The organism is Streptomyces sp. NPDC008163, assembly GCF_042956885.1.
GTDB lineage: Bacteria > Actinomycetota > Actinomycetes > Streptomycetales > Streptomycetaceae > Streptomyces > Streptomyces drozdowiczii_A.
In genome coordinates this window covers 1-114,922 of the sequence record NZ_JBIBHG010000013.1, presented here as the reverse complement: position 1 = coordinate 114,922, position 114,922 = coordinate 1, and the positions used below count along the sequence as shown (strand labels likewise).

The window sequence follows — 114,922 nt, the reverse complement described above, 5'->3', positions numbered from 1 at the left end:
CCCGTATGAGACGTGTCCGGGTCAACGGTGCCCGATCTCGTGCTATTCCGTGCCTGCCCATGTGGCCGACGCCCACACCCCCCGCCAGAATGGGGCGCATGACACATGGAGCGAAGCCTGTCGCGTACGACGTCGTGGTCATCGGAGCCGGACCGGTGGGGGAGAACGTGGCCGACCGGGCCCGGGCCGCCGGGCTGACCACCGCCGTGATCGAGTCCGAACTGATCGGCGGCGAGTGCTCCTACTGGGCGTGCATGCCGAGCAAGGCGCTCCTGCGCCCCGTCGTCGCCCGTGCCGACGCCCGCCGCGTGCCGGGGCTGAGCGGCGCCGTCCGGGGACCGCTGGACGCCGCCGCCGTCCTCGCCCACCGCGACGAGTACGCCTCGCACTGGAAGGACGACGGCCAGGCCGCCTGGCTCGACGGCATCGGGGCCGACATCTTCCGAGGCCACGGCCGGCTGACCGGCCCCAAGCAGGTCACCGTCACCGCGCCCGACGGCACGGAACACCTGCTGACCGCCCGGCACGCCGTCGCCGTGTGCACGGGCAGCAGGGCCGTGGTCCCCGGCCTCCCCGGCATCGAGGACGCCCGCCCCTGGACCAGCCGCGAGGCGACGAGCGCCAAGGAGGTCCCCGGCCGGCTCGTCGTGGTTGGCGGGGGAGTCGTCGGTGTGGAGATGGCCACCGTGTGGAACGCGCTCGGTGCCGAGGTCACCGTGCTCGTACGCGGTGAGGGCCTGCTGCCCCGCATGGAGCCGTTCGCCGGGGAACTGGTCGCCGAGGCGCTGACCGAGGCCGGAGCGGAGATCCGTACGGGCGTCTCGGCCACCGCCGTACGCCGCGCGGGCGGCGACGGCCCGGTCACCGTGGAACTCGACAACGGCGAGAGCGTGGAGGCCGACGAGGTCCTCTTCGCCACCGGCCGCGCCCCGCGCACCGCCGACCTGGGCCTGGACACGGTCGGGCTTGAACCCGGCTCCTGGCTCACCGTGGACGACACCTGCCTGGTCGAGGGCACGGACTGGCTCTACGCGGCCGGTGACGTCAACCACCGCGCGCTCCTGACCCACCAGGGCAAGTACCAGGCCCGCATCACCGGCGACGCGATCGGGGCCCGTGCCCAGGGCAAGCCGCTGGACACCGCCCGCTGGGGCGCCCACGCGGCGACCGCCGACCACGCGGCAGTCCCTCAGGTCGTCTTCACCGACCCGGAGGCCGCGTCGGTCGGCCTCTCCCTGGCCGAGGCGGAACAGGCCGGCCACCGCGTCCGCGCCGTCGACTACGACCTCGCGTCCGTGGCCGGATCCGGGCTGTACGCGGACGGCTACAAGGGCCGCGCCCGCATGGTCGTGGACCTCGACCGCGAAGTCCTGCTGGGCGTCACCTTCGTGGGCCCCGGCATCGGTGAACTGCTCCACTCGGCGACGATGGCGGTCGCGGGCGAGATCCCCGTCGACCGGTTGTGGCACGTGGTGCCGTCGTACCCGACGATCAGCGAGGTGTGGCTGCGGCTGCTGGAGACGTACCGGGGGTAGGCGCTGTCCGTCCGCGTGTGCGGCTCGCGAGTTGTGCCTCGACCGCGTCGAGACCGCTCCACGTCCACGGGGCGGCCGGGGTGCCGTCGGTCTCAAGACCGTACGGCGACCCCGCTCGCGGCTTCACCGGATCCGCGGGCGCGGCGACGACCACCGGTGCCGCGGATTCCAGGCGGTCGGCGGCCTCGGTCTCGCCCGCCGTGCGCAGAGCGGACAGAAGCTCCTTGCGTCGCACCGCGTTCGAGAGGCCCCGGTGCGCGACGGCCCGCTCGATCAAGGCATCGGAGTGTGCCGTCAGACCGTGTTCACGGAGCGTCCGCAGGAGGGTGACGAATCCGTGTGAGCAGGGTTCCACTGCCAGGACCGCGCGGCGGGCCAGACGATCGAGTGCCCCCGGCGGTCCCTCCCGGTCCAGCGATCGTGCGAGAAACAGCACCCCGGCCGCACCGGACAGCAAAACCTCGTCGGCAGCGCGCAGCGCGAACCGCCGCACGGTCCGAGGTCTGCCGACGCGCGCGAGTTCATCGAGGTAGATGGCGGTGTATTCCGCGTCATCGAGCGCGACGTCCCGCACGCTGTTCAGCAGAAGACGCCGGACCAAGTCGCCGCGTTCCAGGCCCTGCAAGGCCCACAGGAGCGGCACCACCTTCTTGACCGATCCCACGTCGAGCCCCGCCAAGGGGTCACGTCCCAGCAACTCGGCGACCAAGTCGTCGAAGCCGCACCACCGAAGCTCGTCCAGAAGCCAGCCGACGTTCTCCGGCTCCTCCAACTCGACCAAGAGGACGGCCCGTTGCGCCAGCCTGCGGCAGGCCGCCGCCATACCGAGCTCCCGCAGCTCGTACAGCGAGGAGGCCACGAACTCGGTGTCCCACAGGTCGATGGCGTCGGCGAGCCTGAGGGCGAGCAGGTGCGCGGCTTCCGCATACTCCTCCTTCAGTTCCTTCACCAGGCTCAGCAGCGGTTCGATGTCGCCGGACAGATCGACGCGCGAGGCGGCCGCGGAGAACAGGGCCTTCCCGTCCTCGCACCACGGTGGGCAGACGCGGTGCGCCACGACGAGCTCCAGCACCATGGCGGGATGCTCCAGAAAGGCACGGTCGGCGAGAATCCTCCCGGCGAGGCGCGCCGCATGAGCGGTGTAGCCGTATTCGAGGAGCTGCCAGAGGACATCGGACACGAAGTCCGCCTTTGACAGGCGCATGAGCGCCGCCGGATCGCGGTCGATGAGCAGGGATTCGTGTCCCAGATCGCGCAGGGTTCGCAGCAGATGAGTGACCTCCTTCACATCGGAGACATCGACCTCCTCGACGGCCCTCTCCGCGAGGCGCAGGGTGGCCTCGGCGCCCTCGCCCGCGAGTTCGAGCAGCCGTGCACACATGTCCCAGCCCGACTCCCACGAGGTGTGGCTCGCTGTCCAGAGCGCCATCTCCTCGCGCTCACGCGTCTCGACGGGCACGGTGCTCAGGAGGGTGCCCCATCTCGTGGGATAGCCCGCCGTCGTCGCGCGGCGCATCAGCACCACCGCCTGCTTGGTGAAACCCTGTTGATCCGCCTTGTACGACAAGTCCATCAGCACGGCCGGGTCGGTGGTGAACGCGGTCATGGCGTCCCACAGGGCGGGCCCGGGAACCGAGGCGGCAGCCGCTTCGGCGGAGTTCTGCTGGAGGTAGTCGGCCGGTTCGTACGTGGTCGGGCCGCCTGCGGTGTCCCGCAGGGCGAACAGCGCGGTGAGGGAGTTCCTGATGTCGGTGCGGCGGCCGTCGGCCCGCGCACCCGTGACCAGGGCGGTCAACGCCTCCCCGGCCCAGCCGGGCCTGGCCGGCCTGAGACGCGGCGGAAGGGCCGCGTCGGCGATGTGAGCCAGCAGCTCCTCCGACAGCGGCACCCGGCGTCCCGTGTGCCGGACCGCGATCGCGGCGGTGACCAGGGCGTGTTCCGCAGGGGTGAAATGCGCGCCGGGACCCATGCGGTACGCGGCCAGGAGCTCGGGCCCACCGCTGAGGTGCTGGACCACCCGCCCGTCGGCCGCTCCGGCCCGCCCCGCCTGCCCCATGCGTGAGTCCCCGCTGGACAGGGCGAGGCTCCGCCACTCCGCTTGCTGGGCCGGCGTCAACTCCGCCGGAACCGCGATCCGGTGCGTGACCGGCGCCTCCAGGAGCGCGCGGACGTGGCTGGGTGCGTTCACCGACTGCGGAGGGCGGACGAACTCCTCCCAGTACGGGAACGTCCAGAGGGTGCCGACCACCACCACACCGGGCCGGGTCAGCAGCAGCTCGCGCAGGGCGGCGGCGGCCTCCTCGGCGCCGTCACCGTGGAGGAAGCGCTGCGCCTCGTTGAGCCAGAGCACGTCCCCCGGTGCCACCCGGCCGTCCCCGAGCAGATCCGCCAGGGCGCCCGCGTGGGTGGGCCGCCACAGACGGCGCTGCGGGGCCAGCCGCAGGAGCACCTCGAACAGGGCCCGGGTCTTGCCCGTGGAGGAGTCACCGGTGAGCAGGACGAAGCAGGACGTCACCCCGTCCACCGCCGGGGCGAGCAGACGCTCCAGGTCGATGTCGTGCGGGCGGGCGTAGTAGGGGGTGAGGAAGGCGGTGACCGGCCCTGCCGTCAGGAACGGGGCCTGCTGGACCTGGAGCAGTTCCGGTCCGGCCAGTTGGACGCTGCCCGGACCGGCGGACACGTCCGCGCAGGGGCCCGGAGCAGCGACGTCCGGTCCGGGCCGGGACCGGTGCCAGAGTTCCAGGAGCTGCCGGTACGTCTCCGGATCGGCTTCGGCGGCCTGCGCGATGCCCGTCACGGTGCGGAGAGTCGGTGCCGGGTGACGGTCGTTCAGGGCCTGGCTGATCGTGGTGGCCGACAAGGGGATCCGCGAGGCGCCGCTGCGCCGGACGATGTCCTTCCGGGTGTACCCCCGGCTGCCGAGCACTTCGCGCAGCCGTTCGCGTAACGCGGTCAGAGCCTCGGCCCGGGCCGAGGCGTCGTCACCGGCCTGCATGCACCCTCCCTGCGGCCCGGTCGGGCGGGCGGCCACCGGTCGGGGACCCGTGGGCCGAGCGGTTCGGCTCTGTTCATTGTTGTCCGCCCGAACCCTGTCGCACGGCCGATCGGTCAATCTCGGCCTGTCCGCACACCATTCCGTGAGGAGGCGCAAAGGTGCCGCTCGAAGCCGTTGTCGTACTGATCGTGGTCGTCGTCGCTCTCGTACTGCTGATCGCAGTGCTGAGTGCCGTCACGGTCGTGTTGCTCGCCCGCCGGTCCGGGGTTTCGGCCGCAGCGGCTCTTCTGCGGGGAGGTACGGCCTTCGGCGCGGCGCTCTCCCTGCTCGCCCTTCTCGTGTCCACGATCGCGGGGCTGCTCCGCTGAGCATCCGGATGCGGCGGGCGTCCCGCCGGGCTCGCGCCCGGCGGGACGGGCGGCCGTCAGGCCGGCGGTGCGCTGTCGCTGGTGGTGACGCGGACGTGGTCGACGACGAGTTCGCTGGGGAAGGCGGCGTTGCCGTCGGGGTCGCCGGGCCAGTAGCCGCCGACCGCCAGGTTGAGGATGAGGAAGAAGGGCTTGTTGAAGGCCCAGGTGTTGCCGTTGGTGTCGGCGGGGGTGCGGTGCTGGTAGACGTTGCCGTCGACCGACCAGGTGATGGAGTCGGGGGCCCAGTCGATGGCGAAGGTGTGGAAGTCGTCGGCGAATGCCTGGCCGTCGGGCAGGGTGTAGCCGGCGCCGATGCCGCCTGAGCCGGAGTACCCCGGCCCGTGCAGGGTGCCGTGGACGGTGGAGGGTTCGAAGCCGACGTTCTCCATGATGTCGATCTCACCCGAGTTGGGCCAGCCGACCTGCCCGAGGTCGTCGCCGAGCATCCAGAAGGCGGGCCACATGCCCTGGCCGCGCGGGATCTTCATGCGCGCCTCGACATGCCCGTAGGTCTGGGTGAACTTGCCGGAGGTGTTCAGCCGCGCGGAGGTGTACTCGCAGGTGCCGTACCAGCACTGGTAGTTGGAGGGGTTCTCCTTGCGGGCGGTAATGACCAGGTGGCCCTGGCCGTCCAGCGCGGCGTTGTTGTTGCCGGAGGTGTAGTACTGCCGCTCGTGGTTGTTGACGTTGTCGCCGGTCTCGATCTGCCACTTGCTGCCGTCCACGGCCGAACCGGCCGCACCGTCGAACTCGTCGGAGAACGTCGTCGAGGCGGCAAAGACCCCTTCCGGCTGCCTGGGGGCGCCCGACGCGAGGCCGGACGTGGTGGCGACCAGGGCGAGTACGGAGAGAGCGGGGACCAGGAGACGCCTGGTCAGGTGGGGGGAGTTCATGAACGTTCCTTCCCGTGCGGGACGGGGACATGTGATGCGTCATGCATATGACAAGTGGGGGCATGACCGTCACGTGGGGGGATGATGGTGCTTTAGTTCACTACGTGATTTAAGAAGTGAACCATCGGGGTGTCAAGGCTCCGGTACGGACGACAGTTCTTGCACATGCGGCTCAGGGCGCATCCCGGTCCGCCTCCCGGCCGCCGGGCCCGCCGGTGAGCGGGCGCCCCATGCGCAGGTTCCAGCGTCCTGACCGGCCGGTCAGCTCCGTCAGCGTGAGCGGGGCGACGTCGAGGCGCCAGAACGCGTGCGGCGGCAGCGCCAGCGCGTGGACGACGGCCGCGCGCACCAGGGACGGTTCGGCGACGGCCAGCACTCGGCCGTCATCGCTCAGCGAGTCGAGCCAGGCTCCCGCCCTGGCGCACAGGCCGAGCAGCGACTCGCCGCCGTGCGGCGCGGCGGACGGCTCGGCCAGCCAGGCCGCGACCCCCTCCGGTTCCCGCGCGCCCACCTCGTCCAGCCGGGCGCCCGACCAGCGCCCCAACTCCCAGTCCCGCAGGGCGCCTTCTCCTGTCGAGCGCAGCCCCAGCGCCTCCGCCGTCCCGGCGCACCGCTCGGACGGCCCGTGCACCGCCCGGTCCGCGCCCGGGACGTGCGGAGCGGCGAGCCGTGCGGCCCGCACGCCCGCAGCGTCGAGCGCGGCGTCACCGGCGAACCGGGCCTCGCGCAGTGCCGCGTTCATCGCCGGTGAGATCAACATCACCCGTACCGTCATGACCGTCCTCAACTCCCTGAACACCGGCCCCACGGCCAAGCACACCATGGCATCCGGGCCACGCGGACGGCTTGTAAGGGGCATGGCGGTGCCCGGTGTCCAGGGGGTATGGTCGCGGCGACATGACGAGGGTGTGACGGAAGTCCGGTGAGAATCCGGCACGGTCGCGCCACTGTGTACCCGCGCACGCGGGAAGTCAGACCCAGCACCCTTCGTCTCAGGCACCACGATCGGGACGCGTGTTCCCACAGGAGGTTCTGCCATGGCACAGAGTGCTGCCCCCGCAACCGGCGCATCCGCCATCACCCCCATCTCCCTGAAGGCCATCGCCCCTTGGGCGGTCTTCTTCGGCATCCTCATGCTGGTCCTGCTCTACTTCGTCGGCGCCGAGCAGGGCGCCACCGCCGTCATCTCGGGCGAAGGCGTCCACGAGTGGGTCCACGACGGCCGTCACCTCCTCGGTTTCCCCTGCCACTGAACGACCTACCGGCTGATCCAGGGGAATCCCATATGAACTCCATATCCGTCAGAGCCCTGTTGGTCCGCGGCATGCTGGCCGGCCTGGTCGCGGGCGCGTTCGCGCTGGCCGTCGCCTACTTCCTCGGCGAATCCCGCGTGGACGCGGCCATCGCGCTCGAAGAGGCGGCCCACAGTGCGCACGGCCACGACCACGGCGCCGCCGAGGAACTCGTCAGCCGCGGCATGCAGTCCACCGCGGGCCTGGCCACCGGTGTACTCGTCTTCGGCGTCGCGGTCGGCGGCATCGCCGCGCTCGTCTTCTGTTACGCGCTGGGCCGGATGGGCCGCTTCGGACCGAGGGCCACGGCCGCGCTGATCGCGGGCGCCGCGCTGCTGAGCGTGTACATCGTGCCGTTCCTGAAGTACCCGGCCAACCCGCCGGCCGTCGGCAATCCCGACACCATCGGCAAACGCACCGCGCTGTTCTTCCTGATGGTGGCCCTCAGCGTGCTGCTCGCGGTCGCCGCCGTCATCGTCGGCAAGCGACTCGCCCCCCGTCTGGGCAACTGGAACGCGACGGTCGCGGCAGCGGCCGGCTACGTCCTGCTGATCGTCCTCGCCTATGTGTTCCTGCCCTCGTTCAACGAGGTCGGCAAGGACTTCCCGGCCACGCTGCTGTGGCAGTTCCGGCTGGCCACCCTCGCCGTGCAGGCCACGCTGTGGACCACCTTCGGCCTGCTCTTCGGCCACCTCACGGAGCGGCTGCTGGTGCCGAGGGCCGACGCGCTCACGGGTGGCCGGACGGCTGCCGCCCTGGGCTGACGCCCACCGCAACGGTTTCGAGCCCGCCGGGTGGTCACCGGCGGGCTCCGCCCGTTCCTACGCCGCCCACTCGACCTGGTAGTACTTCAGCGAAGCGTCCTCACCCACGAGGCGCATCCCGGCCGCCGTCATGACGCGCTGCGAGGGGATGTTGCCGGTGTCGGCGTCCCCGCACACCCGGGCGACGCCCCGTTCCCGGGCGAACCGGAGCAGCGCCCGAAGCGCCTCGGAGGCGTATCCCCGTCCACGCGCCGACTCCACCAGCCCGTAGCCCACCGTGACACTGCCCCGGTCGTCCGGCGGGCCGTGGAAGCCGATGCCGCCGACGACCAGGCCGTCGGTACGCAGCCGTATCCCGTACGAGCAGAAGGGGCTGGGATCACCGGTGTCCGCGCAGGTCGCGAGGTAGCGCGCGGCGGCCCCCCGCTCACCTGGGGAGGGGTAGCCGGGAGCCCAGCGCGCCCCGGTCGGCGGCGAACCGGCGGCGACGTGCTCGGCGTCGGCGGGGGTCATCGGGTGCAGGACCAGACGCGGCGTCTCAAGGTCTGTCATGGTCCTGTGGAGTATCACGCGGCCGTGGCTTGGGGCACCCGGAATACGCGCGCCTAGGCCCTGCCGTCGAATTCCCGTCTGCCGGGCGACGCCAGGCACGCACTCTCCTAGGCGGGCCCGAGATCACCGGACAGCGCGGCGGCGAGGCGCAGTTGCGTGTCCGCCTCGGCCTGCCGCCCCAGGCGCTCCAGGGTCCGGCCGAGCATCAGGCGGGCGTAGTGCTCCACCGGGTCGCGCTCCAGGACCGCCCGGAGCTCCGTCTCGGCCCGCCCGAGGCTCGCCGAGTGGTAATGGGCGCGGGCCAGCAGCAGGCGGGGCGCGACCTGCTCGGGGACCTCCGCGACGAGTCCGTTCAGGATGCGGGCGGCGGTGGTGTACTCCTTCGCTTCGAAGAAGAACCCCGCGCGCTCCCAGCGCTCGGCGGCGGTGCCGAACTCGTAGTAGCTGTCGCTCATGTCGTCTCCTCGGTCGGATGGGCGTCCGGTCCGCACAACACACACGGGTGGTTTAACATTCCACTAATTATCCGGCGTGGGTGCCGCCCGCCCCCGACCGCAGCGGAATAGGTTGAGCGCCATGAGCAATCTCGATCGCCAGGCCGTCCCCACCGTCTGCGGGGGCCGGGGTTTCGTCGTCGCGGAGCCCGTACGTGAACTGCTCGCCCCGCGCACGGTGCGGCTCGGCGAGTCCACCGAGGTCCGCAGGCTGCTGCCCAACCTGGGCCGCCGGATGGTCGGTGCCTGGGCCTTCGTGGACCACTACGGCCCCGACGACATCGCCGACGAACCCGGGATGCAGGTGCCCCCGCACCCGCACATGGGCCTCCAGACCGTCAGCTGGCTCCACGAGGGCGAGGTCCTGCACCGCGACAGCCTCGGCAGCCTCCAGACGGTCCGCCCGCGCGAACTGGGCCTGATGACCTCCGGCCGTGCGATCAGCCACTCCGAGGAGAGCCCGAAGCAGCACGCCGCCCTGCTCCACGGCGCCCAGCTCTGGGTGGCGCTCCCGGACGCGCACCGCTTCACCGAACCCCACTTCCAGCACCACAGCGACCTGCCCACGGTCACCGCCCCCGGCCTCACGGCCACGGTGATCCTCGGCGAGCTCGACGGCGCCACCTCGCCCGGCACCGCCTACACCCCGATCGTGGGCGCCGACCTCTCCCTGACCCGCGGCGCGCGGGCCCGGGTCCCCCTGGACCCCGACTTCGAGTACGCCGCGCTCTCGATGTCCGGCGAGGCCGAGGTCGACGGCGTCCCGGTCCTCCCCGGCTCCATGCTCTACCTCGGCTGCGGACGCACCGAACTCCCGCTCCGCGCGGAGTCCGACGCGGGCCTGATGCTCCTGGGCGGCGAGCCGTTCGAGGAGGAGCTGATCATGTGGTGGAACTTCGTGGGCAGGACCCAGGAGGAGATTGCCCGGGCCCGCGAGGACTGGATGGGCGGCGAGCGATTCGGCACCGTACACGGTTACGACGGGCCGCCGATCCCGGCCCCGGCGCTGCCGGACGTGGCGCTGAAGCCGCGGGGGCGGGTGCGCTGAGCCGCGGCTTCCCGGCCGATGTTCATGGGGACCGCTGTGGCGGCGGCACCGTCAGGGACGAGGGGCGCGACGGGGAGACCGTCGGTCTGCGTCACGAGAACGGCACTCCGCCCTACTGCGGTGCGGGGCCGGGTGGCCCCGGACCGGGACCGACCGGCCCTGGCGTCATGCCGCGTCCGGTGCGAGCGTGGCAGCGAGGCGACTCATCCGTGGAAAGCGGTGGGGACGATCGCCCGGGAATCCCCACGCATCCCAGCGGGGCGGCGGCTGCCCTGCGGCGCTCGCCGGAACACGGGGCGCCGCGCTCCTCCCGGCTCCACGGCGGCCTCCCGTACCGGGACCATCTGGACTGAGGGCACGGTGAGAATCGTGGAGGACACCGCGGTACCTACAGAATGGGTCGTACCGTTCACGGAACTCGGCCGTCACGACATCGGACGCGTGGGCGGCAAGAACGCCTCGCTCGGTGAGCTGACCAACCGCCTCGGCGCCGCCGGCATTCGCATCCCACCCGGATTCGCCACCACGGCCGGGGCCTACCGCGAACTGCTCGCCGATGGCAGTCTGGGCACCCGTACGCAGGCCCAGATCGACCGGCTGCACGAAGGGGCCCGACTCGACGAGGTCGGCGCGCGGATCCGTGCCCTCTTCCTCGCGGAACCCCTGCCCCCTGCCCTGCGGGACGCGGTGCTCGTGGCGTACCGGCGACTGGCGCAGGACACCGGCGTGGAGACGCCCGTGGTGGCGGTGCGCAGCAGCGCGACGGCGGAGGACCTTCCGGAGGCCAGCTTCGCGGGGCAGCAGGAGACGTACCTCAACGTCCGCGGTGCCGAGGCGCTCCTCAGGGCGTGCACGCGCTGCTACGCGTCGCTGTTCACCGACCGGGCGATCGACTATCGCGAGCGCATGGGCTTCGGCCATCTGTCCGTAGCACTTTCGGTCGGCATACAGATCATGGTCCGCTCGGACCTCGCGGGAGCCGGTGTCGCCTTCACCCTGGACCCGGAGACGGGCTTCCCGGACGTGATCGTGGTGAGCGCCGCCTGGGGGCTGGGAGAGACGGTCGTCAGCGGCCGGGTGGACCCCGACGAGTACACCGTGTTCAAGCCGAGGATGAATGACCCGGCTCTTGATCCCGTGATCGACGTGCGCATCGGCACCAAGCGCGTGAAGACCGTGTACGCGGACACCGGACTGACCCGTACCGTCGACACATCCGACGGCGAGCAGAGCCGTCGCGTGCTCGACGACACCGACATCCGCACGCTCGCACGATGGGCGGGGGCCGTCGAGGAGCACTACGGCTGCCCGATGGACGTGGAGTGGGCCAAGGACGGCCTGACCGGCGAGTTGTGGATCGTTCAGGCCCGCCCCGAGACCGTCCAGTCGCACCGGCGCACGACCACCCTGACGCGGCGCAGGCTGACCGTCACCCCGGGAGAGCCGCAGGCGACGGGCGTCGCCGTCGGCGAGGCGATCGGCCAGGGCCCTGTGGTCGCGCTCGACGCCCCGGTCGACCTCGATCACTTCCCGCAAGGGGGCGTGCTCGTCACCGGTGTCACCGATCCGGACTGGGAGCCGGTCATGAAGCGCGCGGCCGCGATCGTCACCGACCACGGGGGCCGCACGTCGCACGCCGCCATCGTCAGCCGCGAACTCGGAGTCCCTGCCGTCGTCGGCACCGGAAACGGCACACGCGCCCTGGACGACGGCCGGCCTGTCACGGTCTCCTGCGCAGAGGGGGCCACGGGACGCGTCTACGACGGTCTGCTCCCGTACGAGGAGACTCTGACCGACCTCGCGGAGCTGCCCGCCACCCGCACGCGGGTCATGGTGAACCTGGCCGACCCGTCGGCCGCCTTCCGCTGGTGGCGGCTGCCCGCCGACGGCGTGGGACTCGCCCGCCTGGAGTTCATCGTCGCGCACCAGGTGAAGGTCCACCCGATGGCCCTGCTGCACCCGGAGCGTCTCGGGCGCCACGACCGGCAGGTGATCGAGCGGATCACCGAGGGGTACTCCGACCACGGGCAGTACTTCGTCGACCGGCTGGCCCGAGGCATCGCCCGGATCGCCGCCTCCCGCTGGCCTGCACCCGTCGTGGTGCGCACCAGCGACTTCAAGACCAACGAGTACGCCAAGCTCCTGGGCGGCCGGCCGTTCGAACCGGACGAGGCCAACCCGATGATCGGCTGGCGCGGTGCGAGCCGCTACTACAGCGACGGCTACCGCGAGGGATTCGCACTCGAATGCCGCGCGCTGCGCCAGGTCCGGGACGGCATGGGGCTGACGAATGTCGTCGCCATGATTCCCTTCTGCCGGACCCTCGGCGAGGCCGACCACGTGCTCGCCGTGATGGCGGAGGAGGGTCTCGTACGCGGCGAGAACGGGCTCCGGGTCTACGTCATGGCGGAGATACCGGCCAACATCGTTCTGGCCGAGGACTTTGCGAAACGGTTCGACGGATTCTCCATCGGCAGTAACGACCTCACCCAGTTGACCCTCGGCGTCGACCGCGACTCCGAGGCCCTCGCCCACGTCTTCGACGAACGCGATCCCGCCGTCGTCCGCAGTATCCAGGCACTTGTCACGCGGGCCCACGCGGCCGGCCGGCCCGTCGGCCTGTGCGGCCAGCGGCCCAGTGACGACCCGGCGTTCACCGCGCTCCTCGTCGAGGCGGGCCTCGATTCGATCTCGGTCGCGCCGGACAGTTTCGAGGCAGTCAAGCGGCATGTGGCCCGGGCCGAGGCGGTGCTCGACGAGGAGCCCGGACGAGGGGAGTGATCTTATGACCCGCAGACCACGCGACGTGGGGGCGGGTGCGCGGTGTCCTGGTTTCCGGGCCGGCTACTCCGAGGAGCCCGCGGCGAGTTCGCACTGAACGTCCACCACGCCCTCGACGGTACGGGCCAGGCGGGCCGCGACCGGGATCAGCGTGGCATCGCGGACGGTGCCGGACATGGTCACGACACCGCCCACGACACGGACCTCGACCGAGCGGTGAGAGCGCGGGAACAGGTGCGCGACCACCTCATGGCGCACCTCGTCCGCAAGCTCCTCGTCCGGGCGGAGGAACACCTTGAGAAGGTCGGACCGGCTGACCATGCCTTGGACTCTTCCGGCCTCGTCGACGACCGGCAGCCGCTTCACATGGTGCGTGGCCATCGAACGGGCGGCCTGGGGCAGGGACGACCCGGGAGTGATGGTGACGGCCGGAGAGGTCATCAGGTCATCGGCCCGGCGGGAGCCGGCCTTGGCCGTGTCATTTACTCTGCGGAGCTCTTCGACGAGGCCGAGGCGCCGGCCGTGGAGTTCTTGCTTGAGGAGCAGGTCCCCTTCGGAGACGATGCCGACCACCCGCTTCTCCCCGTCGAGGACCGGAACGGCGCTCACCCCCCACCGTTCCATCGTGGCGGCGATCTCCTTGAACTCCGCGCCGGGCAGCACGGCGACGAGCCTCTTGGTCATCACGTCGGCGACGGTGAACCGCTGGGTGGTCATGGCTCTCTCCTCGGCGGACTGATCGGGCGCCGGCCCCTCTGCCACAGTGTCCGCCCGGGGAGCGGGCCCCGCGAGGGCCGTGCGGGCCCCCGGTGCCGGAAAGCCCGGGTCAGCTGACCAGGACGGCCTCACCTGACCGGGGGACGACGGCCGTCCAGTCCAGCTCGTGGCCGATGCGGTCCCGAAGGGCCTCGGAGGCGGCGGGTTCGCCATGGACGAGGTAGGTGGTGTGCGGGGGAGGAGCACCGCGCAGCCACCCCATGATCTGGTCCGCGTCGGCGTGGGCCGAGAAGTGGGGGATGTCGACGATCTCGGCGCGGACGGGCACGTACTCGCCGAACATCTTCAACGTCCGGGCGCCGTCGCCCAGGTCCCGGGCCCGGGTACCGGCCGCGGCGAACCCGACGATCACGACGGTGTTGCGGGGGTCCGGGAGAAGCCGGTGGAGGTGGTGCAGGACGCGGCATGGCCCCTCCTTCGCTGTGCGGGCCCCAGTCAAGGGGTCTTTTGGGCGTCGAGTGCCATCCTGACGTCCACGACGCCCTCCACCGCTGCCACGGCGCGCGCGAGCAGCGGCACCAGCGAGCGATCGGAGAGCTGACCACGCAAGGTGGCCACGCCCTCCGTCACGGTGACGTCCAGACCCACCGGCATGGCCGGCCGGCCGAGAACAGAGTGGCGAATCTCGGCCGCGATCTCGTCGTCGTCGCGGAGGAACACCTTGAGCAGGTCGCTCCGGCTGACGATTCCCTCCAGCATTCCGACGTCGTTCACCACCGGCAGGCGTTTCACGCTCCGCCGGGCCATGATCCGTGCCGCCTCGGCGAGCGTCGCGTCCGCCTGCACGCTCAGGGCGGGACTCGACATGAGCGTCCCTGCCCGCACCGCGCCCGCCTTGGCGGCCTCCGCGACCTCCTCCGGCCGCGGTTCCACTCCCCGGAACTCCTCTTTCGCCAGCAGATCCGCCTCCGACACGACCCCGACGACCCGTCCCTCTCCTTCCAGGACGGGCAACGCACTGACCTTCCACTGGTCCATGAGGGCGACGATCTCCTTGTAGGGCGCGTCGCGGCCGATCGCGATCGCGGTGTGGGTCATGACGTCGCCGACGGTGTGGTGCGAGGCGGACATGGTTTCCTCCGGGGATACGCGTCACCGGCGCGGCCTCGGTGCGCACGGGCCGAGCGGCCGCGTGCGGGAGGCGACGGGACGGGGAGCGAGGGCCCGCGTGCCGGGCCGTCCTTCGAGGACCGGGCCCGCGTGCAGCGCCCGCGCACCCTCCCTCACCAGGACGCAGGGCCGCCGGGTCCGGCCGACGACGGCCGGCGCGACGGAGCCGACGAGGTAGCCGACGACCGAGCCGAGGCCGGGCGATCCCAGCACCGTCATGACGGCGCCGTTCGCGCAGGCGGCCAATCCCCGGTCCGGCCCGCCGCGGCGCTGTTCGGTGATCACTTCGAGGTCGTGGTGCGTCGCACATGCCCTGTTCGGCGTGTCCCGCAGCAACCGCTCGGAACGGTCCGCGCGTTCCCGTGTCGCCGTCCGGGCGGCCCACTGCTCCGCGGCAATGCTTCCGGGTGAGCCGTCGAGACCGACGACGGCCTGAGGTGTCATGAGGGCCTCCCTGCGGAGTGCCGACGCGTCCGCCCTCCATTGTTCCGTGCCGCGTGCCCGAGCGGCTGGGGCCGACAGGGCTGGTCGGGGACCGAACGGCCCCTTCCGGGTGGCCCCGAACGGTGCCGGTGTGCGCGCGGGTGCCGTCGCACGGGCCCGCCGATCATGGTGTGTCGCTCCTGGTCGTGGCGGCGATGCGCCGTTTGACCTCATCTGTCAGAGCGGCAAGGCGTGGTGATACGGAGGCCACCGGTGCCCGCGGCTCGTCGATTCCGCGCACCGCCTCCGCGGCCTGGCCGAGATCCGCCTCGAAGCGGGCTCGTGAGGATGCGAGGGAGGGGCGCGGTCCGATTCTGCGACCGTTGCGCATTACGGTGTGCAGCAGCGGTTCCGCTCCGGCGGGGACCGGCTCGTCGCGGAGTCCCACGACGTCCGAGAGCCCCGGCCGCCGGAAGACCTGCTTGGCGGCGGGTGCGGTCACCTTGCGGGACGACAGCTTCATGACCGGCAGGCCGTCGTAGGCGACGAGCTTGTAGGCCGCGTCGAGATACGGGGCGTCTGCGGCGACGCCCACCTTCGTGCCGACCGCGTACACATCGATCGGTGCCCCCGACCGGACGAGCGCGTCGATCGCGTATTCGTCGAGACCGCCGCTGGCGACGATCCGGACCCCGGGCAGCCCCGCGGTGTCGAGGATGCTCCGGGCGCGTCGCGCAAGCGCGCCGAGGTCGCCGCTGTCGAGGCGGATCGCGCATCCGGCGGGAGCGCCCAGTTCGTTGATGACCCGCGCCGCCGCCCGGGTACCGCGCTCGGTGTCGTAGGTGTCGACGAGCAGCGTGACGGGACCCGGGTGGGTCCGGGCGAACGCGCGGAAGGCGTCCGGTTCGCCGGGGAACGACTGGACGTAGGAGTGAGCCATCGTGCCGGAGGCCGGAACCCCGTACCGGACGGCCGCAGCCACGTTGCTCGTGCCCGCGAACCCCACCAGTGCTCCGAGCCGAGCCGATGCCAGGCCCGCCTGCGGACCGTGGCAGCGGCGCAGCGAGAAGTCGATCACGGGATGTCCGGCCGCCGCGAGTACGCAGCGTGCGGCCTTCGACGCGACGGCGGTCTGGTGGCAGACCAGCGAGAGCAGGTACGTCTCCACGAGCTGGGCCTGCGGAAGCGGCGCGGTCACCTCCAGGAGCGGTTCGCCGGCGAGCACTATCGTTCCCTCCGGCACGGCGCGCACCTCGCCGTCGAAACGAAGTCCGGCGAGCGGTCGCAGATCCTGCTCCTCGCGGTGCATCACCTGGGCGAAGTCCCGGACGTCCGCGGTGCCTACGGTGAAGCCGGAGAGGTAGTCGAGGGCGGGCTCCAGGCCGGCGGCGACCAGGAATCCCCGCCCCGGGGGCAGGTCACGCACGAAGAGGCTGAACACTGCGGGCGCTTCCATCCCCTCACGGACGTACGAAAAGGCCATGGTGACTTCGTAGAGGTCGGTGATCGTTGCCTTCGACACATCACTCAGCTCCCCTGTCCTCGGATTCCGACGGCACAGAGCCTCCGCGGCCTTCCTTCCCGGCGGAATGCCGCACACCCTCCGGGGCAGGCCCGCTGAGGAGTCGGTGAGACGGCCGCCGCACTCCACTCTGCGCGCTGCCGCCGCCGTCAGGAAGGGGCCGAACGGTCCGTGACCTGGGCCGAGCGGTGCCGTTGGATCCGGGTGTCGCCGACCGCCGATATGATCCCTCCGACCGTCCCGTGAGCAGAGCGCCAGGATCACCGCAGACACCTGCTGCGACACCTCCGAGGCATCGCGGCGGCAGGTGAATGTGGTGTGAGTGCCGCGTCCCGGGCATCGCGCCCTCTGACGTTGCCCGGAAAAGAAGCGAGGTGGGGCAGTGATCTGCGTCGGCGGCATGATCGGGATCGGCAAGACCAGTGTGGCCGAACTGATCGCCAAGGAACTGGGGAGCAAGGTCTTCTACGAGAGCGTGGAGGACAACCCGATCCTGCCGCTCTTCTACACCGCCGGCCCCGAGGAGATAGCGGCGAAGCGCTACCCCTTCCTCCTCCAGCTCTACTTCCTGCAGACGCGGTTCGCCGCGATCAAGGAGGCGTACCTCCAGGACGACAACGTCCTCGACCGGTCGATCTACGAGGACTGGTACTTCGCCAAGGTCAACCACGACCTCGGCAGGATCAGCTCCCTGGAGATGCGGGTGTACGAGGGGCTGCTCACCGAGATGATGCGTGAGATCGACGGTCTGCCGTACCGCAAGGCGCCGGATCTCATGGTGTACCTCCGCGCGGACTTCGAGACCGTGCTGCACCGCATCGGGCTGCGGGGGCGCGCTTTCGAGCAGGACGAGGGTCTCGTGGCGTACTACCGGACGCTGTGGTCCGGATACGACGACTGGGTGCGCGAGCACTACTCCGCCAGCGACGTCCTGGTGATCGACATGAACCGGACCGATGTCGTGAACAACCCCGAGGACGCCGAGCGCGTCGTACACGAGGTGGTGGACGCCCTGTCCCTCGCGAGGGCCCGGCGGCTCTGATCCGGGCGGGGGTCCCGGGGCGGGAGGCGGGTGGCGCGATGGCCGGCGATCAGGGCGCGGCGGACGACGATGTGACGACGGACGAGATCGGGGCGGCCCTGCGCGACGTCGCGCGGCTGGGCGGCTTCTTCGCCCTCGACGTGGTCCGGGGGCCCGCGTCCGGTGAAGGGGGTCTCACTCCGGACGGGTTCGCGGCGCTGGCCGGGACCGTCAACGAACGCTGCGGCACCGCCGAAGCCCGTGTCGGAGTCTCCGTCGCCCACCTCGGACTCGCGGCACGCCTCTGGTCCCCCGTCCTCGCCTGCGCCCTCGTCCACGGGGTGGTGCCGGTGATGGCCACCGTGGAGTGGGCCGGGGAAGGGTCGGCCCTTCGGCTGGCCGGGGCGCGTGGCCGCCGCGCACCACGGCCCGGCGTGGGGTTCGCGGACGCGGTGGCCGCGCAGGCCGACGGCGTCCTTCAGCGCGTGGAGAGCCACCTGCCCGCCAAGGTGGCGCCCGGTCTGCTCGCGGGGAACTCCGCTTCGGCGCTGGTCGGATCGGCGGCGCAGTTGCTGAGGTCCCGGCCCGGACTGCGGGGGCCCCTCACCGAGCTGACGCGGGGGCTCCTGGAGACGGGACGGCTGCGCGGGACCGGCCGGATCACCGGGCCCGGGCCGATTTTCCGCCGCCGCAGCTGCTGCCTGTACTACCGGGTGCCGGGCGGCTCGACCTGCGGGGACTGCTGCCTCACCCGGTGACCGGGCCCGGGCAGCAGTTTCGGCGACAACGGGGACAGCGCCGTATGAACGTAACCGCTCCTTCCTGCTCCTTAGATCGATCATTCGATCAATGAGCGGTTGTGTTGAGCGAATCTCTTGACCTGATCAATCGTGACCTCTAATTTCGGGCCACCCACCCCAGGAGGTTCTCGCATGAGCATCAGAGCGAGTCGCGTGCTCTTCGCCGCGTCCGTCGCCCTCATCGGTACCGTTGTCCTGCCCAACCAGCCGGCAATGGCGGCCGGTTCCACCACCTACGTCGACTGCTCGCGGTCCACTGCGGGGACCGGCACCGAGGCCAGCCCCTTCAACAGCGTCACCCAGGCCAACGGGAAGACGTACGGCGCGGGCGACACGCTCGCCTTCGCCTCCGGTACCACCTGCAAGGGTGCGCTCGCCCCCAAGGGCAGCGGCACCGCGAGCCGGCCCATCACGCTCACTCGCTACGGCCCGGGCGCACTGCCGGTCCTGAACGGCGACGGGGCCGCGGACGCCGTCTCGCTGGCCGACCAGGACCACTGGACGATCAGCTACCTGAGGATCACCAACCCGGCCGGCTCCCTCGCCCGCCGCACCGGCCTCCGCATCTCCGCCACCGACGGCAAGGCCCACACCGGGTTCGACATCGGCAACCTCGTCATCGACCGGGTGGCCGGGCAGACCGACAAGACCGGTTCCGTCACCGAGGACTACGTCCAGTCGGGGAGCGTCGTCACCGGTGCCACCGGGGCGAACTCCACGCTCAACGACGTACACGTGCACCACAACACCGTGAGCAACACGGGCGGCGGCGGACTGAAGATCCGTACCGGCTCCATGGCCACCAAGGGCAACGGTGTTCTCGTGGAGTACAACACCGTCAAGGACGTCGGCGGTGACGGCATCATCGTCAGCTACGCCAACGCGCCGATGATCCAGTACAACGACGCGTCCGGCATCGGCAACGGCGCGTACCCGTTCTCCGGCGGCAACTTCGCCGGGATCTGGGTGCTCGGCGACCACAACCCGACCATCCAGAAGAACGCGGTGTACGACACCACCAGGATGTCCGTCGCCGACAGTCAGGCGTTCGACTGCGACTGGGGGAACACCGGCTACTGCACGATCCAGTACAACTACAGCCGCGACAACATCGGCGGCTTCTTCCTCGACTGCGACGGCTGCGGCACGATCGGCGGGGCCAAGGAGGTCGTCCGCTACAACATCTCCGAGAACGACTGCCGCATGAGCAGCAACAGTGCGGGCCGCTCGGCGCTGCACCTGTACAACAACGTTCTCTACTGCACGGACAAGAAGTTCAACGTCACGCTCCCTGACGAAAGCGTGGTCGAGAACAACATCTTCGTCGGAACGGCCGATTCCCGGCTGCCCGCCAAGTCCGGGATCCAGTGGTACTGGAACGTCTTCCAGGGCGTGCCCCGGCCCACCGCCAACGGCATCGCGGGTGACCCGCGGTTCGTCGCTCCCGGCACCGGCGGCAGCTCGATCCACGAGGTGGACGGCTACCGGCTCGAGTCCACCTCGCCCGCCCTCGGCAACGGCGCGGTCATCACCGACAACGGCGGCCGTGACTACTGGGGCAACGCTGTTCCGTCGGCCACCAAGCCCAACCGGGGCGCCTACCAGGGCCCGGGTCTGTAGCCGACCGCCGATGCCGACCTTTCAGGAGTGTCATGCGCAAGCCGAATCGACGTGACTTCATCACTCTCACCGCGGCGACGGCGGCTGCGGCGGCCGGGGTGAGCGGCCCCCGGGCGGTCCGCGCGTCCGCCGCCGAGCCCCGGAAGGCCCCAGCCGGGGAGGCCGCCGCGACCGGGACGCTGAAGGACGCGAAACACATCGTGATCCTCATGCAGGAGAACCGCAGCTTCGACCACTATTTCGGGATGCTCAAGGGCGTCCGGGGCTTCTCCGACCGCAGCACCGTCGAACTCGCGGGCGGCCACGGCGTCTTCGACCAGCCGAACGGCACCGGCCGCCACTACCCGTGGCAGCTCAGCGCGACGCAGGCGTCCGGCGGCGCCGACCCCGAGCGCCTGGCCCAGTGCAGCGGGGACCTCGCCCACGACTGGGCCAGCCAGCACGCGGCCTGGAACCACGGGAAAATGGACTCCTGGGTCTCCGCCAAGGGTCTGCGCTCCCTGGGGTACCTGACCCGCGAGGACATCCCCTTCCACTATGCCCTGGCCGACACCTGGACGGTCTGCGACGCCTACCACGCCTCCGGGATGAGCGCGACCGGCCCCAACCGCACCTACCTGTGGAGCGGGAAGATCAGCGAGTCGTCCAAGGACGGCGGCAGCGAGTCCGGGCTGACCTGGGAGACGTACGCGGAGGCACTGGAGAAGGCCGCGGTCAGCTGGAAGGTGTACCAGGCGGCCGACAACTACGGAGACAACGGGCTCGCGTACTTCGCGCAGTTCACCTCGGCCCCCGCCGGCAGCCCGCTGCGGAGCAAGGGCATGTCCACGGTCCCCCGGGGCACCACCGAGCCCGGTGATGTGGCCGCCGACATCTGTGACGCGATCGCCGCCGACGTACGGGCGGGCACGCTGCCGCAGGTGTCGTGGATCGTCCCCGACCAGAACTACTCCGAGCACCCCATGGCCACACCGGCCAACGGGGCGCACTTCGTGCACCAGGTCATCAACGCCCTCAACGCCGACCCGGACGTCTTCAATTCCACGATCCTCTTCCTCAACTACGACGAGAACGACGGCTACTTCGACCACGTACCGCCGCCCACCCCGCCGACCGGTACGGCCGACGAGTTCATCGGCGGGACGAGCATCGGCCTCGGCTTCCGTGTACCGCTGATCGCCATATCCCCCTGGAGCCGCGGCGGTTACGTCAACTCCCAGACCGGCGACCACACGTCGGTCCTGCGGTTCCTGGAGAGGTGGACGGCCGCGATCGGCAAGCCGGCCACCTGCCCCAACATCAGCGCCTGGCGGCGCGCGGTGTGCGGCGACCTCACCAGCATGTTCGACTTCACCAGCCCGGTCTACGGCCTGCCCGCCCTGCCGGCCACCGGGACCACGGTGGACATGAGCCAGTGCGCCGGGCTGCCCAACCCCGCACCGGTGGACAACAAACCGCCCACCCAGGAAGCGGGCACCCGCAAGGCACGGCCCCTGCCCTACCAGCCCGCGGCCGACCTGACCGCCTTCACCACCTCCGGCACGTCCGTCCAGGCCAACATCAGGACGGCCAATGGGGGCAGTGCGGCCTGCCACTTCGCCGTCCACACCAACGGGACGCAGCGTGCGGGAGGCCCCTGGCCCTACACGGTCGCCGCCGGTGGCAGCGCCACCGACTTCTACAACTGCGGCCCCGGCTACGGCGACGGCGTCTACGACCTCACCGTGCTCGGCCCCAACCGGTTCATGCGCCGCTTCAAGGGCAACGCCACCCGAGCCGGCAAGGACCTCCTCGTGGCCGCATCCGCCGTCACCGTCTCCGGAGCCGTCAAGCTCCGTTTCACCCTGACCAACAACAGCGCCGCCGCCGTGACGTTCACCATCAAGGCGAACGCGTACCGCACCGGCGGACCCTGGACGTACACCGTGCCGGCCGGCAAGACCGTCACGGACGACTTCTCGGTGCAGACCTACGGCTCCGGCTGGTACGACCACACCGTCACCGTCTCCTCGGACACCACCTGGTCCCAGCGGTTCGTCGGCCACCTGGAGAACGGCCTGCCCAGCGTCAGCGGCTGACACCTGACCGCCACGGCGAGGAGGGCCCCGCTCAGTCGTGCCACCACGGTTCGCGCACATACAGGCCCTCCTCGCCGACGCACCCCGCGCCGTTCGAGATCTCCCGGGTGTCCAGGTTCCACCCCACGACACCGTTGCCCTTGCGGCTCAGCTCGATCAGGCGGTTGCTCTCGGTGTGCGTGCCGGCGGTGACCTCGCAGCGGACGATCGAGGTCCACGCCTGACCGTTCAGGGCCGCGGCGAAGGACAGCACCGGGAGCGCGAGGACGGTCAGGCCGAGGACCGCCCACTGTTCCAGGGCCGCCGCGCGGCGCAGCACCGGCGAGGGCCGGTAGCTGTCGTCGTCGTGCGATCCGGACCCCGTACGCCGGTCGCCGGGGTGCTTGTGCGGGCGCCGGCGGCCGGTGCGGTACTCGACGACGACGCCCTTGCGCAGCGCGTACGCCACGAGCCCGGTGCCCAGCCCCCACCAGAGGCCGAAGAAGCACGCGATCACCACCGCCATCGAGGCCGGGCTGACAACGGTCAGGGCCGCACGCTGGAGGGCCCGGAGGAAGCCCGCTTCGACGGGGACCGCGCCGCGCGCCGCGAACAGGGCGAAGACGACCCGGGAGACGACGACGGCCAGCACGGACGCGAGCAGCGCGTCGGTGAGGACCATGCCGATCAGGACGTCCGGCCAGTTGGCGGGCTCCATGCCGACGAACACGTCACGGGCCGCGGCGCCGCCCCCGACGGTGTACGCGACCTTCGTGACCGGCACCGCGAACGCCACCGCCAGCAGCACCGTGTGCCCCGGGCCGCCCTTGCGATCGGCCGACCGGGCGTCCTGCTCCGCGTCCCCCGGGCTGTCGGCGGAAGGGGCGAGGGCCATGAATGCTCCCGGCATCTGAAGGTCGGCGACGGCTCTGTGCTGACCCGCAGCCTTCCCCGGCCTCCGCACCCCGGCCACCAGCGCTACGCCGCACGGGGCAACGCGTGCGCGCGGGCGGCCCGCGACGGCACCACGCCCTGCGGGTGAGCCCGAGCCCCTGGGCAGGACACCGGCGATCCCGGTGGCGTTAGATTAGGCATACCTCAGTTGGCTGGGAGTACAGGAGAGACAGTGCCGAAGAAACCTCGGGACGGGAGGCGCCGGCACGGTGAGCTCGTCGCGGATGTTCTGGCCGTGCTCTGGGAAGCGGAAGCGCCGATGACCGCCCAGCAGGTGAATGCCGCGCTGGACAAGGGGCTCGCCAGGACGACGATGGCCACCATCCTGGCCCGCCTCTATGAGCAGGGCACCCTGCGCCGCGTCCCGGCCACGCGCGGCTACGCGTACGAACCGGTGCACGACGAGGCCGGGATGGCCGCCGGACGCATGCGCCGTGAGTTGGACAGCGATCCTCGTCGTGACCTGGTGTTGAAGCGTTTCGTGTCCTCCCTGTCCGAGGACGACGAGGAGACGCTGCGCCGCCTCCTCCTGGAAGCCGAGGGCGAATCCGAGTGACGTACGTGCTGCTCGTGGTCGTACTGACGCTCGCGTTCCCCTGGGGCGGAGCAGCCGTCGCGAGGCGCCTCGCGGACCGGCTGCCGCCCCGCTGGGCGTGCCGGACGCTCGTCGGCGCGGCCGTGCTCCTGGCCGGCGGGACGGTTTCCGCCCTGGCCGGCCTGTTCCACGTACCGTTCCTCGCCTCGCTGGAGCGGCTGTCGCTGACGCGGGTCCTGGAGGTGTGGCCCACGGCGGTGCCGTTCGCCTGCGTGGCCGGAGCCCTGCTGCTGACCCAGCTGGTGCTCCTGGTCCGGCGCTGGAGCCGACACCGCGCGCTCCTCGGAAGGGCGTGGCTGTCGGCCGGGGCGGGTACGGGGGACGGGGACGTGCTGGTGGTCCCGGGCACCGATGTGGACGCCTTCGCGCTGCCCGGGTACCGGGGGCGGCGGGGCCGGGTGGTCGTGACATCCGGCATGCTGCGGTCGCTGGAGCCGGGTGAGCGCGAGGTCCTGCTGGCCCACGAGCGGGCACACCTCGCCGGGCGCCACCATCTGCTGTCGGCGGTGGTCGACCTCGTCTCGGTGATCCACCCGGCGATACGGAGCCTGCGCGAGGCGCTCGCTTTCCACCTGGAGCGTTGGGCGGACGAGGAGGCCGCCGAAGTCGTGGGGGACCGTCGCGTCACCGCCGCGGCGATCGCCCGTGCGGCGCTGGCCGGCGCGGCGCACGCACGCGTGGCCGGGTATCCGTTGCTGTCGGCCACGAGCGGACCGGTGCCGCGACGGGTAGCGGCCCTGCTGCTGCCCGAGCCCGCACCGGCGCGCGGGGGCGTCCGGCGCGTCGGGGTCGCCGCTCTCGCGGCGTCGGTGGTGCTGGCAGCCGTGACGGCGCTCGCACTGGCCTACGGACTGCACGAGTACGTCGAGTTCGCGGCGCGTCGCCTCATCGGCGGTGGGGCCGGTTGACGCCGGTCGTGAGGGACAACGAACACCACCTGGCCGCCGAGTGGACCGACACGCCGGCACACCGGGCCGACGGGCTACTCCGGGGGATGCTCGCCCTGGGCGGTCTCGACGCCGCGGTGCAGCCACGCCGCCCCGCCGAGCGACGAGGAGCCGGCCGCCGCGCACACCAGAGCCATCACCAGCAGCGCCGGAACCAGCCGGCGGACCGGGGCCGGGGCCAGCAGCGCCCGGACGCGGGCCGGAACCGGGCCGGTGGCCGCTCCCGGTGCCAACGCGGACGTGCCGGTGGCGCCCGGCGCACGGCCGACGGCGAGCGCGGCGCGCCCCACGGCCCGGGCGGTCAGAGCGCGATCGCCGCAGCGGAGCGCCGCCGCCTCGTCGGCGGACCGCTCGACGGCGAACGACACCTGCGCGGCCACCCCGCGCAGCGAGGGGTGGCTCAGCCCGGCGAGGTGCGCGACGGAGAGGAACAGGTGATGGCGGGCGGCGAGGTGGGCCCGCTCGTGCGCGAGGAGCGCCTCGCGTTCGGCGGGCCCCAGGGCCCGTAGCATGCCGGAGGTCACGACGATCCGGCCCGGGCCGCGCAGACCGCCGGGCAGGGCGTAGGCGTCGGGACGCGGATCGTCCAGCACACAGAGCCCCCCGGCGTCCGGCAGCCGGGCGACACGCGCCCGCACCGCCCGCAACCGTGCCGCCTCGGTCACCGCCTTGCGCACCACCCGGTACCCGGCCAGGGCGAGGGATCCGGCCGCGAGGGCGGACACGCCCAGCACCGGCAGCCGGGGCCCGGCTGCGAGCGGGTGCACGAGATCCGCGAGCGCGCGGAGCGGGGCGAGAGTCAGAGCGAGCGGCAGCAGCAGCGCCCCGAGGCACGCCACGACGCCGATGGCGAGAGCGGACGTGGCGCCGGTGATGGTCCACAGGGCGATCTCGGGCCGCACCTTCTCAGCGGTTCGCCGGGCCAGCGGCGGCAGGGCCCACGGCAGGAGGAGGGGGACCAGGAGCAGAGTGATCAACGGCCCTCTCCCTCCAGCAGACGTTTGAGTTCCGCCTCGTCGGCGGGGTTCAGCCCTTCGACGAACCGCGCGAGTGCGATGCTGCGGTCCCCGTCCTGCTCCAGTTCCTGATGCATCCGCCGCGCCGTCAGGCCGTGGGAATCCTCCACCGCGACGTACAGAAAGCCGCGCCGGCCGGGCGTGCGCCCCACGACACCCTTCTCGTGCAGCCGGGCGAGAAGCGTCGCCACCGTGGTGCGGGCCAGCTCCTGGGGTATCGCCGCCCTCACCTCGGCGGCCGACTGCGGAGTCCCCGCCGCGCACAGCGCGGCCAGCACGCTGGCCTCCAGTTCACCCGCGGGCCTGCGCTCGCCCATCGTGTCGGTCATGGCACCGCCCTTTCCGTCAGAGCGTCTACAGTGTTGTAGACCGACTACTGTCGTGTAGACGCCGGAGCCATTGTGTCAGCGTCTCGCGGCAGCGGTCCCCGGCCCCACGCCCGGGACTGCCGACCAGCTCCCCACCGAAAGGGCCGAGCGCCGATGCCACTCGCGCACCCAGCCGCACCTCCGCTCCCGCTCGCCGTGAATCTCCTCGATGCGCAGTCGCTGCTCGCGACCTTCGGCACGATCGGAATCGCGGTGGTCATGTTCGCCGAGACAGGACTGCTCATCGGCTTCTTCCTCCCCGGAGACTCGCTCCTGTTCACCGCGGGACTGCTGTGCGCCGGAGGCTCGGCGAGCACGTCCGGCCATCTGGCCCTGCCCTGGGTCCTCGTCGCCGCCGTGGCGGGGGCGCTGGCCGGGGCACAGACCGGCTATCTGCTCGGACGCCGGGCGGGACCGGCGCTGCTCGCCCGCACGAAATCCCGCAAGGTCGCCGAGGGCGCGGCCCGCGCATCGGACATCCTGGAGCGTTACGGGCATGCCAAGGCCGTCGTGCTGGCGCGATTCCTGCCCATCGTGCGCACGGTACTGAACCCGCTCGCCGGCGCTCTCGGCGTCCCCGCGCGGACCTTCACCTGCTGGCAGGTCCTCGGCGGACTCGTGTGGACGGTGGGCCTGGTGCTGGCCGGATACGGCCTGGGCGCCTCGGTCCCCGACGTCGACCGCTATCTGCTGCCCATCATCGCCGTCATCGTCGTCGTCTCGCTCATTCCCGTCGCCCTGGAAGTGCTGCGCACCCGGAGCTCCGGCGGAGGCGACGCCTGATGCCGGCCGTCACGACGCAGACGGGGCCGGGTCAGGACGGCTCGGGCATCGACGGCAACGCGTACCGGGAAGTGGTCGACGCCGCGCATGGGGCCCCCGGCTGGCTGGACGGTTTCGTCTCGGCCTTCTCCACCTGGGGGCTGGCCCTGTTCGCCGTCCTGATGCTGGCCGGCTGGTGGCGGGCCCGCGGCCACGACGCACAGCAGGCGGTCCGAGCGCTCGCGGCTCCGGTGCTGACCGTGCTCGCGTTCGCCGTGAGCACCGTGCTAAAACAGGCGGTGCACGAGAGGCGGCCGTGCCAGTCCCTGCATGTGATCACGCTGGAGGCGTGTCCGGCGCCCGGCGACTGGTCCTTCCCCAGCAACCACGCCACGCTGGCCGCCGCCGCGGCCGTCGCCCTGTGGTTCGTCTCGGTCCGTCTCGGCGTGATCGCGTCCCTCACCGCGCTGGCGATGGCCGGTTCCCGCGTCTGGGTCGGCGCCCACTACCCGCACGACGTCCTCGCCGGTCTCGCCGTCGGCGCCGCGGTGTCCTGGTCGCCGGCCCTGCTCTGGTCCCGGCACGCGGGCGGTGGCCGGACTCTTCGCCCGGACCCGTCTGCGTCTGCTGATCACCTCATGAACGCGTCTGATCCGTCGGCTTCAGCGGCCCCGCCGTACGGGTGTACCGGTGCTCCGGCCGTCCGGCGTCCCCGTAACGCAGGGACAGCTGGAGCGTCCCCTTCTCCTGGAGGTGGCGCAGGTAGCGCTGGGCCGTCGACCGGCTGATACCGGCCCGGGCGGCCACGTCCTGGGCCGACAGGGGGTGTTCGGCCCGGTCGATGACCCGCCGGATCAGATCCGCGGTGGGCCTCGACCAGCCCTTCGCCGACGGTGTGGGCGTGGTCGCCGGCCCTCGTACGGTTCCGAAGATGCGGTCGATCTGCTGCTGGCCCGGGCTCGACACGGTGCCCGCGTCCTGGAGGCTGCGCCGCAGCTCCGTGTAGCTGTTCAACCGGGAACGCAGGCCGTCCAGGGTGAACGGTTTGACGAGGTAGTGCAGCACGCCGTAGCGAAGTGCGGCCTCCACCACCTCGACGTCCTGCGCGGCGGTCACCATGATGACGTCGCTGCGCATGCCCCTCTGCCGCATCAGACGTACGAGATCCAGACCGTTCCGGTCGGGGAGGTAGTGGTCGAGCAGCAGCAGGTCGACATGCCCGTTCTCCAGCTTGTGCATGGCTTGCAGGGCGGTGTGGGCGGTACCCACCACGTGGAAGCCGGCCGTCTTGTCGACGTAGGCGGCGTTGATCTCCGCGACATGGAAGTCGTCGTCGACCACCAGGACGTCAATCACGGTGGGCTCCTGCCGGGGCGGGCTGTGTGCGGGCTGCTGGTCCGGTGACGATGGCGGGGAACGTGACGGTGAACACGGCGCCGCCGCCGGCCCGGGCGGCGATGCGGGCCGTGCCGCCGTAACGCTCGGCGAGGCTGCGCACCATGGCCAGGCCGAGCCCGCGGCCCCGGTGGTGCGGGGACTCCTTGGTGCTCCACCCCTCTTCGAAGATCGCTTCGCGCAGTTCCACGGGAACTCCGGGACCGTTGTCGCTGACACGCGCCACGACCGTGTCCGCCTCCACGAAGACCTCGACCTCCACCGCGGGCCGCGTGGCGCGCCCCCCGACGACATCGAGTGCGTTGTCGATGAGATTGCCCAGCACCGTCACGATGTCCCGGACCTCGACCAGCCGGCTGGGCAGCTGGCTGCGGTCCGACAGGCGCAGGCTCACACCCCGCTCGGCGGCGATGGCCGCCTTTCCGACCAGGAGCGCCGAGACCATCGGATTCCGGACGCGCTCCGCGAAGCTGTCCGCCGACGCGCGACGGGCATGGGTGAGGCCGGCGACGTAATCACGGGCCCGCTCCGGCATGTCCAGGTCGAGATAGCCGAGGACCGTGTGCAGCCGGTTCGCGTGCTCGTGGTCCTGCGCGCGCAACGCGTCCAGCAGGCCCTTGATGGAGTCGAGCTCGCGGCCCAGCAGTTCCACCTCCGTACGGTCCCGCAGGGTGACGACGGCGCCACCGTCGGGGGTGGGCATCCGGTTCGCGATGAGCACACGGCTCTCCCGGACCGTCAGCAGGTCCCGCCCGGTGACCTGGCCGGTCAGGACGTCGCGGGAGCGCCCGGGCGGAAGGACCTCCCCGAGCGGCCGGCCCTCCGCGCCCTCCTTCAGCGCGAGCAGACGGGATGCCTCGTCGTTCACCAGCCGTACGCGCTCGTGCCGGTCGAGCGCGATGACCCCCTCCCGTACGGCGTGCAGCATCGCCTCGCGCTCCGACAGCAGCGCGGCGATATCGGCGACGGACACCCCGTGCGTGCGCTTGCGCAGGACCCGGGCCACCAGGAACGCCGCGCCCGCTCCGACCGCGAGCGCCGTGCCCGCGTACCGCAGCAGTCCGGGCAGCGCCGCCAGAAGGCGCTCCTGTACGCCGGAGTAGGCGATGCCCACCGAGACGGCCCCGATGACCCGGTCCGCGCCGTCGCGGAGCGGGACCTTCGCCCGCGCCGAGGTGCCGAGCGTGCCCCGGTCCACCTCCAGAACGACGCGGCCGTGCAGGGCGGTGGACGGGTCCGTCGACACCCGGTGGCCCACCTGACGTACGTCCGTGTGGGACCAGCGGATCCCGCGCAGGTCCATCACCACGACGTAGAGGGCGCCGGTCGCCCTCCGGGTGCGTTCGGCCTGCCGCTGCACGGGCCCGGCCGGATCGGGAGTGCTCGACAGCAGACCCGCGGCGATCTCCGGATCGGCCGCCGTGGTCTGGGCGATGGCCAGGGCCTCGTGCTCGGCCTGGTCGTCGAGCTGGGTACGGAGCGGCTGGAGGAACAGACCGGTGAGCAGGAGCAGCACCCCGGTGGTGATCAGCAACTGCACGACCAGCACCTGGGCGAATACTTGCCTCGGCCAGCCGACGCGCAAGCGGGCCACCTATGACACCTGCTTTCGGGGAATCGCCCGTACGACCAAATGTTTCGCCGGGGTGAGCGCACCGTAACCGTCGCCGCCGCGGCCGGGGAAGAGCCCCGACGGCAGCGGGCCCGGATGCGGTCGGCACAATGCGCAGAATCGCGTTTACGGGAAATTGCCGCGGTTGCGGGCCAAAACTTCCCGGCCCGGCCTGCTGTTCCTAACGTCCCCGGCATGACAAGTCCATCCAGCCCGGCCATCGAACTGCGCGGGGTCCGCAAGGCGTTCCGGACCCCGTCCGGCACCCTCCACACCGCCGTCCACGATCTCGATCTGACCATTCAGCAGGGCGAGTTCGTCGCCGTCGTCGGCCCCACCGGCTGCGGCAAGTCCACCACGCTCACCCTCGTCAGCGGGCTGGAGGAGCCGACCGAGGGCGACGTGATGCTGTCGGGCGCCCCGGTGCGCGGCATCGACCGGAAAGTCGGCTTCGTCTTCCAGCAGGACGCCACGTTTCCCTGGCGGACCGTCCTGTCCAACGTGATGGCCGGGCCCCGCTTCCGCGGCGTGCCCAGGGCCGAGGCCAAGGAGAGGGCCCGTGAGTGGCTGGCCCGCGTCGGGCTGAGCGCATTCGAGGACCGCTACCCGCACCAGCTGTCGGGCGGTCAGCGCAAGCGCGTCGCCCTGGCCGCCACATTCGTCAACGACCCGTCGATCCTGCTCATGGACGAGCCGTTCTCCGCGCTCGACGTGCAGACCCGCGCCCTCATGTCGGACGAGCTGATGGAGCTGTGGGCCGGCACCGGCTCCTCCGTCGTCTTCGTCACCCACGACCTGGAGGAGTCCATCGCGCTGGCCGACAAGGTCGTCGTCATGACGGCGGGCCCGGCCACGGTCAAGGAGGTCTTCACGATCGATCTGCCGCGCCCGCGCCGCGTCGAGTCGGTCCGCCTGGAGCCGCGCTTCGTGGAGATCTACCGCGAGATCTGGTCCTCACTGGGCGAGGAAGTCCGCATCACGCGCGAGAGGGGTGCCCGGAATGTCGCCTGACCTCACCGCCGGACCGGCCGTGACGAAGTCCGCCACGACACCGCACCCGGACGAAGCCACCCCATCGGCCCGCACCGAGGAGCGTGCCCGTGCCGCACGGCGTCGCCGGAGCGTCGTCCTGCTGACCCGGGCCGCCGTCCTGGTGTTCGTACTCGGCGTCTGGGAATGGTTCTCGCGCGCCGGGATCATCGATCCGTTCAACTTCTCGATGCCGTCGAAGATCTGGCACCAGATCCAGCAGTGGGCGCTGCACGGCACCCCGCAGGGCTCGCTGCTCGAACAGATCTGGTACACGCTCTACGAGGCGCTGCTCGGCTGGGTCGTCGGCGTCATCGGCGGCGTGGTGCTCGGCATCGCGCTCGGCCGCGTCCGGTTCCTGGCCGACGTACTGGGCCCGTACATCAAGGTGCTGAACGCGCTGCCGCGTATCGTCCTGGCCCCGATCTTCCTCATCTGGTTCGGCCTCGGCCCGGCGTCGAAGGTCGCCTCCGCCGTCGTCCTCGTCTTCTTCCCGGTCTTCTTCAACGCCTTCCAGGGCGCCCGGGAGGTCGACCGCCACCTCATCGACAACGCCCGCATCCTCGGCGCCCGCGACCGCCAGGTCACCTTCCAGGTGGTCATCCCCGCCGCCACCTCGTGGATCTTCACCAGCCTCCACGTCAGCTTCGGCTTCGCCCTGATCGGCGCCATCGTCGGCGAGTACATCGGCGCCACCAAGGGCATCGGCCTGCTCGTCTCCGCCTCGCAGGGCACCTTCAACTCCGCCGGTGTGTACGCCGCGATGGTCATCCTCGCCGTCGTCGCGCTGCTCGCCGAGGGCCTGCTCACCTTCCTCGAACGCAAGCTCTTCCGCTGGAAGCCCGCCGCCTAGACCCTGTCGTCACATTCCCGTCTGCCGGGCGGACGACGGCAATGTGACGACAGGGCCCAGACCCTCCCGCCCCCGTTCGTACCGCATTCAGGAGCCGCACATGTCCCGTCGCACCCCGGCCACCACCCTCACCGCCGCCGCCGTGGCCCTGGCCGCGCTCGCCGCGCTCAGCGGCTGCGCCGACGAGGTCTCCTCCAACGCCGCCGACGGCGGATCCTCCGGAGGAAAGGGCCCCAAGGTCAAGATCATGGTGGGAGGCATCGACAAGGTCATCTACCTGCCCGCGATGCTGTCCCAGCGCCTCGGCTACTTCAAGGACGAGGGCGTCAACGTCGAACTCCTCAGCGAACCCGCCGGCATCGACGCCACCACCTCCCTGGTCGCCGGGAACGTCCAGGGAGTCGTCGGCTTCTACGACCACACCCTGGACCTGCAGACCAAGGGCAAGCAGGTCGAGTCCGTGGTCCAGCTCGCCCAGACCCCCGGCGAGGTCGAGATCGTGTCGAACAAAGCGGCCGGCAGCCTGAAGTCCCCGAAGGACTTCGCGGGCAGGAAACTCGGTGTCACCGGCCTGGGTTCCTCCACCGACTTCCTCACCAAATACCTCGGCGTCCACGACGGGGTGTCCACGGACAAGTTCAGCAACGTCGCGGTCGGTGCGGGACAGACCTTCATCTCCGCACTGGAGCAGGGCTCCATCGACGGCGGCATGACCACCGACCCGACCGTCGCGCACATCCTCGACAAGAAGCTCGGCAAGGTGCTCGTGGACATGCGCACCCCCGAGGGCTCCGAGAAGGCGCTCGGCGGCCTGTATCCGTCGTCGAGTCTCTACATGAACACCGACTGGGTGAACTCCCACAAGGACACCGTCCAGAAACTCGCCAACGCCTTTGTACGCACGCTGAAGTGGATGTCCGCACACAGTGCGCAGGAGATCGCCGCGCGCATGCCCGGCGACTACGCGCAGGGCGGCGACGGCCTGTACGCCAAGGCGATCGAGAGCACCCTGCCCATGTTCACGAAGGACGGACTGATGCCCGCCGACGGGCCCGCGACGGTGCAGCGGGTCCTGAAGTCCTTCAACCCGAACCTGAAGAACGCCACGATCGACCTGGAGAAGACGTACACGAGCGAGTTCACGCGCAAGGCGGGCTGACCGGGGCCTCAAGGGGCGTCGCGCCGCACGAGCCGGTACCCCGTGGCCGGGGTGGCACCCCCCGGTTTCCGGGGCCGGCGGGACGGCGGCACATAGCTGCCGGCGCGGCGCGGCCGTCCGTGTCTCGCGGCGTCCACCAGGGCCACCAGCACGGGGGAGTTCCGCCACATCTGGCGGAGTCCGGAGCCGGTGATCCCCGCGGTCTCCGCAGCCGCCGACCAGGACGCACCCCTGCTCATGGCCAGGATCACGACGCGGACCATCGCCGGAGTTCTTCGTCCGCCCGGTTCCGTGCCGTTGGCCGAGGCCAGGGAGGCGGCCGCCTGCACGGCGGAAGCGAAGACCGCGTCGTGTGCCAGCCATTGGCCGAGGAGGTGTTCGGGTATCCCGGCCCACACCGCGGCCGCCCGCGGCCCGAGCCCCTGTGCTGTCGCCTGAAGGATGTCGCCCATACGGGCCAGGCGGTCGTCCCGTTCGGCAGGCAGTTCCCCCAACGCCGCACGGAAAGGCTCGACGGCCTCGTCACGAGCCTCCAGCCAGGCCAGCGCACGCTCGGCCCCCGGCGCCGCCGCCTGGACCGCATCGGCCTCGGGCCGGTGGCTCGCACACATCAGCTCCCTCCGTGACGGATCACCCGGCCGAGCGGGGCGTTGACCGGCGACGGCGCGGTCGGGGCTGGGTTCACGGGCATGCACCACCGATGTCACGTACGGGCTTGAGGAAGACGGCCTCCCCGCCGAGTGGAGGTGCGCGGAGTCTACGTAAATGTAGACGGTGAGAAAAGGCTGCCCCTGTCCGGCTCCCCCTGCAGGAGAGCAGTGCGGCACCGGTCGGGCCTTGATCGTCAAGGCCGTGGCGGCGCGCACCGATGCCCTTCGGGTGGTTCACCGCGCAGGGGGCGGGCGCCGCACCGGCGCCGCACACCGCTGCGCCCCCGACGCCGGACCGACGTGGCCCCATACCCCCCTAGAGTGTGGCGAGGGGGGAATTCCGGACGGATGTCCTGGCCCGGCCGGGCGCCCCCTCCTTCACCCGTGGCTGCCAGAAGCAACGTGGCGCCGTTCATCCACCGGATTGGGAGTTCGTACGTGACGCCTCAGTGCTCCGACACCCGTCAGATCGCCGCGCAGCGCCGGGCGGTTGACCGGGGGAGAACCGGCGGGCACACCCTGACCGAGCGCTCCGCGCTGCGCGCCGCGCTGGCCGCCGCGTCCGAGGACACCCTCGTGTACGACCTGGACGGCATCGGGCGCCAGTACACCGCTCTGCGCACCGGACTCCCGGGCGTGGAAGTGCGGTTCGCGATGAAGGCATGCTCGTTGGACGAGGTCGTCGGCCACCTCGCCCGGCTGGGCTCCGGCTTCGACGCGGCCGGTCCGCAGGAGATCGCCCAGGCGCTGAGCGCCGGGGTGGAGCCGGGTCTCATCCACTACGGCAACACCGTCAAGTCCGACCGCAACATCGCCGGGGCGTACCGCCTGGGCGTACGGGACTTCGCCACCGACAGCCGCGAGGACGTTGCCGCGATCGCCCGGCACGCCCCCGGGTCACGGGTGTTCTGCCGGGTCTCCACCAGCGGGAACGGCGCGCTGTGGGGGCTCAGCCACAAGTTCGGCTGCTCGCCCGAGGACGCCCTGCGCGTACTCGGAGCCGCCCGGACCGCCGGCCTGGTGCCGTCCGGGCTTTCGGTGCACGTCGGCTCGCAGCAGATGACGGCGGAGGCATGGGCCGAGGCGATCGAGACGCTGGCCGCCCTGCTGGACGCGCTCAACCGCCGGGGCATCGTGCCGGACCGGATCAATCTCGGCGGCGGACTGCCGGCGCTCGGTGTCCTCGACCGGTGGGGGCGGCCGCTGGAACCGCCGATCGACAAGATGTTCCGGGTGATCCGCGACGGCATGGAACGGCTGGCCGCCGTCAACGCGGGCCCCCTGCGCTTCCTGCTGGAACCCGGCCGGCACCTGGTCGCCGACCACGGTGCCATCCGGGCCCACGTGGCCCGGCTCACCTCCCGCCGACGGCTCGACGGCATCCGCGAGGACTGGCTCTACCTCAGCTGCGGAAAGTTCAACGGCCTGTACGAGATGGACCAGTTGCGTTACCGGCTGGAGTTCCCGACCCATCCCGGTGGACGATTCGCCGAGGCCCTGGTGGCCGGGCCGACCTGCGACAGCGATGACGCGTACGCACGGGAGGGCGGCGCGGTCCGCGTTCCCCGGGCGGTGGCCTCCGGCGACCCGGTCTGGATCCACTCCTGCGGTGCGTACGCCACCGCCTACACCACGCGGGGCTTCAACGGCTTCGCACCCCTGCCGTACACCTGTGTCGGTGGCGCATGACGGACTCCGCGACGATTCGCCCGCTCCGGGAAGAGGACTGGGAAGAGGTGGTCGCGCTGGAGCGACGCGCCTACTCGGCCGGTGGCCTGTCCGAGGGGGAGGAGGCGCTGCGGTCCCGGCACCGCGCATCACCGCAGACGTGCTTCGTGCTGGACGCCGACGGGGCCTTCGGGGGATACCTGCTCGCCCTGCCGTACCCGCTCGGCCGCTGCCCCGACCTGAGCCTGGCCGAGGAGGGCGGGACGGTGGGCGGCAATCTGCACCTCCACGATCTGGCGATCGCCGAGCGGGTACGCGGCCGCGGTCTGGCCCGCCGGATGCAGGAGCACCTGGAAGCGGCCGGATGGGCGGCCCGATACCGGACCCTCTCCCTGGTGGCCGTGCACGGCACCGGGGTGATGTGGTCCGGGCTGGGCTACCGCCTCCGGCCCGGAACTCCGCTGCCAGCGAGTTACGGGCCGGACGCGGTCTACATGGTGCGGGGGTTGGACCAGTGGCGCTGACAGATCGTCAGTACTGCCAGCGCGTCGCCCCGATGACCTCCGCGTCCGCACATCCCGCGAACAGGTCCGCCTCCGCCCGCCGTACCGCCAAGACCGCCTCGTACAGCTCTCGTCCCAGCGCCTGCCGCAGCAGCGCGGACTTCTCGAACGCGTCGGCCGCCTCGGACAGGCTCATCGGGAGGCGTTCCGCGGTGGCGAGGGCGGCCGGGTCGCCCCTCGTCTCGGGAGGGAGCGGCAGTCCGGCGTCGATGCCGGCGAGCCCCGCGGCCAGCACCCCGCCCACCGCCAGATACGGGTTGGCGGCGGCGTCGAAGCACTTGAACTCGGCGTTCGCCTGCCCGGCTGCCGAACCCGTGACCAGACGCAGCGCCGCCTCACGGTTCTCGTGGCCCCAGCACCGGTACGCCCCCGCGAAGTGGGCCGGAACCAGGCGCAGATAGGAAGCGACGCCCGGTGCGCCCAGGGCGAGCAGCGCGGGCAGTTCCGCCAGAGCGCCCGCCAGGAAGTACTCCGCCTCGGGGTGCAATCCGTGCGGGCCGGAGCCGCCGTGGCCCAGGTTGCGGCCCGCCCGCCAGAGGCTGAGGTGGAGGTGCCCGCCGTTGCCGAGCGCGCCCTCGGTGAAGACGGGGGCGTACGAGACGCGCAGGCCGTGCCGTGCGGAGACGGCCCGGACGGTGTGGCGGACCAGCATCGCCGTGTCGGCCGCCCCGACCGGTTCCTCGGCGGCCACGGAGACCTCGAACTGCCCGACGGCGTACTCGGGATGGAGCTGCGACACCGTGAGCCCCTGTGCGGTGAGGGCGCGCAGTACATCGCGGAGGTAGTCCGATCGCTCGATGAAGCGGGTCATGCCGAAACCGGGTCCGGTTGTCGCCGGATCCCCGGCGGCGTCGGCCACCACCCACTCGATCTCGATCCCGGCCCGCACCGCCAGTCCGCGCCGTTCGACGGCCTCCGCCGCCCGGCGGGCGAAGCCGCGCTGGCAGCCGGGATGCGGGGATCCGGCCTGGGTGTAGCGGTCGGCAGGCGCCCAGGCCCAGCCGGGCTGGGCCGCGAGGGGGGTGAGCCTGTCGAGATCGGGGACGAGCCGCAGGTCGCCCACCGGGCCCGTGCTGGAGGCCGCGGAGGTGAAGGAGTCGTCCACCAGCGCGTAGTCGAAGCAGGGCACGGCGCCGACGCCGAACTCCGCGGTGTGAGCGAGTTGGCCCACGGGGACGGACTTCACCCGGGTGAGCCCGGCGTTGTCGACCCAGCCGAACACCACCCCCTCGATTCCGTCGTCGGCGAGTTGGGCTTCGGCCGCCCGTGCCTGGGCGGCCCGTTCGGCCCCGGAGCGATTGACGATCATGCGCCCATGCTTGCGGGCGCGGGGGAGGGCGCACCACGGGACGGCCGGGAGTTCACTCGTCCGTGAACGCGCCACCGGGCAAGCCGACTCAGGCGTGCCGCAGACAGAGGGTGCCCCACTGGAAGCCCGCGCCGATGGCGGACAGCACATAGACGTCCCCCGGAAGCAGGGCGCCCTCGGTCACCGTGGTGTGCAGTGCGGTGAACACGCCTGCCGAGCCGGTGTTGCCCAGCCGGTCGATGGTGACGGCGGCGCGCTCGCGGGGGACACCGAGGGTGTTCAGGGTCTCGTCGAGGATGTTCACGTTGGCCTGGTGCAGGAAGAAGTGCCGGACCTGGCCGACCGGCACCCCGGCCCGGTGGGTGGCGCTGCGGATGCTCTCGGGGAGGCGTGTCGTCGCGGTGTTCCAGACGGCGCGCCCGTCCATCTGCAGATAGTGCCCCCCGGCGGCGACCGTGGCGCTGCTCGCCGGCAGCCGGGAGCCGCCGGCGGGGATCTGGACGTCGTACGAGAGCTGGGAGCCCAGGTCGTACGAGAGCAGTCCGGCCCCGGGCGTCTCGCTGCGGGTGAGGACGACGGCCGCCGCGGCGTCCCCGAAGAAGACGCGCGTCGTGCGGTCGGCGGGGTCGGTGATCCTGGACGCGCAGTCGGCCGCCAGGACCAGGATCGTGCCGATGGAGGGGTTCTGGAGGAGGTGCGCGGCGAGCAGCACGGCCTGGATGCCCGAGGCGCAGGCGGCCTGGGTGACGTCCAGCGACAGGGCACGATGGGCGCCGAGGGCGTCCTTGACGATCAGCGCGGTCGACACGAGCGGCTGGTCGCCGGTGTAACTGGCGACGACGACCGCGTCCAGTCCGGCCGGCTCCACCCCGGCCGCCTCCAACGCCGGGCGCGCGGCGGCGACGCACATGTCGGAGGTCGCCAGATCCGGTGCCAGGCAGCGGCGTTCACGGATGCCGGTGCGGCTGGTGATCCACGCCTCGCTCGTGTCCAGGGTGCGCGTCAGCTCCTGATTGGTGACGACCGTCGGCGGCAGGTGCATCCCGGTCCCGGCGACGGCGAACGGCACGGACAGGCCGGCACCGGTCTGATGGGACAGGGGCCGGTCGGACAGGGGCTGGTGGGGCAGGGTCTGGCCGGGCGCGAGAACTCCCATGTTCCGTACCTTTCGAAAGCGGTTCGAGAAAGGCCCCGTCGCATTCCGAAGCCGCCGCATCGTCTCACGGAGAACAGCAGGAAAAGTGCGCCGTAATCCGTGCGCGTGAGGAATTGCGCGACGGCTTGACACTGAAGATGGCGGAAATTCGTCCCTGGTGGTCACGGGGTCTTTTTGCCGGCCGGGGGAGTGCGCAGGACCGGTACGGATTCCAGCAGCGTCCGGGTATACGGGTGCGCCGGTGCGCGCAGAAGTGTCCCGGTGGGCGCGCTCTCCACGATGCGGCCCTGCCGCATCACCGCCACCGCGTCGGAGACATGGCAGACCGCCGGAAGATTGTGGCCGATGAACAACATGGACAGACCGAGCTCCTGCTGAAGCCGGCGGACCGTGTTCAGGACGGACGCCTGTACCGAGACGTCCAGCGCCGAGGTGATCTCGTCGGCGATCAGCAGGTTCGGCCCGACGGCCAGCGCCCGGGCCAGGGCGACCCGCTGGCGCTGGCCCCCGGACAGCTGCCGGGGCAGCCGGTCCGCGAGCCCGGCGTCCAGACCGACCAGGTCCAGCAGCTCGGCGACACGCTCCGCGCGCCCCGCCCGGTCGAGCCGGCGGAACACCGTGGCGGCCTCGGCCAGCGCCTGACGGACGGTCATACGGGGATCGAGCGCGGTGTCCGGATCCTGGAGCACCACCTGGACCCGGCGGCCCAGCCGACGCCGGTCCCGGACGGTGCGGGTGCGGACCTCCTCGCCGTCGACCAGGATCCGACCGGCCCGCACCGGCACCAGCCCGACGATCGCAGCCGCCAGGGTGGACTTCCCCGAGCCCGACTCCCCGACGAGACCCAGCGTCGTGCCCGGCGCGATCTCCAGCGACACCCGGTCCACGGCGGCGAACGAGCCCCGCGGGCCGGTGCGCCGGACGGTGAGGCCGTCCACCCGAAGGGCCGTCACGACGCGGTCACCTTCTCCGGGGCCGCCGTCACCGGCAGCGGATACCAGCAGGCGACCCGGTGGCCGGCGCCCAGGTCGTCCAGCGGCGGGGCCTGCTCGGCGCAGCGGTCCCGGCGGAGCGGACAGCGGGCCTCGAAGGCACAGCCGGGGGAGGGCGCGAGGGGATCGGGCGGGGCGCCCTCGATCGTCGGCAGCGGACGGCCGCGGTCGGCGGTGAGGTCCGGGACCGATGCGACGAGCTCCCGGGTGTAGGGGTGCCGGGCGCCCGCGGCGAGCCGGCCCACGGGCAGGGCCTCGACGAGTGTGCCCGCGTACATGACCAGCACCCGCTCGCAGAACTCGGCGACCAGCGCGACATCGTGGCTGATGAACAGGATCGCGGCGGAGGTGTCCCGCCGGATGTCCGTGAGCAGCCGCGTGATCTGCCGCTGCACGGTGACATCGAGCGCGGTCGTCGGCTCGTCCGCGATGATCAGCCCCGGCCGCACCATCAGCCCGGCGGCGATCATCACCCGCTGGCGCTGGCCGCCGGAGAGCTCGTACGGGCGGGCGCGCAGCAACGACGGGGACAGGCCGACGCGGCGCAGTGCCTCGGCGGCCTGCGCGCCGGCTTCGGCGCGGCTCGCCCCGCGATGGGCCCTGACCGCCTCGGTGAGCTGGGTGCCGATCCGCAGCGACGGATTGAGCGCCGATGCCGGGTTCTGGAAGATCATCGACAGACCCGTCGCGAGATGCCGGTCCCGCTCCTTCCGGGACAGCGCGCCGAGGTCGGTGCCGAGCAGCCGCAGCGTACGCCGGGAGACCCGGGCACCGTACGGGAGCAGGTCGGCGACGGCGAGTGCCGTCAGCGACTTGCCCGACCCCGACTCGCCGACCAGTCCGACGATCTCGCCCCGCCCCAGCGAGAGGCTCACCCCGCGCACCGGGCGGACCGGGCCGGCGGGGGTCGGCAGCTCGACGGTGAGGCCGTCGACCTGGAGGACCTGCCCCTCCTCGGCGGGAGCGCTCGACGTCTCCTCGGCCGGGCCGCTCGACCCCGACCGCTGACCCGGGATGCGCACCACCGGGCCGCGCCGGGCGGCGCCCCCGGCCAGGACCTCGCCCAGCAGCTGGAACGTCAGCGCCGCGTACAGCAGCGCCAGGCCCGGGGCGAGCGCGGGCAGCGGCTCGGCGTAGATCCGGTCGAGCCCCTGGCTGAGCAACTGCCCCCAGTCGTAGCCCGGCGGCTGGACACCGAGTCCGAGGAAGCTCAGCCCGGAGAGCGCGACCAGGGCGGTGCCCGCCGCCGTGGTGACGCTCAGGAGCAGTGGCTCGGCGATGTTCGGCAGGACGTGGCGCCACAGCAGCCGGAGGCGGCCCAGCCCGAGCACCCGGGCGGCGGCCAGGTGGTCGGTGCCCGCCACGCCCGCCGCGAGGGTCTGGGCCAGCCGCGCGAACCCGGGCACACTCGCGGCGGCGAGGGCCAGTACCGCCCCGGCCGTGCCCGCGCCGAACACCACCGCGAGGAACATCGCGACCAGCAGCGCCGGGAACGCGAGCAACAGGCTGATCAGCCCGGCGGCCAGCCGGCGGGCGCGCCGGCCGAGGACAGCGGTGCAGGCCCCGAGGAGCACACCCGCGCCCGCGCCGAGCAGAACGGACGACAGCGCGAGCAGCAGCGAGGGCCGGGCAGCCGTCAGGATGCGGGCCAGCAGGTCCCGGCCGAGTCCGTCCGTGCCGACCGGGTGCGCCGCCGAAGGCCCCTGGAGCACGGCCGACGGGTCCGGGCGGTCGGCCGCCGCGCCCCACAACAGCGGGCCGGTCACGGCGAGCACCACGAGCGACGCCAGCATGAGCCCGGTGACCCAGGCCATGGGGGAGCGCCGGAGTCCGGCGGCAGGGCTCATGATCACATCTCCCGGATCGCCGAGCGGGGGTCGAGCAGGGCGAGCAGCACATCGACCAGGAGACCGGCGAGCAGCACGGTGGTGCCGAGCACCAGCACCATGGCCTGGACCACCGGATAGTCCTGCGCGACCACGGACTGGGCCATCGCGGAGCCGATCCCGGGCCAGGCGAAGACCTTCTCGACCAGGACTGTCCCCGCGATCAGGGCGGGCAGCAGGCTCCCGGCGACGGTGAGGGCGGCGGACGCCATGTTGGGTGCCGCGTGCCGCAGATAACGGCGTGCGGCGGACAGCCGTTTGCTCCGGGCGGTACGCAGATAGTCCTCGTTCAGCACTTTCAGGGCCTCGACCCTGACGATGCGCAGGAGCACGGCGGTGGGGGTGAGGGAGAGCGCGAGGACGGGGAGGACGAGGGAGGCGAAGCCCGCCGCACCGGCGACCGGGAACATCTGGAGCCCGACGGCGAGGAGGGCGGTGAGCCCGGCGGCCAGTACGAAGTCGGGCACCCCGGTGAGACCGGCGGTGACCGTGGTGAACGCCAGCTCGGTGCGGGGGCGGCGGCCGTCGCGGGTCCGGACGGCGGCGAGCAGGCCGCCGGGCAGGGCGACGGCGAGCGCGGTCAGGAAGGCGAGTCCGGCGATCTCCAGGGTGGCCGGCAGCCGGGTCCGGACCAGCTCCGCGACCGGTGCCCCGGTGACCAGCGAGGTCCCGAGGTCGCCGTGCAGGAGGCCGCCGAGATACTGCCGGTACTGGGCCAGGAACGGCATGTCGAGCCCGAGCGCGTGCCGCCGGGCGGCGACCAGGTCGGGGGCGGCGTCCACACCGAGTGCGGCCCGCACCGGGTCACCGGGGATGAGCCGGATCATCGCGAAGGACGCGGTGAGCACCAGGCCGAGCGAGACGAGGAGCCGGAGGCCGCGGCGTCCCAGGAACACCGTCCAGGGGTGCCGCAGCAGAGCGGGAACGGTCATGGTGGCCCCGGAATTCACTGGTGGAGGCGGATGCTCGTGGGGACGAGCCGGCCGCCGAACGTGGTGGTGAACGTGGTGCGGTGGCCGTACACACCGCTGCGGCCCTCGGCGATCGGCAGCGCGTCGGCCGAGCGGAAGAGCGTGGCGGCGGCCCTGTTCCAGGTGGCGCATCCCGATGTGTCCGGCTCCCGGAGGGCCCGGGCGACCAGGGCGTCGTACTCCGGGTTGGCCACCCCGGCGAAGTTCAGGCCCCCGGCGGGTGCGGGGCCCGAGAAGAACGGGATGAAGCCGGCCGGCAGGGCGAAGCCCGGCGTACTGCCGACCACCACGTCGAAGTCGGCCGTGCTGTACATCGCGTTGACCAGGGCGGGCAGGCTCTCGGTGACGAACTCGACCTTCGCGCCGAGCGCCGTCCACTGCCGGGCCATCAGCTCGGCCACGGACGCCAGGGTCGGGCCGAGATCGGGGCTGGTGATCAGGCGCAGCCGCAGCGTGCGGCCGTCCTTGGTCCGCGCGCCGCCGGCCGAGCGGGTCCAGCCCGCCTTCCGCAGGGTCTCGTCGGCGTCCCGCTCGGGCAGGTTGGCGGCGGCGAGGTCGGCATGGCAGACGGCCCCCTCGGCGCCGAAGTCCTCGGCGGGCCTGCCCGTGCCGCCCGCGGCGACGTTGGCGAGCCCCCGGCGGTCGAGGGCGGAGACCAGGGCACGGCGCACGGCCCGGTCGGCGAGGACCCTGCCCGGCCGCTGGTTGAAAAAGGTCAGCCCGATGACGGTCGCGACCTCGGCGGTGGCCAGCCCGTGGCCGGTGAGCCGGGCGCGGTCGGGTCCGCTCACCGGCGCGATGTCGACGCCTCCGGTCAGCAGGAGGTTCGCCGCCGTGGAGGTCTGCGGCACCACCGAGAGCCGGATGTGCTCGGGGAGGCCGCGTGCGGCGGTCGTCGCGCCGTCCGGCCCCCAGTCGTAGCCGTCGCGGACGGTGAACTCGTACGGCCCGCCGGGGGAGTAGCGGGTGAGCACATATGGGCCGGTGCCCTGCGTGGCGCGGGCGAGCGAGCCGGGCCGGTCCAGCCCGGCCGGGCAGACGATCGGCAGGAGACCGATGGTGCGGATCAGGAAGGGAAAGGGGGCGGCCGAGGACACCGAGACCGTGCGGGTGCGGTCGTCGGCGCGCGCCGTGAACGGGACGTTCGGCAGGACCGTACGGGCTCCGGCGAGCTGATTGCCCGGGTCGGCCGCGTAGGTCAGCGACCGGGCGACCGCCGAGGCGGTGAGGGGGGTGCCGTCGGAGCAGGTGACGCCGGCGCGGAGCGTGAACACCGCCGTGGTCGCCGTGGCCCGCCAGGACGTGGCCAGGCCGGTGGCCAGGTCGCCGTCGGGGGCGGGATTCACCAGGGAGTCGTAGGCGTAATGGGCCTGGGAGGCGCCGAACGTGGAGTACGGGTCGAAGCTCGGCGTCTCGCCGGCCTCGGCGATCCGGACGGTGCCGCGGTCCACCAGGGGGGTGGTCGTCGAGGAGCGGGCGACGCCGCCGCAGCCGCTCAGCGCGAGGACCGAGGCGGTGAGCGCGGCCGTCAGGACGGCCGGCGGGGTGCGTCGGAGCATGGCGCCATGGTGGCCGGACGCGGTCGCGGCCATGCGGGCGGCCGGTCCTGATTCACCCTTATGAGTCGGGGCGGGGGCGCCGGGGCATGTGCCGGCCAGCATGTTCCGAAAAAGATAGTCGGATAATCGCTCTCAAGGCGTGCGGGGGTGCGCTTAATTCCGGACACGAGAAATGGCCACGGACACTCACACGAGTGAACCCGGATGAATCCATTTGGCCCAGGTGGGCGTCGTTCGACTACCGTGATCAAGGGATCGGACGGCGTGTTCCAACGTCCGGGAATTCGATTTCCGGCCCGGCACCGGATTCACCGGGACCGCACCGGATCTCGAAACGGAATTCCTTTTTCCACCCCGGCCGCGCGTCGCTCCCATTCTCGTCGTGCCCGGGTTCCCTGTCATACGTATGCGTGGAGAGGATGGAGCGTCATGCCGCCTGTAGTACCGCCGTTTCTCGTCGGACTCATCGTCGCGCCGCTGGCCAAGCGTCTGCTGAAGCCACTGGTGGGCGGAGTCGTCAAAGCGTCCGTCGGAATCGCGATGGAGGTGAAGAAGGCGGCCCACGAGGCCGGGGAGAACATCCATGACCTCGCGGCCGAGGTCGCCGCCGATGTGGTCGCCGCGCAGATCGCCGCCGGCGACACCGAGGGCCACTCCGTGCCCGGTCAGCACGCGACCGGGGCCGGTGCCAAGGGGGACCGAAGGGCCCCGAAGATCCGCGCGACCGCCGAGAGCGCCGCCGGAAAGACGCACTGACGGCCTGTGCGACCCGCGGCCGCCACCGGGCGCGCCCGCCGATCGATTGCGGCGGAACGCACCAGGGTGGCGGCCGTTCTCGGGCCGCCCCGCCCTGCGCCCCGGGCCCCCTCCGCACGTCACTTCCCGCTCCGTCGCCCCGATCCGTCGACTCCGTGACGGCGCCGCGCGACCTCCGCAACCATCCGTGACCTCCGCAAACAGGTGAACGTACACATGCCATCGCTACTGGGAGCCGCATCCGGATTCCGCTCCGTGGAACCGGCCGCGAGCCCTCGCTCGGTCACACCGGGCCGCCAGCGCTGGGACGTCGGGCTCGTCGTCGGACGCCCCCGGACGGCCGAGATCCTCGCCGCCGCGCTGCGCCACATCCCCGGGATCACCGAGGCCCAGGCCAGCCCGGTCACCGGCAGGGTGCTCGTCCGGCACGACGGGCGGCTGTGCGCCACGGACGTGGGCCGCGTCATCAGCCGCACCGTCACCCGGCTCGCGCGGGAGGCGACCGGTACGGGACGAGTGGCTACGGACCGGCCCGCGCCCGCGCGCCGGGCGGACAGCGGCCTGGTCGTCCGGCCGGTGCTCGCCGTCGGCGGTGGAGTCGCGGCCGGGACCGCACTCGTCAAGGGATCGCCCCTGACACGGCAGTTGGTGGCCGTCGGCGGAGTGGCCGCGGCGACCGCGGTCGTCCTGCGGAAGGCGTGGCGCGGCACCGCCGAGGCGGCCGGGCCGGACGCCGAGGGCCACCCGCTGCTGGAGATCGTCGGACCGCATCGCCCCCGGCTCTACCGGGCCGCCGCCCTCTCCGTCGCCTGCCAGGCCGCGGAGATGGCGCTCGGCACCTTCCTCGGATGGACCGGCCTGGTCCTCATCAAGGGCGAGGCGGCACCGCTGGCCGGCCTCGGCCTGACCACGGCATCCGCCCAACTCTGGGGACTGGCCGCACTGGTGGCCGCGGCCTGCGCCGCCGTCGCCGGACTCTCGTACGCCTCCAACCTCCAATGGCGCCGACTCGGCCAGGACATCGAGCACGACTGGCGCGCCCGCACCTACCGACACGTCCAGCACCTCGAACTGAGCCAGTTGGAGGGCGAACGGACCAGCCGGGTGGCCGGCACCCTCACCAACGACGTCGGCCAGCTCGGCGCCTTCTTCGCGGGGCCCGCCAACGACGTACTGCAACTCGGCACCAGCCTGGCCCTGCTCGTACCGGCGTTCCTTCTGCTGGCCCCCCAGATCGCCTGGATCGCCTTCCTCCCGATCCCGGTCATCGCCTGGCTTTCGCTGCGCCACCAGGAGAGGGCGGCGACGGACTACGCCGCCACCGGCGAACACCGCGCCAGGCTCGGCAGCCAGGTGATCAACTCGCTCGAAGCCGGCGCGACCGTCAAGAGCTTCTGCACCGAGACGTACGAGGCCGAGCGCGTCGACCAGCTGAGCGACACGGTCCAGGAGAGCAGCCACCGCACCGACCGCAGCACTCTCCGCCACGGCGAGACCGTCCGGGCCTGCACCACCGCGTCGATGGCCGGCACCCTGCTCATCGGCGGCCGCGCCGTCCTCGACGGCACCCTGCGCTTCGAGGTGTTCAGCCCTCTGATCGGGCTCCCGCAGATGCTGCTCATGCGGATGAGCAGGCTCGGCTCCATCGCCGACCAGTACCAGCGCACCCTCGCCTCCTACGACCGGGTCCAGCGCCTGCGCGAGCTGCCCGTCGAGACCGACAGCGGTGAAGGGACGCTCGAACTCCCCACGGTGCGAGGCGAGATCGTTCTCGACGAGGTCACCTTCGCCTACCCCGGCCGCCCGGCGACCCTGGACCACCTGTCCCTGACCATCCCGGCCGGGCGGGTCACCGCCCTCGTCGGCGCCACCGGCTCCGGCAAGACGACGATCGCCAAACTGCTCATGCGCTTCCAGGACGCCGAGTCCGGCCGGGTCCTGCTCGACGGCCGGGACGTCCAGGACCTGCGCCGACACGACCTGCGCCACGCCATCGGCTTCGTCGCCCAGGACCCGTTCCTCTTCGACGGCAGCATCGCCGACAACATCCGCTACGGCAGCTTCGGCGCCCCCGACGAGGCCGTCGTCCGGGCCGCCGCCATGGCCGAGGCCCACACCTTCATCACGACCCTGCCGAACGGCTACGACACCCTCATCGGTGAACGCGGCACCGCACTCTCCGGCGGCCAGCGGCAGCGCATCGCCCTCGCCCGCGCGATCCTCAAGGACTCGCCGGTCGTCATCCTGGACGAGGCCACCTCCGCCGTGGACAACGAGACCGAGGCCGCCATTCAGCGCACGCTGCACACCTTCGCGGCCGACCGGACCATGATCGTCATCGCCCACCGCCTCTCCACGGTCCGCCACGCCGACCGCATCTTCGTCCTGGACAAGGGCGGCATCGTCGCCGAGCAGGGCACCCACGACGAACTCCTCGCCCAGCACGGGCTCTACGCATCCCTCTGGCAGCTCCAGGCCGGCGAACTCGCCGCCTGACCGCAGGAATACGCCCCACCGCCCGGCCGCGTGACGCCACCGCGGCCGGTGCGTCCTGCGCGCATGCTCTCTCATACCTCTGGAGGTACCCCCATGTCCCGTCGTGACGGCGACGTCCTTCCCCTGACAGCGGCCCAACGGGAGATCTGGCTCGCCGAGCAGAGCTCGCCGACACCGATTCCGGGCTACCGCGTCGGTGAGTGCCTGGAGATCCAGGGGCCCGTCGACCCCGAACTGTTCGAAGCGGCGCTGCGCCGGGTGGTGGACGAGGTCGACGCCCTCCACGTCACCTTCACCGACGACGGCACCGGCCCGCGCCAGATCCTCCGCGCGACCTGGGACTGGGCCCCGGTCCACCTCGACCTCGGGGCGGAGCAGGACCCCCGGGCGGCCGCTCGGGAGTGGATGGAGCGCGACCTCGCCCGCCCGCTGGACCTGTCCCGCGATCCCCTCTTCGGCCACGCGCTGATCCGGCTGTCCCCCACGGAATACTTCTGGTACCTGAAGTACCACCACGTGGTCCTCGACGCGATCAGTGCCTCGATGGTCCGGCAGCGCGTCGGCGAGGTGTACTCGGCGCTGGCCGAGGACGCCGCCGTCCCGCCCTCCCCATTCGGCACGCTGCGGGACCTGGTCGACAGCGACGCCGACTACCGCGCCTCCGACGCCTTCACGGCGGACCGCGCCTACTGGACGGAGCGCTTCACCGACCTGCCCGCCCCGACCCGGCTCACCGGCACCGCCACGACCGACCCGCACCAGGTCCTGCGCGTGGCCGGGGAGCGCGAGCTGAAGAACCCGGAGGCGTTGCGGGCGGCGGCGGCCAGGGCCGGGGTCAGGTGGTCCCGGGTGGTGATCGCGGCGACCGCGCTCTACGCCCACCGGCTGAGCGGCAGCCGGGACGTGGTCCTCGCCCTGCCCGTCACCGCGCGCCGGGGCTCCGGCCGCGACCTGATGTCCGTGCCCGGCACCCTGTCCAACGTGGTGCCGCTCCGGCTGACCGTGCGGCCGGACATGCCGTGGGGCGAGCTGGTGGAGCAGGTGGCGCGCGAGGTCGAGGCGGCCGTCGCGCACGAGCGGTACCGCAGCGAGGACCTGCTGCGCGACCTCGGCGCGTCCGGCGGCATCGGCACGGCGTTCCCGCTGATCGTCAACATCATGGCCTTCAACGCCAGGCCAAGCTTCGCCGGACACCCCGCCTCCGTGCACCACTTCGTGTCCGGCTCGACCACCGACCTGGCCGTCTGGGTCTTCGACTACCGCGACGGCAACCCCCCGCTGCTGCGGCTGCACGGCGCGCCGGACGCGTACGGTGACGACGACCTCGCCGCACACCGGGGGAGGCTGCTCGCCCTGCTCGACGCCGTCGCCGGCCTCGACGTGGACGAGACGGTGGGAGGCGTCGACCTGCTCACGGCCGGGGAGCACGCCGCGCTGGCGGCGATGGGCACGGGCCCGGCGGTCCCGGCCCGCACCGAAACTCTGCCGGAGTTGTTCCGGGAGCAGGTGCGTGAGGTGCCGGAGTCGACGGCGCTCGTGTGTGGTGATGTGTCGTTGTCGTATGCGGAGTTGGACGCGCGGGCCAATCGGTTGGCGCGTGCGCTGGTGGCGCGTGGGGCGGGTCCGGAGCGGTTGGTCGCGGTGGCGTTGCCGAGGTCGGCGGACCTGGTGGTGGCGGTTCTCGCGGTGCTGAAGTCGGGTGCGGCGTATGTGCCGGTGGATCCGGAGTATCCGGCCGCTCGGATCGCGTATCTCCTGGACGACGCCCGGCCGGTCCTGACCGTGACCGACACGCGTGTCCTGGATCGGCTGCCGGAAGGGCCGGGCGACCGGGTGGTGCTCGACGACCCGGAGACCGCCGCGCTGGTCGAACGGTGCCCCGCCACCGACCCGGCGGTGACCGTCGACGCCGGTCACCCCGCCTACGTCATCTACACCTCCGGGTCCACCGGCCGCCCCAAGGGGGTCGTCGCCACCCACGGCGGCCTGGCCGACCTGCTCACCGACCACCGGCACGCACTGTTCGCCCCCCTGCTGAAGGACCGGCAGCGGCTGCGCGTGGCGCTCACCACCTCGGTGTCCTTCGACGCCTCCTGGAACCAGCTGATGGCCCCCTTCGCGGGCCATGAGCTGCACGTCCTGGACCAAGCGACCTGGACGGACCCGAAGGCATTCGTCGCGTACGCGAGTGACCGCGAGCTGGATTACGTCGAGGCCACTCCCTCGTACCTTCACGACCTGGTAGCGCACGGCCTGTTGGGCGATGGACAGCACGGCCCCGCGCTGCTCGCGGCGGGCGGCGAGGCCGTTCCGCAGCAGCTGTGGGAGCGGTTGCGCGCGGCCGACGGCACGCACTGCGTCAACCTGTACGGACCCTCCGAGTGCACGGTCAACTCGGTGACGGCGGCCGTGGCGTCGAGCCCGCGCCCGGTCATCGGCCGGCCCGTCAACAACACCCGACTGTACGTGCTGGACGCCGCGTTGCGGCCGGTGCCGGGCGGTATGGCGGGTGAGTTGTACATCGCGGGTGCGGGGTTGGCGCGCGGTTACCTGAACCGGCCTGGTCTGACGGCCGGGCGGTTTGTGGCTGATCCGTTCGGTGCGGGCGGTACGCGGATGTACCGTACGGGTGACCTGGTGCGCTGGAACGCCGAGGGCGACCTCGAATTCCTGGGGCGTACGGACGACCAGGTGAAGGTACGCGGTTTCCGCATCGAGCTCGGTGAGATCGAGGCCGTCCTCGCCGAGCACGCGGACATCGCACGCACCGCTGTCACCGTGCGCACCGAGGAGGAGCCCCGCCTCGTCGCCTACGTCGTGCCCGCCACCGGACACGACCTCCAGCAGGACACACTCCGCACCTGGCTCCGCGACCGGCTCCCCGCGCACATGGTGCCGTCGGCGACCGTGGTGCTGGACGCGCTGCCGCTGACCCCGAACGGCAAGCTGGACCGGCGCGCCCTCCCCGCCCCCGACCACCGGCCCGGCGCGCCCGGCCGCGCCCCGCGCAGCGCGGTCGAGCAACTGCTCGCCGGGCTCTTCGCCGAGGTGCTGGGCATCGGCCAGGTCGGCCTGGACGAAGGTTTCTTCGACCTCGGCGGTCACTCCCTGCTCGGCACCCGGCTGATCGCCCGGGCCCGGTCCGTGCTGGGCGTGGAGCTGCGGCTCAGCGACCTCTTCGACGCCCCTACGGTGGCCGGGCTGGCGGCCAGGCTGGACGCGGCAGGACAGGCGCGCCCGGCGCTGGGCACGCGCGAGCGGCCCGAGACCGTGCCGCTGTCCTTCGCGCAGCGTCGGCTGTGGTTCCTGCACCGGATGGAGGGCCCCAGCGCCACCTACAACATCCCGCTCGCCCTGCGGCTGACGGGGAGCCTGGACGAGCGTGCCCTCGAAGCCGCCCTGGCGGACGTGGTCGAACGCCACGAGAGCCTGCGCACCGTCTTCCCCTCGGTCGCCGGAGTGCCGTGCCAGCGAGTGCTGGACCCCGACACGGCCCGGCCCCGGCTGCGAGTGACCGAGACCGGCGGCCGCGAACTGTCCGACAGGCTGGCCGAGGCGGCACGGCAGGGCTTCGAGCTCGCCACCGAACCGCCGCTGCGCGCCGAGTTGTTCCGGCTCGGCGACGAGGAGCACGTACTCCTGCTCGTCGTCCACCACATCGCCGGTGACGGCTGGTCGACGGGCCCGCTCGCGCAGGACCTGACGACCGCCTATGCGGCCCGGACCGAGGGCGCGAAGCCGCAGTGGTCCCCGCTGCCGGTCCAGTACGCCGACTACACGTTGTGGCAGCGCGAACTGCTGGGCGACAGCGGCGACCCGGACAGCGTCCTCACCTCCCAGCTCGCCCACTGGCGCGAGCGGCTGGCGGGCCTGCCCGACCAGGTCGAGCTGCCCTTCGACCGGCCCAGGCCCGAGGCGATGTCCTACCGCGGGGCTCAGCTGCCGGTCGACTTCGACGCGGAGCTGTACGAGGACCTCCGCGCGGTCGCCCGCGACGGCGGAGCCAGCCTCTTCATGGTCCTCCAGGCCGGACTGGCGCTGCTGCTCGGCAAGTTGGGCGCCGGGACGGACATCCCGATCGGCACACCCGTCGCGGGACGCACCGATGAGGCCCTGGACGACCTGGTGGGCTTCTTCGTCAACACGCTGGTGCTGCGCACCGACCTGTCCGGCGACCCGACGTTCACCGAACTCCTCGCCCGGGTGCGCGCCGAGGCACTGACCGCGTACACCCACCAGGACGTGCCGTTCGAGCACCTGGTGGAGGCGCTGAACCCGGCGCGGACCCTCGCGCACCACCCGCTGTTCCAGACGATGCTCACCCTGCAGAACGCACCGTCCGGCACCTTCGACCTGCCTCGGCTGCGCGTGGCCTCCGAACTGGTCCCCACCGGCACCGCCAAGTGCGACCTGACCTTCGTCCTGGCCGAACAGCCGGGCGGGGGAGGGCTGTCGGGCGTGGTGGAGTACAGCACGGACCTCTTCGACGCGGCCACCGTCACCGGCATCGTCGAGCGCTGGCTCAGGCTGCTGCGCACCGTCGCCGCCGACCCCGACCTGCGCATCGGCCGGGTCGACGTACTGTCCGCCGACGAACTGCGGGCACTACTGCCGGCCGACAGGGACGCGGAACCGCCGCAGCACAGCCTGCCCGCGCTGTTCGAGCGGCAGGCGCGGGCCACTCCGGACGCCGTCGCCCTCACGGACGGCGCCACCACTCTCACGTACGGGGCGCTCAACGCCCGCGCCAACCGGCTGGCGCACGCCCTGATCGAACGAGGCGCAGGCCCCGAGCAGCTGGTGGCGCTGGCGCTCCCGCGCTCGGCGGAGCTGGTCGTGGCGGTGCTCGCGGTACTGAAGGCGGGTGCGGCCTACGTGCCGGTCGACCCGGAGTACCCGGCGGCCCGGATCGCCTATCTGCTCCAGGACACCCGGCCCGCACTGCTCCTGACGAATCATCACGTCGACGCGGACGGCGTGGAGCGGCTGCTGCTGGACACCACGGATCTCGACGGACTGCCCGACACGGACCCGGGGATCACCGTCGACCCGGCCCACGCCGCCTACGTCATCCACACCTCCGGCTCCACCGGCAACCCCAAGGGCGTCGTGATCCCGCACCGCAACGTGGTGCGCCTCTTCGACACCACACGGGCGCAGTTCGGTTTCGGCGCCGACGACGTGTGGACGCTCTTCCACTCCTACTCCTTCGACTTCTCGGTCTGGGAGCTCTGGGGACCCCTGCTGCACGGAGGGCGCCTGGTCGTCGTGGACCACGAGACCAGCCGGTCGCCCGGCCGGTTCCTGGACCTGCTCGCCCGCGAACGGGTGACGGTGCTCAACCAGACCCCGTCCGCCTTCTACCAGCTGATGCAGGCCGACGCCGAGGCCCCGGACACCGGAGCCCGGCTTGCCCTGCGCACAGTGGTCTTCGGCGGCGAGGCACTGGAACACGCCCGGCTCAGCACCTGGTACGAGCGCCACCCCGAGGACGCGCCGCGCCTGGTCAACATGTACGGCATCACCGAGACCACGGTGCACGTCACCCACGCCGAACTCGGCGAAGCCGCCACCGCCCCCGGCGGCATCGGCACCGCCCTCCCCGACCTCCGGGCCTACGTCCTCGACGCCGGCCTGCGCCCGGTCGCCCCGGGGGTTCCCGGTGAGCTGTACGTCGCGGGCGCCGGCCTGGCACGCGGCTACCTGAACCGGCCCGGCCTCACCTCGGGGCGCTTCGTGGCCGACCCCTTCGGACCTGCGGGCTCACGCATGTACCGCAGCGGCGACGTGGTGCGCCGCGCCGAGGACGGCACCCTGCGCTATGCCGGCCGGGCCGACCAGCAGGTGAAGGTGCGCGGTTTCCGTATCGAGCTCGGGGAGATCGAAGCGGCCCTGGCCGCGCACCCGGGGATCGCGCAGGTCGCCGTCCTCGCCCGTCAGGACCGGGCCGACGACACCCGGCTCGTCGCGTACCTCGTACCGGCGTCCGGTGCACCGGACGCCGATGCCGCCTCGCAGCCCGCCGCCCTGCGCGCGTACCTGCGCGAGCGGCTGCCCGAGCACATGGTGCCTGCCGCGTTCGTCACGCTGGACGCCCTGCCGCTGACCGTCAACGGCAAGCTGGACCACCGTGCCCTGCCCGCCCCCGACCTCACCCCGGCGACCACGTCGCGGGCCCCGCGCACCGCCCAGGAGCGGATTCTCCGCGAGCTGTTCGCGGAAGTCCTGGGCGCACCCTCGGCCGGAGTCGACGACGGCTTCTTCGACCTCGGCGGACACTCCCTGCTCGCCACCCGCCTCGCCGCGCGCATCCGCGCCACGCTCGGCGTGGAGATGCCACTGCGTACGCTCTTCGAGGCGCCGACGCCCGCAGCCCTGGCCGCCGCCCTGCGCGCCGCCGGACCGGCGCAGACCGCCCTGGCGCGCCGCGAGCGCCCCGCGATGATCCCCCTGTCGTTCGCGCAGCGCCGGCTGTGGTTCCTGCACCAGCTGGAAGGGACGGGCGCGAACTACCACATCTCGCTCGCCTGGCGGCTCTCCGGCGACCTGGACCGGGGGGCCCTGGAGGCAGCCGTCGCGGACGTCGTCGCCCGGCACGAAAGCCTGCGCACCGTCTTCCCGGCGGTGGACGGTGTCCCGCACCAGCGCGTCCTGGACGTGACCGAAGCCCGCCCCGGCCTGCCCGTACACGCGACCACCGAGGCCGGGCTGCCCGCCCTGATGGCGGCGGCGAGGGACCGGCGCTTCGACCTGGCCGCCGACCTGCCGCTGCACGCCGAGCTGTTCGCCCTCGCACCGGAGGAGCACGTTCTCCACCTGGTGCTCCACCACATCGCGGGCGACGGCTGGTCGATGAGCCCCCTCGCCCGGGGCCTGACCGATGCCTACGCGGCGCGCGTCCGTGGCGAGACCCCGCAGTGGGCGCCGCTTCCCGTCCAGTACGCCGACTACACCCTCTGGCAGCACGAACTCCTCGGCGACTCCGCGGACGGGAGCAGCCTGCTCGCCGCCCAGGCCGACTACTGGACCCGGCAGCTCGCCGGGCTTCCCGAGCTGATCGAGCTGCCCGCCGACCGGCCGCGCCCGGCGGTCGCCTCGCACCGGGGCGGTTCCGTGCGCGCCGGCCTGGACGCCGAGCTGCACCGGGGGCTCCGTGAGCTGGCCCGCGCCCACGGGACGAGCCTGTTCATGGTGCTCCAGGCCGGGCTGGCCGCCTTGTTGAGCAAGCTGGGAGCAGGCGACGACATCCCGGTCGGCAGCCCGGTGGCCGGCCGGACCGACCAGGCGCAGGACGAGCTGATCGGCTACTTCGTCAACACCCTGGTCTTCCGTACCGACGCCTCGGGCGACCCGACGTTCGCCGAGCTGCTGGACCGGGTCCGGGACACCGCGCTCGCCGGATACGCCCACCAGGACGTGCCGTTCGAATACCTGGTCGAAGCGCTGAACCCGTCCCGGTCACTCGCGCACCACCCGCTGTTCCAGGTCATGCTGGTGCTCCAGAACGCGCCCCGGACCGACTTCGCCCCGCCCGGTCTGCGCGTCGAGGACGTGCCGTCGGCGTCGGCCACCGCCAAGCTGGACCTGATCTTCACGCTGTCCGAGCGGCACGCGGCGGACGGCTCCCCGGACGGGCTCGACGGGTCCGTCGAGTACGCCGACGATCTCTACGACCCGGCCACCGTCGAGACGTTGCTCGCCCGGTGGGAGCGGCTGCTCCGCATCGCGGTCACCGATCCCGGACAGCGGCTCAGCAGGCTCGACGTGCTCACGGCCGGGGAGCACGCCGCGCTGGCGGCGATGGGCACGGGCCCGGCGGTCCCGGCTCGCACCGAAACTCTGCCGGAGTTGTTCCGGGAGCAGGTGCGTGAGGTGCCGGAGTCGACGGCGCTCGTGTGTGGTGATGTGTCGTTGTCGTACGCGGAGTTGGACGCGCGGACTAATCGGTTGGCGCGTGCGCTGGTGGCGCGTGGGGCGGGTCCGGAGCGGTTGGTCGCGGTGGCGTTGCCGAGGTCGGCGGACCTGGTGGTGGCGGTTCTCGCGGTGCTGAAGTCGGGTGCGGCGTATGTGCCGGTGGATCCGGAGTATCCGGCCGCTCGGATCGCGTATCTCCTGGACGACGCCCGGCCGGTCCTGACCGTGACCGACACGCGTGTCCTGGATCGGCTGCCGGAAGGGCCGGGCGACCGGGTGGTGCTCGACGACCCGGAGACCGCCGCGCTGGTCGAACGGTGCCCCGCCACCGACCCCATGGTGCCGGTCGATCCGGCACAGCCGGTCTACGTCATCTACACCTCCGGGTCCACCGGCCGCCCCAAGGGTGTCGTCGTGACGCACACCGGTCTGGTCAACCTGTACGCCAACCAGGGCCCGCTGGTCTCTCCGACGGGCGAGCGGCTGCGCGTCGGGCTGACCACGTCCGTGTCGTTCGACGCCTCCCTAGACCAGCTGTTCGCCGTGTTCGCCGGGCATGAGCTGCACGTCCTGGACGAGGCGACCTGGACCGACCCGGCGGCCTACCTGGAGTACGCGGTGCGGACCGGTCTCGACACCGTCGGTGGCACCCCGTCCTACCTGCACGTCCTGGTCGAGCACGGTCTGCTCGACCACCCCCGGTGGCGCCCCGCGCTGGTCGCGCTGGGCGGGGAGCCCGTGCCGGAGCAGCTGTGGGAGCGGTTGAGGACCGCCGAGGGGGTACGCGCCCTCAACTACTACGGCCCGTCCGAGTGCACGGTCGACTCGGTCGTCGCACCCCTCGCGTCGAACCCCCGCCGGGTGATCGGCCGGCCGATGGGCGGCAACCGCCTCCATGTGCTGGACGCCGCGTTGCGGCCGGTGCCGGGCGGTGTGGCGGGTGAGTTGTACATCGCGGGTGCGGGGTTGGCGCGCGGTTACCTGAACCGGCCTGGTCTGACGGCCGGACGGTTTGTGGCTGATCCGTTCGGTGAGTGTGGTGCGCGGATGTACCGCACGGGTGACCTGGTGCGCTGGGGCGCGGACGGGAACCTCGAATTCCTGGGGCGTACGGACGACCAGGTGAAGGTACGCGGTTTCCGCATCGAGCTCGGTGAGATCGAGGCCGTCCTCGCGGACCACGAGGACGTCACACGCACCGCTGTGGTCGTCCGGCAGGACGGCGCGCAGGGGCCCAGGCTCGTCGCGTATGTGCAACCCGCCGCCGGTGCCGCGCCGCAGACCGAGGAGCTACGGGCACACCTGCGCGAGCGGCTGCCGGAATACATGGTGCCGGCCGCCTTCGTCCCGCTCGACGTCCTGCCGCTGACGCCCAACGGCAAGCTGGACCGGCGCGCCCTGCCCGAGCCCGACGCCGCCACGACGGCCGGGCGGGCGCCGCGTACGCCCGGGGAACACGTGCTGGCCGGGCTGTTCGCCGAGGTGCTGGGCGTGCCCCGGGTCGGCGCCGACGACGACTTCTTCGAGCTCGGCGGGCACTCCCTGCTCGCCACCCGGCTCGTCGCCCGCGTCCGGACGACGCTGAACGTGGAGCTGGCCCTCCCCACCCTCTTCCGCACGCCGACCGTGGCCGGACTGGCCGCAGGGCTGGACGCCGCCGGCCGGGCCCGGCCCGCACTGGAACCGGCGGAACGCCCCGAGCGGATGCCGCTGTCCGCCGCGCAGCGCCGCCTCTGGTTCCTGCGCCAGCTGGAGGGCGCCGAATCCGTCTACAACATGCCCCTCGCCTGGCGGCTCACCGGTCCGCTCGACCCCGCCGCCCTCGCGGCGGCGCTCGGCGACCTCGTGGACCGGCACGACACCCTGCGTACGGTCTTCCCCGCCGAGGACGGGGTGCCGTTCCAGCACGTGCTGCCCGCCGGAGCGGCACACCCGGCCCTGGAGGTGACTCCGGCGGACGCGCAGAACCTGACGGAGCTGCTGACGGCCGCCGCCGCGGGCGGCTTCGAGCTCGCCGCCGAACCGCCGCTGCGCGCCCAGGTGTTCGAAGTGGCGGCGGACGAGCACGTGCTGCTCCTGGTGATGCACCACATCGCCGGGGACGGCTGGTCGCTCGGACCGCTGGCCGCCGACCTGGCCACCGCGTACGCGGCGCGCGTCCGTGGCGAGGCCCCGCAGTGGGCCCCGCTTCCCGTCCAGTACGCCGACTACACCCTCTGGCAGCACCGACTCCTCGGTGACGCGTCCGACGAGGACAGCCTGCTCGCCCGGCAGACCGACTACTGGACGCGGACCCTCGCGGACCTGCCGGAGCAGATCCGGCTCCCCGCCGACCGCCCGCGCCCCGCAGCCCCTTCCAGCTCCGGCGGCCGGCTGGCGATCGAGCTGGACGCGGAACTCCACGCCGGACTGGTCCGGCTGGGCCGCGAGCACGGCGCCAGCGTGTACATGGTGCTCCAGGCCGCCCTGGCCTCCCTGCTCGACAAACTGGGGGCGGGCAAGGACATCCCGGTCGGCAGCCTGATCGCCGGCCGCACCGACCAGGCCCTCGACGACCTCATCGGGTTCTTCGTCAACACGCTGGTCCTCCGCACCGACACCTCGGGCGACCCCACGTTCGCCGGACTGCTGGGCCGTGTCCGGGAAACCGCGCTCGGCGCCTACGCCCACCAGGACCTGCCGTTCGAGCAGGTCGTGGAGGCGCTCAACCCGTCCAGGTCGCTCACCCGCCAGCCGCTGTTCCAGGTGCTGCTGGCCCTCCAGAACGTGCCCCGCACCGACTTCGCGCTGAGCGGCCTGGCCACCGAACCCGTCCTGGTGGGGACGCCGACGACGATGTTCGACCTCGGCTTCCACCTGCTGGAGCGCGGCGGCCCCGGCGGGGCCGAGGGTATCGTCGGGCGCGTCGAGTACAGCACCGACCTGTTCGACACCGCCACCGTGGAGGCACTGGTCGCCCGCTGGCTGCGGCTCCTCGCCGCGGTCGTCGCTGCACCGGGGCTTCCGCTGAGCCGCATCGACATCCTCACCGCCGCCGAACGCCACGAACTGCTGGCCGCCCGCAACGACACGGCACGCCCGGCCGCCGACACCACCCTGCCCGGCATGTTCGAGGAGCGGGTCCGGGCGACCCCGGACGCCCCGGCCGTGGTCTTCGAGGACACCGTGCTGTCGTACGGGGAACTGAACCGCCGGGCCAACCGCCTCGCCCACGCGCTCACGGCACAAGGCGTGGGCCCCGAGCAGGTCGTCGCCCTGCGGCTGCCGCGCTCCGCCGAGCTGGTCGTCGCGGTCCTCGCGGTGCTCAAGACCGGCGCGGCGTACCTGCCGGTGGACCCGGACTACCCGGCCGCCCGCATCGCGTACATGGTGCAGGACGCGCGCCCGGCCGTGGTGCTCGACGACCTCAACGCCGCAACGCCGTCCGGCACGCTGCCGGAGCACGATCCGGGCGTGTGCGCGGACCCGCGCCATCCTGCCTACGTCATCTACACCTCCGGCTCCACCGGCCGGCCCAAGGCCGTCGTCATGCCCGCCGCCGCACTGCTCAACCTCCTGGACTGGCACCACCGGGCCGTCGGCGGCGAACCCGGCACGCGCACCGCGCAGTTCACCGCGATCAGCTTCGACGTCTCCGTGCAGGAGATGTTGTCCGCGCTGCTCTACGGCAAGACCCTGGTGGTGCCCACCGACGAGCAGCGCCGCAGCGCCGAACTGTTCGCCCACTGGCTGGACCGCCACCGCGTCGAGGAACTGTTCGCGCCGAACCTGGTGGTCGAAGCGCTGGCCGAGGCCGCCGAGGAAGCCGGTCTCGATCTGCCGCACCTGCGGCTCATCGCCCAGGCCGGGGAGGCGATGCGCCTGGGCGGTGCCGTACACCGCTTCGCCGCCCGGCCCGACCGGGTGCTGCACAACCACTACGGCCCCGCCGAGACCCACGTCATCACCGCCTACGCGCTCCCCGCCGACCCCGCGGACTGCCCGCAGCCCGTGCCGATCGGCCGCCCGGTCGACAACTGCCGGGTGTACGTCCTGGACGAGGCCCTGCGACCCGTCGCCCCCGGCGTCCTGGGCGAGCTGTACCTCGCCGGCACCGGGCTCGCCCGGGGCTACCTCGACCGGCCCGGGCTGAGCGCCGGACGTTTCGTCGCCGACCCGTACGGGCCGCCCGGCGCGCGCATGTACCGCACCGGCGACCTGGTGCGCTGGGGAGCCCACGGCGAGCTGGAATTCGCCGGCCGGGTCGACCACCAGGTCAAGGTGCGCGGCTTCCGCGTCGAACCCGGCGAGATCGAGACCGAACTCACCGCCCACCCGGGCGTCTCCCAGGTCGCGGTGCTCGCCCGCGAGGACCGGATCGTCGCCTACGTGGTCCCGTCCGGCCCGGCCGCGGCGACCCCGGCCGCGCTCGCCGCATACATGGGCGAGCGGTTGCCGGACTACCTGGTGCCGTCCGCGTTCGTGCTGCTGGACGGGTTGCCGTTGACTCCGAACGGGAAGCTGGACCGGGCGGCGCTGCCCGCGCCGGACGTCGTGTCCACGGGGGGCGGACGGGCGCCGCGTACCCCCCAGGAAGAGATCCTGTGCGAACTGTTCGCCGACGTCCTGGGGCTCGCCCGGGTCGGGGCCGACGACGACTTCTTCACGCTGGGCGGGCACTCATTGCTCGCCACCCGGCTGGTCTCACGGGTCCGGGCGACCCTCGGGATCGAACTGGAACTGCGCGCCCTGTTCCGGACCGCGACACCGGCCGGTCTCGCGGCCGGGCTGCGCGACGCCGCCACCGCGCGCCGCGCGCTCGTGCCCCGGCCCCGGCGCGAGATGCTGCCGCTGTCCTTCGCCCAGCGCCGCCTCTGGTTCCTCCAGCAGTTCGGCGCACCGAGCGCCACCTACCACATGCCGCTGGCCCTGCGGCTCTCCGGCGACCTCGACCGGGACGCACTCGGCGCCGCCCTGGTGGACGTGATGACCCGGCACGAGACCCTGCGCACGGTCTTCCCGCACGCGGGCGGCATCCCGCACCAGCGCGTGCTGGAAACCGCCGAGGTCGACGCGCCGCTGACCGTGCGAGCGGCCGGCGAGTCCGAGGTGCCCGCGCTGCTGCGGGACGCGGCCGTGCGCGGTTTCGACCTGACCACCGAAATCCCGCTGCGGGCCGAGCTGTTCGCGCTCGCGCCGGACGAGCACGTGCTGCTCCTCGTCATGCACCACATCGTCGGGGACGGCTGGTCCATGGGCCCGCTGGCCCGCGACCTGGCCGCCGCCTACACCACCCGGCGGGGCGGCGGGGCACCGGAGTGGCCGCCGCTGCCGGTGACATACGCCGACTACACCCTGTGGCAGCACGAGATCCTCGGCGACGAGAACGACGCCGACAGCCTCTTCTCCCGCCAAGTCTCCTACTGGCAGCGGACGCTGGCAGGCATGCCGGAGCAGTTGCAGCTCCCCGCCGACCGCCCGCGACCGGCCGCCATGTCGTACGGCGGTGAGGTGCTGGAGCTCCGCATCAAGGCCGAACTGCACGCACGCCTGGTCGAGTTGGCGCGACGCTCCGGAGCCACCCTCTTCATGGTGCTGCAGGCGGGTCTTGCCGCGCTGTACACGCGGCTGGGTGCGGGGACCGACATCGCGATCGGGAGTCCGATCGCCGGACGCACGGATGAGGCGCTGGACGATCTGGTCGGGTTCTTCGTGAACACGTTGGTGTTGCGGACGGACACGAGTGGTGATCCGGGTTTCGGTGAGCTGCTGAGCCGGGTGCGGGAGACGGCGCTGTCGGCGTACGCGCATCAGGACGTGCCGTTCGAGCATCTGGTGGAGGCGCTGAACCCGTCCCGGTCGCTGTCCCACCATCCCCTCTTCCAGACCGGTCTGGTCGTACAGAACGCGCCCGGTGGCGCCTTCGACCTGCCCGGCCTTCGGGTCTCCGCGATGCCCGTGCTCACCGGCACCGCGCGGCTCGACCTGACCTTCGGCTTCGCGGAGGAGTACGGCCCCGACGGCGAGCCGGCCGGCCTCAGCGGTGCCGTGGAATACAGCACCGACCTGTTCGACCGCGCGACGGTCGAGGCGCTGGCCGCGAGGTGGATCCGGCTGCTGGCCGAAGTCGTCGCGGCGCCGGAGCGCCCGATCGGTGCCATCGATCTGCTGTCCGCCGAGGAGCGGGCCGAGCTGCTGCCCGCAGTGGCGGTGGCGGACGAGACGGCCGGGGCGAGCCTTCCTCAGCTGTTCGCGGGGCGGGTGGCCGCGACCCCGGACGCACTCGCGCTCGTCTGCGGCGGCGACAAACTGACGTATCGACAACTTGACAGCCGAGCCAATCGCTTCGCTCATGCGTTGATCGCGGGTGGGGTGGGTCCGGAGCAGGTGGTGGCGGTGGCTCTGTCGAGGTCGGTGGAGTCGGTGGTCGCGGTGCTGGGTGTGCTGAAGGCCGGTGCGGCGTATCTGCCGGTGGATCCGGCGTATCCGCGGGCGCGGATCGCGTACATGCTGGACGACGCCCGCCCGGCCCTCGTGGTGGACGACCCCGCGATGGTGTCGGAGGGTGACTGGCCGGAGAGCGACCCGCAGGTCGTGCTCGATGTGCGGCACCCGGCCTACGTCATCTACACCTCCGGCTCCACCGGCCGCCCCAAGGGCGTCGTCGTCAGCCACGCAGGTGTGTCCCGTCTCGCGGCGGTGCAGGCCGACCGGCTCGGCGTGGCGGCGGGGAGCCGGGTGCTCCAGTTCGCCTCGCCCAGCTTCGACGCGTCCTTCTGGGACCTGTCCAGCGCGCTGCTGACCGGCGCCGCGCTCGTCCTCGCCCCCGCCGACGCCCCGCTGGACGCCCTGACGGACCCCGGGCTCGCCGTCACCCATGTGACGCTGCCGCCCTCCGCCCTCGCCGCCCTGGGCGAAGCCGAACTCACCGCCGCCACCCTGGTGGTCGCGGGCGAGGCGTGCCCGCCGGAGCTGGTGGCGCGGTGGGCACCCGGACGCCGGATGATCAACGCGTACGGCCCGACCGAGACCACGGTCTGCGCGACCATGAGCGACCCGCTCGTCCCGGGCACCGGTGTGCCGCCGATCGGCCGGCCGGTCGCGGACTTCCGGGCCTACGTGCTGGACGAGCGGTTGCGCGCCGTACCGCCGGGCGTGACCGGGGAGCTGTACGTCGCCGGGCCCGGCCTGGCACGCGGCTACCTGGGCCGCCCGGGCCTGACGGCGGGGCGCTTCACGGCCTGCCCGTTCGGGCCGGCGGGCTCGCGGATGTACCGCACCGGCGACCTGGTCCGGCGCCGCGCCGACGGCGAGCTTGAGTACGCCGGCCGCGCCGACCAGCAGGTGAAGGTGCGCGGCTTCCGCATCGAGCCCGGCGAGGTCGAGGCCGCGCTCGCCGCGCACCCCGGCGTCGCCCAGGCCGCCGTAGTGGCCCGGGACGACCGGCTCGTCGGCTACGTGGTGCCGCGATCCGCCGCGCCCGTGCGCCCCGCGGAGCTGGCCGCCCACCTCCGCGAGCGGTTGCCGGACTACCTGGTGCCGTCCGCGTTCGTGCTGCTGGACGGGTTGCCGTTGACGCCGAACGGGAAGCTGGACCGGGCGGCGCTGCCCGCGCCGGACGTCGCGTCCACGGGGGGCGGCCGGGCGCCGCGTACCCCGCAGGAAGAGATCCTCGCCGAGCTGTTCGCCGAGGTCCTCGACGTGCCCCGGGTCTGCGTGGACGACGACTTCTTCGACCTGGGCGGGCACTCCCTGCTCGCGACCAGGCTGGTCGCCCGGGTGCGCTCGGTGCTCGGGGCGGAGCTCGGGCTGCGCGCCCTCTTCCAGGCTCCCACCGTGGCGGGCCTGGCCGGGGCGCTCGCGGCCGCCGACGGGGTGCGCCCCGCGCTGACCGCGTACGAGCGGCCCGAGGCGGTGCCGCTGTCCTTCGCCCAGCGCCGCCTGTGGTTCCTGCACCGCATGGACGCCACCGCCGCCACCTATCACATCCCGCTGGCGCTCCAGCTCACCGGAACGCTCGACCGGGACGCGCTCGACCAGGCGCTGGCCGATGTGGTGGCCCGGCACGAGAGCCTGCGGACGGCGTTCCAGGAGGTCGACGGCGCACCCTGCCAGCGCCTGCTGGAACCGGCCGCCGTCCGGCTCCGGGCGCGCCCCGCCGAGGTGCCGGCGGAGGAGCTGCCGTACCTGCTGGCCGAATCCGCCCGGCAGCCCTTCGACCTGGCGGCCGAACCGCCGCTGCGGGCCGAGCTGTTCGCGGTCGCACCGGGCGAGCACGTGCTGCTCCTCGTCATGCACCACATCGCCGCCGACGGCTGGTCCACCGGCCCGCTGGCCCGCGACCTCGCCGAGGCGTACGCGGCACGCTGCGAAGGCCGGACGGCGGACAGGCCGCGGCTGCCGGTCCAGTACGCCGACTACACGCTCTGGCAGCGCGACCTGCTCGGTGACGCCGCCGACCCGGAGAGCCGGTTCGCCGAACAACTCGGTTACTGGAAGCGGCAACTGGCCGACCTGCCGGAACTGCTGCCCCTGCCCACCGACCGCCCCCGCCCCGCCGTCGCCGGCTGGCAGGGCGACCACATCGGCCTGGAACTCGACACCGAACTGCACACGGCACTGGCAGCGTTGGCCAGGCGGACCGGAAGCAGCCTGTTCATGGTGTTGCAGGCGGGTCTTGCCGCGCTGTACACGCGGCTGGGTGCGGGGACCGACATCGCGATCGGGAGTCCGATCGCCGGACGCACGGATGAGGCGCTGGACGATCTGGTCGGGTTCTTCGTGAACACGTTGGTGTTGCGGACGGACACGAGTGGTGATCCGGGTTTCGGTGAGCTGCTGGGCCGGGTGCGGGAGACGGCGCTGTCGGCGTACGCGCATCAGGACGTGCCGTTCGAGCACCTGGTGGAGGCGCTGAACCCGTCCCGGTCGCTGTCCCACCACCCCCTCTTCCAGACCATCCTGGCCGTGCAGAACGCCCCGACCGGCCGGTTCTCGCTGCCCGGGCTGGACGTCACGACCTACGCGGTCGCGACCGGCACCGCCAAGTTCGACCTCGGCGTGAGCATGGTCGAGCAGTTCGGCCCCGACGGGGCCCCGGCCGGGATCATCGGAGCCGTCGAGTACGCCACCGACCTGTTCGACCGCGCCACGATCGAGACACTGGTCCGCCGCTGGACGGTCCTGCTGAAGGCCGTCACCACCGACCCGGAACAGCCGATCGGCGGGATCGACCTCCTCGACGCCGAGGAGCGGCACCGGCTGCTGGAACGCGACAACGCCACCACCCGTGACGTCGACGCGGTCCCGCTGCCCCAGGCCTTCGCGGCCCAGGTGGCCGCGACCCCGGACGCACTCGCACTCGTCTGCGGCGGCGACAAACTGACATATCGACAACTTGACAGCCGAGCAAACCGGTTCGCTCATGCGTTGATCGCGCGTGGGGTGGGTCCGGAGCAGGTGGTGGCGGTGGCTCTGTCGAGGTCGGTGGAGTCGGTGGTCGCGGTGCTGGGTGTGCTGAAGGCCGGTGCGGCGTATCTGCCGGTGGATCCGGCGTATCCGCGGGCGCGGATCGCGTACATGCTGGACGACGCCCGCCCGGCCCTCGTGGTGGACGACCCCGCGATGGTGTCGGAGGGTGACTGGCCGGAGAGCGACCCGCAGGTCGACCTCGATGTGCGGCACCCGGCCTACGTCATCTACACCTCCGGCTCCACCGGCCGCCCCAAGGGTGTCATCGTCGGACACGGTGGTGTGGCGAGCCTGGTCGCCGGGCAGATCGAGCGCTTCGCGGTCGAACCCGACAGCCGGATCCTTCAGTTCGCCTCGCCCAGCTTCGACGCCTCGGTGTCGGAGATCTGCACCGCCCTGCTCAGCGGCGCCGCCCTCGTGCTGCCCCCGGCGGCCGGGCCCCTCGCCGCACTCACCGACCCGGACCTCGCCGTCACCCACGCCACGGTGCCGCCATCGGTCCTGGCCGCCGTGCCGGACGGTGACGTGACCGCGTCCACCCTGGTCGTGGCCGGCGAGGCCTGCCCGCCCGAACTGGTGGCGCGGTGGGCGCCCGGACGCCGGATGATCAACGCGTACGGCCCGACCGAGACCACGGTCTGCGCGACCATGAGCGACCCGCTGGCCCCCGGCACCGGTGTGCCGCCGATCGGCCGGCCCATCGCCAACGCCCGGGTGTACGTGCTGGACGACCGGCTCCGGCCGGTGCCGCCCGGCGTCACCGGGGAGCTGTACGTGGCGGGCTCGGGCCTCGCCCGGGGCTACCTCAACCGGCCCGGGCTGACGGCGGGCAGGTTCGTCGCCTGCCCGTTCACCCCCGGTGAGCGCATGTACCGCACCGGCGACCTGGTCCGCCGACTGCGCGACGGACAGCTGGAGTACGCCGGACGCGCCGACGACCAGGTGAAGGTACGCGGCTTCCGCGTCGAACCCGGCGAGATCGAGGCCGCGCTCGCCGCACACCCCTCCGTCGCGCAGACCGCCGTCCTCGCCCAGGACGACCGGCTCGTCGGCTACGTCGTCCCGCACCAGGATCCCGCCAGGGACAGCGACATCGAAGCGGACCAGGTGGGGGAGTGGCAGGACATCTACGACGCCCTGCCCATCGCCCCCGACACGGCACCCTTCGGCGACAACTTCGTCGGCTGGAACAGCAGTTACGACGCACAGCCCATCCCCGAGGAGCAGATGCGCGAATGGCGGGACGCCACCGTCACCCGCATCCTCGGCCTCAGCCCGCGTCGCGTACTCGAAGTCGGCGTCGGCACCGGCCTCCTGCTCTCCCAGATCGCACCCCACTGCGCGAGCTACTGGGCGACCGACTTCTCCGCCACCGCCATCGACGCCCTGACCGCCCAGATCGCCCGGGAGGAACGGCTCACCGGGCGGGTGGTGCTCCAGACCCGTCCGGCGCACGACACCGACGGGCTGCCGGCCGGCGCGTTCGACACCATCGTCATCAACTCGGTGGTGCAGTACTTCCCGTCCGCCGACTACCTCGCCGACGTCATCGGAAAGTTGATGGGGCTGCTCGCCCCCGGCGGCACGCTGTTCATCGGAGACGTACGCAATCTGCGCCTGCTGCGCCCCTTCGCGACCGCCGTCCAGCTGCACCGGACGGGTGACGACGCCGACCCCGCCGCCGTACGCCGTGCGGTGGAGCAGGCGGTCAGGGTGGAGAAGGAGCTCCTGGTCGACCCGGACTTCTTCACCGTCCTGCGGGAACAGGGCACCGGCATCGGCACGGTGGCCGTCGAGATCAAGCGAGGCCGCCACCACAACGAACTGAGCCGCTACCGCTACGACGTCACCCTGCACAAGGCACCCACCGCCCCTGATCCCGCCCCCCGGACCGCGGAGCTGGTCTGGGGACGGGACGTCGCGGGCCCGGACGCCTTGCGCGGCCTCCTCGCCGAACCGCCCACCGGCGCACTGCGGATCACCGGCGTACCCAACCGCCGCGTCCTGCGGGAAGCCGCCCTCGCCCGTGCGCTGCACGAAGAGGACGGCACCCTCGTGGAGCTGCGGGAACGGCTGCACGCCCCGGAGCAGGAGCACCGCCTCCCCGACCCCGAGGACTTCCACGCCCTGGGGCGCGAGCACGGTCGCACGGTGTCCGTCACCTGGTCGGGCGCCTCGGACGACGCCGTGGACGTGGTCTTCGCCGACCCCGACGGCACCCCCGTCGCCTACCAGCCCTCGGGGCCGGCCGGGCGGCCGCTGTCCTCGCTGACCAACCGCCCCACCGGCAGCCGGAGCACCGGCGCCCTGCTCGGCGAGCTCCGCGACTGGCTGCGCGAACGACTCCCCGACTACCTGGTCCCCTCGGCGTTCGTGGCACTGGACGCCCTGCCGCTGACCGCCAGCGGAAAGCTGGACCGGCGCGCACTGCCCGCACCCGACCCCGGAGCCGCCACGGGCGGCCGGGCGCCCCGCACCCCGCAGGAGCAACTGCTCGCGGAGCTGTACGCCGAAGTCCTCGGACTCGCCCAGGTCGGGGTGGACGACAGCTTCTTCGACCTCGGCGGACACTCGCTGCTCGCGACCCGCCTGGCCTCCCGTGTCCGGGCGACCCTCGGCGCGGAGCTGGAGGTCCGTACCCTCTTCGAGACCCCCACCGTGGCCGGTCTGGCGGCCCGCCTCGACGGTTCCGGAGCGGCGCGCCCCGCACTGACCGCCCTGCCCCGCCCGGAGCGCGTCGAGCTGTCCTTCGCCCAGCGCCGCCTGTGGTTCCTGCACCGGATGGAGGGACCGAGCGCCACGTACAACATGCCGCTCGCGCTCAGCCTCACCGGCGGCCTCGACCGGCACGCGCTGCAGGCCGCGCTCGCCGACGTCGTCGCCCGGCACGAGAGCCTGCGCACGGTGTTCCGCGAGGCCGACGGCACCCCCCATCAGGTCGTGCTGACCCCGGCCCAGGCGCATCCCGCGCTGCCCGTCGTGGAGCTGGACGAGAGCGCGCTGCCCGGACGCCTGGCCGAGGCGGCGCGGCGCGGCTTCGACCTGGCGGCGGAGCCCCCGGTGCGGGCCGAGCTGTTCGCGCTCGCCCCCGACCGGCACGTGCTGCTCGTCGTGGTGCACCACATCGCCGCCGACGGCTGGTCCATGGGCCCGCTCTCCGCCGACCTCGCGACCGCGTACGCCGCCCGCTGCCGCGGCGAGGACCCCGGCTGGTCCCCGCTGCCCGTGCAGTACGCCGACTACACCCGCTGGCAGCGCGACCTGCTCGGCGACGCCGGCGACCCGGACAGCCTCTTCGCCCGACAGCTCGCCCACTGGCGCGACGAACTCGCGGGCATCCCGCAGCAGCTCCCGCTCCCCGTCGACCGGCCCCGGCCGCCCGTCGCGTCCCAGCGCGGCGACCGGGTCGTCGTCCGGTTCGACGCCGAATTGCACCAGGCCCTGCGCGACCTGGCCGCCGAACGCGGCGCCAGCATGTTCATGGTGCTCCAGACCGGACTCGCCGCCCTGCTCACCCGGCTCGGCGCCGGCACGGACATCCCCATCGGCAGCCCGATCGCCGGCCGCACCGACCAGGCGCTGGACGAGCTCGTCGGCTTCTTCGTCAACACCCTCGTTCTGCGCACCGACACCAGCGGCGACCCCGGCTTCGCCGAACTCCTCGGCCGCGTCCGGCAGAAGGCACTCACCGCGTACGACCACCAGGACGTGCCCTTCGAATACCTGGTGGAGGTGGCCAACCCGGTGCGGTCCCTGGCCCACCATCCGCTGTTCCAGGTCATGCTGGCCCTGCAGAACGCGCCGCTGGGCGACTTCGCACTGCCCGGCCTCGCGACGGGCCACCTGGAGGCACCGACCGGAACCTCCCGCGTCGACCTGACCTTCAGCCTCGCCGAGCAGTTCCGTCCGGACGGCGGCGCCGACGGACTCGTCGGAGCGGTGGAGTACGCCACCGACCTGTTCGACGCCGCCACCGTGGAGCTGCTGTTCACGCGCTGGGTCCGGCTGCTGCGGGCAGCCGTCGCCGAGCCGGACCGGCCGGTCGGCCGGATCGACCTCATGTCCGCCGACGAACGCCACCGGCTGCTCCACGAGTTCAACGACACCGCCGCGCAGCTGCCCCCGGACGCCCTGCCTGCGCTGTTCACCCGCCAGGTGCGCGCCACCCCGGACGCCGTCGCCGTCGTGGCGGACGGCACCGAGCTGACGTACGCGGAACTCGACCGGCGGGCCGACACGCTGGCCCGGGCCCTGATCCGTCAGGGCGTCCGGCCCGAGACCCCGGTCGCCGTCCTGCTCGACCGCTCCGCCGAACTGGTCGTGGCGCTCCTGGCGGTCATCAAGGCGGGCGGCGCCTACGTCCCGCTCGACCCGCGCTTCCCGTCCTCCCGGATCGACCTGATCATGCGGGAGAGCGGCGCCGCGCTCGTCCTCACCCGGGAGGTCCTGGCCGCACTGGAGGCGTCCGGACGCCACGAGCCGGAAGCGGTGGAAGTGCCGTGCGAGCCGGGGCAGTTGGCGTACATCATGTACACCTCCGGCTCGACCGGGCGGCCGAAGGGTGTGGCCGTCACCCACCGGGACGTGGTGGGCCTCGCCCTCACCCCCGAGTGGCGCGGCGGCGGACACGAGCGGGTGCTGATGCACTCGCCGACCGCCTTCGACCTCTCCACGTACGAACTGTGGGTGCCGCTGCTCAGCGGCGGCCGGATCGTCGTCGCACCGCCCGGACAGCTCGACCTCGACCTGCTCCAGCACACCGTCGCCGCGCACGGTGTGACCGGGCTCTGGCTGACCGCCGGACTGTTCCGGCTCGTCGCGGAGGAACGCCCCGGACTGCTCGCCGGTGTGCGCGAGGTGTGGACCGGCGGTGACGTGGTCTCGCCCGCCGCCGTCGCCCGGGTGCTCACCGCTTGCCCCGGCATCGAGGTCGTCAACGGCTACGGACCCACCGAGGCCACCACCCTGGCCACCCGCCACCAGGTGCGCGGCCTCCCCGAGAACGCCGCCACCGTGCCGATCGGCGGCCCCATGGCGAACATGCGCGCCTATGTGCTGGACGACCGGCTGCGCCCGCTGCCCGTCGGCCTCGTCGGCGAGCTGTACCTCGCCGGTACGGGGGTGGCGCGCGGCTACCTCGGCCGGCCCGGCCTCACCGCCGAACGCTTCACCGCCGACCCGTACGGTCCCGCCGGGAGCCGCATGTACCGCACCGGCGACCTCGCGTCGTGGCGCCCCGACGGCACGCTGGACTTCGCCGGGCGCGTCGACCACCAGGTCAAACTGCGCGGCCAGCGCATCGAGCCCGGCGAGGTCGAAGCCGTCCTCGCCGGCTGCCCCGGCGTCGCCCAGGCGGCCGTCGTCGCCCGCGAGGACCGGCCCGGGGACAAGCGCCTCGTCGCCTACCTGGTGCCCGCGCCCGACGCCGTGCCGGAGACCGCCGAGCTGTCCGGCCGGCTCCGCCGCGAACTGCCGGACTTCATGGTCCCGGCGGCCTTCGTCACCGTGGACGCGCTGCCGCTGACCGCCAACGGAAAGCTCGACCGGGCCGCGCTGCCCGCCCCGGACTACGGGGCGTCGGGCGCGGGGCGCGGGCCCCGCACCCCGCAGGAGCAGCTGCTGTGCGGGCTCTTCGCCGAAGTGCTCGGCCGCGAACACGTGGGCATCGACGACGGCTTCTTCGACCTCGGCGGACACTCGCTGCTGGCCGCCCGGCTGGCCGCGCGCATCCGCGAGACCCTGGGCCTGGAACTGGGGCTGCGGATGCTGTTCGAGGCGCCGACCGTCGCCGGGCTCACCGAACGCCTCGCCATGAACAACCCGGACGACGCACTCGACGTGCTGCTTCCGCTGCGTTCGACCGGGACGGAGACCCCGCTGTTCTGCGTCCACCCCGGCGGCGGGATCAGCTGGTCGTACAGCGGACTGCTCCACCACATCGCCCCGCAGCATCCGGTCTACGCCCTCCAGGCGCGTGGCCTCGGACGCCCCGAACCGCTGCCGGAGTCGTACGAGGACATGGCGTCCGACTACGCCGACCACATCCAGAAGATCCAGCCGCAGGGCCCGTATCTGCTGCTCGGCTGGTCCGCGGGCGGACTGATCGCCCACGCACTCGCCTGCGAGCTCCGGGCGCGCGGCGAACGGACCGCGCTCCTGGCCGTCCTCGACGCCTACCCCGTGAAGGACGTCCGCTTCGAGGACGAGCCCGTGCCCACCGTGCGGGACGTGCTCGTCGGCGTCCTCGACGTCGACCCGGCCGAGCTGGGCGACCGGGACATCACCTACGCCGAGGTCGCCGAGGTGCTGAACCGGCGCGGCAGTGCTCTGGCCGGGCTCAACGAGCGACAGGTCGAGGTCATCGTTGACATCATGATCAACAACGCGAAGCTGGCGGTCGGCTTCGTCCCCGGCCGCCACGACGGCGACCTGCTGCTGTTCAACTCCACGATCGACCGGGCCCAGGACGACGCCGGACCGGACGTGTGGCGCCCGTACATCACCGGCCGGATCGAATCCCACGAGATCACCACCCGCCACGACCAGATGACCCGGGCCGGCTCGTTGGCCCAGATCGGACCGGTCCTGGCCGCCAGGATCGCCGAAGCCACCGGTGAGACCGGTGACATCACCCTTTCCCCTCAGGAGGACTGACCCATGACCAACCCCTTCGACGACCAGGACGGCACCTTCCTCGTCCTCGTCAACGACGAGAACCAGCACTCGCTCTGGCCGCAGTTCGCCGACGTCCCCGCCGGCTGGACCGTCGCCCACGGCCCCGACACCCACGCCGCGTGCCTCGAACACATCGAGCGGAACTGGACCGACATGAGGCCCAAGAGCCTCGCCGACGCCATGGACACCCAGCGGTAGCGCGGCCGACATGACCACCACCGACACCCTGGCGGGGGCCCGCGACAGCGCGCGCCCCGCCCCCGTCCGCGACCTCGGCGCCGCCCTGCTCACTCCCGAGGCCCGGCGCGACCCCTACCCGCTCTACGCCCGGATGCGGCGCGAGGACCCGGTCCACCGCAGCCCCCAGGGCGTCTGGTACCTCACCCGGTACGCCGACGTCGAGGGGGCCCTGGGCGATCTGCGCCTGTCCAACGACCGGGACCGGATGACGAGGGCCTACACCGCGCTCGGCGGCGACCTCAAGGAGTTCAGCCGGCTCACCGACCGACTCGGCCGGGTGATGAGCAACACCGACCCGCCGGACCACGCCCGGCTGCGCAAACTCGCCAACCGCGCCTTCACCGCCCGCCGCGTCGAGGCCCTGCGCGACCGGGTCCAGCACCTCGTGGACCGGCTCATCGACGCGGCGGTCGCCGCCGGGCCCGAGATGGAACTGATCGAGGCGGTCGCCTCCCCGCTGCCCATGTCCGTCGTCTGCGAGCTCTTCGGCATCCCCGAGGAGGACCGGCCGCAGGTCAAGGAGTGGTTCCGCCGCTTCGGCCGGCTCAGCGAGGACCTGGCCAAGTCCGAGACCGCGATCGACCAGTACGAGGACTACCTGTCCGGGCTCATCCGGCAGCGCCGCCGTGAACCGGGCGACGACCTGATCAGCGCCCTGGTCGCCACCCAGACGCACGACGACCGGCTCACCGACTCCGAACTCCTCTCCACCTGCTTCGTCCTCATCACGGCGGGCGACGAGACCACCACGCACCTCATCACGAACGGCGTGCACGCCCTGCTCCGCCACCCGGACCAGCTGGCCCGGCTGCGCGAGGACCCCGGCCTCATGCGCGGCGCCGTCGAGGAGCTGGCGCGCTACGACACGGTGACCCAGGCGATCGTCAGGGTCGTCGCGCAGGACCTGGAGATCGGCGGACGGATCCTGCGCGAGGGGGAGTTGGTGTACCTGTTCCTCGGCGCCACCAACCGCGACCCCGAACGCTTCGAGGACCCCGACCGGCTCGACCTGACCCGCCCCGGCAACCGTCACCTCAGCTTCGGCCACGGCCCCCACTTCTGCCTCGGCGGTCCGCTCGCACGGCTCCAGACGGAGGTGGCCGTCGGCACCCTGGTGCGCCGGCTGCCGGAGCTGCGGCCGGCCGCGGGCGCCGAGCCGGACTGGCGGCCCAACCCGCTGCAACGCAGGCTGCACGCCCTCCCGCTCGCCTACTGACCACGAACGACGACGAAGGAACAGCACCGACCATGGCCCGAGAATTCCAGGTCCGCAGGCAGCAGGACCTGCCCGTCGCACCCCAGCAGGTCTGGGACGCGGTCGCCACCGCCGCCGGCAACCTCGGCTGGCTCTACCCGATGGAGATCGAGCCGCGCGTCGGCGGAAAGGTCACCCGGGGCGACGCCACCGTCGTGACCTGGGAGCCGCCGCACCACCTCGCGCTGCGGGCCACCCAGGACGGCGGGTTCTCCAACACGCTCAGCTACCGTGTCGAGCCGGCCGACGACGGCACGAGCCACCTCCGCACGGGCATCCACTGGGTGCACACGGGCGTCGTGGACGACGCCTGGAACTGGGACGCCAAGACGGACGTGGCCGAGAAGTACGTCGACTTCCACCAGCACGCCCTGACCGAATACCTCCGCCACTTCGCCGGGCGCCCCGCCGTGTACGTACGGGCCCACCGCCCCGAACCCACCGCCGACCCGGCCGACTTCGCCGCGCTGCGCCGCCGCCTCGGCCTGGCCGAGGACGCGGCCGTCGGCGACCGGTTCACCCTCCGGGCCCCCGAACCGGTGGAGGTGACCGTCGACTGGCTCAGCGCCGACTTCGTCGGCCTGCGCGGGCCGGACGCCCTGTACCGGTTCTTCAACGGCAGCACCTGGAACGTGCCGATCTGGCTCGGCCACCACCTGTTCACCGAGGACACCGACGAACAGCGGGCCACCGAGCTGTGGTCGGCGTGGCTCAACGAGCCCTCCCGGGAGCGCTGATGGAAACCTCCACGCAGACGCTGCTGTTCGCCGCCGAACTCATCGAGGAGGACGGCACCTACACCCTTGTCGTGGAGGACGTGGACAAGGGCACCGTCCAGTCCACGCCGGTCCCGAAGGCGATGGTCGACAAGCTCCCGGTCTTCCTCGCGGCACTCACCGCCAGACTCGGCCCGGAGCCGCCGCGCCGCGGCTGGTAGCCGACCGCCTCCACCCAGCCGGACAACCGGAACGCCTCGGTAGGGTCGTCGCATGGACCGGACGACACCCATGATCGAGCAAGGCGTCCCGCAATACCGGGCGGCGCTGTCCCATCCCGAGACAAGGGTCCGGCACCAGGCGCTCAGCGACCTGGAGCGGCTGGGCGGGGCCGCCGCCGGCGCTCTCACCGATGTCATACCGCTCCTCAACGCCCCGGACGGCTACACCCGTTACGCGGCGACGCAGACCGTCCGGGCGATCGGGGCGGGCGCCGGCCCCCTGCTGCGGGACATCCGCCGCGACGGCCCCGGGCACCTGCGGCGGCACGCCCTCACCGCCCTGGCGGTCATCGGCGAAGCGGACCTGCTCGGCGAGCGGGACCGCCGGGCCCTCGAACGGCTCATCCGCATCAAGACGGCCCGGGACACCCCGGACTCCCTGCCCGACCACATGTGGATCGCCGTCCCCGGGGCTACGTACGAAGGACTCTTCGAGGCCCTGGGCCTGCACCATCGCATCCCCTGCACCCTCTCCATGGGACTCTCCGCCGCCGAGAACGACTCCGTGGACGTCACGGGCCCGGACGGCACGCGGCGGACGGCATACCGCGTCTTCGTCACCCCGGAGCTGGACGGCTGGCGGCTCCTCTACGCGAACAGTGCGCTGACGCCCACGGTCTGGGAGTTCGGAGCCACCATCGAACGCCTCAGCGCGGCCTGCGGACAGGCACAGTTCTTCTCCCAGGAGGAGCACAGCGACTCGATGATCTGGGCGGTGGCGGTCGACGGCGTGCTGCGCCGGAGGTACTGGCGCAACGAGATCCCCGAGTGGACGGGGGAGCCCATGGAGTGGGAGGAGCCCCTCGACGACGATCCCGCCGAGGAGTGGTCGCCACCCAACGCCACCGCGGAATGCGACACCAACGCGGCGGCCTGGGCCCTCTCCCTCGTCCCCGAGGACATCGACGCCGACACCACCCTGCGGGGCCACGGCTGGCTCGCCGTCACCCGCCCGGACGTCGGCCACACCGCCTTCCCGGGGGCGCTTCACCTCTAGGGGGTGTCTTGTCGATCAGGGTCGGATCAGGCCGGGCTCGCGGGTCGTCCGGACGGACGCCTGCGGGCCCCCGGCGGGTGTGCCGGGGGCCCGGGCCGGGGGAGTGGTCAGCCGACCCTCAGGTGCTGGGCCATGACGTTTCCGTTGTAGGCGTTCACCCCGAACCGCCCGCCGCGGTACGTGGCGTCGGTGGTGTCGATCACCGGGGTGGCGTGGTCGCCGAGCCACACGCGTATCCGGTCACCGTCGGTCCGTACCTTCACGTGATACGTGCGGCCCTCGGTGATGGCGGTGTCGTGGGTGGCCAGGTCCTTGCCGGGCCGCCACAGTTTCACCTGGCCCTTGGTGTCCAGCGTGGCCGTGTACCCCTGACCCCTGTCGTCGGCCCGGAAGGTCAGACCCGTCGCGGCGCCGTTGGTGACGGAGAGGTCGCCCTCGTAGGTGAAGTCCTCACCCGTCCGCTCGCTCAGATAGAAGCCGTCCCCCGAGGAACTGCCGTGCAGGCCGTCGGCGGCCGTGGTCCATGTTCCGGCCGTGGGACCCCACTTGGCGGTGGGGAAGGCGTCGAATCCCGCGCCGCCCGTGTTCAGGTTCTGGACCGTCGCGGTGCCGTTGAAGACGTTGGCGCCGTACCGGCCGGCGGCGTAGGTGTCGTCGGTCGCGTCGATGACGGGGTCGGTGCCGTTGTCCAGGAAGACCCGGATGCGGTTGCCCTCGGTGGTCACCTTGAGGTGGTGGGTGCTGTCCGCCGTGACGGGGGTGTTGTACGTGGCGATGTCCCGGCCGGGCCGCCACAGTTTGACCTTGCCCTCCTTGTCGACGTTGGCGGTGTAACCCTCGCCCTTGTCGTTGGCACGGAAGGTGAGTCCCGCCGCCTGGGCGGTGCCCAGGGACACGTCACCCTGGTAGACACCGTCGCCCGCCGTTCGCGTACTGAGGTAGAAGCCGTTGCCGGAGCCCCGGCCCTGCTTTCCGGCCGACACATCGGTCCAGTTTCCGCTGACGGCGTTCCACCGGTCGCCCAGGTCGGTGTTGAGCGTCGACTGACCCGTGCCCCAGCTGGAGTTGAGCCGGCGGAAGACGGCACTGTCCAGCTTGGCCGTGCCGCCCTCGGCGTACATCCGGATGCCCTGGCTGTCGGCGCCGGAGTCGAAGTTGACGTTGTCCGAGAGGGAGTACGTGCCGCCGTCGGCGAAGACCTCCAGCTGGCCGCGGTCCACCAGCAGGCGCAGCTTCAGCTTGCCGTTCTCCAGGCCGACCGGGTGGCCGTCCAGGGTGCCCGCCGACTTGTCGTAGACCACCGTGCGGTCGGCGGTGTTGTCGCTGCGGACGTGCAGGCCGAACGCGATCCGCCGCGCCGTCGACTTGCTCACGTCGATCGTGGCGCTGATCTCGTACGTGTCGGCCCGGACGCCCTTGAAGGGGTTGGCACCCCCCTCCGCGACGCTCTGCTTCGCGAGCTTCTTGCTGCCGGAGGCGAGGGAGGACAGCTCGTCCACCGGTGTACGGGTGATGCGCAGCCCCTCCGGCGTGCTGACCAGGCCGAGCTCCGCGGGGAAGGTGGCGTTGCCGGTCCAGGTGCTGCCGACGTTGCCGCCCTGCCAGGCCATCTGGACGACCCGCCCGTCCGGGGCGTTCTGGAAGGTCTCGGCCGCGTAGAACGTGCCGCCCGCGTGGGCGCTGCCGAAGTCCATGGGCTGGGGATCAGGGTCGTCCGCGTGGAACCCGGTGCCGTCGAAGTCACCTACCACGTACTTGCCGGATGCCGTGGTCAGCACCCACTTCTTGCGGTTCGGGTCGCCTTCGACCGGGACCTGGAACAGGTCCGGGCACTCGAAGAGCCATTCCGCGGAGTACCGGCTGGAATGCGTCCAGTCGAGCAGGTTGGGCGAGGTGTAGATCTCCACACCGTTGCCGTGGTTGTCGCCGTCGTTCTCCGACCACACCACCATGACCCACCGCTTGTGCGCGGCGTCCCAGCTCACCTTGGGGTCGCGGCTCTGGACCGGGATGGTGATGCGCTTGCGGCCCTTGTCGTACGCCTGGAAGGTCTTCCCGTTGTCGTTGCTGTAGTAGACGCTGACCCCGTCGGTGTTGGCGAAGACCACGATGGGGTCGTCGGCCCCCGTCTTCAGCCCCGAGGTGTTGTCCTTGTCGACCACACCTCCGCCGGAGAACAGCGTGCCGGGGTGCACGTCCGGCTCCAGGGCGATCGGCTTCTGCGTCCAGTGGACCAGGTCCTTGCTGGTCGCGTGACCCCAGTGCATGGTGTCCCAGGCCAGCCCGTGCGGGTTGTGCTGGTAGAAGAAGTGGTACTCGCCGTTGGCGAACACCAGGCCGTTCGGGTCGTTCATCCAGCCCTGCTGCGAGCTGAAGTGGAACTGCCCGCGATAGGGCTCGGTGTACGTCGTGGGCTGGTAGGGGAACTCGGGGTAGTTCCACACCTCGCCCGCGGAGGCCGGCGAGGCCGACAGCAGGGGGGTCAGGCCGAGCGCCAGGGAGATCATCAACGCCTGGGCTCTGCGGCGTACACGCATATCTCTCGCTCCGGTTCTGCCACGCGACACGAGGGTCGCGGCGGCTGTGGCGTGGGGGCCAGCGGCGATGTCAACGCTGACACGGTGAATCGCGACCGATGATGTGTGGCTGGTATCCGACCGTCAACACGCCGGACACAAGGCGGAATTAATCCGGGCCCTGGTGCGAGGCGGCCGGATGATGCCGGATGCGCCGATCGCGAGTTTTTCCGGGCCGTGTTTGCCGCGGTTGAGGCCGTTTTCGGGGCCGGAGCACTCGACCCCCGGGCGGGCCGCGGCCCCATCCGACCGGCGCCCTGCCGGAATTATCGACGGCTTCTCCATTGACGGCGGGCGTCCGGCCGTCCAACATCCTCCGTACGAGCCGCTGTCAGCGTTGACATTGCTTCCGCCGGGGCGGCTCGGTCCGAGACCGCACTGGTCCACGCGTTCCGCAACCCATCGCACGAGGAGCCGACATGCCCCGAAGAATGCTTTTTGCCGCGACCACCACCGTCACCGTATGCGCCCTTGCGCTCACCGGGTGTGGCTCCGGCTCCGGTTCCTCGGGCAAGGACGGCGGCAAGGTGAAGGTCGGCCTGATCACCAAGACCGACACCAACCCCTTCTTCGTCAAGATGCGCGAGGGCGCCCAGAAGGAGGCCAAGAAGAAGGGCGTCGAGCTCACCACGGCCGCCGGCAAGTACGACGGTGACAACGGAGGACAGGTCACCGCCCTGGAGAACATGGTCTCCGCCGGCGTCAAGGGCATCCTGATCACCCCCAACGACTCCAAGGCCATCGTGCCGGCGCTGGAGAAGGCCCGCGCCAAGGGTGTCCTGGTCATCGCACTCGACACCCCGCCCGAGCCCCAGTCCGCCGCCGACGCCCTGTTCGCCACCGACAACGTCAAGGCGGGCAAGCTCATCGGCGCCTATGCCAAGGCCGCCATGCAGGGCAAGGAGGCCAAGATCGCCACCATGGACCTGTCGCCCGGCGTCTCCGTCGGTGTCCAGCGCCACCAGGGGTTCATGGAGGGCTACGGCATCACCGACAAGGACCCCTCCCTGGTGTGTTCCCAGGACACCGGAGGTGACCGCGCCAAGGGCCAGACCGCGATGGAGAACTGCCTTCAGAAGGCCCCCGGCATCAACCTCGTCTACGCCATCAACGAGCCGGCCGCCCTCGGCGCCTACACCGCCATCAAGGCCAAGGGCCGCGAGAAGGACGTCATGATCGTCACCATCGACGGCGGCTGCGAAGGCGTTGCCGCGGTCAAGGACGGCAGGATCGCCGCCACCTCGCAGCAGTACCCCCTCAAGATGGCCGCCGACGGCGTCGCCGCGATCGTCGACTACGCCAAGACCGGCAAGAAGGCCAGCGGCTACACCGACACGGGCGTCCAGCTGATCGCGGACCAGGCACAGCCGGGCGTCGAGTCCAAGGACGCCGGCTTCGGCATCGACAACTGCTGGGGGAAGTAAGCCCGATGACCACCTCCACCGCCTCGGCGCTGTACTCCGGCGCCAAGGAACCCACCACGCTGCGCCGCATCCTGATGGCGCCCGCCGCAGGGCCGTTCGGCGCCCTGATCCTCGCCTCGGTCGTCTTCGCGCTCAGCAGCGACGAATTCCTGACCGGCGGCAACTTCTCGCTGATCCTGCAACAGGTGATGGTCGTCGGCACCCTGGCGATCGGCCAGACCCTGATCATCCTCACCGCCGGCATCGACCTGTCGGTCGGGGCCGTGATGGCCTTCGGCGGAATCGTGATGGCCAAGCTGGCCGTCAGCAGCCCCCTGCCCGCACCGCTCGCGATCCTGGCCGGCGTTCTCGTCTGCGGGGCCTTCGGACTGGCCAACGGCCTGCTCGTACGGCTCGTGCCGCTCCCGCCGTTCATCGTCACCCTGGGCATGCTCAACGTCGCCTTCGCGCTGACGCACATCTTCTCCGAGGAGCAGACCGTCACCGGCCTGCCCGGCTCGCTCACCGCGCTCGGGGAGACGTTCCCGCTGGGCACCACCGACGTCACCTACGGCTCGCTGCTCACCGTCGTCCTCTTCCTCGGCTTCGCCTACGCCCTGGGCAACACCGCCTGGGGGCAGCACGTCTACGCCCTGGGCAACAGCGCCGAGAGCGCCCGCCTCAACGGCATCCGCGTCTCCCGGCTCACCATCTCCCTCTACACGGTCGCCGGTCTCGTCTACGGCATCGCGGCCCTGCTGCTGGTCTCCCGCACCGGGGTGGGCGATCCCCAGGCCGGCCAGACGGAGAACCTGGACAGCATCACCGCCGTGGTGCTCGGCGGCACCAGCCTGTTCGGCGGGCGCGGGACGGTCCTCGGCACGTTCGTCGGCGTCCTCATCGTCGGCGTCTTCCGCAACGGCCTCCAACTGCTCGGGGTCTCCTCCGTCTACCAGACCCTGGTCACCGGCGTGCTGGTGATCCTGGCCGTGACGATCGACCAGTTCTCCCGGAAGAAGGGCCGATGAACACCCTCGACAAGAGCGCCGCCCCGGACACACCGGTGCTCAGCGCCCGCAAGCTGGTCAAGCGCTACGGACACGTCACCGCCATCGACGGCGCCGACTTCGACCTCATGCCCGGCGAGGTCCTGGCCGTCATCGGGGACAACGGAGCCGGCAAGTCCAGCCTGATCAAGGCCCTGACCGGCGCGGTGATCCCGGACTCCGGGGAGATCCGCCTGCACGGCGAGCCCATCCGCTTCACCGGTCCCCAGGACGCCCACGGGCACGGCATCGAGACCGTCTACCAGGACCTCGCCGTCGCACCGTCCATGGACATCGCGTCCAATATGTTCCTGGGCCGCGAACTGCGGCGCACGGACCTTCTCGGCCGGGCGCTGCGCATGCTCGACAAGAAGGCGATGCGGGCGCGGGCCGCCGAGCACATGGCGGAGCTGAAGATCGGGCTCGGCTCGCTGACCCAGCCCGTCGAGACGCTCTCCGGAGGCCAGCGGCAGGCCGTCGCGGTCGCCCGGGCGGCCGCCTGGGCCAGGAGCGTCGTCGTCATGGACGAGCCCACCGCGGCGCTCGGCGTCAAGGAGTCGGCCCAGGTCCTCGACCTGATCCGCCGGGTACGCGACAAGGGCATCCCGGTCATCCTGATCAGCCACAACATGCCGCACGTCTTCGAGATCGCCGACCGCATCCATGTGCACCGGCTGGGCCGCCGGGCGGCGGTGATCAGGCCGTCGGACCACTCCATGGCGGAGGTCGTGGCGATCATGACCGGTGCCCTGCGGGTGGAGGCCGACGGTGCGACGTCGGTGGCCGACCACCGGGCGGTGGACGCCGCCGGGGTCGGGCACGACGACGGCTGAATCCGCCGTCACACCCGCACCGTATTCTGTCGACCTGTCCTCGGTTGGCCGGGGCGATCTCCCTCCCGGCCGAAGAGCCTCAACATGGAGAAGCCTGGCCATGGTCTCACCCCGCCGCCCGACTCTTGCCGATGTCGCCCAGGAGGTGGGCGTGAGCGCCAAGACCGTCTCCCGGGTGCTCAACGGGAACGGCCCCACCTCGGAGTCGACCCGGGCGCGTGTCCTCGAAGCGGTGGGCAGGCTCGGCTTCCAGCTCAACCCCATGGCGCAGAGCATCCGCAGCGGCGGACCGGACACCACCGTGGGTCTCGTCATCCCCGACCTGGCCAACCCCTTCTTCGGCTCGGTCGCCGGCGGGATCGAGGCCACGGTCCGCGATCACGGGCTGACCCTCGTCATGGGCTCGTCCGGGGACGACCCGGAGCGCGAGACGGATCTGACCCGGTCCTTCCTCGCCCGCCGGGTGAGCGCGCTGATGGTCGTGCCCTCGGTGGGCGCCGACCACAGCCACCTCAAACGGCACCTGGCCCAGGGGCTTCCGGTCGTGTTCATCGACCGCCCGGGCCACGGCCTGCCCACCGATACGGTCGTCAGCTCCAACCGCAAGGGCGCCCGCGAGGGCACCGCGCACCTGATCGCCCACGGCCACCGCCGCATCGGGTTCATCGGCGACCTCCCCCGGGGCCTCTACACGCGCCGGGAACGCCAGGCGGGATACCGGGCGGCCCTGGCCGAGGCCGGCATCCCGTACGACCGGGCCCTGGTCGGCGAGGCGCACGACGAACACGGCGCGGCGAAGGCCCTGGCCCGGCTGCTGGCCCTCCAGAGCCCGCCCACGGCCGTGGTCAGCGGGAACAACGTGATGACGCTCGGCGCCATGGCGGAGCTCGGACGGAGCGGCGACTCCGTGGCCGTGGTCGCCATCGACGACGTGCCGATGGCGGAACTGCTCACGCCCGCGCTCACCGTCGTCGCCCAGGACCCGGTCACGATCGGGCGCGAGGCGGGAGCCACCGCGCTGCGGCGGCTGGCGGGGGACAGGTCGCGCCCGCGCACCGTCGTCGTACAGAACAGGCTGATCCAGCGCGGCTCGGGCGAGCGCCGGTTCGCCGCCGACCAGGAGCTGCCCGCCTGAGCAGCCGGGGCGGCCCCGCGACCGCCCCGTTCCCCCCGCGGGCATTCCGCCCGCGCACCAACCACCGGCACCCGGGGGGCGGTTCGGCATGCCGTCCCTCCCACCGGCACGCACAGACAAGGAAGGCCGAGCGTGATCGTAGTAGGCGGAGAAGCACTGATGGACCTGGTCCCGGCGCCCGACCAGGGCCGCGCGGACGGGGGGCTGCCGCTGATGCTTCCCAGACGCGGCGGCGGCCCGTACAACACCGCCGTCGCGCTGGGACGGCTCGGAGCGCCGGCCGCGTTCTGCTCCCGCGTCTCGACCGACGCCTACGGAACCGCGCTGGTCGAAGGCCTCCAGAAGGCGGGCGTCGACACCGCGCTCGTCCAGCGCGGCCCCGAACCCACCATGCTCGCCGTGACCGCCATCAGCGAGGAGGGCTCGGCCGCCTACACCTTCTACCACCAGGGCACGGCCGACCGGCTCTTCACAGCCCCCGACGCCCTGCCGCCCCGGGCCCGGGCCCTCGCCCTGGGCACCTGCTCCCTCGCCCTGGAGCCCACGGCGAGCGCGTACGAGCACATGCTCCTGCGCGAGTCCGGAAAGGGGCTCTTCACCGCCCTCGACCCCAACATCCGGCCGAACGTCATCCCCGACCCCGACGCCTACCGGGCCCGTTTCCGCGGTTGGCTGCCCCATCTGTCGCTGCTCAAGGTGTCGTTCGAGGACACCGCGTGGCTGTCGAGCCGCGCGGCCGACGAGGACGCGGTGCTCGACGCCGCACGCGCCTGGGCGCGAACCGGACCGTCCGCGGTCGTCCTCACCGGCGGCGGCGCCGGACTCTGGGCGGTCACCGCCACCGGCGACACCGTGCACGTACCGGCCGCCGCCTGCGAGGTGGCCGACACCATCGGCGCCGGTGACACGGTCTACGCGGCACTGCTCGACGGCCTTCACCGCAAGGACGCGCTGCGGGCGGACGCCCGGCTCACGCACGACGAGTGGCGCGAACTGCTGGCCTTCGCCGCCCGTGCCGCGGCCGTCACCTGTTCCCGGCGGGGAGCGGACTCGCCCCACCGGGCCGAACTCCTCGACTGACCAGGAGCGCACCCACGTGACCGCCTCCCGAAGGACGTGCTGACCCGATGCCGGTCCCCGAGAGCTCACCGGCGCCCGCGCGCAGGAAGCCCAGCAGCAAGGAAATGGTCCTGCGGCTGGTGTCGCACCACGGCTCGGTGACCCGGGCCCAGCTGATGGATCTGAGCGGGCTGCCCCGGACCACCGTGTACGACGCGGTGGCCGCCCTCGTCGACAGTGGCGCGATCACCACCGCGCTGCGGGACGAGGACGGCCGGGGCCGGGGCCGTCCGGTCGAGCGGCTCACCCTCAACCCCGAACGCGGCCAGTTCATCGGCATCGAGTTCACCCGGCGCAGCACCCGGGTGGCCCTCGCCACCGACGCCTGCCAGCTGATGGGCGTCCGCAGCGCCGAGGAGCCCAGCACGGCCGGGCGGCGGGAACGCGTCCTGACGGCGCACCGCCTCGCCGCCGCGCTGGCGGGAGGCTCCCTCGCCCCCGGGGCGGTCAAGGGCGTGGGGGTCGGCATCGGCGGCCCGGGCCCCGGTGTGGAGGTGGCCCACCTGGTCCGCGAGCGCTTCGCGGCCCCGGTCCGGGTGGAGCGGGGCCACCGGCTCGCCGCACTGGGCGAGGCCACCTGGGGCGCGGCGGCGGGCGAGCCGGACCTGCTGTCCGTCTCCCTGTCCCGCGAGGTCGGGGGCGGGCTGATCCAGTCCGGGGCGCTGGTGCGCGGGCCCTACGCCACCGCGGGCGAACTCGGGCACGTGAACGTCGAGCGCGAGGGCGGGCGGCCCTGTCACTGCGGCGGACACGGCTGTCTGGACACCGTCGCCTCCAGCCGGGCGGTCCTCGACCGCTACCACGCCTGCGGCGGACTGGCGGCCGGCATCGCCGACCTGGCCGTGGCGGCCCGCGACGCCGACGAGGCGGCCTGCCGGGTCCTGGCCGAGACGGGGCGCGCCGTGGGCGGCGTCCTTGCCGCACTCGCGAACACCTTCGCCCCCGCCGTCATCGTGGTCGGCGGCGAGCTGACCCGCACCGGCGCGGCCCTGATGGACCCGCTGAAGCAGGAGCTGAACGAGCTGGTCGTGCCCGCCGTACGCGCCCACATCAGTCTGCGGGCGGCCACCCTGGGCACCACGGCGACCGCCTGCGGAGCCGTCGCCCTCGTGGCGGGCGCGACGGCGAACCGGGCAACCGCATGATGAGGAAGCGGACTTGCCTGCTCAGCCCGTGCGCCGGTCGTCCGCCGCGAGCGCCGCGTCCACGGCGTCGAGCAGCACGCGCAGGGGGGCGTCGTCCACCGCGAGGGGCACGCCGTGCTCGGCGAGGAGGCCGGACAGGGCGAGGGTGTGGAACCGGATCGCCGCGACGACCGACCCCGGATCGTACGGAGCCGGCGCGACCGCGAGCCGCGCCGCCCAGTTGTCGTAGCGGGTGCCGCCGTATCGGTGGTGCGTGGTGCCCCGTTCCCGGTCGCGCAGGACCATCGCCGCGACCAGGACGTGCCGGGCGAGCCCGAGTGTCAGGTGCGCCCCGATCAGCACATCCAGGCGGGCCGCCTTGGTGGCGGCGAGGACCGCGTCGAAGCGGAAGTCGTTGACGAGGGAGGCGAGGACGCCGTGCAGGTCCGGGGCGGCCGGTGGGCTGGCGGCCGCAGGAGAGCCGTCCTGGGACGCGGCGTGGAACGTGAGATCCACGCGGCGCAGGTCAACCAGGACAAGCCGCACCGTGTGCCGTCCGGCGTCGCCGTCCCTGGCCGAGGCGTACACCGGCGCGTGCCGCTCGGAGATCTCCCGCACCACGTCCTCGGCGACGGACACCGGCTCGTCGGCCGTGAACCGGACATCGAGGTCGGACCACGGGTCCACCGCCCCCGCGGAACCGGCGGCCGATCCGTGCACGTGTATCGCGTGGACGCGCCCGTCCCCGGCCACGTACTCCGCCAGCGCGGAGGCGAGCGCCTGCTGCCAGCCCGGGGCCGGCATCCGCCGATCGTCATCTGCCATGGTGAGCAATATCCCAGACAGGGCGTCAGGTCCGGCGCGGGCCGAGCGCCGTGATCTATGGACGTGCCCGTCCCCGACGATTTAGCGTCGACCGGAGCAGCGACAGCGGAACACGGGGAGATCATGACCAACGGCGACCACACCTCCACCGACGGCGCCCAGGCGCCCGTCACCTTCATCACCGGCGGCTCCAGCGGGATCGGCGCGGAGAGCGTACGACGGCTCCTCGGCCTCGGGCACCGGGTCGCCGCCACCGGGCGCAGCGCGAAGAAGCTGGCCGTGCTGGCCGAGGACATGGACGCGGGCGAGCGGCTGCTGACCTTCGAGGGGGACGCGGGGGACTGGGAGCACGTGTCGGCGGCGGTCGAGGAGACCGTGCGTACGTTCGGCCGGCTCGACCACGCCATCGCCAACGCCGGGTACTCCGCCGACGCCCACGTCGAGACCGGCGACCCCGAGAAGTGGCGCGGCATGGTCCTGACGAACGTGCTCGGTCCCGCGCTCCTCGTCAAGGCGGCGCTCCCCGCGCTGAAGGAGTCCCAGGGCCGGATCGTGCTCATCGGCAGCGTGGCCGGATACAAGAACACGCCCGGCAACCTGTACTCGATGACCAAGTGGGCGGTGACCGGCCTCGCGGAGAACGTACGCATGCTGGCCACCGGGTACGGCGTCGGTACGACGCTGATCGCACCGGGCCGGGTGCTCACCCCGTTCTGGGACGAGCGCCCCGGCGGCGCGGCGGCGGCCGGTCCGATGATCACCGCCGGGCAGCTGGTGGACACCCTCGTCTGGGCGATCTCGCAGCCGCGCGGCGTGGACGTGAACACGCTGGTGGTCCGGCCGGTCGGCCAGCCGAACTGACGCGATTCATTCCAACGGCAGACGCGGAGGTGCGGCCCCGGCCCGCTGCGGCAGGATCGACCGGAGACCGACTCACGAAGGAGGTCGCGCGATGACGGAGCCCACTCCGCGATTCGCCCGGATAGCCCTGGTTTCCGCGCACACGGGACCGCTCCCGCAACCGGACGGTCCCGACCCCGACGGACTGAGCGGGTACGTGGCCCAGCTGGCCGGCTGCCTCGCCGGGCGGGGACACGACGTCACCGTCTACACCCGCCGTGACCGGCCCGACCGTCCGACGCTGGTGCGCACCGCGTCGGGCGTGAAGGTCGTCCACGTACCGGCCGGCCCGCCCGCTCCCGTACCGAGGGGCGAACTGCTCACGTGGATGCCGGAGTTCGGCGCCTATCTGGCCCGGATCTGGCGGCTCAACCGGCCCGACGTCGTCCACGCGCACTTCTGGACGTCCGGCGCGGCCGCGCTGACCGGGGCCAGGGACGCGGGTATCCCGGTCGTCCAGACCTTCCACACGCTCGGCACGACCGAACGGCGTCACCGGGGCGGCGCGGACGCCGGCCCGCCCGAGCGCGCCGACATCGAGAGCCGGATCGCCCGTGCGGTCCACCGCACCATCGCGACCTGCGCGGACGAGGTGAACGAGCTGCTGGCGGTCGGCGTCCCCCGGACCCGGATCACCGTCGTGCCCTGCGGAGTCGACACCGCGCACTACGCCCCGGTGCCCCTCGCCGACCGGCCGCCCGGTGCCGCATTCCGGCTGCTGTCCGTCGGCCGGCTCGACCCCCGGCAGGGGTTCGACCGGGTCGTGGAGGCACTCGCCGGCGTCCCCGGCACGGAACTGCTCGTCGCCGGCGGACCGGCCGCACCGCTCCTCTTCGCGGACCCGGAGGCCGAACGCCTGCGCAGGACCGCCCTCCGGCACGGGGTGGCCGAGCGGGTGCGGCTGCTCGGCCACGTACCGCGAGTCCTGATGCCGCACCTCATGTCCAGCGCGGACCTGCTCGTGTCCCTGCCGGACCACGCGCCGTCCGCCCGCGTCCCCATCGAGGCGATGGCCTGCGGCACCCCGGTCGTGGCCACAGCCGTCGGCGGCCAGCTGGACGCGGTCGTCGACGGGGTGACCGGCACGCTCGTGCCGCCCGCCGAGGACGACGCGCACGACCTCGCCGCGACGATCCGGGGTCTGCTCGGCGACCCGGACCGACTGGCTCGTTACGGGGCTGCCGCGCGCACCCACGCGCTCGCGCGGTTCGCCTGGGACGAGGTGACGGACGGGATCTGCCGCGTCTACGGGGAGATCGCCCGTACCGACCGGGTCCGGGAGGCGGGCCGGCTGAGCCCGGCCTGAACCGGGCCCGCGAAGATCCGCCGGTCAGGCGGCCTCCTGGAGGGCCTGCCTGCGGACTTCCTCGCAGCACTGGGCGATCAGCCGTGAGACATGCATCTGCGAGAGGCCGAGCGTCTCGGCGATCCGTCCCTGCGTCATGTCGCGGAAGAACCGCAGGTAGAGAATGGTGCGCTCGCGCTCCGGCAGGCCGCGCAGACCCGGCTTCACGGCCTCGCGGTCGACGGCCACGTCCAGCGCGTGGTCGCACAGCCCCAGGGTGTCGGCGAGGCAGGACCCGTCCCCGGCCCGGGGTATCTCGGCGTCGAGCGACAGCGTGCGATAGCTGTCCAGGGCCTCCAGACCGGCCCGGACGTCCTCGGTGCCGAGCCCCGTGGCGGCCGCGATCTCCGCCTCGGTCGGCAGCCGCCCGCCGAGCGTCTGGGCGAGGTCGCGGCGGGCCGCCCGCACCTGGTTGCGCAGATCCTGGACCCGGCGCGGCACATGGACGTCCCAGGTGTGGTCGCGGAAGTGGCGCTTGAGCTCGCCCACCACGGTGGGGATGGCGTACGTCTCGAACACCTTGCCGCGCCCCGGGTCGTACCGGTCGACCGCCTTGACGAGGCCGATCGCCGCCACCTGGCGCAGGTCGTCCAGCGGCTCACCGCGGTCCCGGAAGCGCGAGGCCAGCCGGTGGGCCATGGGGAGCCAGGCGCAGACGGTCGCGCGTCGCAGCTCTTCCTTCTCGGGGCCGTCGGGCAGAGCTCGCAGACGGTGGAAGGCCGCCGTCCGTGCCGGTACGTCCGTCTCCGCCGGTACGTCCTGGTGGCGTGCGGGGTCAGTCTGTCGGGCACCGGCCATGGTGTTCACTCCTCGGCGTCGCCTGTCAGGACCGCCGTGGGAGCCTCCGCCGGACAGGCGGCACCCGGAGCGGAGCTCCCACGGGCGCGCCTCTGGTCCGAAGCACCCCTGGCCCATTCCCGTACGAACCCACCTCAAACATGCCAAGCGGGGACCCCGTCAGCGGTCGGACACCGTGAAGAGCGCGCCCTCCGGGTCCCGGAGCACGAACGCGGTCCCCGGTACGCCCTCCACCGGCGTCGCCTCGCCCCCGGCTGCCACCGCTGCCTCCGCCGCCCGCCCGCTGTCGGGCACCAGGAAGTCCACGATCCAGCGCGCTCGCACCAGGGGATCCGCGGCGTTCTCCACCCCGCCGCCACGCAGCGTCACCACGGTGTGGCCGCCCGCCCGTACGAGGACGCGGTCCTCCGCGTAATCCACCGCGCACCGGCTCTGCGGCTTCGCCCAGCCGAAGACCTCCGCGTAGAAGATGGCCGCCTCGAAGGCGTGGCGGGACTGAAGATCCACCCTGGCCGGGGCGCGCAGTCCGTCGGCCCAGACGGGCGCCGGGCCCTCCCAGAAGCCGAAGACGGCCCCCTCCCGGTCGGCGGCGATCGCCGCCCGCCCCTCGCCCAGCGGCAGCGGGCCCACGGCGAGCGTGGCACCGCGCTCCCGGATGCGGTCGGCCGTACCGTCCGCGCCCGCCACCGCGAAGTACGGAATCCAGGCAGGCGGCGGGCCACCGCCCGGGCAGCCGATGCCGGCGACCGCCCTGCCGTGGGCACGTGCGAGGACGAAGTCGTCGCCCAGGCTGCTGTCGTGGAACTCCCAGCCCATCACCCGGGCGTAGAAGGCCCGCGCGGCCCGCAGATCGTGGGTCGTGAGACTCACCCAGCAGGGCGCTCCCGCGACGGGTGTCTTCCAGTCCGGACTCGGCATGCGGCGCTCCTTCGCCGGGGGCCCTCTAGAACGATGCGCCCGCGCCCCGGCCCGCGCACGCGCTGACCCCGCTACCCGCACCCGATTCCGCACCGCGTTCCCGGACCGGCGGCCTTCCGGTACGCGGATGATCCGGGGCGGTCCCCGCGGGCGCGAGCCGTGGGTCAGCCCTCGCGGCCCTGCTCCTCCTCCTCGTCCGTGGTGTACACGGCGGCCTCCTCGGCCGAGGCCGCGCCGCCGTCGACGCCCACGTCGTCGGCGTAGGCGTCGGTCCGCCGGCCCGGCACCTCGTCCCTCGCGGTGAGCCGCCCGGAGCGGGTCTCGCCCTCCTCCGGCTCCAGCGGCTCACCCTCGCCGTCGTCCAGGTCCCCGATGCCGTCGCCGTCCGGCGGCTCGACGTCCTCGACCTCCTGGGCCAGGCGCTGGTCGAGGGATTCGCCGCGACGTTCCTCCTCGCCCGTCGTGCCGTACTTGTCGACGCCGAGGGGGCGCTCGGGCGGCGAGTAGCCCTCGTCCAACTGATCGTCCAGGCCCCGCTCGCCGAGCGCGTTCTCCAGGTCGAGATCGTCGTTCGGCGGGTCCTGGCCGTCGTCCTGCGGCTGGTAGACGTCGTCGCCACGTGCCTCTGTCGGCATGATTCGTCCTTCCGTCGGAGGCGTCAAGGATGCGGGGGCGGCCGCGGGCGACCGCCGTTCGCACCCTGCGAGTGCCCTGCCGGGCACGGGGAAAACACGCCTTTCGTCACCCTATGGGCGGAGGCCGGTCCGCGTCCTCCCGGACCGGCCCGGTGCGGTCTCAGAGCGTCGGCGTGAAGCGGTCCCAGGCGCGGTGACCTGCGAGGAGCTCGGTGACGCCGTCCAGCACCGTGGACGCGGCCACGCCCGCCACGACGCCCGGGGCGTCCGCGGCCACACCGGCCTTCTCCAGCACCGTCGCGCCCGTGCCGCAGGCACCGACGGCCTTGCCGTGCCGGAACGCCTCGGTGACCAGGAGCAGGACCCGCGGGTCCACACCGGTGGACCGGGCCCCGTCGTCGGTCTTCGCGTCACGGGCCCCGTACGCGTCCGGGGCCGGGGCGGGTGCCCCCACCAGCACGATCGCGTCGAACTCGATGGACCGGGCCGTGGCGAACGTGCGCTGGACGGTGACCGCGTCGTTCCCGGAGCCCAGCTTGCCGCCCGAGGGCGCGATCACCAGGGGGACCATCCCGGCACCGAGGACGGCGCCGCGTGCCTCGCGTACGGCGTCCAGACCGGACTCCCCACTGGTGACGATGCCGACGACCCGGCCCTCGACCGGCCAGGTGTGCCCCAGCTGGGACAGGGCGGGGCTGGGCTCGGGCGAGCCCAGCGGCTCGCTCGCCCCGGGCGCCGGGAGACCCAGCCCCTCGGCGACGCGCGCGCACAGCTCGGGGTCGATGTTGGCCAGCACCCGGAGGCCGCGCTCCTTGATCGCCTGGTCCCAGCACTTGCCGAGCTCGAAGGCGTACGCGGCGGTGATGTGCTCCCGCTCCGTGGGCGTCATGCTCAGCCAGAACAGCCTGGCCTGGCTGAAGTGGTCGTCGAACGAGGCCGCCGCGTCCCGCACCTTCCGGGCCGCCGGGACGTCGACGGGCACCTCGATGTAGGCGCCGGTGTCCGCGCCGGCGGTGAACGGGCAGCCCCCGTCGAGCGAGTTGGGCCGGTACGGTGCCACGCCCCGGTGCACCGCCGTCTGGTGCATCCCGTCGCGCAGCATGTCGTTGACGGGCGCGTGCGTGCGGTTGATCGGCAGCTGGGCGAAGTTGGGCCCGCCGAGCCGGGTGATCTGGGTGTCGACGTACGAGAAGAGGCGCCCCTGCATCAGCGCGTCGTTGGTGACGTCGATGCCGGGCACCAGGTGGCCGACGTGGAAGGCGACCTGCTCCGTCTCGGCGAAGTAGTTCGACGGGTTGGCGTTCAGCGTCATCAGTCCGATCGGGCGGACCGGCGCCAGCTCCTCCGGCACGAACTTCGTGGGGTCGAGCAGATCGATGCCCTCGAACATCTGGTCCTCGGCGTCCGGGAACGTCTGCACCCCCAGCTCCCACTGGGGGAAGGCGCCCGCCTCGATCGCGTCGGCGAGATCCCGGCGGTGGAAGTCCGGATCCATCCCGCAGGCGATCTGGGCCTCCTCCCACACCTGCGAGTGCACGCCCAGCTTCGGCTTCCAGTGGAACTTCACCAGCGTGGTCGCGCCCTCGGCGTTGACCAGCCGGAACGTATGGACGCCGAAGCCCTCCATCATCCGGTACGAACGCGGGATGCCCCGGTCCGACATGTTCCAGAGGGTGTGATGGGTCGCCTCGGTGTGCAGGGTGACGAAGTCCCAGAACGTGTCGTGGGCGCTCTGCGCCTGCGGGATCTCCCGGTCGGGGTGGGGCTTGCCCGCGTGGATGATGTCGGGGAACTTGATGGCGTCCTGGATGAAGAACACCGGGATGTTGTTGCCGACCAGGTCGAAGACGCCCTCGTCGGTGTAGAACTTCGTCGCGAAGCCCCGGGTGTCGCGCACCGTGTCGGCGGAACCGCGCGAGCCGAGCACGGTGGAGAAGCGGACGAAGACCGGCGTCTCGGCGCCCTCGGCGAGGAACGCCGCCTTCGTGATGCCGGCCGCCGCGCCGTACGCGCGGAAGACGCCGTGGGCGGCGGCACCGCGGGCGTGCACCACCCGCTCCGGGATGCGCTCGTGGTCGAAGTGCGTGATCTTCTCCCGCAGGTGGTGGTCCTGGAGGAGCACCGGGCCCCGGGGACCGGCCTTCAGCGAGTGGTCGGTGTCGTACAGCCGGGCGCCCTGCGCGTTGGTGAGGTAGGCGCCGCCCTGGGCCACCTTGTCCTGTCCGGCGCCGGTCGGCTGCCCGGTCGGGCTCACGGTCTCGGGACCGCGCTGGTCGTGCTTGGGCGGCAGCGGTCCGCGCGGCTTCGTGGGCTCGTCGATCTGGGCGGGCTCGGGACCGGGAGCGCCGGGGATCTCGTTGTCGCTCACTGGATTCCAATCTCTGTGGGGGGAAGAACGGTGCCGCGCGGAGTGGTCGCCACGCGCGAGGGACGGCATCGCCCGACCACGCGTACCCCCCGTCGTCCGGCCGGACACATCGGTTGAGCCATCCGCCTCGGCGTCCCGTTCCTACGGGCGACACGGGCGTCGCGGGGCCCGAACTGGACGGTCGGTAGGCTGGGTTTCGTACACGCGGACGACGAGGGGGGACGTAGTGATCGGAAGACCTGCCGACCGTCCGGTGATTCCGCCGGTGGCCGGGCGGCCCTGGTGGGGGGCGAACGAACTGCTCGCGTTCCTCCTGGAGGTGGCGGCGCTGGCCTGCCTCTTCTGGTGGGGGTTCTCTCTCGCTGACGAGGTGGTGTTCCAACTGCTCGTCGGCACCGCCGTTCTCGCCGCGGCCATCGCGCTGTGGGCGCTGTTCGCCGCACCTCGCGCCCGGTTCCGCCCGCCGCTCGCGGGTGTCCTGGTGGTGAAGGCCGTGGTGCTCTGCGGGGGAGCCCTCGCGCTGTACGGGGTCGGGCACCCGGCCGCCGCGGCGGTGCTGGGTGCCGTGGTCGTGGTCAACACGGCCCTGGCGGAGACCTTCCGGCACCGGCCCGCCGCTGCCGCCTGACCGGGTGCCCGTCGTCCCGGCGGTTTCCGGCGGGCGCGGCCGGGCAGCCGGCCCCTGAAGTCGGTAGCGTGGACCTTACGACGACGACCGGGCGCCCCAGGGACCGAGGCCCGCGGAAGCACCAACGGCGCGTGCGCGCCGGCCCCTGCCCGCCGCCCGGGAAGGGACGGCCGCACATGTGCCGATGGCTGGCCTATTCCGGCACGAGTGTCGTGCTCAGCGACCTCCTCTACAAGCCGGAGCACTCGCTCATCGACCAGAGCCTGCACTCCACCATGGGCGTGGAGACGACCAACGGGGACGGTTTCGGGGTCGGTTGGTACGGCCCCGAACTGGAGACCCCCGCGATCATCCGCGACACCGGCCCCGCCTGGAACAACCGCAATCTGCGGGAGATCGCGAGCCACATCCGCTCGCCGCTGTTCTTCGCCCATGTGCGGGCGTCCACGGGGACGGCGATCCAGCAGACCAACTGCCATCCCTTCCGGCACGGCCGCTGGATGTGGATGCACAACGGGGCGATCGCGGACTTCCACCGGCTGCGGCGCGATCTCTCGCTGGCCCTCGACCCGGCCCTGTTCTCGGTCCTGGAGGGGTCCACGGACTCCGAGGTGATGTTCTACCTCGCGCTGACGTTCGGGCTGGACCAGGACGTGCCGGGCGCGGTGGCCAGGATGGCCGGGCTGATCGAACGCGTGGGCCGCGAGAAGGGTGTGGAGCATCCGCTCCAGATGACCGTCGCGGTGTCCGACGGCGAGCGGCTGTGGTCGTTCCGCTATTCGAGTCTCGGCACGTCGCGTTCGCTGTTCTACAGCAGCAGGGCCGACACCGTGCGCGCCCTCCACCCGGATTCGGACTTCCTGCGGGGCGTGTCCGACAGCACCCGCCTGGTGGTGTCGGAACCCCTCGGCGGGCTGCCCGGGGTGTGGAAAGAGGTCCCGGAGAGCAGTTACGGGGTCGTGCAGCCGGGCGAGGACGAGTTCCGGCCCTTCGCGCCCCAGCCCGTGTGAAGGCCGCCCGGACGGAGTGCCGGGCGGCCTTCACGGGGGTGCCTCAGCCGGCGAGCGCGGCGTCGACCTCCTTGAGGAACGGGTCCAGGTCGCCCGGGTTGCGCGAGGTGATGAGCTTCCAGCCGCCGGACTCGTCCGTCACGACCGGCTCGTCGACCCAGTCACCGCCCGCATTGCGTACGTCGGTCCGCAACGAGGCGTACGAAGTGAGCCGCTTGCCCTTGACGCTGTCGGTCTCCACCAGCATCCACGGTCCGTGGCAGATGGCCGCGACGGGCCGCCCGGAGGCGGTGAACGACCGCACGATGTCGCGGGCCGGGCCCTGGAGGCGCAGCGTGTCGGCGTTCAGCGTGCCGCCCGGTACGAGCAGCAGGTCGTAGCCGGCCGGGTCGACGTCGTCCAGCGTGAGATCGGGGCGTACGGACTTGCCGGGGTCCTTGTCGCCGACCAGCGTCTCGATGTCGTCCTTCTTCAGGGCGGCCACATCGACCCGCACACCGCGTTCGCGCAGATGGCCGAGCGGCACGAGGAGCTCGTCCTGCTCCACGCCGTAGTTGGTGACGATGGCCAGCACCTTGCCCTTGCTGCCGTTGTCGCTCATCTTCTGCCGTCCTTCCGTCCTACGGGGAAACACGCCCGGTGACGTGGCTTCCGGGTCGCAGCCTCTGGGTTCCCCGCACGGGCGCGCTCATTCATGTGGCGGCATCGGCGGCGGGCGCACATGGTGGGAGAGCGGCTTCGGGGCAGACGCACGAGGAGTGACGGCATGGCCGGTCGGACGGGCGGATCCAGGCTTCCCAGGGCCCGCGGCGAGCTCTCGGCGGCGGTCGTCGCCCATCTCCGGGGCGACGCTCCCCTGCCCGCCCCTTCCCTGGCCGACGCGGTCGAACCCTACGGCGACGACCTCCAGCTCGCCCTGTACGTCTGCTACGAGCTCCACTACCGGGGCTTCGAGGGCGTGGACCCCGCCCTGGAATGGGATCCGGCGCTGCTGGCGGTCAGGGCGGCCCTGGAACGCCGCTTCGAATCCGCGCTCCGCCGGGACGTCCCGCCCGGGGCCGGACTGGACGACACCCTGGACGCGCTGCTCGTCGAGCCGGTCGACGGAACGGGCGTGTCGTACTTCCTCCAGGAGCACGCCACACCGGACCGGCTGCGCGCCTACGCCGCCCAGCGCTCCCTGTACCACCTGAAGGAGGCCGACCCGCACGCCTGGGTGCTGCCCCGGCTCAACGGGCGCGCCAAGGCGGGCATGGCCGCGATCGAGTACGACGAGTTCGGCGCCGGCCGCGCCGACCGCGTCCATGCCCGGCTCTTCGCCGACCTGATGACGGACCTGGGCCTGGAGACGGCATACGGCCACTATCTGGACGAGGGCCACGCCGAGATGCTGGCCGTCGTCAACCTCATGTCCCTGTTCGGCCTGCACCGGCGGCTTCGCGGCGCCCTGGTCGGACACTTCGCCGCCGTGGAGATCACCTCGTCCCCCGCCTCCCGCCGCCTCGCCCTCGCCATGAAACGGGCGGGCGCCGGACCCGCCGCCGAGTTCTTCTACACCGAACACGTGGAGGCGGACGCGGTCCACGAGCAGGTGGTGCGGCACGACGTCGTACGGGGGCTGCTGGACGACGAACCCGGCCTGGAGCCGGACATCGTCTTCGGCATCGACACCACCGGCTTCCTGGAAGGCCGCCTCGGAGACCGGCTCCTGAGGGACTGGGGCGCCGCTGCCTAGAATGGCGGTTCCGGCTGGGTGGGCCTCCGAAAAGGACACATGTGAACAGGGTGGGGTGGGCTGCCGCCGTCGCGGCGGCGTTGATCGGTGTGACCGGCTGCGGGGGCGGCGGCAACGACCGGGGCGAGAACGGGGTGTCGGCGGCCGCCCCGAGACCGGAAGACTCCGGTCCGATCACCAAGGCCAAGATGCGTCTGGTACTCGACAGCGTCACCAAGGACACGGGGGCGCTGCCGAACGACCCGAAATGGGCGGCCTCCCTTGCCGACTCCTCCAGCCCGCTGGGGGCCTGCTTCGTCGACTACAAGTCGTTCGGCACAGCTGCCTCCACGCTGGACGTGCACCGCACCAATGCCCTGGCGGAAGCGCTGACCGGCCGGGGATGGGCGGAGACCAAGAAGCGCGCCGAGCGCAAGGCGCCGGACGGCTCGGTCGTCGCAGTGGAAGCTGTCTTCAAGAAGCGCGGCTGGACCATAGTCATGAACTACCGCCTGGGCGCCCACGACCGCACCCTCAGTCTGGGCGGCTTCGAAGACGCCTGCGTCAAAAAGGTCCAGGCGGCCGGGGGCGCCGAGGCCTTCAACTGACGGGACGGGGCGGACAGGTCTCAGGCTCCGTCAGCCCGCACCTCGTCCAGCAACCGGCGCAGCTCACGCGTGCTGCCCCGGCCCTTCGCCCGTACGATCCGCGCCGCCACGGCGCTCAGCTTGCGGTTCGTACGCTGCGAAAGCACGCGCAGGACGTCGAACGCCCGGTCCGGGGCGCAGTCCAGCAGGTGCGTCACGATGCCGATGGCCTGGTCGATCACGGCCCGTGACGCCATCGCCGTCCGCAGCTGCTCCGCCTCCGCCTCCGCTCCGGTACGGGCATGCTCGCGCAGAAGTCCGGCGACCGTCTCCTCGGCCAGAACCGTGACCGCCTCCCGGACCTCCGCCGTCAGCCGCCACGGCCGGAACGCGTACAGGGTGACCGTCGCCGTGACGCCCTCCGTCATGACCGGCACCGCCGTGCAGGCACGCAGCCCCCGTTCCAGAGCCGCCACCCGGAATTCCGGCCACCGCGCGTCCGCGACCAGATCGGCGGCCCCGACCGGCCGCAGGGAGCGGGCGGCCTCGACGCCGGGCCCCTCGCCGGTCTCCTCCTGGAGCGCGGCCAGGACCGCGAGGTCCGGGTGGGTCGAAGCGCGGTGGGCCTCCCCGCCGGGGCACCGCAGAGACACCGTCGCGCCCCGGCATCCCGCCGAGCAGCGCATCGCCCGCCCGCCGAGCCGCACGAGCCACGGCGCCACGGCCGTGTCATCGGTCACCGCGTCCATCGGGCGCGTCATCCTCAGCCTCCCTGGGAACCCGGGACCCGCCGCGCCGCTCGCCGCCGACGCACCGGTGATCGGTTAGCTTCGTCGTATGAACGGGCCACCGAAGGGCGAGAGCGGTCTTCCGGCCCTCCTCGCCCGCGCCCGGGAACTGCGCGCGGCCCGGGACCATCCTCCCGCCGAATACCCGGTCCTGCTCGACGCGGCCCTCGCGGAGCTGGACCACGCGATCGAGGCCCTGCGCCTGGTGGAACACCCACCGGCACCGTTCCGTCCTCCGGGCGCGAAGGCGGCGCCGTTCAAGGCCATGTTCGACCAGCTGCCCTGGCCCGTCGTCCTGACCGACGGGCAGACCGTGGTGCGCCGCCTCAACCGGGCCGCCGCCGAACTGACCGGACTCCCTCCCGGGTACGCCGCGGGCCGCCCCCTCGCCGCGCTCCTGCCCCCGGCCGACCGGGCCGCCCTCCGCGCCCACGTGGCGGCCGTGGCCGACGGCGGGGGAGGCCGCAGCCTCCCGGTCCGCCTCCCCGGGCTGCCGGACGGCCCGCTGTACGCCACGCTCACCGGCATCGACGCGCCGGGGGAGCGCGGGCGGGACGTGCTCGTGGTGCTCGCACCGGCACCGGGCCCGCGCGCCCCCGGCCGCCCCGCTGACCGGGCCGAGCCCTCGGCGGTCGTACGCCAGGCGGAGCTGACCGGCCTCCTGGACCGCGCGGCCGGGTCGCTCCTGGGCCGCGACCCCTCCGTGGCGGCCCTCGGGTCCGTCGCGGGGCTCCTGCGCGACGGACTCGCGGACTGGGCGCTGCTCGACCTGGGGCCCCCGGACGATCCGGTCCGGGTCGCGGTCCACGGTCCCCCGGCGCCGGACGACGCGGGGCTGGAGAAGGCGTTCCTCCGGCAGGACCCGCGCGCCTGCCCCGTGGCCGTCGAGGTGATGGCCTCCGGCGCGGCGGCGGTGGAACAGCTGACGGACGACCTGGACCGGCTGGGTGCGGACGGGGGCGGCGCGCCGCTCATGGTCCGCGCCGACGTCACCGCCCTGCTCTCCGTGGCGCTGACCGTGCCCGACGGCACGTCGGTACTGGGGGCGCTGACGCTGCTCCGGGGCGGGACCGGGCCGCCGTTCTCGCTGCTGGAGGCCGGCGCCGCGGAGATCGCGGCGGGCCAGATGGCCATCGTGGCGCGGCGGGGCGGCCTGCGCTGAGCGGCGGGCGAGGCGGGCCCGGGCGGAGAAAAACCGGCCGGTCAGGGGTGCCCGCGCCATGAGGTGGCATACGGCGAAGTGGAGGAGGGTGGAAGGCGCCTCGGCCGCGAGAGCGCCCGCCCCCGGCCGAGCGAGCATGGAGGACATGATGGTGCGGACTGTGGGCGTCGAGGAGGAGCTGCTGCTCGTGGACGAGCAGAGCGGCGACCCCAGGGCCCTGTCGACGGCTGTGCTCGCCCTGGCCGAGCGGCGCGCCGAAGGCGACTCGGCCTTCGAGCAGGAGCTGCACCGCCAGCAGCTGGAGTTCGCCACCGAGCCGCGCGCGGACATGCGGGAGATCGCGGACGAGATCCTGCGCTGGCGGGCGGAGGCCGCCCGCAGCGCCGCCGAGGCCGGGGGAGCGGTCGCCGCGCTCGCCACATCGCCGCTGCCCGTCAGCCCGTCCATCGGCGACGGCGAACGGTACCGCTGGCTGGCCGACAAGTTCGGGCTGACCACGCAGGAACAGCTGACGTGCGGATGCCACGTACACGTCTCCGTCGAGTCGGACGAGGAGGGCGTCGCGGTCCTGGACCGCATCCGCCCCTGGCTCGCGGTGCTGCTCGCGCTGAGCTCCAACTCGCCCTTCTGGCAGGGCCAGGACACCGCGTACAGCAGCTACCGCAGCCAGGTCTGGGGCCGCTGGCCCTCGGCCGGGCCGATGGAACTGTTCGGCTCCGCCCGCCGGTACCACGACGCGGTCGAAGCCCTCGTCGGCACGGGCGTCCTGCGCGACAAGGGCATGATCTACTTCGACGCCCGGCTCTCGCACCGCTATCCCACCGTCGAGATCCGGGTCGCGGACGTCTGCCTCGACCCCGCCGACGCCGCCCTGCTCGCCACACTGGCGCGCGGGCTGGTCGAGACGGCGGCCCGGGCCTGGCGGGCGGGCGATCCGCCGGAGCCGTACGGGATGGGCCTGCTCCGCATGGCCGCCTGGCAGGCCGGCCGCTCGGGCCTGGAGGGCGAGCTGCTGCACCCCGCCACCATGCGCCCCGCCCCCGCGCCCGCCGTGCTGCACGCGCTGCTCACCCATGTGCGCGACGCGCTGGAGGACAGCGGGGACCTGGCCGCGGTCCGGGAGGGCATCGACCGGGTCCTGAAGAACGGCACGGGAGCACGGATCCAGCGCGACGCCCTCGCCCGCACGGGCAGCCTCCACGACGCGGTCACGGAGTGCGTCAGCCGCACACGAGGGTGAGACGCGCGACGGCCTGGAGCCGGCCCCTCGGCGCGCAGGCCCGTACGGTGCGCAGCCCGGTGTCCGCCGGGGCCGGGATCTGGGCGGCGCTGCGGCTGTGGTCCCAACCGGCAGCGCCTGCTCCCGCGTACGCCGGGAGCCTGGCCAGGCGGGTACCCGTACCGCCCGGGGACATGCGGGACCGGCCGGGGTGTTTGCGTACCAAGCGACCGCCCTGCCCGCAGGGATCGAACCGGGCATTCCGGTTGAACCCGGATTCCGTGGGAACCCGTCGCACGGAACCGCTGTGCGGGCACGCCCGCAGGACGACCCGGGAGGAACCGAGGAGATATGGGACGGCATGCCGAAATCGCCCGCGCCCTGGCCATGAGGGTGAAGGCGGCGAAGCTCAAATCGGACGGCGCGGCGCTGGGCGACGAGAGCCTGAAGGCGGAGGGACGACGGCGCGAGACCGCCGGACGGATCGCCCGGGCGGAGGCCGGGGCGGCACGCCGCACGGACCGCCACTGACCCGAGAGCGAGGAGACCACTCATGCGCGCACTGACCTGGCAAGGAAAGCGGGACGTCCGTGTCGAGACCGTTCCGGACCCGGTCATCCAGGACCCGACCGACATCATCATCCGGGTGACCTCGACGGGCATCTGCGGATCGGACCTCCATCTGTACGAGGTGCTCGGCCCGTATCTCGACCCCGGCGACATCCTGGGCCACGAGCCGATGGGCATCGTGGAGGTGACAGGCCCCGAGGTGACAGCCGTGTCGCGCGGCGACCGGGTGGTCGTCCCGTTCAACGTCTCCTGCGGCACCTGCTTCATGTGCGACCAGGGCCTGCACTCGCAGTGCGAGACCACACAGGTCAGGGAGTACGGCACCGGTGCGTCGCTCTTCGGTTACACCAAGCTCTACGGGCAGGTGCCCGGCGGACAGGCCGAGCTGCTGCGGGTCCCCTTCGGCAACACCCTGCCCGTCAAGGTGCCCGAGGGCCCGCCGGACGACAGGTTCGTCTACCTGTCCGACGTGCTGCCCACCGCCTGGCAGGCCGTCGAGTACGCGGCGGTCCCGCCCGGCGGCAGCCTCACCGTCCTCGGCCTCGGCCCGATCGGCGACATGGCCGCCCGCATCGCCCTGCACCGGGGCGCCGGCCTGGTCATCGGCGTGGACCTGGTCCCCGAACGCCTCGCCCGCGCCGCCGCACGCGGTGTCCAGACCCTCGACCTGAGCCGCTACGGCAAGGACCTGCCGGACGCCGTCCGGGACCTGACCGGCGGCCGGGGCACCGACGCGGTCATCGACGCCGTCGGCATGGAGGCCCACGCCACCGGGACACCGATCGGCAAGGCCGGCCAGTGGGCCACCGGGCTCCTGCCCGACGCGGCGGCCCGCAAGCTCATGGAGCACGCCGGCATCGACCGCCTCACCGCCCTGCTCACCGCCATCGACGCGGTTCGCCGGGGCGGCACCGTCTCCATCTCCGGCGTCTACGGGGGCTCCGTCGACCCGCTGCCCCTGCTCACGATGTTCGACAAGCAGATCCAGTTCCGGATGGGGCAGGCGAACGTCAAGCACTGGGTGCCCGACATCCTGCCGCTGCTCGTGGACGACGACCCGCTGGGCGTGGACGACTTCGCCACGCACCACCTTCCGCTGGAGGACGGCCCGAAGGCGTACGAGACCTTCCGGGCGAAGGCCGACGGCATGGTCAAGACGCTGTTGCGGCCCTGACGCCGCGAGGTGAGGAGTCACCGTGAACGCATCGCAAGGGCTGCGCGTCGTCGTCACCGGCGCCACCGGCAACGTGGGCACCAGCCTCGTACGGGCCCTGGCGCAGGACCCGGACGTCGGGTCGGTCCTCGGGCTCGCCCGGCGGCTGCCCGGCCTCACCCTGCCCCGCGTCGAGTGGGGGAGGGTGGACCTCTCCCGCCCGGACAGCGCCGGGAGGCTCGGCTCCCTGCTCGCGGGCGCGGACGCCGTCGTCCACCTGGCCTGGCGCTTCCAGCCCACCCACGACCCCGTCGTCACCTGGCGCAGCAACGTCGAAGGCTCCCTCCGCGTCTTCGACGCGGTGCGCACGGCCGGCGTCCCGGCGCTGGTCCACGCCTCGTCCGTGGGCGCCTACGCGCCCGGGCCCAAGCGGGAGCCCGGAGTGGACGAACAGTGGCCGACCCATGGCTGGCCGGACGCCGCCTACTGCCGGGAGAAGGCGTACCTGGAACGGGTTCTGGACACCTTCGAGCTGCGCCACCCGCAGATCCGGGTGGTACGGATGCGGCCGGGCTTCCTCTTCAAGGAGACGGCCGCCCCGGAGCAGCGGCGCATCTTCGGCGGCAAGTACCTGCCCGGCGTTCTCCTCCGCCCCGACCTGCTGCCCTTCGTGCCCGACCTGGAGGGGCTGCGGTTCCAGGTGCTGCACACGGACGACGCGGCCGAGGCGTACCGGCTCGCCGTGCTCGGCGACGTACGCGGCCCCTTCAACCTGGCCGCCGACACCGTCACCGACGCCCGCTCCCTCGGAGCCCTCCTCGACGCGCGAGTGGTGCGCGCACCCGTGCCGCTCGTACGCGGAGCCCTGGCGACCGCCTGGCACGCGCGGGCGGTCCCCGCGTCACCCCACCTCTTCGACGCCGTGCTGCGCCTGCCCGTCATGGACTGCGCCCGGGCGCACGAGGAACTGGGCTGGCGGCCCCGCTACTCGGCGTCCGAGGCGCTGACCGCGTTCCTGCGCGGCGTGGTACGCGGCACGGGCGAGGAGACCGCTCCGCTGGCAGGCAGCCGGTGGAGCTGATGGCCGCCGCCGAAGTCATCGCCCTGTGACACCGGCGGGCCCCGCCCGCACGAAAGGACTCCCCATGACGCGCGCCGCACTGTTCGACGTGGACGGCACCCTGGTCGACACCAACTACCTGCACGTCACCGCGTGGTGGGAGGCGTTCCACCAGGCCGGACACACCGTGCCGATGCCCGCCATCCACCGCGCGGTCGGCCTCGGATCCGACGACCTCGTCGCCCATCTGCTGGGCCCCGACCGGGACCGGGAACAGGACGACGGCATCAGCGCCACCCACTCCGCGCTGTACGCCACCTACTTCGAACGCCTGCCCCCGCTGGAGGGCGCGGCGGACCTGCTGCGCGCCCTGGCCGGCCGGGGCTGGACGATCGTCCTCGCCACCTCCGCGTCCGGCCCCGAGCTGAAGGCCCTGCGGCGCGCCCTCGACGCCGACGACGTCATCTCCGGCACCGCCAGCTCCGACGACGTGGACGAGGGGAAGCCGGCGCCGGACCCGATCCGCCACGCGATGGACCTCGCCGGCGCCACCAGCGAGGAGGCCGTGTACATCGGCGACTCCGTCTGGGACATGGCGGCGGCGACCCGGGCGTCGGTCCCCGCCGTGGGCCTGCTGTCGGGCGGCATCCCCCGCGCGGACCTGGAAGCGGCCGGGGCCGTGGAGGTCCACGATTCCCCGGCCGCGCTGCTGGGCCGCCTCGACTCCGGCGTCATCGGCCGGATGAGCCCGTAGACGCTACCCCTGGTCGCACAGGCAGAACGGGTGCCCCGCCGGGTCCGCGTAGACCCGGAAGCCGCGCTTTCCGCCGTCGTCGTCCACGTCGAGCGGAGTGGCCCCCAGGGCGAGCACCTCGCGGTGGGCGGCCTCCATGTCCTCCACCTCGAAGTCCAGGTGCGCCTGCTGGGAATTCCGGTCGGGGCGCGGCCACTCGGGCGGCTGGAAGCCGGGGGCGAGTTGGAAGGCCAGACGCGCTCCGCCGGGGACGCGCAGGTCGTACCAGCGGTCGTGGTCGTGCGTCACCTCGCCGCCCAGCACCTTCTGGTAGAAACCGGCGAGCGCCGCCGGGTCCGGGCAGTCGACGGCAACCAGGCAGTAGGTCGCGACAGCCATGTCGTCCCTCACTTTCGGTGTACGCGGTATGCGGACGTCCTCCTCCAGGGTTCCGCGTCCGGCGAGGAGGAAACATGATCCGGGGGCCGTACGTTTCGACCGCCGGACATCGGTAACCCATCTCATATGGTGCAATTCGGATACACGATGATGACCGAGCAGTCGGGACCGCGCGCCCTCGTCGAGGACGTGGTGGCGGCCGAGCAGGCCGGGTTCGACTTCTCCGTGACCTCCGACCACCACTTCCCCTGGCTGAAGTCCCAGGGCCACGCCCCGTACGCCTGGAGCGTGCTGGGCGCCGCCGCGCAGGCCACGACCCGCATCCCGTTGATGACGTACGTCACCTGCCCGACCACCCGGTACCACCCGGCCGTCGTGGCGCAGAAGGCCGCGACGCTGCAACTGCTCTCCGAGGGGCGGTTCCGGCTCGGGCTCGGCTCCGGCGAGAACCTGAACGAACACGTGGTGGGCGGCGGCTGGCCGGACGCCCGGGTGCGGCTCGACAAGCTCGAAGAGGCCGTGGAGATCATCAAGGCGCTCCTCTCGGGCGGCTACGTCAACCACCACGGCCCCCACTTCGACGTGGAGAACGCCAAGCTGTGGGACGTGCCCGACGTGGCCGTGCCCCTCGGTGTCGCCGTCTCCGGCGACCGGTCGTGCGAGATCGCGGGCCGGCTCGCGGACCTGGTGATCGCCACCGAGCCCAAGGAGGAACTGCTCACCGATTTCGACCGGCACGGCGGCGGCGGAAAGCCGCGGGTCGGCCAACTGCCCGTCTGCTACGACCCCGACCGCGACGCGGCGGTGAAGCGGGCCCACGAGCAGTTCCGCTGGTCCGTCGGCGGCTGGAAGGTCAACTCGGAGCTGCCGGGACCCTCCGCCTTCGACCAGGCCACACAGTACGTACGGCCCGACGACATCGCCGGGGCGGTGCCCTGCGGCGACGACGTCGGGCAGTTCGTGGAAGCCGTACGCCCCTATGTCGACGCGGGGTTCACCGAGGTGGCCCTCGTACAGATCGGCGGTGACCACCAGAAGCCGTTCATCGACTGGGCCCAGGAGAAGCTGCTGCCCGCGCTGCGCGCCCTGTGACGAGCGGACGTGAGGGTGCCCCCGTCCCGTGGGACGGGGGCACCTTTCGTGCGGGGGCTACTCCCCGTCCTCGTTGCCGTTGCGTCCGTCCGACCGGGCCACCGCCAGGACGGGAATCACGAACCAGCAGGTGAAGGACCACAGTGCCATGCCGCCGACCAGCCACAGGGCGAGCGTGTTGTGCAGGGCGACGCGCATGATGAGCAGCAGGGCCGAACACATCGTGCAGAACAGCAGCACGAGGCCGAGCAGGGTCAGTCGCGACGCCCACACCACCGTTTCCGGCTTCAGATTGCGTCCGGTCAGGAGCCGGTGATGGCAGACCGGGCCTATCAAGGCCGCTGCCGTGGCCGAGCCCAGGAGCACGGTCACGACGTAGATCGTCTTGTCCGAGTCCGCCAGGGTGGCGAAGCGCGGCTGGAAGACCACCGCGAGCAGGAAGCCGAAGAGGATCTGCACTCCCGTCTGGGCCACCCGCAGTTCCTGGAGCAGTTCCGTCCAGCGGCGGTCCGCTCTCTCCTTGGCTGTCTCGTCCCGCCCCTTGTGGGCTTCCTCGTTCTCATCCACTCGTACGTTGTCCATGTGTGGTGCCCCTCCCTCGTGCCGAAACCTTTGTGCGCGGGCCGCCCGGCCCGCGCACAAAGGTTTCGGCTACACCCGGTGATTCAGCGGCCGACGGCCTTCAGGAGCTGCTCCTTGTTCATCGTGGAGCGGCCCTCGATGTTCTTCTTCCTGGCCTCTTCGTACAGCTGGTCCCTCGTGCGGCCCTGCGCCCCCTTGTGCGAGCGCTCACCGCCTCGCTCGGAGGCCGACTTCGGGTCGCGCGTGGACGTCCTGCTCGCCGTCTTCGACTCGCCGGAGCGGGCGCGCTCCTTGTTCACGGTGCGGGCGGCGATCTCCTTGGCACGCTTCTCCGACGTGCCGCGCTTCTCGGCGCTCTCCTTCACGTGCTCGTACTGACGCTCACGCTTGGGGCTCGATCCTGCCGGCATGACGTTGTCCTCCTCGCTCTTGTCCCCGGCCTCCGGGTTTCCGGGCGGCCACGTCCGAAACATGGCACCGCCCCGTCCGATACGCCCACCGGGTCGCGCGCTCGGGTGACCTCACGCGCCGCCCACCAGTGAACCGGCCCACTTCGGGTACCGGGTTCCTGCGAGGCGGGCGCACCTGTCGAACGAAAGGGAGGTGAGGGACGTGACCGCTCGGAAGATCCCGGAGATCAGCCGCCCCGACAAGGTCCTCTTCCCGGACGACGGCATCACCGAGGCCCGGAAGAACGCCCGCGGCGACCGCCTCCACCTCGACGTCCAGCGCAACGCCGACGCCCAGACCGCCGTCGCACCCTACGCGGTCCGGGCCCGCACCCTGCTCGACGCGCTGACCGCGTAGCACCGAACGGAGAACCACCATGTCCAGAGCCACGACCGTGCGGAACCTGCTGGACGAGCACGGGCGGACCTACGCCGAGGAAGCCGGCATCCGGCTGCGTGACACCCCCATGCCGCTGTACCAACTGCTGACCCTGTGCGCCCTGTTCTCGGTCCCCATCAAGGCTGACATGGCGGTGGCCGCCGCCCGGGAACTCTTCGCCGCCGGGCTGCGCACACCCCACGCCATGGTGGAGGCGTCCTGGCAGGACCGCGTCGACGCGCTGGTCCGCGCCCACTACCGGCGGTACGACGAGAGCACCGCCACCGCGCTCGGCGAGGGCGCCCAGCTCGCCCTCGACCGTTACCACGGGGACCTGCGAAGGCTGCGCGCGGAAGCCGACGGCGACCCGGGGAAACTGCGCGAACTGCTCACCGGATTCCCCCGGATCGGGCCCGTGGGCGCCGATATCTTCAGCCGCGAGGCCCAGGGGCTGTGGCCCGAGCTGCGCCCCGCCTTCGACAAGCGCGCCCAGGACGCGGCCGAGGGGCTCGGGCTGCCGCGCGAACCGGAGAAACTGGCCGGTCTCGTCGCCGACTAGGACCTGCCCCGGCTGGCCGCCGCGCTCGTCCGGGTCGGGCTGGGTTGACCGGCTCCGCCGTCACCAGCCCGTCCAGAGCAGATGGTTGACGGCGAGGGCCACCACCGCCTGGGAGGCGAGCCAGCCCCTGCGCCCCCGGTCGGGCAGCAGCGCCGCCGCAGGGAGCAGCCAGACCACGAACGGCTGCCAGATCCGCTCGGTCTCCGCCTTGCTCATGCCCGACAGATCGGCCGCCAGCAGCAGGAGCACCGCGACGAGGACCAGCGGAACCAGCCGGTCCGGCGCATTCGCCTCCCCGCCGCGCAGCCCGCGTACGGCACCCGGCGCACCCGCGAAGACGCGCCGCAGCCCCGCGACCGTCGCCGGACCCACCGCGATCACGGTGCACGCCAGATTCGCCCACACCCAGTACCCGAACGGCCGGAACCCGCCCGCGCCCTGGTGGTAGCGCTCCACGAGCACGTGGTAGGCCTCCCACCAGTTGAAGCCCGCCGCCGTGAACGCGACCGGCGCCACCAGGGCCCCGAGCAGCGCGAGCGGCAGCGGCCGTGCGGTGCGGGCGAGCACGAGGACGGCCAGGAGCAGGAGCGCGATCAGCGGCAGCCCGTAACTCAGGTAGCAGAGCCAGCCGTAGAGCAGGCCCGCGCCCAGTGCTGCGGCGCCCGGGCTCCGCACCGTGCGCGTCGCCGCCAGGGTCAGCAGGGCGACGGACCAGGCGGCGACCGCCGCGAAGTAGGCGTCCGCCGAGGTCCCGGCCCAGACCGCGACCGGGGCCAGGACGAGGAACGGTGCCGCGCGCCGGGCGATGTCCTCGCCGGCCAGGGCCCGCACCGTGACCAGCACGGCGAGCAGGGCGGACGCGCCGGTCAGGATGCACCAGACACCGGCCCAGGCCCCGCCGCCGAGACCGATCCGGTCCAGGAACACGAAGGTGAGCGTGGCGCCCGGCGGATGACCGGCGACATGGGTGGGCCAGTTCCCCGGCGGGCCGATCAGGATGTGCGTGTCGAAGGTGCGCAGCGCGGCGCCGATGTCCTCGAAGCGGTCGATGACCCGCAGATACTCGTGCTTGGTGGTCAGCCGCTCGGCGATGCCCCGGCTCCAGCCGTCGATCAGCGCGAGCGAGAAGATCCACGCCGGCGAGGAGGCGTAGACCGCCAGGAGCAGGAACCGCCAGCGCAGCCGCCGGGCGAGGAGCGGCCCGTACGCGATCACGGCCACGGCCACGAGCGGCGCGGCCACCGTCCCCGGGCCCGTGTGCGGGTACCAGGACGCCAGCAGCGGCGGCCAGTGCACGTACAGCGTCCGCGCGTAGTCCTCGATGGCCCGCCCGCCCAGTGCGGCGGCGACCACGAGCGCGACGCCCGCCCCGGCGGCCACCAGATCCCAGCGCTGTCCGGAGCTCCCGACGGTGGTGCGTTCGGTACGGGGCTCGATGCGGTCCTCGGTCTTCACGCAGGCACCGTACGCACCGGGAGGCCGCGACGACGGGTACCGGCGGGGCGCGTCACACAACCGTCAGATTCATGACCCCGGCCGTACGTTCGCCAGGGTGACGTCATCGTTTCGTCAGGAGTCGCACCCACCGAACGCGCAGGCCACGGGCATAGCGTCGGGCCCATGGGCGACAGCCGTCGGAAGACTCCGACATCCTCCTTGGTTTCCTCCCGGCCCCGCGCCGCCGCGCTCCTCCAGCGGCTGCCGTCGGCCCCCGGCTTCTGGCGCAGCCCCGTGCGCGGCGTGCCGTTCACCGCCGTGCTCGGGCTCGTCCTGCTCGCCGGGATCACGCTGCTCTTCGTGACCGGCCTGCTGTCCTACGCCGCGTACAACCCGGATCTCGCCCCGGTCAACGACAAGACACCGGACAAGGGGCTGCTCGGCTTCTACCTCTCCCCCTGGCCCACCTCGCCGCACTGGCTCTACCGGCTGACGCAGGGACTCCACGTCACCGTCGGGATCGTTCTCGTCCCCGTCCTGCTGGCCAAGCTCTGGTCCGTGGTGCCCCGGCTCTTCACGCTTCCGCCGGCCCGGTCCCTCGCCCACGCCCTGGAACGGATCTCGCTGCTCCTGCTGGTGGGCGGGGCACTCTTCGAGTTCGTGACCGGGCTGCTCAACATCCAGCTGGAGTACCTGTTCCCCGGCTCCTTCTACCCGCTCCACTTCTACGGGGCATGGGTGTTCTTCGCCGCCTTCCTCGCCCACGCCGGGCTGCGCACCCCACAGGCCGTACGGGTGCTGCGGACAGGCGGACTGAACGGGCCGGTCCCCGGCGACGTGCTGGAATCGCCCGCCCCGGCCGCGCCGACCCTGTCCCGGCGCGGCGCCCTCGCCCTGGTCGGCGCGGGCTCACTCGTCCTGCTGGTCACCTCGGTGGGCCGGAGCTTCGACGGGCCCCTGCGCCGCCTCGCCGCGCTCACCCCGCGCGGCGCTGCCGAGCCCGGGTCCGGCCCCAACGGCTTCCAGATCAACAAGACCGCCACCGCCGTCGGGATCACCACCGCCGACACCGGCGAGGGCTGGTGGCTCACCGTCAGCGGCCCGGCCGGCGACCTGCGGTTCAGCCGGGAACAGCTGCTGGCGATGGAACAGCACAGCGCGGCCCTGCCGATCGCCTGCGTGGAGGGCTGGTCCACCTCGGACCAGTGGTGGCGCGGGGTGCGGCTGCGCGACCTCGCGGCCCTCGCCGGCTACCCGGACCGGCCGCCCGGGGTGATGGTGGAGTCCCTTCAGCGCAGCGGCCCCTTCCGCCGGGCCGCGCTCCGCGACAACCAGGTGCGCGACCCCCGCTCGCTGCTGGCGTTGCAGGTCAACGGCGAGGACCTGTCGCCCGACCACGGATACCCGGCCCGGATCATCGTCCCCGCCGCCCCCGGGGTGCTCAACACCAAATGGGTGGCCCGGCTGACCTTCGGAGAACTGTGAACACCACTGGCCCCCGCGCCTTCCCGCGCCGCCGCTACGGAGCGGGCCCCCTGCACCTCGTCCTCCTGGCCGCCTCCTTCGCGCTCGCCGGATACGCGGGCGTGCGCCTGCTCGCCGGCGACTGGCTCGGCGTCACGCTGTGGTTCGTGGGCGCGGCCCTGATCCACGACCTGGTGCTCGTACCGCTGTACGCCTCGGTGGACCTGGTGCTGCGCCGGAGCCTCGGACGGCGGCGGCCGGCCTCCGTCAACTACGTACGGGTGCCGGCCCTCCTGTCCGGGCTGCTGCTGCTCGTGTGGTTCCCGCTGATCGCGCGGCCGAGGCGTTACGAGCCCGCGAGCGGGCTGTCCCCCGATGTGTTCCTCGGGAACTGGCTGCTCACCACGGCGGCGCTGTTCCTGCTGTCGGCGCTCTGGTTCGCGGTCCGGACGCTCCGGCTGCGCCGCAGGGCGACGAAGGTGCGGCCGTCCGCCTCCCACTGACCTTCGGCCCGCAGCCCGTGCGGGCGGGCGTACCCCAGCAGGGCGGAGGAGCCGAGCCGCGCCCACGGGAAGAGCCCGTCAGCCGCGAGCCCGATTGGGGCGCGCCCGTCGTCCAGCCGCACCCGGACCCGCTCGTCCAGGTCGTGCGGCACGGTCTCCGCGACGAGGAGGCCGCCGGGCGCGAGCAGTTCGGCCGCCCGGTGCAGCAGCCGGTCCGGATCGCCGCCGATCCCGATGTTGCCGTCGGCGAGCAGCACGGTGCCCCAGCGGCCCTCGCCGGGCAGCGGGTCGAACACGGACCGGCGCAGCGCGTACCCGCCGAGCCGGACCGTCCGGGCGACCGCCGCCTCGCTGACGTCGATGCCGAGGGCGCGGTGGCCGCGCGCCGCGAGTGCGGCGACCATGCGGCCGGGCCCGCACCCCACGTCCAGGACCGGGCCCTCGCAGCGGCGCAGCGCCGACAGGTCCGCCGCGTCGGCCCCGGCGCACCAGCGCTCGACGTCCAGCGGCAGCAGCCAGCCGTCCGTCCGGCGCAGGAACAGCGGCCCGTGGCCGTTGCGCAGCGCATTGGCGTACGGGTCGGTGCCCCACGCGTCGGCGTCCGCACGGGCGGGGGCCTGGGACGCGGTGTGTGGTTCCACGCCCACGAGCCCGGCGTCCAGGTCCGCCGGCGAGTCGACCAGCACGTTCCGCCCCCGGTCGGCGCGGCTCATCGGACGGCCGTCCGGCGCGTCCGGGCCAGCTCCGCGGCGAACCGCCCGTCCGGTGCGAGCGCGGCGGCCTCCGCCGCGTCGGCCGCGGTGTCCACGTCCCGCAGCCGGGGCAGGTCCCGCACGGCCAGCCCGGCCTCGACCAGTCGGCGCCGCTGCACCGCACCCGTCTCCGGCACTGACATCGGCACTCCGCGCAGCAGCCCCGGGTCCGGCTCCGCCAGGCCCAGCGCCCAGAATCCGCCGTCCTCCGCCGGGCCGAACCAGGCGTCGCACCCGTCCCAGGCGCCGCGGCCCAGCGCGGGGGCCAGATCGGCCGCCGTGATCTGGGGGGTGTCCATGCCGATCAGCAGGGTCGGTCCGGTGCAGGCCCCGAACGCGGCGGCCAGCCGCTCGTCCAGCCCGCCCGCCCCCTGCTTCACGACCTCGATGCCCGGCGGCAGCCACGGTCCCGGCGCCCCCTCCAGGACGACGACGCGCCGGGCGGCCGGAAGGGCCAGGACGGTGTGCAGGGTGTCGGTGAGCGCGGCTTCCGCGAGGCGTGCGGCCTCGGTGGGGGAGAAGGGCGGGGTGAGCCGGGTCTTGACCCGCCCGGGCAGCGGCTCCTTGGCGATGACCAGCAAGGTCGTCGCACCGGTCGGCCCCGGTCCGGACGTTCCCGCGCTCACTGGGGCACCCCCGCCGGGACCGGCGGCTCGGCCAGCACGGCCCGCATGTCGCGGACCGCGTGCCAGGTGCCCAGCCAAGTGCCGGTGACCTTCGACTTCCCGGTACGCGCGAGGTACGGGACGTCCGTCTCGGCCACCCGAAGCCCCGCGTCGGACGCCCGCACCACCATCTGCAACGGGTAGCCGCTGCGCCGGTCGGTGAGCCCGAGGGCCAGCAGATCGGCGCGGCGGCCGGCGCGCATGGGGCCCAGGTCGCGCAGCCGCAGCCCGGTCCGGCGGTGCAGCATCCGGGACAGCGCGGCGTTCCCCGCCCGCGCGTGTGCCGGCCAGGCACCGCGCTCCTGGGGGCGCCGCCGCCCGAGCAGCAGATCGCACTCGCCGTCGGCCACCCGGCGTACGAAGCCCGCCAGCAGCGCCGGGTCCAGCGAGCCGTCGCAGTCGCAGAAGCAGACGAACTCCGCCTCACTGGCGAGCAGTCCGGCATGGCAGGCCGAGCCGAAACCGCGCCGGGGCTCGTGCACCACGGTGGCACCCAGCGCGCGGGCCACATCGGCGGAGCCGTCGGTCGAGCCGTTGTCCACCACGATCGCCCGCCAGCCCCGGGGCACCCGGGCCAGTACGCCGGGCAGGGCCGCGGCCTCGTCGAGACAGGGGAGGACGATGTCGGCGCGAGGGCCTGAGTCATCGGAAGGAAGGATCACCCGGCTCACCCTACGGAGCGAAAACCGGCATTTCGGGCTTTGGATTCTTACGAAACGTGGACGTCGCCCGCCACCGGCCCGCCCGCGTTTCCGGCGGCACCGCCCCGGGTGCCAGGGTGGTGCCATGCAGACGCCCCCGGACACACCGCCGCCCGCCCCCGCGGGCGAGGCGCCCACAACCGCCCCGGCGCGCGGTCATGTCCTCGTCGTGGACGACGACCCGACCGTCGCCGAAGTCGTCGCGGGCTACCTCACCGGGGCCGGCTACGACGTCGCCCGGGCGGCCGACGGGCCCGCCGCGCTCGCCCTCTACGCGGCGCGCCGGCCGGACCTGGCCGTCCTCGACCTGATGCTGCCCGGCATGGACGGCTTCGAGGTCTGCCGCCGCATGCGCGCGCACGGCCCGGTCCCGGTCATCATGCTCACCGCGCGCGGCGACGAGGACGACCGCATCCTCGGCCTCGAAACCGGCGCCGACGACTACGTCACCAAGCCGTTCAGCCCGCGCGAGCTCGTCCTGCGGGTCGACTCCGTGCTGCGGCGCGCCAGGGCGGCGGCGGTCCCCGCCGGACAGCCCCGGCTGCTGGAGGGCGCGGGGCTCGTGCTCGACCCGGCGGCCCGGAGCGCGAGCTGCCGGGGCCGGCTGCTGGCCCTCACGCTCCGCGAGTTCGACCTGCTCGCCTTCTTCCTGCGCCACCCGGGGCGTGTCTTCACCCGGGAGGAGCTGATGCGCGAGGTCTGGGGCTGGGACTTCGGGGACCTGTCCACCGTCACCGTGCACGTACGCCGGCTGCGCGGGAAGGTCGAGGCCGACCCGGCCCACCCGGAGCTGATCCGCACGGTCTGGGGCGTCGGCTACCGCCTCGACCTCCCCGGCGGCGACACCGCGGCCCTGGACGATGGAGCCGCGTCATGACCGATACGCTCCTCATCGCCCTCTTCGCCTTCCTCGGCGCCGCCGCCGCGGGACTGCTGGGGGCGTTCGCGCTGCGGCTCACCCGGCACCGCCCGCTCGCCGTCTCCCTGAGCATCGTGGCCGCCGTGGCCGTCACCGCGATGCTCGCCGGGACCCTGGCCGTCGCCTGGGCGATGTTCCTGTCCCCGCACGATCTGACCGTGGTCACGACCGTCGTCGCCATGGCCGCAGTCGTCTCCCTCGTCACCGCGATGCTGCTCGGCCGCTGGGTCGCCGCCCGCAGCCGCGAACTGACGCTCGCCGCCCGCTCCTTCGGCGACGGCGGCACCTTCGCTCCGCCCGAGGCCCCGGCCACCGCCGAGCTCGCCGCCCTCACCCGGGAACTCGCCGCCACCAGCGCCAAGCTGGACAGCTCGCGCGCACGGGAACGCGCCCTGGAGACCTCGCGCCGCGAACTCGTCGCCTGGATCTCGCACGACCTGCGCACTCCGCTCGCCGGGCTGCGCGCCATGTCCGAGGCGCTGGAGGACGGGGTGGCCGCCGACTCGCCGCGCTATCTGCGCCAGATCCGCACCGAGGTCGAGCGGATGAACGACATGGTCGGCGACCTCTTCGAGCTCTCCCGCATCCACGCGGGCTCGCTGGCGCTGACCCCCACCCGCGTCTCCGTCTACGACCTGGTGGGCGACGCCCTCGCCGGCGCCGACCCGCTCGCCCGCGAGCACGGGGTGCGGCTGGTCGGCGGCCGGATCGAGGAGGTGCCCGTGGAGGTGGACGGCAAGGAGATGAGCCGCGTCCTGGGCAACCTCCTGATCAACGCGATCCGCCGGACGCCCGCCGACGGCACGGTCGCCGTCGCGGCGCACCGCGCGCCGGAGGGGGTCGTGCTCTCGGTGACCGATGGCTGCGGCGGCATCCCGGAGGAGGACCTGCCGAGGGTCTTCGACACCGGCTGGCGCGGCAGCCACGCCCGTACCCCACCGGCCGGGGCGGGCCTCGGGCTCGCCATCGTGCGCGGCATCGTCGAGGCCCACGCCGGCCGGGCGGAGGTCCGCAACGTCACCGGCGGCTGCTGCTTCGAGGTGACGCTGCCGACGGCGTGAGCCTCAGACGGGCAGGCCCGCCCCGGCCTCCCGCAGCGGCGCCGCCGCGAAGTCGGCCATGCCCTCGGCGAAGCCCACCCGCGGCCGCCAGCCCAGTTCCTCCCGCAGCCGCCGCGAGTCCGCCGTCACATGGCGTACGTCCCCGAGCCGGTACTCGCCGGTCACCACCGGCGCGGGACCGCCGTGGGCCGCCGCCAGCGCCCCCGCCATCTCGCCGATCGTGTGCGGCTCGCCGCTGCCGGTGTTGTACGCCGCGAAGCTCCCGGGAACGCGGGCGCCGACGGCCTCCAGCGCCACCGTGTTCGCGGCGGCCACATCGCGTACATGGATGAAGTCGCGCCGCTGCCCGCCGTCCTCGAAGACGCGCGGCGCCTCGCCCCGGGCCAGCGCCGACCGGAAGAACGACGCGACACCCGCGTACGGCGTGTCGCGGGGCATGCCGGGCCCGTACACGTTGTGGTAACGCAGCGTGACCGCCTTGCCGCCCGTCGCCCGCGCCCAGGACGCGGCCAGGTGCTCCTGCGCCAGCTTGGTCGCCGCGTACACATTGCGCGGGTCGGCCGGGGCGTCCTCACCGACGAGCCCGGGGGCGAGGGCATCCCCGCAGTCCGGGCAGCGCGGTTCGAAGCGGCCCGCCGCCAGGTCGGCCTGATCCCGGGGGCCGGGGCGGACGGACCCGTGGCGCGGGCAGGCGTAACGGCCCTCGCCGTACACGACCATCGACCCGGCGAGCACCAGGCTCCGCACCCCGGCCCCGGCCATCGCGGCGAGCAGGACGGCGGTCCCCAGGTCGTTGCACCCCACGTACTCCGGGGCGTCCGCGAAGTCCTTGCCCAGGCCGACCATCGCCGCCTGGTGGCACACGGCGTCGACGCCGTACAGCGCGCGGTCCACGGTCGCGCGGTCCCGTACGTCCCCGACGATCAGCCGCCCGTCGTCACCCCCGGCCGGGCGCTGCGCGGCAGGGCCGTGCGCCGAGGGGAGCAGTGCGTCGAGCACCACCGCCTCGTGCCCGGCCGAGGTGAGACCGCGGACGATCTCCGAACCGATGAACCCGGCACCGCCGGTGACAAGAACACGCATGCACGCCACGCTAGGACGCGCACGGCCCCGTCACGCGCTTTGGCGGCGGCACGTCACGGGACCGTAAGCCTTCGGCGGTCGGACAGGGCCTAGCGCAGTTCCTGGATGCGGACCAGGTTGCCCGCCGGGTCGCGGAACGCGCAGTCGCGGATGCCGTACGGCTGCTCGGTCGGCTCCTGGACCACCTCCGCGTCACCGGCCTGCACCTTCTCGAAGGTGGCGTCCAGGTCACGGGTGGCCAGCAGGATCCAGCCGTACGTGCCCTTGGCCATCATCTCCGTGATGGTGCGCCGTTCGTCGTCCGTGACCCCCGGGTCCGCGGCCGGCGGCGCCAGCAGGATCGACGTGCTGGGCTGGTCCTTCGGGCCGACGGTGATCCAGCGCATCTTGCCCTGGCCGACATCGTTGCGGACCTCGAAGCCGAGCGTGTCGCGGTAGAACGCGAGGGACTCCTCCGGGTCGTCGTGCGGGAGGAAACTGGTGTGAATGGTGATGTCCATGAAGATCATGCTAGGCAGGGCGCCTCCACCGCGCTTCTCGAATCCTGACCGGTTCCCCGCCCCCGCGGCCTGGACGCCCGGCGCGTCGGGGCCCGAGCCGCCGCCCGCCGCGCCGGTCCGGGCGGGCGCGCCCGTGCGGTGCACCGGCCGCGGCACCGAGAACGCGCCCCCGTTCGACCTACGGGGTTCGCGGACCGTCCGCGTCCGGCTCACGGTCGACTCCGCGTACGGCACCGGCGAGGGCCTAGGTGTATTGACCCGCAGCGTTGTTGATCCGGCTGATGGGTGGCTTGCCGTTCAGTGCGGTGTGGCTTTGGTGGTGGTTGTAGGTGTGGAGGAAGTCTGCCAGGGCTCTGATGCGTTCGTCGTTGGATCGGTAGGGCCGCTGGTAGGCCCACTCGTCGGCGAGG

General features: G+C 72.6%; 90 protein-coding genes and 1 pseudogene. 51 read left to right on the top strand and 40 right to left on the bottom strand.

Annotated elements, in window-relative coordinates; translation table 11 throughout:
- Positions 1-98: 98 nt before the first annotated feature.
- Positions 99-1,535 carry an FAD-dependent oxidoreductase gene (locus ACFZAT_RS26755; RefSeq protein WP_391267954.1) on the top strand — a complete coding sequence of 479 codons (1,437 nt, stop codon included), beginning with the start codon at positions 99-101 and terminating at the stop codon, positions 1,533-1,535.
- Here ACFZAT_RS26755 and ACFZAT_RS26750 read toward each other — a convergent pair.
- The gene (locus tag ACFZAT_RS26750) at positions 1,492-4,530 is read right to left on the bottom strand and encodes a hypothetical protein (protein WP_391267952.1); all 3,039 of its coding nucleotides are present in this window, start codon (positions 4,528-4,530) and stop codon (positions 1,492-1,494) included. The genes ACFZAT_RS26755 and ACFZAT_RS26750 overlap by 44 nt on opposite strands.
- Positions 4,531-4,688: 158 nt before the next feature.
- On the opposite strand from ACFZAT_RS26750, the gene ACFZAT_RS26745 reads away from it, so the two are divergent.
- Positions 4,689-4,898 (top strand): hypothetical protein, encoded by a 210-nt coding sequence (locus ACFZAT_RS26745; RefSeq protein ID WP_391267950.1) that lies wholly within the window; start codon positions 4,689-4,691, stop codon positions 4,896-4,898.
- 56 nt (positions 4,899-4,954) lie between these two features.
- Here ACFZAT_RS26745 and ACFZAT_RS26740 read toward each other — a convergent pair whose 3' ends face one another.
- Together ACFZAT_RS26740 and ACFZAT_RS26735 are read right to left on the bottom strand one after the other, a co-directional pair.
- Complete coding sequence (locus tag ACFZAT_RS26740; RefSeq protein ID WP_391267948.1) at positions 4,955-5,833, bottom strand: family 16 glycosylhydrolase; 879 nt, start codon at positions 5,831-5,833, stop codon at positions 4,955-4,957.
- A gap of 172 nt (positions 5,834-6,005) precedes the next feature.
- Positions 6,006-6,608, bottom strand: a complete 603-nt coding sequence (locus tag ACFZAT_RS26735) for a histidine phosphatase family protein (RefSeq protein ID WP_391267946.1) — start codon at positions 6,606-6,608, stop codon at positions 6,006-6,008.
- 262 nt (positions 6,609-6,870) lie between these two features.
- Here ACFZAT_RS26735 and ACFZAT_RS26730 point away from each other — a divergent pair, with 262 nt between their 5' ends.
- On the top strand, positions 6,871-7,086 hold the full coding sequence (locus ACFZAT_RS26730; protein ID WP_391267944.1) for a CbtB-domain containing protein: 216 nt from the start codon (positions 6,871-6,873) through the stop codon (positions 7,084-7,086).
- A 32-nt stretch (positions 7,087-7,118) separates the two neighbouring features.
- Positions 7,119-7,889: a CbtA family protein gene (locus ACFZAT_RS26725; RefSeq protein ID WP_391267941.1), complete on the top strand. Its 771-nt coding sequence runs from the start codon at positions 7,119-7,121 to the stop codon at positions 7,887-7,889.
- Between the two features lie 57 nt (positions 7,890-7,946).
- On the opposite strand, the gene ACFZAT_RS26720 is transcribed toward ACFZAT_RS26725, so the two are convergent.
- Complete coding sequence (locus tag ACFZAT_RS26720; RefSeq protein WP_391267939.1) at positions 7,947-8,441, bottom strand: GNAT family N-acetyltransferase; 495 nt, start codon at positions 8,439-8,441, stop codon at positions 7,947-7,949.
- 107 nt (positions 8,442-8,548) lie between these two features.
- Positions 8,549-8,896, bottom strand: a complete 348-nt coding sequence (locus ACFZAT_RS26715; protein ID WP_391267937.1) for a tetratricopeptide repeat protein — start codon at positions 8,894-8,896, stop codon at positions 8,549-8,551.
- Positions 8,897-9,017: 121 nt separating this feature from the next.
- Here ACFZAT_RS26715 and ACFZAT_RS26710 point away from each other — a divergent pair, with 121 nt between their 5' ends.
- Positions 9,018-9,983 (top strand): pirin family protein, encoded by a 966-nt coding sequence (locus tag ACFZAT_RS26710; protein WP_391267935.1) that lies wholly within the window; start codon positions 9,018-9,020, stop codon positions 9,981-9,983.
- A 369-nt stretch (positions 9,984-10,352) separates the two neighbouring features.
- Positions 10,353-12,764, top strand: coding sequence for a phosphoenolpyruvate synthase (ppsA, locus tag ACFZAT_RS26705; protein WP_391267934.1), 2,412 nt, complete (start codon positions 10,353-10,355; stop codon positions 12,762-12,764).
- A 63-nt stretch (positions 12,765-12,827) separates the two neighbouring features.
- On the opposite strand, the gene ACFZAT_RS26700 is transcribed toward ppsA, so the two are convergent.
- From ACFZAT_RS26700 to ACFZAT_RS26680, 5 genes are all read right to left on the bottom strand, one after another.
- Positions 12,828-13,481 (bottom strand): CBS domain-containing protein, encoded by a 654-nt coding sequence (locus ACFZAT_RS26700; protein WP_391267933.1) that lies wholly within the window; start codon positions 13,479-13,481, stop codon positions 12,828-12,830.
- Between the two features lie 109 nt (positions 13,482-13,590).
- Positions 13,591-13,980, bottom strand: coding sequence for an MBL fold metallo-hydrolase RNA specificity domain-containing protein (locus ACFZAT_RS26695; protein WP_391267930.1), 390 nt, complete (start codon positions 13,978-13,980; stop codon positions 13,591-13,593).
- A complete protein-coding gene (locus ACFZAT_RS26690; RefSeq protein ID WP_391267928.1) occupies positions 13,977-14,612 on the bottom strand; it encodes a CBS domain-containing protein in 636 nt (211 codons plus the stop codon). Before ACFZAT_RS26690 ends, ACFZAT_RS26695 begins: the two co-directional genes overlap by 4 nt.
- 21 nt (positions 14,613-14,633) lie before the next feature.
- Entirely contained in the window at positions 14,634-15,095 is a 462-nt protein-coding gene (locus tag ACFZAT_RS26685) for a universal stress protein (protein WP_391267926.1), read from the bottom strand.
- Positions 15,096-15,258: 163 nt separating this feature from the next.
- Positions 15,259-16,596: a nicotinate phosphoribosyltransferase gene (locus ACFZAT_RS26680; protein WP_391267925.1), complete on the bottom strand. Its 1,338-nt coding sequence runs from the start codon at positions 16,594-16,596 to the stop codon at positions 15,259-15,261.
- 382 nt (positions 16,597-16,978) lie between these two features.
- Here ACFZAT_RS26680 and ACFZAT_RS26675 point away from each other — a divergent pair, with 382 nt between their 5' ends.
- The 4 genes from ACFZAT_RS26675 to ACFZAT_RS26660 all read left to right on the top strand — a co-directional run bounded on the left by ACFZAT_RS26675 (position 16,979) and on the right by ACFZAT_RS26660 (position 22,115).
- Positions 16,979-17,638, top strand: coding sequence for a deoxynucleoside kinase (locus tag ACFZAT_RS26675; protein ID WP_391267923.1), 660 nt, complete (start codon positions 16,979-16,981; stop codon positions 17,636-17,638).
- 38 nt (positions 17,639-17,676) lie between these two features.
- The gene (locus tag ACFZAT_RS26670) at positions 17,677-18,375 is read left to right on the top strand and encodes a (2Fe-2S)-binding protein (RefSeq protein WP_391267921.1); all 699 of its coding nucleotides are present in this window, start codon (positions 17,677-17,679) and stop codon (positions 18,373-18,375) included.
- A 195-nt stretch (positions 18,376-18,570) separates the two neighbouring features.
- Positions 18,571-20,037 (top strand): right-handed parallel beta-helix repeat-containing protein, encoded by a 1,467-nt coding sequence (locus tag ACFZAT_RS26665; protein ID WP_391268175.1) that lies wholly within the window; start codon positions 18,571-18,573, stop codon positions 20,035-20,037.
- Positions 20,038-20,069: 32 nt separating this feature from the next.
- Positions 20,070-22,115: a phosphocholine-specific phospholipase C gene (locus ACFZAT_RS26660; RefSeq protein ID WP_391267919.1), complete on the top strand. Its 2,046-nt coding sequence runs from the start codon at positions 20,070-20,072 to the stop codon at positions 22,113-22,115.
- Between the two features lie 31 nt (positions 22,116-22,146).
- Here the strand turns inward: ACFZAT_RS26660 and ACFZAT_RS26655 are convergent, their stop codons facing one another.
- Entirely contained in the window at positions 22,147-22,989 is an 843-nt protein-coding gene (locus tag ACFZAT_RS26655; protein WP_391267916.1) for a hypothetical protein, read from the bottom strand.
- Positions 22,990-23,220: 231 nt separating this feature from the next.
- Here ACFZAT_RS26655 and ACFZAT_RS26650 point away from each other — a divergent pair, with 231 nt between their 5' ends.
- The gene (locus tag ACFZAT_RS26650; protein ID WP_391267914.1) at positions 23,221-23,604 is read left to right on the top strand and encodes a BlaI/MecI/CopY family transcriptional regulator; all 384 of its coding nucleotides are present in this window, start codon (positions 23,221-23,223) and stop codon (positions 23,602-23,604) included.
- Positions 23,601-24,551, top strand: a complete 951-nt coding sequence (locus ACFZAT_RS26645) for a M48 family metalloprotease (protein WP_391267911.1) — start codon at positions 23,601-23,603, stop codon at positions 24,549-24,551. Before ACFZAT_RS26650 ends, ACFZAT_RS26645 begins: the two co-directional genes overlap by 4 nt.
- 74 nt (positions 24,552-24,625) lie before the next feature.
- Here ACFZAT_RS26645 and ACFZAT_RS26640 read toward each other — a convergent pair whose 3' ends face one another.
- Together ACFZAT_RS26640 and ACFZAT_RS26635 are read right to left on the bottom strand one after the other, a co-directional pair.
- Positions 24,626-25,567, bottom strand: coding sequence for a M48 family metalloprotease (locus ACFZAT_RS26640; RefSeq protein ID WP_391267910.1), 942 nt, complete (start codon positions 25,565-25,567; stop codon positions 24,626-24,628).
- Positions 25,564-25,935: a BlaI/MecI/CopY family transcriptional regulator gene (locus tag ACFZAT_RS26635; protein WP_391267907.1), complete on the bottom strand. Its 372-nt coding sequence runs from the start codon at positions 25,933-25,935 to the stop codon at positions 25,564-25,566. The genes ACFZAT_RS26640 and ACFZAT_RS26635 overlap by 4 nt, the downstream gene beginning before the upstream one ends.
- A 153-nt stretch (positions 25,936-26,088) precedes the next feature.
- On the opposite strand from ACFZAT_RS26635, the gene ACFZAT_RS26630 reads away from it, so the two are divergent.
- Both ACFZAT_RS26630 and ACFZAT_RS26625 read left to right on the top strand, forming a co-directional pair.
- Positions 26,089-26,757 carry a VTT domain-containing protein gene (locus ACFZAT_RS26630; protein WP_391267906.1) on the top strand — a complete coding sequence of 223 codons (669 nt, stop codon included), beginning with the start codon at positions 26,089-26,091 and terminating at the stop codon, positions 26,755-26,757.
- Positions 26,757-27,378: pseudogene (locus tag ACFZAT_RS26625) on the top strand (phosphatase PAP2 family protein). The gene ACFZAT_RS26630 and the pseudogene ACFZAT_RS26625 overlap by 1 nt, the downstream one beginning before the upstream one ends.
- Here ACFZAT_RS26625 and ACFZAT_RS26620 read toward each other — a convergent pair.
- Positions 27,373-28,092: a response regulator gene (locus ACFZAT_RS26620; RefSeq protein ID WP_391267905.1), complete on the bottom strand. Its 720-nt coding sequence runs from the start codon at positions 28,090-28,092 to the stop codon at positions 27,373-27,375. The pseudogene ACFZAT_RS26625 and the gene ACFZAT_RS26620 sit on opposite strands and share 6 nt — an antisense overlap.
- Positions 28,085-29,725 (bottom strand): ATP-binding protein, encoded by a 1,641-nt coding sequence (locus ACFZAT_RS26615; RefSeq protein ID WP_391267904.1) that lies wholly within the window; start codon positions 29,723-29,725, stop codon positions 28,085-28,087. The genes ACFZAT_RS26620 and ACFZAT_RS26615 overlap by 8 nt, the downstream gene beginning before the upstream one ends.
- A 213-nt stretch (positions 29,726-29,938) precedes the next feature.
- Here ACFZAT_RS26615 and ACFZAT_RS26610 point away from each other — a divergent pair, with 213 nt between their 5' ends.
- The 3 genes from ACFZAT_RS26610 (at position 29,939) to ACFZAT_RS26600 (ending at position 32,784) form a co-directional block, all read left to right on the top strand.
- On the top strand, positions 29,939-30,754 hold the full coding sequence (locus ACFZAT_RS26610) for an ATP-binding cassette domain-containing protein (RefSeq protein WP_391267903.1): 816 nt from the start codon (positions 29,939-29,941) through the stop codon (positions 30,752-30,754).
- Positions 30,744-31,625 (top strand): ABC transporter permease subunit, encoded by an 882-nt coding sequence (locus tag ACFZAT_RS26605; protein WP_391267902.1) that lies wholly within the window; start codon positions 30,744-30,746, stop codon positions 31,623-31,625. The genes ACFZAT_RS26610 and ACFZAT_RS26605 overlap by 11 nt, the downstream gene beginning before the upstream one ends.
- Positions 31,626-31,725: 100 nt before the next feature.
- On the top strand, positions 31,726-32,784 hold the full coding sequence (locus ACFZAT_RS26600) for an ABC transporter substrate-binding protein (protein ID WP_391267900.1): 1,059 nt from the start codon (positions 31,726-31,728) through the stop codon (positions 32,782-32,784).
- Between the two features lie 8 nt (positions 32,785-32,792).
- Here ACFZAT_RS26600 and ACFZAT_RS26595 read toward each other — a convergent pair whose 3' ends face one another.
- A complete protein-coding gene (locus tag ACFZAT_RS26595; protein ID WP_391267898.1) occupies positions 32,793-33,395 on the bottom strand; it encodes a hypothetical protein in 603 nt (200 codons plus the stop codon).
- Between the two features lie 558 nt (positions 33,396-33,953).
- On the opposite strand from ACFZAT_RS26595, the gene ACFZAT_RS26590 reads away from it, so the two are divergent.
- Together ACFZAT_RS26590 and ACFZAT_RS26585 are read left to right on the top strand one after the other, a co-directional pair.
- Positions 33,954-35,123: a type III PLP-dependent enzyme gene (locus tag ACFZAT_RS26590; RefSeq protein WP_391268173.1), complete on the top strand. Its 1,170-nt coding sequence runs from the start codon at positions 33,954-33,956 to the stop codon at positions 35,121-35,123.
- Positions 35,120-35,626: a GNAT family N-acetyltransferase gene (locus ACFZAT_RS26585; protein WP_391267894.1), complete on the top strand. Its 507-nt coding sequence runs from the start codon at positions 35,120-35,122 to the stop codon at positions 35,624-35,626. The genes ACFZAT_RS26590 and ACFZAT_RS26585 overlap by 4 nt, the downstream gene beginning before the upstream one ends.
- A 7-nt stretch (positions 35,627-35,633) precedes the next feature.
- On the opposite strand, the gene ACFZAT_RS26580 is transcribed toward ACFZAT_RS26585, so the two are convergent.
- From ACFZAT_RS26580 to ACFZAT_RS26555, 6 genes are all read right to left on the bottom strand, one after another.
- Positions 35,634-36,974 (bottom strand): glutamine synthetase, encoded by a 1,341-nt coding sequence (locus ACFZAT_RS26580; protein ID WP_391267892.1) that lies wholly within the window; start codon positions 36,972-36,974, stop codon positions 35,634-35,636.
- A gap of 88 nt (positions 36,975-37,062) precedes the next feature.
- Positions 37,063-38,130, bottom strand: a complete 1,068-nt coding sequence (locus ACFZAT_RS26575; RefSeq protein ID WP_391267889.1) for a beta-ketoacyl-ACP synthase 3 — start codon at positions 38,128-38,130, stop codon at positions 37,063-37,065.
- 161 nt (positions 38,131-38,291) lie between these two features.
- Positions 38,292-39,083 carry an ATP-binding cassette domain-containing protein gene (locus ACFZAT_RS26570; RefSeq protein ID WP_391267887.1) on the bottom strand — a complete coding sequence of 264 codons (792 nt, stop codon included), beginning with the start codon at positions 39,081-39,083 and terminating at the stop codon, positions 38,292-38,294.
- A complete protein-coding gene (locus tag ACFZAT_RS26565; protein WP_391267886.1) occupies positions 39,080-40,969 on the bottom strand; it encodes an oligopeptide/dipeptide ABC transporter ATP-binding protein in 1,890 nt (629 codons plus the stop codon). Before ACFZAT_RS26565 ends, ACFZAT_RS26570 begins: the two co-directional genes overlap by 4 nt.
- Before the next feature lie 2 nt (positions 40,970-40,971).
- On the bottom strand, positions 40,972-41,940 hold the full coding sequence (locus ACFZAT_RS26560) for an ABC transporter permease subunit (RefSeq protein WP_391267885.1): 969 nt from the start codon (positions 41,938-41,940) through the stop codon (positions 40,972-40,974).
- A 14-nt stretch (positions 41,941-41,954) separates the two neighbouring features.
- Positions 41,955-43,538: an ABC transporter substrate-binding protein gene (locus ACFZAT_RS26555; RefSeq protein ID WP_391267883.1), complete on the bottom strand. Its 1,584-nt coding sequence runs from the start codon at positions 43,536-43,538 to the stop codon at positions 41,955-41,957.
- A 429-nt stretch (positions 43,539-43,967) separates the two neighbouring features.
- Here ACFZAT_RS26555 and ACFZAT_RS26550 point away from each other — a divergent pair, with 429 nt between their 5' ends.
- The 8 genes from ACFZAT_RS26550 (at position 43,968) to ACFZAT_RS26515 (ending at position 74,318) form a co-directional block, all read left to right on the top strand.
- Positions 43,968-44,294 carry a DUF5132 domain-containing protein gene (locus tag ACFZAT_RS26550; RefSeq protein WP_355937059.1) on the top strand — a complete coding sequence of 109 codons (327 nt, stop codon included), beginning with the start codon at positions 43,968-43,970 and terminating at the stop codon, positions 44,292-44,294.
- 216 nt (positions 44,295-44,510) lie between these two features.
- Positions 44,511-46,790: an ATP-binding cassette domain-containing protein gene (locus tag ACFZAT_RS26545; protein ID WP_391267882.1), complete on the top strand. Its 2,280-nt coding sequence runs from the start codon at positions 44,511-44,513 to the stop codon at positions 46,788-46,790.
- 93 nt (positions 46,791-46,883) lie between these two features.
- Complete coding sequence (locus tag ACFZAT_RS26540; RefSeq protein WP_391267879.1) at positions 46,884-70,808, top strand: non-ribosomal peptide synthase/polyketide synthase; 23,925 nt, start codon at positions 46,884-46,886, stop codon at positions 70,806-70,808.
- Positions 70,809-70,811: 3 nt separating this feature from the next.
- The gene (locus ACFZAT_RS26535) at positions 70,812-71,027 is read left to right on the top strand and encodes an MbtH family protein (protein ID WP_355936993.1); all 216 of its coding nucleotides are present in this window, start codon (positions 70,812-70,814) and stop codon (positions 71,025-71,027) included.
- Between the two features lie 10 nt (positions 71,028-71,037).
- Positions 71,038-72,285: a cytochrome P450 gene (locus tag ACFZAT_RS26530; RefSeq protein ID WP_391267877.1), complete on the top strand. Its 1,248-nt coding sequence runs from the start codon at positions 71,038-71,040 to the stop codon at positions 72,283-72,285.
- Between the two features lie 32 nt (positions 72,286-72,317).
- Entirely contained in the window at positions 72,318-73,061 is a 744-nt protein-coding gene (locus ACFZAT_RS26525; RefSeq protein WP_391267875.1) for an SRPBCC domain-containing protein, read from the top strand.
- Positions 73,061-73,261, top strand: coding sequence for a hypothetical protein (locus ACFZAT_RS26520; protein ID WP_391267874.1), 201 nt, complete (start codon positions 73,061-73,063; stop codon positions 73,259-73,261). Before ACFZAT_RS26525 ends, ACFZAT_RS26520 begins: the two co-directional genes overlap by 1 nt.
- 52 nt (positions 73,262-73,313) lie before the next feature.
- The gene (locus tag ACFZAT_RS26515) at positions 73,314-74,318 is read left to right on the top strand and encodes a HEAT repeat domain-containing protein (protein ID WP_391267873.1); all 1,005 of its coding nucleotides are present in this window, start codon (positions 73,314-73,316) and stop codon (positions 74,316-74,318) included.
- Positions 74,319-74,425: 107 nt separating this feature from the next.
- Here ACFZAT_RS26515 and ACFZAT_RS26510 read toward each other — a convergent pair whose 3' ends face one another.
- A complete protein-coding gene (locus ACFZAT_RS26510) occupies positions 74,426-76,855 on the bottom strand; it encodes a GH32 C-terminal domain-containing protein (protein WP_391267872.1) in 2,430 nt (809 codons plus the stop codon).
- Positions 76,856-77,325: 470 nt separating this feature from the next.
- On the opposite strand from ACFZAT_RS26510, the gene ACFZAT_RS26505 reads away from it, so the two are divergent.
- From ACFZAT_RS26505 to ACFZAT_RS26480, 6 genes are all read left to right on the top strand, one after another.
- Positions 77,326-78,318, top strand: coding sequence for a substrate-binding domain-containing protein (locus tag ACFZAT_RS26505; RefSeq protein ID WP_391268171.1), 993 nt, complete (start codon positions 77,326-77,328; stop codon positions 78,316-78,318).
- A gap of 5 nt (positions 78,319-78,323) precedes the next feature.
- Complete coding sequence (locus ACFZAT_RS26500) at positions 78,324-79,325, top strand: ABC transporter permease (protein ID WP_391267871.1); 1,002 nt, start codon at positions 78,324-78,326, stop codon at positions 79,323-79,325.
- The gene (locus ACFZAT_RS26495) at positions 79,322-80,176 is read left to right on the top strand and encodes an ATP-binding cassette domain-containing protein (RefSeq protein ID WP_391267869.1); all 855 of its coding nucleotides are present in this window, start codon (positions 79,322-79,324) and stop codon (positions 80,174-80,176) included. The genes ACFZAT_RS26500 and ACFZAT_RS26495 overlap by 4 nt, the downstream gene beginning before the upstream one ends.
- Before the next feature lie 100 nt (positions 80,177-80,276).
- Positions 80,277-81,311, top strand: coding sequence for a substrate-binding domain-containing protein (locus ACFZAT_RS26490; RefSeq protein ID WP_391267866.1), 1,035 nt, complete (start codon positions 80,277-80,279; stop codon positions 81,309-81,311).
- 132 nt (positions 81,312-81,443) lie between these two features.
- Entirely contained in the window at positions 81,444-82,391 is a 948-nt protein-coding gene (locus ACFZAT_RS26485) for a PfkB family carbohydrate kinase (RefSeq protein WP_391267864.1), read from the top strand.
- 47 nt (positions 82,392-82,438) lie between these two features.
- The gene (locus tag ACFZAT_RS26480; protein WP_391267861.1) at positions 82,439-83,575 is read left to right on the top strand and encodes an ROK family protein; all 1,137 of its coding nucleotides are present in this window, start codon (positions 82,439-82,441) and stop codon (positions 83,573-83,575) included.
- A gap of 21 nt (positions 83,576-83,596) precedes the next feature.
- Here ACFZAT_RS26480 and ACFZAT_RS26475 read toward each other — a convergent pair whose 3' ends face one another.
- Positions 83,597-84,379 (bottom strand): hypothetical protein, encoded by a 783-nt coding sequence (locus ACFZAT_RS26475; RefSeq protein WP_391267860.1) that lies wholly within the window; start codon positions 84,377-84,379, stop codon positions 83,597-83,599.
- A 123-nt stretch (positions 84,380-84,502) separates the two neighbouring features.
- On the opposite strand from ACFZAT_RS26475, the gene ACFZAT_RS26470 reads away from it, so the two are divergent.
- A complete protein-coding gene (locus ACFZAT_RS26470) occupies positions 84,503-85,240 on the top strand; it encodes an SDR family NAD(P)-dependent oxidoreductase (protein ID WP_391267858.1) in 738 nt (245 codons plus the stop codon).
- A gap of 91 nt (positions 85,241-85,331) precedes the next feature.
- Positions 85,332-86,585 (top strand): glycosyltransferase, encoded by a 1,254-nt coding sequence (locus tag ACFZAT_RS26465; protein ID WP_391267856.1) that lies wholly within the window; start codon positions 85,332-85,334, stop codon positions 86,583-86,585.
- 24 nt (positions 86,586-86,609) lie between these two features.
- Here ACFZAT_RS26465 and ACFZAT_RS26460 read toward each other — a convergent pair whose 3' ends face one another.
- From ACFZAT_RS26460 to ACFZAT_RS26445, 4 genes are all read right to left on the bottom strand, one after another.
- On the bottom strand, positions 86,610-87,422 hold the full coding sequence (locus ACFZAT_RS26460; protein WP_391267854.1) for a SigB/SigF/SigG family RNA polymerase sigma factor: 813 nt from the start codon (positions 87,420-87,422) through the stop codon (positions 86,610-86,612).
- Between the two features lie 159 nt (positions 87,423-87,581).
- Positions 87,582-88,340: a VOC family protein gene (locus ACFZAT_RS26455; RefSeq protein WP_391267852.1), complete on the bottom strand. Its 759-nt coding sequence runs from the start codon at positions 88,338-88,340 to the stop codon at positions 87,582-87,584.
- Between the two features lie 164 nt (positions 88,341-88,504).
- Positions 88,505-88,975 (bottom strand): DUF5709 domain-containing protein, encoded by a 471-nt coding sequence (locus ACFZAT_RS26450; protein ID WP_391267850.1) that lies wholly within the window; start codon positions 88,973-88,975, stop codon positions 88,505-88,507.
- A gap of 160 nt (positions 88,976-89,135) precedes the next feature.
- Positions 89,136-91,343: a catalase gene (locus tag ACFZAT_RS26445; RefSeq protein ID WP_391267847.1), complete on the bottom strand. Its 2,208-nt coding sequence runs from the start codon at positions 91,341-91,343 to the stop codon at positions 89,136-89,138.
- A 265-nt stretch (positions 91,344-91,608) separates the two neighbouring features.
- Here ACFZAT_RS26445 and ACFZAT_RS26440 point away from each other — a divergent pair, with 265 nt between their 5' ends.
- Both ACFZAT_RS26440 and ACFZAT_RS26435 read left to right on the top strand, forming a co-directional pair.
- Positions 91,609-91,971: a DUF2568 domain-containing protein gene (locus ACFZAT_RS26440; protein ID WP_391268169.1), complete on the top strand. Its 363-nt coding sequence runs from the start codon at positions 91,609-91,611 to the stop codon at positions 91,969-91,971.
- Between the two features lie 176 nt (positions 91,972-92,147).
- Positions 92,148-92,981, top strand: a complete 834-nt coding sequence (locus ACFZAT_RS26435) for a class II glutamine amidotransferase (RefSeq protein ID WP_391267846.1) — start codon at positions 92,148-92,150, stop codon at positions 92,979-92,981.
- A gap of 43 nt (positions 92,982-93,024) precedes the next feature.
- On the opposite strand, the gene ACFZAT_RS26430 is transcribed toward ACFZAT_RS26435, so the two are convergent.
- Entirely contained in the window at positions 93,025-93,582 is a 558-nt protein-coding gene (locus ACFZAT_RS26430; RefSeq protein WP_391267845.1) for a DJ-1/PfpI/YhbO family deglycase/protease, read from the bottom strand.
- A gap of 165 nt (positions 93,583-93,747) precedes the next feature.
- Between ACFZAT_RS26430 and ACFZAT_RS26425 the strand changes: the two genes are divergently transcribed.
- Positions 93,748-94,716, top strand: a complete 969-nt coding sequence (locus tag ACFZAT_RS26425; RefSeq protein WP_391267844.1) for an iron-containing redox enzyme family protein — start codon at positions 93,748-93,750, stop codon at positions 94,714-94,716.
- A gap of 41 nt (positions 94,717-94,757) precedes the next feature.
- The gene (locus ACFZAT_RS26420) at positions 94,758-95,303 is read left to right on the top strand and encodes a hypothetical protein (RefSeq protein ID WP_391267843.1); all 546 of its coding nucleotides are present in this window, start codon (positions 94,758-94,760) and stop codon (positions 95,301-95,303) included.
- Between the two features lie 20 nt (positions 95,304-95,323).
- On the opposite strand, the gene ACFZAT_RS26415 is transcribed toward ACFZAT_RS26420, so the two are convergent.
- Entirely contained in the window at positions 95,324-96,043 is a 720-nt protein-coding gene (locus ACFZAT_RS26415) for an ANTAR domain-containing protein (RefSeq protein ID WP_391267842.1), read from the bottom strand.
- Positions 96,044-96,119: 76 nt separating this feature from the next.
- Here ACFZAT_RS26415 and ACFZAT_RS26410 point away from each other — a divergent pair, with 76 nt between their 5' ends.
- The 6 genes from ACFZAT_RS26410 to ACFZAT_RS26385 all read left to right on the top strand — a co-directional run bounded on the left by ACFZAT_RS26410 (position 96,120) and on the right by ACFZAT_RS26385 (position 101,988).
- Positions 96,120-97,232: a PAS domain-containing protein gene (locus ACFZAT_RS26410; RefSeq protein WP_391267841.1), complete on the top strand. Its 1,113-nt coding sequence runs from the start codon at positions 96,120-96,122 to the stop codon at positions 97,230-97,232.
- Between the two features lie 136 nt (positions 97,233-97,368).
- A complete protein-coding gene (locus ACFZAT_RS26405; protein ID WP_391267840.1) occupies positions 97,369-98,472 on the top strand; it encodes a glutamate--cysteine ligase in 1,104 nt (367 codons plus the stop codon).
- A 330-nt stretch (positions 98,473-98,802) separates the two neighbouring features.
- Positions 98,803-98,982 carry a hypothetical protein gene (locus ACFZAT_RS26400; RefSeq protein WP_391267839.1) on the top strand — a complete coding sequence of 60 codons (180 nt, stop codon included), beginning with the start codon at positions 98,803-98,805 and terminating at the stop codon, positions 98,980-98,982.
- Positions 98,983-99,004: 22 nt separating this feature from the next.
- Positions 99,005-100,195: an alcohol dehydrogenase catalytic domain-containing protein gene (locus ACFZAT_RS26395; protein WP_391267838.1), complete on the top strand. Its 1,191-nt coding sequence runs from the start codon at positions 99,005-99,007 to the stop codon at positions 100,193-100,195.
- A gap of 22 nt (positions 100,196-100,217) precedes the next feature.
- A complete protein-coding gene (locus ACFZAT_RS26390) occupies positions 100,218-101,255 on the top strand; it encodes an NAD-dependent epimerase/dehydratase family protein (RefSeq protein ID WP_391267837.1) in 1,038 nt (345 codons plus the stop codon).
- 64 nt (positions 101,256-101,319) lie between these two features.
- Complete coding sequence (locus ACFZAT_RS26385) at positions 101,320-101,988, top strand: HAD-IA family hydrolase (RefSeq protein ID WP_391267835.1); 669 nt, start codon at positions 101,320-101,322, stop codon at positions 101,986-101,988.
- Between the two features lie 3 nt (positions 101,989-101,991).
- Here ACFZAT_RS26385 and ACFZAT_RS26380 read toward each other — a convergent pair whose 3' ends face one another.
- Complete coding sequence (locus ACFZAT_RS26380; protein WP_391267833.1) at positions 101,992-102,366, bottom strand: VOC family protein; 375 nt, start codon at positions 102,364-102,366, stop codon at positions 101,992-101,994.
- A gap of 126 nt (positions 102,367-102,492) precedes the next feature.
- Here ACFZAT_RS26380 and ACFZAT_RS26375 point away from each other — a divergent pair, with 126 nt between their 5' ends.
- The gene (locus ACFZAT_RS26375; RefSeq protein WP_391267832.1) at positions 102,493-103,458 is read left to right on the top strand and encodes a TIGR03557 family F420-dependent LLM class oxidoreductase; all 966 of its coding nucleotides are present in this window, start codon (positions 102,493-102,495) and stop codon (positions 103,456-103,458) included.
- Positions 103,459-103,515: 57 nt separating this feature from the next.
- On the opposite strand, the gene ACFZAT_RS26370 is transcribed toward ACFZAT_RS26375, so the two are convergent.
- Positions 103,516-104,040, bottom strand: coding sequence for a DUF6328 family protein (locus tag ACFZAT_RS26370; RefSeq protein WP_391267831.1), 525 nt, complete (start codon positions 104,038-104,040; stop codon positions 103,516-103,518).
- An 83-nt stretch (positions 104,041-104,123) separates the two neighbouring features.
- Positions 104,124-104,450 carry a plasmid stabilization protein gene (locus ACFZAT_RS26365; protein WP_391268166.1) on the bottom strand — a complete coding sequence of 109 codons (327 nt, stop codon included), beginning with the start codon at positions 104,448-104,450 and terminating at the stop codon, positions 104,124-104,126.
- Positions 104,451-104,652: 202 nt separating this feature from the next.
- Between ACFZAT_RS26365 and ACFZAT_RS26360 the strand changes: the two genes are divergently transcribed.
- Both ACFZAT_RS26360 and ACFZAT_RS26355 read left to right on the top strand, forming a co-directional pair.
- Positions 104,653-104,847, top strand: coding sequence for a hypothetical protein (locus ACFZAT_RS26360; RefSeq protein WP_391267830.1), 195 nt, complete (start codon positions 104,653-104,655; stop codon positions 104,845-104,847).
- A 19-nt stretch (positions 104,848-104,866) separates the two neighbouring features.
- Positions 104,867-105,427: an endonuclease gene (locus tag ACFZAT_RS26355; protein ID WP_391267829.1), complete on the top strand. Its 561-nt coding sequence runs from the start codon at positions 104,867-104,869 to the stop codon at positions 105,425-105,427.
- A gap of 60 nt (positions 105,428-105,487) precedes the next feature.
- Here the strand turns inward: ACFZAT_RS26355 and ACFZAT_RS26350 are convergent, their stop codons facing one another.
- The gene (locus ACFZAT_RS26350; protein ID WP_391267828.1) at positions 105,488-106,882 is read right to left on the bottom strand and encodes a hypothetical protein; all 1,395 of its coding nucleotides are present in this window, start codon (positions 106,880-106,882) and stop codon (positions 105,488-105,490) included.
- Between the two features lie 165 nt (positions 106,883-107,047).
- Here ACFZAT_RS26350 and ACFZAT_RS26345 point away from each other — a divergent pair, with 165 nt between their 5' ends.
- Positions 107,048-108,349, top strand: coding sequence for a molybdopterin-dependent oxidoreductase (locus ACFZAT_RS26345; RefSeq protein ID WP_391267827.1), 1,302 nt, complete (start codon positions 107,048-107,050; stop codon positions 108,347-108,349).
- 325 nt (positions 108,350-108,674) lie between these two features.
- Here the strand turns inward: ACFZAT_RS26345 and ACFZAT_RS26340 are convergent, their stop codons facing one another.
- Genes ACFZAT_RS26340 through ACFZAT_RS26330 form a run of 3 tightly spaced genes read right to left on the bottom strand, consistent with a single transcriptional unit; the run spans position 108,675 to position 110,910 of the window.
- Positions 108,675-109,544: a methyltransferase domain-containing protein gene (locus ACFZAT_RS26340; protein ID WP_391267825.1), complete on the bottom strand. Its 870-nt coding sequence runs from the start codon at positions 109,542-109,544 to the stop codon at positions 108,675-108,677.
- A complete protein-coding gene (locus ACFZAT_RS26335) occupies positions 109,541-110,209 on the bottom strand; it encodes a DUF2064 domain-containing protein (protein WP_391267822.1) in 669 nt (222 codons plus the stop codon). The genes ACFZAT_RS26340 and ACFZAT_RS26335 overlap by 4 nt, the downstream gene beginning before the upstream one ends.
- On the bottom strand, positions 110,206-110,910 hold the full coding sequence (locus tag ACFZAT_RS26330; RefSeq protein ID WP_391267821.1) for a glycosyltransferase: 705 nt from the start codon (positions 110,908-110,910) through the stop codon (positions 110,206-110,208). Before ACFZAT_RS26330 ends, ACFZAT_RS26335 begins: the two co-directional genes overlap by 4 nt.
- A gap of 124 nt (positions 110,911-111,034) precedes the next feature.
- On the opposite strand from ACFZAT_RS26330, the gene ACFZAT_RS26325 reads away from it, so the two are divergent.
- Together ACFZAT_RS26325 and ACFZAT_RS26320 are read left to right on the top strand one after the other, a co-directional pair.
- A complete protein-coding gene (locus ACFZAT_RS26325) occupies positions 111,035-111,826 on the top strand; it encodes a response regulator (protein ID WP_391267820.1) in 792 nt (263 codons plus the stop codon).
- Positions 111,823-112,929, top strand: coding sequence for an ATP-binding protein (locus tag ACFZAT_RS26320; RefSeq protein ID WP_391267819.1), 1,107 nt, complete (start codon positions 111,823-111,825; stop codon positions 112,927-112,929). The genes ACFZAT_RS26325 and ACFZAT_RS26320 overlap by 4 nt, the downstream gene beginning before the upstream one ends.
- 3 nt (positions 112,930-112,932) lie before the next feature.
- On the opposite strand, the gene ACFZAT_RS26315 is transcribed toward ACFZAT_RS26320, so the two are convergent.
- From ACFZAT_RS26315 to ACFZAT_RS26305, 3 genes are all read right to left on the bottom strand, one after another.
- Positions 112,933-114,012: an NAD-dependent epimerase/dehydratase family protein gene (locus ACFZAT_RS26315; RefSeq protein WP_391267818.1), complete on the bottom strand. Its 1,080-nt coding sequence runs from the start codon at positions 114,010-114,012 to the stop codon at positions 112,933-112,935.
- 89 nt (positions 114,013-114,101) lie between these two features.
- Complete coding sequence (locus tag ACFZAT_RS26310) at positions 114,102-114,512, bottom strand: VOC family protein (protein WP_073967342.1); 411 nt, start codon at positions 114,510-114,512, stop codon at positions 114,102-114,104.
- Positions 114,513-114,756: 244 nt separating this feature from the next.
- A partial coding sequence (locus ACFZAT_RS26305; RefSeq protein WP_391268164.1) for an integrase core domain-containing protein occupies positions 114,757-114,922 on the bottom strand: 166 nt, incomplete at its 5' end.

Excerpts from the sequence above, each read along its gene's own strand:
- ACFZAT_RS26550 (WP_355937059.1), top strand. The coding sequence starts at position 43,968 with ATGCCGCCTGTAGTACCGCCGTTTCTCGTCGGACTCATCGTCGCGCCG.
- ACFZAT_RS26660 (WP_391267919.1), top strand. The coding sequence starts at position 20,070 with ATGCGCAAGCCGAATCGACGTGACTTCATCACTCTCACCGCGGCGACG.
- ACFZAT_RS26480 (WP_391267861.1), top strand. The coding sequence starts at position 82,439 with ATGCCGGTCCCCGAGAGCTCACCGGCGCCCGCGCGCAGGAAGCCCAGC.
- ACFZAT_RS26520 (WP_391267874.1), top strand. The coding sequence starts at position 73,061 with ATGGAAACCTCCACGCAGACGCTGCTGTTCGCCGCCGAACTCATCGAG.
- ACFZAT_RS26635 (WP_391267907.1), bottom strand. The coding sequence starts at position 25,935 with ATGACCGACACGATGGGCGAGCGCAGGCCCGCGGGTGAACTGGAGGCC.
- ACFZAT_RS26425 (WP_391267844.1), top strand. The coding sequence starts at position 93,748 with ATGGCCGGTCGGACGGGCGGATCCAGGCTTCCCAGGGCCCGCGGCGAG.
- ACFZAT_RS26670 (WP_391267921.1), top strand. The coding sequence starts at position 17,677 with ATGGCCGGCGATCAGGGCGCGGCGGACGACGATGTGACGACGGACGAG.
- ACFZAT_RS26535 (WP_355936993.1), top strand. The coding sequence starts at position 70,812 with ATGACCAACCCCTTCGACGACCAGGACGGCACCTTCCTCGTCCTCGTC.
- ACFZAT_RS26740 (WP_391267948.1), bottom strand. The coding sequence starts at position 5,833 with ATGAACTCCCCCCACCTGACCAGGCGTCTCCTGGTCCCCGCTCTCTCC.
- ACFZAT_RS26720 (WP_391267939.1), bottom strand. The coding sequence starts at position 8,441 with ATGACAGACCTTGAGACGCCGCGTCTGGTCCTGCACCCGATGACCCCC.
- ACFZAT_RS26460 (WP_391267854.1), bottom strand. The coding sequence starts at position 87,422 with ATGGCCGGTGCCCGACAGACTGACCCCGCACGCCACCAGGACGTACCG.
- ACFZAT_RS26310 (WP_073967342.1), bottom strand. The coding sequence starts at position 114,512 with ATGGACATCACCATTCACACCAGTTTCCTCCCGCACGACGACCCGGAG.
- ACFZAT_RS26410 (WP_391267841.1), top strand. The coding sequence starts at position 96,120 with ATGAACGGGCCACCGAAGGGCGAGAGCGGTCTTCCGGCCCTCCTCGCC.
- ACFZAT_RS26595 (WP_391267898.1), bottom strand. The coding sequence starts at position 33,395 with ATGTGTGCGAGCCACCGGCCCGAGGCCGATGCGGTCCAGGCGGCGGCG.
- ACFZAT_RS26315 (WP_391267818.1), bottom strand. The coding sequence starts at position 114,012 with ATGCGTGTTCTTGTCACCGGCGGTGCCGGGTTCATCGGTTCGGAGATC.
- ACFZAT_RS26345 (WP_391267827.1), top strand. The coding sequence starts at position 107,048 with ATGGGCGACAGCCGTCGGAAGACTCCGACATCCTCCTTGGTTTCCTCC.
- ACFZAT_RS26490 (WP_391267866.1), top strand. The coding sequence starts at position 80,277 with ATGGTCTCACCCCGCCGCCCGACTCTTGCCGATGTCGCCCAGGAGGTG.
- ACFZAT_RS26555 (WP_391267883.1), bottom strand. The coding sequence starts at position 43,538 with ATGCTCCGACGCACCCCGCCGGCCGTCCTGACGGCCGCGCTCACCGCC.
- ACFZAT_RS26575 (WP_391267889.1), bottom strand. The coding sequence starts at position 38,130 with ATGGGAGTTCTCGCGCCCGGCCAGACCCTGCCCCACCAGCCCCTGTCC.
- ACFZAT_RS26630 (WP_391267906.1), top strand. The coding sequence starts at position 26,089 with ATGCCACTCGCGCACCCAGCCGCACCTCCGCTCCCGCTCGCCGTGAAT.
- ACFZAT_RS26320 (WP_391267819.1), top strand. The coding sequence starts at position 111,823 with ATGACCGATACGCTCCTCATCGCCCTCTTCGCCTTCCTCGGCGCCGCC.
- ACFZAT_RS26690 (WP_391267928.1), bottom strand. The coding sequence starts at position 14,612 with ATGTCCGCCTCGCACCACACCGTCGGCGACGTCATGACCCACACCGCG.
- ACFZAT_RS26370 (WP_391267831.1), bottom strand. The coding sequence starts at position 104,040 with ATGGACAACGTACGAGTGGATGAGAACGAGGAAGCCCACAAGGGGCGG.
- ACFZAT_RS26355 (WP_391267829.1), top strand. The coding sequence starts at position 104,867 with ATGTCCAGAGCCACGACCGTGCGGAACCTGCTGGACGAGCACGGGCGG.
- ACFZAT_RS26340 (WP_391267825.1), bottom strand. The coding sequence starts at position 109,544 with ATGAGCCGCGCCGACCGGGGGCGGAACGTGCTGGTCGACTCGCCGGCG.
- ACFZAT_RS26450 (WP_391267850.1), bottom strand. The coding sequence starts at position 88,975 with ATGCCGACAGAGGCACGTGGCGACGACGTCTACCAGCCGCAGGACGAC.
- ACFZAT_RS26430 (WP_391267845.1), bottom strand. The coding sequence starts at position 93,582 with ATGAGCGACAACGGCAGCAAGGGCAAGGTGCTGGCCATCGTCACCAAC.
- ACFZAT_RS26470 (WP_391267858.1), top strand. The coding sequence starts at position 84,503 with ATGACCAACGGCGACCACACCTCCACCGACGGCGCCCAGGCGCCCGTC.
- ACFZAT_RS26540 (WP_391267879.1), top strand. The coding sequence starts at position 46,884 with ATGTCCCGTCGTGACGGCGACGTCCTTCCCCTGACAGCGGCCCAACGG.
- ACFZAT_RS26325 (WP_391267820.1), top strand. The coding sequence starts at position 111,035 with ATGCAGACGCCCCCGGACACACCGCCGCCCGCCCCCGCGGGCGAGGCG.
- ACFZAT_RS26585 (WP_391267894.1), top strand. The coding sequence starts at position 35,120 with ATGACGGACTCCGCGACGATTCGCCCGCTCCGGGAAGAGGACTGGGAA.
- ACFZAT_RS26600 (WP_391267900.1), top strand. The coding sequence starts at position 31,726 with ATGTCCCGTCGCACCCCGGCCACCACCCTCACCGCCGCCGCCGTGGCC.
- ACFZAT_RS26500 (WP_391267871.1), top strand. The coding sequence starts at position 78,324 with ATGACCACCTCCACCGCCTCGGCGCTGTACTCCGGCGCCAAGGAACCC.
- ACFZAT_RS26405 (WP_391267840.1), top strand. The coding sequence starts at position 97,369 with ATGGAGGACATGATGGTGCGGACTGTGGGCGTCGAGGAGGAGCTGCTG.
- ACFZAT_RS26435 (WP_391267846.1), top strand. The coding sequence starts at position 92,148 with ATGTGCCGATGGCTGGCCTATTCCGGCACGAGTGTCGTGCTCAGCGAC.
- ACFZAT_RS26730 (WP_391267944.1), top strand. The coding sequence starts at position 6,871 with ATGGCACAGAGTGCTGCCCCCGCAACCGGCGCATCCGCCATCACCCCC.
- ACFZAT_RS26495 (WP_391267869.1), top strand. The coding sequence starts at position 79,322 with ATGAACACCCTCGACAAGAGCGCCGCCCCGGACACACCGGTGCTCAGC.
- ACFZAT_RS26395 (WP_391267838.1), top strand. The coding sequence starts at position 99,005 with ATGCGCGCACTGACCTGGCAAGGAAAGCGGGACGTCCGTGTCGAGACC.
- ACFZAT_RS26560 (WP_391267885.1), bottom strand. The coding sequence starts at position 41,940 with ATGACCGTTCCCGCTCTGCTGCGGCACCCCTGGACGGTGTTCCTGGGA.
- ACFZAT_RS26700 (WP_391267933.1), bottom strand. The coding sequence starts at position 13,481 with ATGACCACCCAGCGGTTCACCGTCGCCGACGTGATGACCAAGAGGCTC.
- ACFZAT_RS26415 (WP_391267842.1), bottom strand. The coding sequence starts at position 96,043 with ATGACGCGCCCGATGGACGCGGTGACCGATGACACGGCCGTGGCGCCG.
- ACFZAT_RS26465 (WP_391267856.1), top strand. The coding sequence starts at position 85,332 with ATGACGGAGCCCACTCCGCGATTCGCCCGGATAGCCCTGGTTTCCGCG.
- ACFZAT_RS26380 (WP_391267833.1), bottom strand. The coding sequence starts at position 102,366 with ATGGCTGTCGCGACCTACTGCCTGGTTGCCGTCGACTGCCCGGACCCG.
- ACFZAT_RS26755 (WP_391267954.1), top strand. The coding sequence starts at position 99 with ATGACACATGGAGCGAAGCCTGTCGCGTACGACGTCGTGGTCATCGGA.
- ACFZAT_RS26605 (WP_391267902.1), top strand. The coding sequence starts at position 30,744 with ATGTCGCCTGACCTCACCGCCGGACCGGCCGTGACGAAGTCCGCCACG.
- ACFZAT_RS26725 (WP_391267941.1), top strand. The coding sequence starts at position 7,119 with ATGAACTCCATATCCGTCAGAGCCCTGTTGGTCCGCGGCATGCTGGCC.
- ACFZAT_RS26565 (WP_391267886.1), bottom strand. The coding sequence starts at position 40,969 with ATGAGCCCTGCCGCCGGACTCCGGCGCTCCCCCATGGCCTGGGTCACC.
- ACFZAT_RS26735 (WP_391267946.1), bottom strand. The coding sequence starts at position 6,608 with ATGACGGTACGGGTGATGTTGATCTCACCGGCGATGAACGCGGCACTG.
- ACFZAT_RS26685 (WP_391267926.1), bottom strand. The coding sequence starts at position 15,095 with ATGACACCTCAGGCCGTCGTCGGTCTCGACGGCTCACCCGGAAGCATT.
- ACFZAT_RS26505 (WP_391268171.1), top strand. The coding sequence starts at position 77,326 with ATGCTTTTTGCCGCGACCACCACCGTCACCGTATGCGCCCTTGCGCTC.
- ACFZAT_RS26580 (WP_391267892.1), bottom strand. The coding sequence starts at position 36,974 with ATGATCGTCAATCGCTCCGGGGCCGAACGGGCCGCCCAGGCACGGGCG.
- ACFZAT_RS26610 (WP_391267903.1), top strand. The coding sequence starts at position 29,939 with ATGACAAGTCCATCCAGCCCGGCCATCGAACTGCGCGGGGTCCGCAAG.
- ACFZAT_RS26525 (WP_391267875.1), top strand. The coding sequence starts at position 72,318 with ATGGCCCGAGAATTCCAGGTCCGCAGGCAGCAGGACCTGCCCGTCGCA.
- ACFZAT_RS26655 (WP_391267916.1), bottom strand. The coding sequence starts at position 22,989 with ATGGCCCTCGCCCCTTCCGCCGACAGCCCGGGGGACGCGGAGCAGGAC.
- ACFZAT_RS26475 (WP_391267860.1), bottom strand. The coding sequence starts at position 84,379 with ATGGCAGATGACGATCGGCGGATGCCGGCCCCGGGCTGGCAGCAGGCG.
- ACFZAT_RS26530 (WP_391267877.1), top strand. The coding sequence starts at position 71,038 with ATGACCACCACCGACACCCTGGCGGGGGCCCGCGACAGCGCGCGCCCC.
- ACFZAT_RS26375 (WP_391267832.1), top strand. The coding sequence starts at position 102,493 with ATGGTGCAATTCGGATACACGATGATGACCGAGCAGTCGGGACCGCGC.
- ACFZAT_RS26510 (WP_391267872.1), bottom strand. The coding sequence starts at position 76,855 with ATGCGTGTACGCCGCAGAGCCCAGGCGTTGATGATCTCCCTGGCGCTC.
- ACFZAT_RS26365 (WP_391268166.1), bottom strand. The coding sequence starts at position 104,450 with ATGCCGGCAGGATCGAGCCCCAAGCGTGAGCGTCAGTACGAGCACGTG.
- ACFZAT_RS26750 (WP_391267952.1), bottom strand. The coding sequence starts at position 4,530 with ATGCAGGCCGGTGACGACGCCTCGGCCCGGGCCGAGGCTCTGACCGCG.
- ACFZAT_RS26710 (WP_391267935.1), top strand. The coding sequence starts at position 9,018 with ATGAGCAATCTCGATCGCCAGGCCGTCCCCACCGTCTGCGGGGGCCGG.
- ACFZAT_RS26400 (WP_391267839.1), top strand. The coding sequence starts at position 98,803 with ATGGGACGGCATGCCGAAATCGCCCGCGCCCTGGCCATGAGGGTGAAG.
- ACFZAT_RS26715 (WP_391267937.1), bottom strand. The coding sequence starts at position 8,896 with ATGAGCGACAGCTACTACGAGTTCGGCACCGCCGCCGAGCGCTGGGAG.
- ACFZAT_RS26545 (WP_391267882.1), top strand. The coding sequence starts at position 44,511 with ATGCCATCGCTACTGGGAGCCGCATCCGGATTCCGCTCCGTGGAACCG.
- ACFZAT_RS26385 (WP_391267835.1), top strand. The coding sequence starts at position 101,320 with ATGACGCGCGCCGCACTGTTCGACGTGGACGGCACCCTGGTCGACACC.
- ACFZAT_RS26455 (WP_391267852.1), bottom strand. The coding sequence starts at position 88,340 with ATGCCGAGTCCGGACTGGAAGACACCCGTCGCGGGAGCGCCCTGCTGG.
- ACFZAT_RS26515 (WP_391267873.1), top strand. The coding sequence starts at position 73,314 with ATGGACCGGACGACACCCATGATCGAGCAAGGCGTCCCGCAATACCGG.